Origin of the sequence: Sinorhizobium sp. P24N7, from assembly GCF_042436655.1 — a bacterium.
Lineage (GTDB): Bacteria > Pseudomonadota > Alphaproteobacteria > Rhizobiales > Rhizobiaceae > Sinorhizobium > Sinorhizobium meliloti_A.
Genome location: NZ_JBHMIW010000019.1, coordinates 1 through 112,912 on the forward strand (window position 1 = coordinate 1; position 112,912 = coordinate 112,912).

At 62.5% G+C, this 112,912-nt stretch carries 105 protein-coding genes and 1 pseudogene (1 of these 106 cut by a window edge); 61 read left to right on the plus strand and 45 right to left on the minus strand.

Annotated features, from left to right (window positions below; genetic code table 11):
• Positions 1–452 precede the first annotated feature (452 nt).
• Both ACFHWW_RS27780 and ACFHWW_RS27785 read right to left on the minus strand, forming a co-directional pair.
• Positions 453–1,802 (minus strand): HAMP domain-containing sensor histidine kinase, encoded by a 1,350-nt coding sequence (locus tag ACFHWW_RS27780; RefSeq protein ID WP_324763650.1) that lies wholly within the window; start codon positions 1,800–1,802, stop codon positions 453–455.
• Positions 1,802–2,473: a response regulator gene (locus ACFHWW_RS27785; RefSeq protein WP_379942307.1), complete on the minus strand. Its 672-nt coding sequence runs from the start codon at positions 2,471–2,473 to the stop codon at positions 1,802–1,804. Before ACFHWW_RS27785 ends, ACFHWW_RS27780 begins: the two co-directional genes overlap by 1 nt.
• A gap of 242 nt (positions 2,474–2,715) precedes the next feature.
• Here ACFHWW_RS27785 and ACFHWW_RS27790 point away from each other — a divergent pair, with 242 nt between their 5' ends.
• The 3 genes from ACFHWW_RS27790 (at position 2,716) to ACFHWW_RS27800 (ending at position 5,925) form a co-directional block, all read left to right on the plus strand.
• The gene (locus ACFHWW_RS27790; protein ID WP_379942309.1) at positions 2,716–4,446 is read left to right on the plus strand and encodes a phosphoethanolamine transferase; all 1,731 of its coding nucleotides are present in this window, start codon (positions 2,716–2,718) and stop codon (positions 4,444–4,446) included.
• Between the two features lie 111 nt (positions 4,447–4,557).
• The gene (locus ACFHWW_RS27795) at positions 4,558–4,938 is read left to right on the plus strand and encodes a hypothetical protein (protein ID WP_338281304.1); all 381 of its coding nucleotides are present in this window, start codon (positions 4,558–4,560) and stop codon (positions 4,936–4,938) included.
• A 327-nt stretch (positions 4,939–5,265) separates the two neighbouring features.
• Positions 5,266–5,925, plus strand: a complete 660-nt coding sequence (locus tag ACFHWW_RS27800) for a metallophosphoesterase family protein (RefSeq protein WP_379942311.1) — start codon at positions 5,266–5,268, stop codon at positions 5,923–5,925.
• 204 nt (positions 5,926–6,129) lie between these two features.
• On the opposite strand, the gene ACFHWW_RS27805 is transcribed toward ACFHWW_RS27800, so the two are convergent.
• Both ACFHWW_RS27805 and ACFHWW_RS27810 read right to left on the minus strand, forming a co-directional pair.
• Entirely contained in the window at positions 6,130–6,432 is a 303-nt protein-coding gene (locus tag ACFHWW_RS27805) for a type II toxin-antitoxin system RelE/ParE family toxin (protein WP_018098867.1), read from the minus strand.
• Positions 6,433–6,711: a type II toxin-antitoxin system ParD family antitoxin gene (locus tag ACFHWW_RS27810; RefSeq protein ID WP_018098866.1), complete on the minus strand. Its 279-nt coding sequence runs from the start codon at positions 6,709–6,711 to the stop codon at positions 6,433–6,435.
• 200 nt (positions 6,712–6,911) lie between these two features.
• Between ACFHWW_RS27810 and ACFHWW_RS27815 the strand changes: the two genes are divergently transcribed.
• Positions 6,912–7,586 carry an HAD family hydrolase gene (locus ACFHWW_RS27815; protein WP_379942313.1) on the plus strand — a complete coding sequence of 225 codons (675 nt, stop codon included), beginning with the start codon at positions 6,912–6,914 and terminating at the stop codon, positions 7,584–7,586.
• A 119-nt stretch (positions 7,587–7,705) separates the two neighbouring features.
• On the opposite strand, the gene ACFHWW_RS27820 is transcribed toward ACFHWW_RS27815, so the two are convergent.
• The 11 genes from ACFHWW_RS27820 to ACFHWW_RS27870 all read right to left on the minus strand — a co-directional run bounded on the left by ACFHWW_RS27820 (position 7,706) and on the right by ACFHWW_RS27870 (position 23,321).
• Positions 7,706–9,295, minus strand: coding sequence for an ABC transporter substrate-binding protein (locus ACFHWW_RS27820; RefSeq protein ID WP_164866860.1), 1,590 nt, complete (start codon positions 9,293–9,295; stop codon positions 7,706–7,708).
• 129 nt (positions 9,296–9,424) lie between these two features.
• The gene (locus ACFHWW_RS27825) at positions 9,425–10,411 is read right to left on the minus strand and encodes a hypothetical protein (RefSeq protein ID WP_379942315.1); all 987 of its coding nucleotides are present in this window, start codon (positions 10,409–10,411) and stop codon (positions 9,425–9,427) included.
• A gap of 44 nt (positions 10,412–10,455) precedes the next feature.
• On the minus strand, positions 10,456–11,778 hold the full coding sequence (locus ACFHWW_RS27830; RefSeq protein WP_338281293.1) for a glycosyltransferase family 4 protein: 1,323 nt from the start codon (positions 11,776–11,778) through the stop codon (positions 10,456–10,458).
• On the minus strand, positions 11,775–13,991 hold the full coding sequence (locus tag ACFHWW_RS27835; RefSeq protein ID WP_379942317.1) for a hypothetical protein: 2,217 nt from the start codon (positions 13,989–13,991) through the stop codon (positions 11,775–11,777). The genes ACFHWW_RS27830 and ACFHWW_RS27835 overlap by 4 nt, the downstream gene beginning before the upstream one ends.
• 8 nt (positions 13,992–13,999) lie before the next feature.
• Positions 14,000–14,707 carry a hypothetical protein gene (locus tag ACFHWW_RS27840; protein WP_100670216.1) on the minus strand — a complete coding sequence of 236 codons (708 nt, stop codon included), beginning with the start codon at positions 14,705–14,707 and terminating at the stop codon, positions 14,000–14,002.
• Between the two features lie 11 nt (positions 14,708–14,718).
• The gene (locus ACFHWW_RS27845) at positions 14,719–15,981 is read right to left on the minus strand and encodes a glycosyltransferase family 4 protein (RefSeq protein WP_338281288.1); all 1,263 of its coding nucleotides are present in this window, start codon (positions 15,979–15,981) and stop codon (positions 14,719–14,721) included.
• Positions 15,978–16,823, minus strand: coding sequence for a class I SAM-dependent methyltransferase (locus tag ACFHWW_RS27850; protein WP_379942320.1), 846 nt, complete (start codon positions 16,821–16,823; stop codon positions 15,978–15,980). The genes ACFHWW_RS27845 and ACFHWW_RS27850 overlap by 4 nt, the downstream gene beginning before the upstream one ends.
• Complete coding sequence (locus ACFHWW_RS27855) at positions 16,820–19,069, minus strand: glycosyltransferase family 2 protein (protein WP_379942322.1); 2,250 nt, start codon at positions 19,067–19,069, stop codon at positions 16,820–16,822. Before ACFHWW_RS27855 ends, ACFHWW_RS27850 begins: the two co-directional genes overlap by 4 nt.
• A 130-nt stretch (positions 19,070–19,199) precedes the next feature.
• Positions 19,200–19,859 (minus strand): calcium-binding protein, encoded by a 660-nt coding sequence (locus ACFHWW_RS27860; RefSeq protein WP_003529018.1) that lies wholly within the window; start codon positions 19,857–19,859, stop codon positions 19,200–19,202.
• 274 nt (positions 19,860–20,133) lie between these two features.
• Positions 20,134–21,555 carry an HlyD family type I secretion periplasmic adaptor subunit gene (locus tag ACFHWW_RS27865; protein WP_379942324.1) on the minus strand — a complete coding sequence of 474 codons (1,422 nt, stop codon included), beginning with the start codon at positions 21,553–21,555 and terminating at the stop codon, positions 20,134–20,136.
• Positions 21,552–23,321 (minus strand): type I secretion system permease/ATPase, encoded by a 1,770-nt coding sequence (locus ACFHWW_RS27870; protein ID WP_379942326.1) that lies wholly within the window; start codon positions 23,319–23,321, stop codon positions 21,552–21,554. Before ACFHWW_RS27870 ends, ACFHWW_RS27865 begins: the two co-directional genes overlap by 4 nt.
• 208 nt (positions 23,322–23,529) lie before the next feature.
• Between ACFHWW_RS27870 and ACFHWW_RS27875 the strand changes: the two genes are divergently transcribed.
• The 11 genes from ACFHWW_RS27875 (at position 23,530) to rfbD (ending at position 36,846) form a co-directional block, all read left to right on the plus strand.
• Entirely contained in the window at positions 23,530–24,102 is a 573-nt protein-coding gene (locus ACFHWW_RS27875; protein ID WP_018098853.1) for a MarR family transcriptional regulator, read from the plus strand.
• Between the two features lie 139 nt (positions 24,103–24,241).
• On the plus strand, positions 24,242–25,495 hold the full coding sequence (locus tag ACFHWW_RS27880; RefSeq protein ID WP_100670223.1) for a glycosyltransferase family 4 protein: 1,254 nt from the start codon (positions 24,242–24,244) through the stop codon (positions 25,493–25,495).
• Positions 25,496–25,677: 182 nt separating this feature from the next.
• Positions 25,678–27,150, plus strand: coding sequence for a DUF6212 domain-containing protein (locus ACFHWW_RS27885; protein WP_100670224.1), 1,473 nt, complete (start codon positions 25,678–25,680; stop codon positions 27,148–27,150).
• On the plus strand, positions 27,137–29,818 hold the full coding sequence (locus ACFHWW_RS27890; RefSeq protein ID WP_379942329.1) for a glycosyltransferase: 2,682 nt from the start codon (positions 27,137–27,139) through the stop codon (positions 29,816–29,818). The genes ACFHWW_RS27885 and ACFHWW_RS27890 overlap by 14 nt, the downstream gene beginning before the upstream one ends.
• 34 nt (positions 29,819–29,852) lie before the next feature.
• Positions 29,853–31,031: a polysaccharide pyruvyl transferase family protein gene (locus ACFHWW_RS27895; RefSeq protein WP_003529003.1), complete on the plus strand. Its 1,179-nt coding sequence runs from the start codon at positions 29,853–29,855 to the stop codon at positions 31,029–31,031.
• 42 nt (positions 31,032–31,073) lie between these two features.
• Positions 31,074–32,246: a polysaccharide pyruvyl transferase family protein gene (locus ACFHWW_RS27900; protein ID WP_379942332.1), complete on the plus strand. Its 1,173-nt coding sequence runs from the start codon at positions 31,074–31,076 to the stop codon at positions 32,244–32,246.
• A gap of 67 nt (positions 32,247–32,313) precedes the next feature.
• Complete coding sequence (locus tag ACFHWW_RS27905; protein ID WP_379942334.1) at positions 32,314–33,405, plus strand: glycoside hydrolase; 1,092 nt, start codon at positions 32,314–32,316, stop codon at positions 33,403–33,405.
• A 22-nt stretch (positions 33,406–33,427) separates the two neighbouring features.
• Positions 33,428–34,309: a glucose-1-phosphate thymidylyltransferase RfbA gene (gene rfbA, locus ACFHWW_RS27910; RefSeq protein WP_338281267.1), complete on the plus strand. Its 882-nt coding sequence runs from the start codon at positions 33,428–33,430 to the stop codon at positions 34,307–34,309.
• Entirely contained in the window at positions 34,302–34,865 is a 564-nt protein-coding gene (gene rfbC / locus ACFHWW_RS27915) for a dTDP-4-dehydrorhamnose 3,5-epimerase (RefSeq protein ID WP_379942336.1), read from the plus strand. The genes rfbA and rfbC overlap by 8 nt, the downstream gene beginning before the upstream one ends.
• 11 nt (positions 34,866–34,876) lie before the next feature.
• Complete coding sequence (gene rfbB / locus ACFHWW_RS27920; protein ID WP_379942338.1) at positions 34,877–35,947, plus strand: dTDP-glucose 4,6-dehydratase; 1,071 nt, start codon at positions 34,877–34,879, stop codon at positions 35,945–35,947.
• Positions 35,944–36,846 carry a dTDP-4-dehydrorhamnose reductase gene (gene rfbD / locus ACFHWW_RS27925; protein WP_379942340.1) on the plus strand — a complete coding sequence of 301 codons (903 nt, stop codon included), beginning with the start codon at positions 35,944–35,946 and terminating at the stop codon, positions 36,844–36,846. The genes rfbB and rfbD overlap by 4 nt, the downstream gene beginning before the upstream one ends.
• Before the next feature lie 47 nt (positions 36,847–36,893).
• On the opposite strand, the gene ACFHWW_RS27930 is transcribed toward rfbD, so the two are convergent.
• The gene (locus tag ACFHWW_RS27930) at positions 36,894–37,037 is read right to left on the minus strand and encodes a hypothetical protein (RefSeq protein ID WP_198516656.1); all 144 of its coding nucleotides are present in this window, start codon (positions 37,035–37,037) and stop codon (positions 36,894–36,896) included.
• A gap of 241 nt (positions 37,038–37,278) precedes the next feature.
• Here ACFHWW_RS27930 and ACFHWW_RS27935 point away from each other — a divergent pair, with 241 nt between their 5' ends.
• The 5 genes from ACFHWW_RS27935 (at position 37,279) to ACFHWW_RS27955 (ending at position 40,126) form a co-directional block, all read left to right on the plus strand.
• On the plus strand, positions 37,279–37,488 hold the full coding sequence (locus ACFHWW_RS27935; protein ID WP_003528984.1) for a CsbD family protein: 210 nt from the start codon (positions 37,279–37,281) through the stop codon (positions 37,486–37,488).
• 207 nt (positions 37,489–37,695) lie between these two features.
• Positions 37,696–37,983, plus strand: coding sequence for a DUF2934 domain-containing protein (locus tag ACFHWW_RS27940; RefSeq protein ID WP_379942342.1), 288 nt, complete (start codon positions 37,696–37,698; stop codon positions 37,981–37,983).
• A 314-nt stretch (positions 37,984–38,297) separates the two neighbouring features.
• Positions 38,298–38,795: a BON domain-containing protein gene (locus tag ACFHWW_RS27945; RefSeq protein WP_379942344.1), complete on the plus strand. Its 498-nt coding sequence runs from the start codon at positions 38,298–38,300 to the stop codon at positions 38,793–38,795.
• A gap of 54 nt (positions 38,796–38,849) precedes the next feature.
• Positions 38,850–39,209 carry a hypothetical protein gene (locus ACFHWW_RS27950; RefSeq protein ID WP_379942346.1) on the plus strand — a complete coding sequence of 120 codons (360 nt, stop codon included), beginning with the start codon at positions 38,850–38,852 and terminating at the stop codon, positions 39,207–39,209.
• A 155-nt stretch (positions 39,210–39,364) separates the two neighbouring features.
• The gene (locus ACFHWW_RS27955; RefSeq protein ID WP_379942348.1) at positions 39,365–40,126 is read left to right on the plus strand and encodes a DUF1236 domain-containing protein; all 762 of its coding nucleotides are present in this window, start codon (positions 39,365–39,367) and stop codon (positions 40,124–40,126) included.
• A gap of 97 nt (positions 40,127–40,223) precedes the next feature.
• On the opposite strand, the gene ACFHWW_RS27960 is transcribed toward ACFHWW_RS27955, so the two are convergent.
• Positions 40,224–41,303: an AI-2E family transporter gene (locus ACFHWW_RS27960; protein WP_379942350.1), complete on the minus strand. Its 1,080-nt coding sequence runs from the start codon at positions 41,301–41,303 to the stop codon at positions 40,224–40,226.
• 311 nt (positions 41,304–41,614) lie between these two features.
• Here ACFHWW_RS27960 and ACFHWW_RS27965 point away from each other — a divergent pair, with 311 nt between their 5' ends.
• The 4 genes from ACFHWW_RS27965 to ACFHWW_RS27980 all read left to right on the plus strand — a co-directional run bounded on the left by ACFHWW_RS27965 (position 41,615) and on the right by ACFHWW_RS27980 (position 46,583).
• Complete coding sequence (locus ACFHWW_RS27965) at positions 41,615–42,499, plus strand: helix-turn-helix domain-containing protein (protein WP_379942352.1); 885 nt, start codon at positions 41,615–41,617, stop codon at positions 42,497–42,499.
• Between the two features lie 126 nt (positions 42,500–42,625).
• Positions 42,626–43,285, plus strand: a complete 660-nt coding sequence (locus ACFHWW_RS27970) for a 2Fe-2S iron-sulfur cluster-binding protein (protein WP_100670236.1) — start codon at positions 42,626–42,628, stop codon at positions 43,283–43,285.
• Between the two features lie 3 nt (positions 43,286–43,288).
• Positions 43,289–44,275, plus strand: a complete 987-nt coding sequence (locus tag ACFHWW_RS27975) for an FAD binding domain-containing protein (RefSeq protein WP_379942354.1) — start codon at positions 43,289–43,291, stop codon at positions 44,273–44,275.
• A gap of 22 nt (positions 44,276–44,297) precedes the next feature.
• On the plus strand, positions 44,298–46,583 hold the full coding sequence (locus ACFHWW_RS27980; protein WP_379942356.1) for a xanthine dehydrogenase family protein molybdopterin-binding subunit: 2,286 nt from the start codon (positions 44,298–44,300) through the stop codon (positions 46,581–46,583).
• Between the two features lie 28 nt (positions 46,584–46,611).
• On the opposite strand, the gene ACFHWW_RS27985 is transcribed toward ACFHWW_RS27980, so the two are convergent.
• The 5 genes from ACFHWW_RS27985 to ACFHWW_RS28005 form a co-directional block, all read right to left on the minus strand.
• Positions 46,612–47,460: a phytanoyl-CoA dioxygenase family protein gene (locus ACFHWW_RS27985; protein WP_379942358.1), complete on the minus strand. Its 849-nt coding sequence runs from the start codon at positions 47,458–47,460 to the stop codon at positions 46,612–46,614.
• A gap of 49 nt (positions 47,461–47,509) precedes the next feature.
• Positions 47,510–48,502, minus strand: coding sequence for an ABC transporter permease (locus ACFHWW_RS27990; RefSeq protein ID WP_379942360.1), 993 nt, complete (start codon positions 48,500–48,502; stop codon positions 47,510–47,512).
• A 12-nt stretch (positions 48,503–48,514) separates the two neighbouring features.
• Positions 48,515–49,519 (minus strand): ABC transporter permease, encoded by a 1,005-nt coding sequence (locus tag ACFHWW_RS27995; protein WP_379942362.1) that lies wholly within the window; start codon positions 49,517–49,519, stop codon positions 48,515–48,517.
• Position 49,520: 1 nt separating this feature from the next.
• Positions 49,521–51,014 carry a sugar ABC transporter ATP-binding protein gene (locus tag ACFHWW_RS28000; protein WP_100670242.1) on the minus strand — a complete coding sequence of 498 codons (1,494 nt, stop codon included), beginning with the start codon at positions 51,012–51,014 and terminating at the stop codon, positions 49,521–49,523.
• 100 nt (positions 51,015–51,114) lie between these two features.
• On the minus strand, positions 51,115–52,098 hold the full coding sequence (locus ACFHWW_RS28005) for an ABC transporter substrate-binding protein (RefSeq protein ID WP_100670243.1): 984 nt from the start codon (positions 52,096–52,098) through the stop codon (positions 51,115–51,117).
• A gap of 163 nt (positions 52,099–52,261) precedes the next feature.
• Here ACFHWW_RS28005 and ACFHWW_RS28010 point away from each other — a divergent pair, with 163 nt between their 5' ends.
• Complete coding sequence (locus ACFHWW_RS28010; protein ID WP_379942365.1) at positions 52,262–53,374, plus strand: LacI family DNA-binding transcriptional regulator; 1,113 nt, start codon at positions 52,262–52,264, stop codon at positions 53,372–53,374.
• Between the two features lie 98 nt (positions 53,375–53,472).
• Here the strand turns inward: ACFHWW_RS28010 and ACFHWW_RS28015 are convergent, their stop codons facing one another.
• The 8 genes from ACFHWW_RS28015 to uxaC form a co-directional block, all read right to left on the minus strand.
• Positions 53,473–53,808: a cupin domain-containing protein gene (locus ACFHWW_RS28015; protein ID WP_100670244.1), complete on the minus strand. Its 336-nt coding sequence runs from the start codon at positions 53,806–53,808 to the stop codon at positions 53,473–53,475.
• A 9-nt stretch (positions 53,809–53,817) separates the two neighbouring features.
• Positions 53,818–54,582, minus strand: coding sequence for a 2-dehydro-3-deoxy-D-gluconate 5-dehydrogenase KduD (gene kduD, locus ACFHWW_RS28020; protein ID WP_379942367.1), 765 nt, complete (start codon positions 54,580–54,582; stop codon positions 53,818–53,820).
• Positions 54,579–55,427, minus strand: coding sequence for a 5-dehydro-4-deoxy-D-glucuronate isomerase (gene kduI, locus ACFHWW_RS28025; protein ID WP_379942369.1), 849 nt, complete (start codon positions 55,425–55,427; stop codon positions 54,579–54,581). The genes kduD and kduI overlap by 4 nt, the downstream gene beginning before the upstream one ends.
• A gap of 131 nt (positions 55,428–55,558) precedes the next feature.
• Positions 55,559–56,308: a FadR/GntR family transcriptional regulator gene (locus ACFHWW_RS28030; RefSeq protein ID WP_018098823.1), complete on the minus strand. Its 750-nt coding sequence runs from the start codon at positions 56,306–56,308 to the stop codon at positions 55,559–55,561.
• 8 nt (positions 56,309–56,316) lie between these two features.
• Positions 56,317–57,600: a TRAP transporter large permease gene (locus ACFHWW_RS28035; RefSeq protein WP_100670247.1), complete on the minus strand. Its 1,284-nt coding sequence runs from the start codon at positions 57,598–57,600 to the stop codon at positions 56,317–56,319.
• A gap of 4 nt (positions 57,601–57,604) precedes the next feature.
• Entirely contained in the window at positions 57,605–58,165 is a 561-nt protein-coding gene (locus ACFHWW_RS28040) for a TRAP transporter small permease (RefSeq protein WP_379942372.1), read from the minus strand.
• Between the two features lie 203 nt (positions 58,166–58,368).
• On the minus strand, positions 58,369–59,346 hold the full coding sequence (locus ACFHWW_RS28045; protein WP_100670249.1) for a TRAP transporter substrate-binding protein: 978 nt from the start codon (positions 59,344–59,346) through the stop codon (positions 58,369–58,371).
• A gap of 31 nt (positions 59,347–59,377) precedes the next feature.
• The gene (gene uxaC, locus ACFHWW_RS28050; protein WP_379942374.1) at positions 59,378–60,787 is read right to left on the minus strand and encodes a glucuronate isomerase; all 1,410 of its coding nucleotides are present in this window, start codon (positions 60,785–60,787) and stop codon (positions 59,378–59,380) included.
• A 157-nt stretch (positions 60,788–60,944) separates the two neighbouring features.
• On the opposite strand from uxaC, the gene ACFHWW_RS28055 reads away from it, so the two are divergent.
• The 6 genes from ACFHWW_RS28055 to ACFHWW_RS28080 all read left to right on the plus strand — a co-directional run bounded on the left by ACFHWW_RS28055 (position 60,945) and on the right by ACFHWW_RS28080 (position 66,409).
• Positions 60,945–61,964 carry a Gfo/Idh/MocA family protein gene (locus ACFHWW_RS28055; RefSeq protein ID WP_379942376.1) on the plus strand — a complete coding sequence of 340 codons (1,020 nt, stop codon included), beginning with the start codon at positions 60,945–60,947 and terminating at the stop codon, positions 61,962–61,964.
• Positions 61,965–62,058: 94 nt separating this feature from the next.
• A complete protein-coding gene (locus ACFHWW_RS28060) occupies positions 62,059–63,051 on the plus strand; it encodes a YihY/virulence factor BrkB family protein (RefSeq protein WP_100670252.1) in 993 nt (330 codons plus the stop codon).
• Positions 63,052–63,149: 98 nt separating this feature from the next.
• Complete coding sequence (locus ACFHWW_RS28065) at positions 63,150–63,668, plus strand: DUF2231 domain-containing protein (protein WP_100670253.1); 519 nt, start codon at positions 63,150–63,152, stop codon at positions 63,666–63,668.
• A gap of 262 nt (positions 63,669–63,930) precedes the next feature.
• On the plus strand, positions 63,931–64,431 hold the full coding sequence (locus tag ACFHWW_RS28070; RefSeq protein ID WP_338281210.1) for a hypothetical protein: 501 nt from the start codon (positions 63,931–63,933) through the stop codon (positions 64,429–64,431).
• A gap of 10 nt (positions 64,432–64,441) precedes the next feature.
• Complete coding sequence (locus tag ACFHWW_RS28075) at positions 64,442–64,882, plus strand: DUF421 domain-containing protein (protein WP_018098814.1); 441 nt, start codon at positions 64,442–64,444, stop codon at positions 64,880–64,882.
• Positions 64,883–65,422: 540 nt separating this feature from the next.
• Positions 65,423–66,409 carry a YihY/virulence factor BrkB family protein gene (locus ACFHWW_RS28080; RefSeq protein ID WP_198516631.1) on the plus strand — a complete coding sequence of 329 codons (987 nt, stop codon included), beginning with the start codon at positions 65,423–65,425 and terminating at the stop codon, positions 66,407–66,409.
• Positions 66,410–66,417: 8 nt separating this feature from the next.
• Here the strand turns inward: ACFHWW_RS28080 and ACFHWW_RS28085 are convergent, their stop codons facing one another.
• Together ACFHWW_RS28085 and ACFHWW_RS28090 are read right to left on the minus strand one after the other, a co-directional pair.
• Complete coding sequence (locus ACFHWW_RS28085) at positions 66,418–67,971, minus strand: sorbosone dehydrogenase family protein (protein WP_100670258.1); 1,554 nt, start codon at positions 67,969–67,971, stop codon at positions 66,418–66,420.
• On the minus strand, positions 67,964–68,413 hold the full coding sequence (locus tag ACFHWW_RS28090; protein WP_100670259.1) for a DUF2231 domain-containing protein: 450 nt from the start codon (positions 68,411–68,413) through the stop codon (positions 67,964–67,966). The genes ACFHWW_RS28085 and ACFHWW_RS28090 overlap by 8 nt, the downstream gene beginning before the upstream one ends.
• A 251-nt stretch (positions 68,414–68,664) precedes the next feature.
• Here ACFHWW_RS28090 and ACFHWW_RS28095 point away from each other — a divergent pair, with 251 nt between their 5' ends.
• From ACFHWW_RS28095 to ACFHWW_RS28120, 6 genes are read left to right on the plus strand one after another with little or no spacing between them, the layout of a single operon-like run.
• Entirely contained in the window at positions 68,665–69,246 is a 582-nt protein-coding gene (locus ACFHWW_RS28095; protein ID WP_324764625.1) for a cytochrome c oxidase assembly protein, read from the plus strand.
• Positions 69,237–70,361: a c-type cytochrome gene (locus ACFHWW_RS28100; protein ID WP_379942380.1), complete on the plus strand. Its 1,125-nt coding sequence runs from the start codon at positions 69,237–69,239 to the stop codon at positions 70,359–70,361. The genes ACFHWW_RS28095 and ACFHWW_RS28100 overlap by 10 nt, the downstream gene beginning before the upstream one ends.
• Positions 70,358–71,341, plus strand: a complete 984-nt coding sequence (locus ACFHWW_RS28105; RefSeq protein ID WP_379942382.1) for a c-type cytochrome — start codon at positions 70,358–70,360, stop codon at positions 71,339–71,341. The genes ACFHWW_RS28100 and ACFHWW_RS28105 overlap by 4 nt, the downstream gene beginning before the upstream one ends.
• A 3-nt stretch (positions 71,342–71,344) precedes the next feature.
• Entirely contained in the window at positions 71,345–72,418 is a 1,074-nt protein-coding gene (locus tag ACFHWW_RS28110) for a sodium:calcium antiporter (RefSeq protein ID WP_338281200.1), read from the plus strand.
• On the plus strand, positions 72,418–74,940 hold the full coding sequence (gene ctaD, locus ACFHWW_RS28115) for a cytochrome c oxidase subunit I (RefSeq protein ID WP_379942384.1): 2,523 nt from the start codon (positions 72,418–72,420) through the stop codon (positions 74,938–74,940). The genes ACFHWW_RS28110 and ctaD overlap by 1 nt, the downstream gene beginning before the upstream one ends.
• 7 nt (positions 74,941–74,947) lie before the next feature.
• A complete protein-coding gene (locus ACFHWW_RS28120; RefSeq protein ID WP_379942386.1) occupies positions 74,948–75,319 on the plus strand; it encodes a hypothetical protein in 372 nt (123 codons plus the stop codon).
• A 3-nt stretch (positions 75,320–75,322) separates the two neighbouring features.
• Here ACFHWW_RS28120 and ACFHWW_RS28125 read toward each other — a convergent pair whose 3' ends face one another.
• The 7 genes from ACFHWW_RS28125 to ACFHWW_RS28155 form a co-directional block, all read right to left on the minus strand.
• Positions 75,323–76,381: a LacI family DNA-binding transcriptional regulator gene (locus ACFHWW_RS28125; protein WP_275599136.1), complete on the minus strand. Its 1,059-nt coding sequence runs from the start codon at positions 76,379–76,381 to the stop codon at positions 75,323–75,325.
• Between the two features lie 106 nt (positions 76,382–76,487).
• The gene (locus ACFHWW_RS28130; protein ID WP_379942388.1) at positions 76,488–77,768 is read right to left on the minus strand and encodes a D-tagatose-bisphosphate aldolase, class II, non-catalytic subunit; all 1,281 of its coding nucleotides are present in this window, start codon (positions 77,766–77,768) and stop codon (positions 76,488–76,490) included.
• Between the two features lie 2 nt (positions 77,769–77,770).
• Positions 77,771–78,712, minus strand: a complete 942-nt coding sequence (locus ACFHWW_RS28135; RefSeq protein ID WP_100670267.1) for a sugar kinase — start codon at positions 78,710–78,712, stop codon at positions 77,771–77,773.
• A gap of 23 nt (positions 78,713–78,735) precedes the next feature.
• Positions 78,736–79,698 carry an ABC transporter permease gene (locus tag ACFHWW_RS28140; RefSeq protein ID WP_100670268.1) on the minus strand — a complete coding sequence of 321 codons (963 nt, stop codon included), beginning with the start codon at positions 79,696–79,698 and terminating at the stop codon, positions 78,736–78,738.
• Complete coding sequence (locus ACFHWW_RS28145) at positions 79,695–81,206, minus strand: sugar ABC transporter ATP-binding protein (protein WP_100670269.1); 1,512 nt, start codon at positions 81,204–81,206, stop codon at positions 79,695–79,697. Before ACFHWW_RS28145 ends, ACFHWW_RS28140 begins: the two co-directional genes overlap by 4 nt.
• A gap of 101 nt (positions 81,207–81,307) precedes the next feature.
• Complete coding sequence (locus ACFHWW_RS28150; protein WP_100670270.1) at positions 81,308–82,198, minus strand: substrate-binding domain-containing protein; 891 nt, start codon at positions 82,196–82,198, stop codon at positions 81,308–81,310.
• 157 nt (positions 82,199–82,355) lie between these two features.
• The gene (locus ACFHWW_RS28155) at positions 82,356–82,733 is read right to left on the minus strand and encodes a GFA family protein (protein ID WP_379942391.1); all 378 of its coding nucleotides are present in this window, start codon (positions 82,731–82,733) and stop codon (positions 82,356–82,358) included.
• A 222-nt stretch (positions 82,734–82,955) separates the two neighbouring features.
• Here ACFHWW_RS28155 and ACFHWW_RS28160 point away from each other — a divergent pair, with 222 nt between their 5' ends.
• Both ACFHWW_RS28160 and ACFHWW_RS28165 read left to right on the plus strand, forming a co-directional pair.
• Positions 82,956–83,330: a DUF427 domain-containing protein gene (locus ACFHWW_RS28160; RefSeq protein WP_100670272.1), complete on the plus strand. Its 375-nt coding sequence runs from the start codon at positions 82,956–82,958 to the stop codon at positions 83,328–83,330.
• A gap of 264 nt (positions 83,331–83,594) precedes the next feature.
• Positions 83,595–84,326 (plus strand): dienelactone hydrolase family protein, encoded by a 732-nt coding sequence (locus ACFHWW_RS28165; RefSeq protein WP_100670273.1) that lies wholly within the window; start codon positions 83,595–83,597, stop codon positions 84,324–84,326.
• A 169-nt stretch (positions 84,327–84,495) separates the two neighbouring features.
• Here the strand turns inward: ACFHWW_RS28165 and ACFHWW_RS28170 are convergent, their stop codons facing one another.
• Together ACFHWW_RS28170 and ACFHWW_RS28175 are read right to left on the minus strand one after the other, a co-directional pair.
• Positions 84,496–85,005, minus strand: a complete 510-nt coding sequence (locus ACFHWW_RS28170; protein ID WP_100670274.1) for a nucleoside kinase — start codon at positions 85,003–85,005, stop codon at positions 84,496–84,498.
• Between the two features lie 184 nt (positions 85,006–85,189).
• Positions 85,190–85,358, minus strand: a pseudogene (locus ACFHWW_RS28175) (GntR family transcriptional regulator); the annotation flags it as partial.
• A gap of 194 nt (positions 85,359–85,552) precedes the next feature.
• Between ACFHWW_RS28175 and ACFHWW_RS28180 the strand changes: the two are divergent.
• A complete protein-coding gene (locus tag ACFHWW_RS28180) occupies positions 85,553–86,932 on the plus strand; it encodes an enoyl-acyl carrier protein reductase FabMG (protein WP_379942394.1) in 1,380 nt (459 codons plus the stop codon).
• A gap of 99 nt (positions 86,933–87,031) precedes the next feature.
• On the opposite strand, the gene ACFHWW_RS28185 is transcribed toward ACFHWW_RS28180, so the two are convergent.
• Positions 87,032–87,787 carry a DeoR/GlpR family DNA-binding transcription regulator gene (locus tag ACFHWW_RS28185; RefSeq protein WP_100670276.1) on the minus strand — a complete coding sequence of 252 codons (756 nt, stop codon included), beginning with the start codon at positions 87,785–87,787 and terminating at the stop codon, positions 87,032–87,034.
• 202 nt (positions 87,788–87,989) lie between these two features.
• Here ACFHWW_RS28185 and ACFHWW_RS28190 point away from each other — a divergent pair, with 202 nt between their 5' ends.
• The 3 genes from ACFHWW_RS28190 to ACFHWW_RS28200 all read left to right on the plus strand — a co-directional run bounded on the left by ACFHWW_RS28190 (position 87,990) and on the right by ACFHWW_RS28200 (position 89,413).
• Positions 87,990–88,589, plus strand: a complete 600-nt coding sequence (locus ACFHWW_RS28190; protein ID WP_379942396.1) for an NUDIX domain-containing protein — start codon at positions 87,990–87,992, stop codon at positions 88,587–88,589.
• Entirely contained in the window at positions 88,577–88,843 is a 267-nt protein-coding gene (locus ACFHWW_RS28195; RefSeq protein WP_198516633.1) for a hypothetical protein, read from the plus strand. The genes ACFHWW_RS28190 and ACFHWW_RS28195 overlap by 13 nt, the downstream gene beginning before the upstream one ends.
• A gap of 93 nt (positions 88,844–88,936) precedes the next feature.
• Positions 88,937–89,413 carry a GNAT family N-acetyltransferase gene (locus ACFHWW_RS28200; protein ID WP_272939025.1) on the plus strand — a complete coding sequence of 159 codons (477 nt, stop codon included), beginning with the start codon at positions 88,937–88,939 and terminating at the stop codon, positions 89,411–89,413.
• Between the two features lie 239 nt (positions 89,414–89,652).
• Here the strand turns inward: ACFHWW_RS28200 and ACFHWW_RS28205 are convergent, their stop codons facing one another.
• Entirely contained in the window at positions 89,653–91,128 is a 1,476-nt protein-coding gene (locus ACFHWW_RS28205; protein WP_379942399.1) for a PLP-dependent aminotransferase family protein, read from the minus strand.
• Between the two features lie 155 nt (positions 91,129–91,283).
• Between ACFHWW_RS28205 and tauA the strand changes: the two genes are divergently transcribed.
• The 9 genes from tauA (at position 91,284) to ACFHWW_RS28250 (ending at position 100,969) form a co-directional block, all read left to right on the plus strand.
• Positions 91,284–92,303 carry a taurine ABC transporter substrate-binding protein gene (tauA, locus tag ACFHWW_RS28210; protein ID WP_018098778.1) on the plus strand — a complete coding sequence of 340 codons (1,020 nt, stop codon included), beginning with the start codon at positions 91,284–91,286 and terminating at the stop codon, positions 92,301–92,303.
• A gap of 90 nt (positions 92,304–92,393) precedes the next feature.
• Positions 92,394–93,206 carry a taurine ABC transporter ATP-binding protein gene (locus ACFHWW_RS28215; RefSeq protein WP_324763703.1) on the plus strand — a complete coding sequence of 271 codons (813 nt, stop codon included), beginning with the start codon at positions 92,394–92,396 and terminating at the stop codon, positions 93,204–93,206.
• Complete coding sequence (locus tag ACFHWW_RS28220) at positions 93,199–94,026, plus strand: ABC transporter permease subunit (RefSeq protein ID WP_100670280.1); 828 nt, start codon at positions 93,199–93,201, stop codon at positions 94,024–94,026. Before ACFHWW_RS28215 ends, ACFHWW_RS28220 begins: the two co-directional genes overlap by 8 nt.
• A 120-nt stretch (positions 94,027–94,146) precedes the next feature.
• The gene (locus ACFHWW_RS28225) at positions 94,147–94,533 is read left to right on the plus strand and encodes a nuclear transport factor 2 family protein (protein ID WP_102762634.1); all 387 of its coding nucleotides are present in this window, start codon (positions 94,147–94,149) and stop codon (positions 94,531–94,533) included.
• A 23-nt stretch (positions 94,534–94,556) separates the two neighbouring features.
• Entirely contained in the window at positions 94,557–95,957 is a 1,401-nt protein-coding gene (locus tag ACFHWW_RS28230; RefSeq protein ID WP_379942402.1) for an NAD(P)/FAD-dependent oxidoreductase, read from the plus strand.
• Positions 95,958–95,998: 41 nt separating this feature from the next.
• Positions 95,999–97,774 (plus strand): sulfoacetaldehyde acetyltransferase, encoded by a 1,776-nt coding sequence (gene xsc, locus ACFHWW_RS28235; protein WP_379942404.1) that lies wholly within the window; start codon positions 95,999–96,001, stop codon positions 97,772–97,774.
• 60 nt (positions 97,775–97,834) lie between these two features.
• Positions 97,835–98,872 carry a YeiH family protein gene (locus ACFHWW_RS28240; protein WP_102762613.1) on the plus strand — a complete coding sequence of 346 codons (1,038 nt, stop codon included), beginning with the start codon at positions 97,835–97,837 and terminating at the stop codon, positions 98,870–98,872.
• Complete coding sequence (gene pta, locus ACFHWW_RS28245; RefSeq protein ID WP_379942406.1) at positions 98,872–99,864, plus strand: phosphate acetyltransferase; 993 nt, start codon at positions 98,872–98,874, stop codon at positions 99,862–99,864. The genes ACFHWW_RS28240 and pta overlap by 1 nt, the downstream gene beginning before the upstream one ends.
• A 346-nt stretch (positions 99,865–100,210) precedes the next feature.
• The gene (locus tag ACFHWW_RS28250) at positions 100,211–100,969 is read left to right on the plus strand and encodes an SDR family oxidoreductase (RefSeq protein WP_379942408.1); all 759 of its coding nucleotides are present in this window, start codon (positions 100,211–100,213) and stop codon (positions 100,967–100,969) included.
• Between the two features lie 179 nt (positions 100,970–101,148).
• Here ACFHWW_RS28250 and ACFHWW_RS28255 read toward each other — a convergent pair whose 3' ends face one another.
• A complete protein-coding gene (locus tag ACFHWW_RS28255) occupies positions 101,149–101,727 on the minus strand; it encodes a TetR/AcrR family transcriptional regulator (protein ID WP_379942410.1) in 579 nt (192 codons plus the stop codon).
• A 67-nt stretch (positions 101,728–101,794) separates the two neighbouring features.
• Between ACFHWW_RS28255 and ACFHWW_RS28260 the strand changes: the two genes are divergently transcribed.
• From ACFHWW_RS28260 to ACFHWW_RS28280, 5 genes are all read left to right on the plus strand, one after another.
• A complete protein-coding gene (locus ACFHWW_RS28260; RefSeq protein ID WP_379942412.1) occupies positions 101,795–102,172 on the plus strand; it encodes a nuclear transport factor 2 family protein in 378 nt (125 codons plus the stop codon).
• 39 nt (positions 102,173–102,211) lie between these two features.
• On the plus strand, positions 102,212–102,496 hold the full coding sequence (locus tag ACFHWW_RS28265) for a putative quinol monooxygenase (RefSeq protein WP_018098768.1): 285 nt from the start codon (positions 102,212–102,214) through the stop codon (positions 102,494–102,496).
• Between the two features lie 24 nt (positions 102,497–102,520).
• On the plus strand, positions 102,521–102,883 hold the full coding sequence (locus tag ACFHWW_RS28270) for a nuclear transport factor 2 family protein (protein WP_379942414.1): 363 nt from the start codon (positions 102,521–102,523) through the stop codon (positions 102,881–102,883).
• 466 nt (positions 102,884–103,349) lie between these two features.
• Complete coding sequence (locus ACFHWW_RS28275; protein ID WP_379942416.1) at positions 103,350–104,135, plus strand: DeoR/GlpR family DNA-binding transcription regulator; 786 nt, start codon at positions 103,350–103,352, stop codon at positions 104,133–104,135.
• 78 nt (positions 104,136–104,213) lie between these two features.
• On the plus strand, positions 104,214–106,691 hold the full coding sequence (locus ACFHWW_RS28280) for an FAD-dependent oxidoreductase (RefSeq protein ID WP_379942418.1): 2,478 nt from the start codon (positions 104,214–104,216) through the stop codon (positions 106,689–106,691).
• Between the two features lie 15 nt (positions 106,692–106,706).
• Here ACFHWW_RS28280 and ACFHWW_RS28285 read toward each other — a convergent pair whose 3' ends face one another.
• Positions 106,707–107,576 (minus strand): LysR family transcriptional regulator, encoded by an 870-nt coding sequence (locus tag ACFHWW_RS28285; RefSeq protein ID WP_018098764.1) that lies wholly within the window; start codon positions 107,574–107,576, stop codon positions 106,707–106,709.
• Positions 107,577–107,685: 109 nt separating this feature from the next.
• Between ACFHWW_RS28285 and ACFHWW_RS28290 the strand changes: the two genes are divergently transcribed.
• The 4 genes from ACFHWW_RS28290 to phnY form a co-directional block, all read left to right on the plus strand.
• Positions 107,686–109,356, plus strand: a complete 1,671-nt coding sequence (locus tag ACFHWW_RS28290; protein WP_379942420.1) for a Na/Pi cotransporter family protein — start codon at positions 107,686–107,688, stop codon at positions 109,354–109,356.
• A gap of 102 nt (positions 109,357–109,458) precedes the next feature.
• Positions 109,459–110,655 carry a 2-aminoethylphosphonate--pyruvate transaminase gene (locus tag ACFHWW_RS28295; protein WP_379942422.1) on the plus strand — a complete coding sequence of 399 codons (1,197 nt, stop codon included), beginning with the start codon at positions 109,459–109,461 and terminating at the stop codon, positions 110,653–110,655.
• Between the two features lie 27 nt (positions 110,656–110,682).
• A complete protein-coding gene (gene phnA / locus ACFHWW_RS28300; protein ID WP_100670293.1) occupies positions 110,683–111,957 on the plus strand; it encodes a phosphonoacetate hydrolase in 1,275 nt (424 codons plus the stop codon).
• A protein-coding gene (gene phnY, locus ACFHWW_RS28305; RefSeq protein ID WP_379942425.1) for a phosphonoacetaldehyde dehydrogenase crosses the window boundary here: on the plus strand, positions 111,954–112,912 show its 5' portion. The gene runs 499 nt beyond the window's last position; the window shows 959 of its 1,458 coding nt (coding positions 1–959); it begins with the start codon at positions 111,954–111,956; its stop codon lies beyond the right edge, outside the window. Before phnA ends, phnY begins: the two co-directional genes overlap by 4 nt.

The following is a 112,912-nucleotide window of genomic DNA, read 5'->3' on the forward strand; positions in this document are numbered from 1 at the left end:
TCCACGGACGGTCTCCCTCGATTGATATCTTAACGACTCACTCTGGCACATTGCGATGCCGTTGGGAGCCGTCCACCCCAACAGTGCTCGTCACAGGGATGAGAGCAGCGCCGCGTCTGCGGCGCGGAAAGAGTTCTTTCAGCCCAAGGACTTGGTCTGGCTGGATTCCTGTGACAAGCACAGGAATGAGGAAATCAAACAAGCGGTGGCGGTGGCCCTAATCTCAACAGCCCTTAGCGCATCTCACAAGACGCGCGGCGCTGTAGGATTCGGAGGACAGCAATCTCTCCTCATCCTCATCTCTATGCTTGTCACAGAGATCCAGCAGCGCCGCGTCTGCGGCGCGGGAGAGCCTATCCAGCCCAATTACTCGGTCTGGCTGGATTCCCGTGACAAGCACAGGAATGAGGAAGTCAACATAAGTCGTCGCGGGTATCCGATCTCAACAGGCCTTAGGCAGCCGCGGCGAAATCGATGGTGATTTTCGTCCCTCCACCGGGAACCGTATCGACCGCGATCCTCGCTTTGTGAAGCTCGCCGATGCGGTGAACGATCTTGAGGCCGAGCCCAAGCTGGCCGGAGCGTTTGACGTAGCCGAGATCGTCATTGTGCTCCGGCAGATCGACGAGACCCCTTCCGTTGTCCTCGACAGACACCAGAGGTCCGGGACCGCAGGCGAGCACTATGCGCGTATTGGGCGGATTATGCTTCACCGCGTTTTCGATCAGGTTGCGCAACATGTTCTCGATGAGCGGCGCAATCACGCTTACGGGCGGTGTGCCGTGGTCTACGAATTCGATGGACTTGCCGTTGTCGAAAACAAATGGCGCAGTCGTCTGCGCGACCTCCGCCCCGATCGCCGAGAGGTCGGCGCGCTGAAAGGCCGAGGGGTCCACAGAGTCGGCCCGGGCAAGCGAGGTCAATTGCTCGAGAATGTGGGTCAGCGCATCGAGATCGCGCTCCGCATTGCGGGCGCGCGGATCGTCGATGCGGCTCAGCTCCATCTTGGCGATCGAAACCGGTGTGCGGATCTCGTGGGCGATCGAGGAGGAAAAGACCTTCTGCGCCTGGATGAGATCTGCAACGCGCGCCAGGAGACGGTTGACGGCCGCGACAAGGCGCTCGATCTCCTCCGGCATGCGCGACGAGGGGAGGCGGGCATTGCCATCGCGCGGATCGATCGCATCGGCCGCCCGCACCGCTGCTGCCACCGGTTTGAGCGCACTGCGGATCGACCAGATCGTGGCCCCGATCACGAGGCAGAACATCAGCGTCATGGGCACGATCATGGAATCGAACATCTCGCGCAGCAAAACGCTGTACATGAAGCCGTTGGGGTCCTTCAGGACGGCCAGCTCTACGAGCACGATCTCTCCATAACGCTCGAACGATTGGCCGCCGGCAACGCTGAAGGGTTTGCCGGGTGCGATCAGCCGTTTCCAGAAAGTCGGTGCGTTGACGGCGAGCGGAAGAAAATGCTCCGAACATTCGGCCGAGCAATTGGTGAAGAGCACCGAGCCGGAAGCGGTGCGCACCCTCACATAGATCGCACCCGGTCCATCGCGTTCCAGGTAACGCTCTTTCAGTTCGTGATTGAGCTTGAATGTCAGCTCCCCGTCCTGCTTCGCGATTACGGTCGACAGGTTGTCTGTCTCCTCCTGCAGCATCAGGACGCTGAGCTCGTCATCGTCGAACCAGTAGTCGGCGAAGACGACGCCGACCTGCAGCATCATGGCGAGCAGTGAGAAGGCGATGATGCGGCGGGCGACGATGCCGATGAGCGACGGGTTCCAGCTCTTCATCAAACCGTCCGAAGCAGATAACCAATGCCGCGCACGGTTTCGATCTGCACGCCGGTTTCCGCCGACTGCAGTCGCTTGCGCACCCTGGAGACGGCGAGTTCCAGCGCATTCGAGCTCAGTTCCTGGCCATATTCCGAAAGGGCCGTTTCGAGCCTGCGCTTCGGGACGACACGCCCGACCTCGCGCAACAGGATTTCGATCAGCGAGCGCTCGCGCGGAGGAAGCGGTAGAACGGCGCCCTCGCAGGTAAGCTCCGCCGTTGCAGGATCATAGCGCAGGGCACCGGCCTCGAGGACCGGCTGTATCGCATTGGGATTTCGCCTGAGCATCGCCCTGCAGCGGGACAGAAGTTCGCGATGGTGAATCGGCTTGACGAGATAATCGTCGGCGCCGGCGTCGAGCCCGGCGATACGCTCGTCGACCGATCCGCGTGCGGTGATGATCAGCACCGGCAGGCCGACATGCTCCCGCCGGATCCATTGCAGGAGCTGCAGGCCGTCGCCGTCGGGAAGGCCGAGATCGAGGAGAACCAAATCGTGCTCGCGCGCGGCAATGGCGGCCTCGGCATCGCGCAATGTCGAAACGCCGTCGAGCCGCCAACCCGCGTCATGCATGGTCTCGTTGATGAGTTCGGTAAGGCGAGGACTGTCCTCGACGAGGAGTAAACGCATGCAGATCGCAGCCTGAGTCTTCTGGCGCCGGTGACGAGGGACCATAGGACGTTTTTCCCGGGGTGCCAACTTGCGAAATCCCTGCCGGGCGCGGGGACGCCGCTCGTACCGGCGATGCCGACAGCTTTCCGACAGCTCGTCCGGGCTACTGGGCATGCTCCCCTGGATCGCAAACGGTGCAGGGAACATGAAGGTCACGCCGCACCATGCCTGCAATTGGCGCGGCTTTGGAGGTGAGCAGCTTGAAGATCGCGCGGATTCCCCGGCCCGAGATTGGCAGTATAAGCCTGAGCGCGATCGTCGCTCTCTATCTGCTGGTGGCGACCAACAACTCGTTCTGGGCTCATGCCAACGTCTATTTCGATCACGCCTGGATGAGCCTGCTTGCCTTCGCAGCGGCACTCTACCTCGTCCTCTTCGCGATCTTGACGCCTCTCTCGGTCAAGTACCTGATGAAGCCGGCGCTGGTTATTCTCATCCTGGTGTCGGCGACGGCCGCGTATTTTGCCGACACCTTCGGCATCGTCATAGACCGGGACATGATCGGCAATGCCGCCGTTACGACACAGGCCGAAGCCAGCCACCTGCTGACATTCAGCCTTGCGCGGCATCTCCTCGTCTACGCCGTCCTCCCTTCGATCCTGATCGCCTGGGTCAGGGTACGCCACCGCCGGTTCCTGCGGAAGGCCGCGGTCAATTTCGCCTTCGTCTCCGTATCGCTCCTCGTCGGCGCAGGCCTCGTCTATTCCAACTTCGCGACGGTGGCCTACGCGCTGCGCGAACATACGGACCTCATGAAAAGGTTCAATCCGTCCGGACCGCTGATTGCCACCGTGCGCTACGGCCTTTCGACCTATCGGGAGCGCAATCTGGTCGTACACCCTCTTGGAATCGACGCGCATCAGGGCGCGCGCGTTGCCGCCGCGGGGAAACCGGTCGTCGTCGTCGTCGTTGCGGGCGAGACGGCGCGTGCCATGAACTTTTCGCTCAACGGCTACGAGCGCGAGACGAATCCGGAATTGCAGGCACTCGGGGTCGTCAACTACCGCAACACGACGAGTTGCGGCACGGCGACCGCCGTCTCGCTTCCCTGCATGTTTTCGGTCTATCCGCGCAGCCAGTACAGCGACTGGAAAGCGCGCTCGACCGAAAATCTCGTCAATGTGCTGACGCATGCCGGTGTCTCGGTGAGCTGGTGGGACAACAATACCGGCAGCAAGGGGATTGCCGATCTCATCAGCTTCGCAAGCCAGACCGGCCGCAAGAACAGCCCGCTTTGCACCAACGGCGAATGCCTGGACGAGATCCTCCTCGGCGATCTCGACCGGAAACTCGGGGCGGCGACGTCGAACAGCGTCATCGTGCTGCATCAGCTCGGCAGCCACGGCCCCTCATACTACCTTCGCTATCCCGAGGCGTTCCGCCGCTTCACGCCCGACTGCCGAACGCCGGAACTCATGCGTTGCTCGACCGCGGAACTGGTCAATGCCTACGACAATACGATCCTCTACACCGACCACATCCTCGCCAGCGTCGCGCGGCTCCTCGAAAAGCATCAGGACCGCATTGCCGGCGCGATGATCTATATGTCGGATCACGGCGAGTCGCTTGGGGAGAACGGCCTCTACCTCCACGGCGCGCCTTATGTGATCGCCCCGAAGGAACAGACCCAGGTGCCGTTCATCGCCTGGTTTTCGAAGCCGTACCAGGCTGCGATGGGCGTCGACGCCGGCTGTCTTGCCAAGGACGCCGACCAGCCCAAATCGCACGACAACCTGTTTCACACGGTGCTCGGCATGATGGACGTCGAGACGAGAATCTATGACCGCGATCTCGACGCTTTTTTCGCCTGCACGCGGCCCGCAGGCAAAGAGGAGCAGCCGGTGCCGGGATATCACGCGGCCCAGAATGGCGAACCCGCAGCAAGAGCCGGCGGGTCGCAGGAAGCGAGGTGGGTGCCCGGCCTTCTGTGATTTTCCGATAAGCCTCTCCCACCGGCAAGCTGTCGACCTTCGCCAAATCTGGTAGACTGCAGGCCGGTCTCGCATCCGCAGCCGGCGGGGCGGCCATCAGAGGAGAATCAGATGCAGATCGCCGGAATTCAGGTCTATCCCGAGCGCGGCGGCAAGGCGGGTTTCACCGTCGAGTTCGTCGGCACCAACGGGGAGGTCGTCTCCGTCTCCTGCCCGCAGAACGCCGACGGTAGCCTCAACAGGCTGAATGCCGTTTCCCAGGCAAAGGAGATACTCGCCGCGGCCATCGCGGCGGATGAAACGCTTCTTGCCATTACCGGCACGAAACGGTCTCCTTCGGTCCCCAAGGGAGCGCTTGCGAATGCCCGGCAGGCGCATGACCGGGACGCCATGGAAGAGCAGTTGGAAGAGGGTCTCGAAGATACGTTTCCCGCAAGCGACCCCGTCTCGATCACCAGTTCGGCGATTCCGAAGGGATCGTCTCACCGGTAGTCTTTGCGCGGATCTCCCCGTGACCCTCGTTCCTGTGCCCGTCACAGGAATCAGTCAGGCCAAGTCCTTGGGCTGAAACGATTCTTTCGCGCCGCAGACGCGGCGCTGCCGAATCCCTCTGAAAAGCACCGGGGCCAGGTGAACAAAGCCGTCTTGTGCCTGTCCGCGCTCTCTGTTCCTGCTACGCATCGGGCTTTCCGAATATCGGTTCCGATTGTCCGGCCGATGCGCTAAAGCTCTCGGACACCCTGGGCGGCCTCAGATGGCCGATTCATATCAGCGACGAAAGGAGCGCGCCGTCTTGGACGAGCAAAGGAGAAGCGATTCATGAATAGCCGGCGTTTCACCTTCGCCGTCGGTGACATTCACGGTTGCCTCGCACAACTCGAAACCTTGCTTGCCAGTATCGAATCCGTCGTCGCCGGCGGCAGGGTGGTCTTCCTCGGCGACCTCGTCGATCGCGGTCCGGACAGCCGCGGCGTCGTGGAGCGGATCATGGCCGGGCCGCGCAGGGCGGGCTGGGAATGGATCACGCTCAAGGGCAATCACGAGGCCATGCTGCTGGCGGCACGCAAGGGCCAGGCCGAGATGTCCCTATGGCTGACGAACGGGGGGGAGGAGACGATGGCTTCCTATAGCGGCGCCATTCCGTTGAGCCATCTGGTCTGGATGGCGGAACTGCCGTCGCTCGTCGTCGATCGGCACCGCATTTTCGTCCATGCCGGTGTCGACGAGACCATTCCGCTCGAAGAACAGGGCGACGACATCCTCCTCTGGATCCGCACCGATCCGAACTACTCCGGCACCTATTGGGGCAAGCATGTCTGCCACGGGCACACGCCGAGCCGAAGCAATCCGCGCACCGTCGGGAACAGGACCAATGTCGATTCCGGCGCCGTCTTCGGCGGCATGCTCTCCTGCGCCGTCTTCGATGACGACAGGGCGGGAGGCCCGATCGATTTTCTGGTCACGGATGGATACAGCTAAGGGCCTGTTGAGATTGGGGCCACCCGCCGCGAATTGTTTGATTTCCTCATTCCTGTGCTCGTCACAGGAATCCAGCCAGCCCAAGTCCTTGGGCTGAAAGAAAGCTTCCCGCGCCGCAGACGCGGCGCTGCTGGATCGCTGTGACGAGCACAACCTCAACAGGCCTTGGACCGCTTCACGACGACATACCCGCGTGTGCGTGCGTTAATCATTCACCCTGAACTCACGGCCCCCCGCTAGAACACGTAGAATGACCACATCGGCATCCTCAACGACGAATGCCACACTCGTGCTCCCCTCGAACCCAATAATACGCAGCCCTGGGCGCATTTCATCGCGGATGGTTCCGCGTTCCGGAAATACATCGAAGGACGAGAGGAACCCGCTGATGCGCTCAATGTATCGGTCTGCCGTATCGGTTGAGCCAGACCGTTCGACGACATACCCATAGATGTGCACCAGATCGGTCTGCGCTTCAGGTGACAGGCGAACGGTATAATGCCTCATTCAAGCCCGACTCTTGCCCTTGGCGACGCGCGATCGGACCTGTGCCATACCGTCCTCAAGAGGGACAGCGCGTGTCGGGTCGGCTTTATGGGCGTCGTAGGCGGCAGCGACTTCCTCGCGCAGCCAGCGTTCCACCGCAGCGTCCCGCGCAGCCAGTGTACGCAAACCGTCGCGGATCACTTCGCTTTCAGTGGCATACTCACCCGATGTCACCTTCGCTTTGACCATTTCGGCCATTTCGATCGGCAGGGTAATGCTGAGGGATTGGGTTGTACGCATATCGGCCGCTCTCGTTTCGAGCCTGTATAACACGCAACACGATTTAATCCTACTCCCCTTCGGTAGGTCACAGGTTCCTGCAACCGGGGCAGTGCGATAAGCGTGCGGAAAGCAATTGCTTTAGCATTGTGCAACGCCGCGTCAGGCTATAGTTGTGCCGACCTGCAAGGCATGTGAACTCGAAATCCAAGGGACACGGTTTGGACACGTCCTCTTCCGCAATCTTCACGAAGAATTTCGCCGCCCTCCTATTCGACATGGACGGCACGCTGCTCAACTCGATGGCAGTCGTTGAAAGGGTCTGGGGATCCTGGGCACTCCGCAACGGAATAGACCCCGTGGCGCTCATGAAGGTCGTCCACGGCGTGCGAGCCGTCGATACGATCCGCGCGCTGGGCCTGCCGGTCGATCCGGAACAGGAGGCGCGCATTCTTGCCGAGGCGGAGATTGCCGATGTCGAGGGGATTGTCGAAATTCCGGGCGCCGTCACCTTCCTGAAGACATTACCGCCGGAAAGATGGGCGATCGTTACGTCCGCGCCGCTCGAACTCGCCGCGCGCCGGCTCCAGGCGGCCGGTATTCCGGTGCCTCGCCACATGGTGACCGGTGAGGATGTCTCGGTCGGGAAGCCCGACCCGCAGGGCTATCTGCTCGCGGCAGAGAGACTCGGGGTGCGTGCCGAAGATTGCCTCGTTTTCGAGGACGCGCCTGCGGGTGTTCTCGCCGGCAAATCCGCGGGCGCCGAGGTTGCCGTCATCACCGGGGCGCATGCCGCTGCGGCCGAGATGCCGCATATCATGCTGTCGCATTACGCCGACGTTGAGGCTCGCCTCGTCGAGGACGGATGGCTTTCGCTGCATCGCCGCCGCGGCTAGAGCACTTCCAGGAAAACTATCTGACGGTTTCCGTCCGCAAGTGCGCAGTTTCAAAGGTTTAGAGCCGGCGCGATGCGAGGCCGACGGCCATCGGCCGCCGGCTGCTTCAAGGATCACGTTCAGGCGGCGAGCCAGCACTTGGTCAGCGCATGTCCGCCCATGAGCTCGCCGTTCGGATCGTCGACCCAGCCGCCGACCTTGTCGCTGGTGGCATCGATATAGTTGTTGAACATCGGCGCGATCACACCACCCTCATCGCGCAGGATCATTGCCGCCTCGCGATAGAGAACCTTGCGCTTCGCCTCGTCCAGCTCGCCGCGCGCCGCAAAGATCAGCTTGTCGAAATCCTCGCGGAAGAAGCGGGTGTCGTTCCATTCCGCCTTTGAAAGATAGGCGATGGAATAGACCTGGTCCTGCGTCGGCCGTCCGGTCCAGTAGGACATGCTGAAGGGCTGCTTGTTCCAGACGTCGGACCAGTAGCCGTCTCCGGGCTCGCGCTTCAGCTCGACATCGATGCCGCACTTCGCGGCGCTTGCCTGGAAAAGCTGCGCGGCGTCGACCGCCCCGGGGAAGGCGACGTCGGAGGTACGCAGCAGGATCGAACCGTCATGGCCCGACTTCTTGAAGTGGAACTTCGCCTTGTCCGGATCGAAGACGCGCTGCTCGATATCGTCGTCGAACAGCGGGTAGCCCTTGATCATCGGCGTATCGTTGCCGACCGTGCCGTAGCCGGCGAGTATCTTTGCGACCATTTCCTCGCGGTCCACCGCGTATTTCAGCGCCAGCCGCAGGTCGTTGTTGTCGAAGGGCGCCGTGTTGCAATGGGCGATCAGGACATAGTGGCCCTTCCCGGGGACGTTGCGGATCGTGACCCCTGGAATGCGTTTGACGAGCGCGACGATCTTCGGTTCGATGCGATTGATGATGTGCACGCCGCCGGACTGGAGCGAGGCGGTGCGCGCCGTTGCGTCATTGATGACGGTGATTTCGATCTGGTCGGCATGACCGCGCTCGGCCGCTCCCCAATAGCCGTCCTGCAGCTCGCCGACATGCTTTACGCCCGGTTCGTTGACGACGACTTTGTAGGGCCCGGTACCGATGCCGGCAGTCGGGTCGTCCTTGCCGCCGTTCGGCTGGATCATCAGATGATAATCGCTGACGATGAACGGCATATCGGCGTTCGGCTGGCGCAGCGTAATGACGACCTTGTCGCCATCTGCCTTGATGGTCTCGAATTCCTGGACGAAGGGCAGGGCAGCCGATTTCGAGTTCTTGTCGGCATGACGCTCGAACGTGGCGACGACATCGGCAGGCGTCAGTTCCTTGCCGTTATGGAAGGTCACGCCCTTGCGGATCGTGAACGCCCAGGTCTTCGCGTCCTTCGACGCTTCGTAGGCTTCAGCCAGCCGATACTCAATCTCGCCTGCCGGCGAAACTTCGAGCAACTGCTCTCCCCAGCAGCGGCCGAATGTGTAGGGCACCTGGCTCGCCCAGGTCGCCGGATCGAGGCTGTTCGTGGATTCGCCGCCGACGAGCCCGGCCCGCAATATGCCGCCCTTGGCCGGGCCGCTCGCCCGCGCGGCATTGCCGAGCAGCACCTGGGCCGAGGCGAGCGTTACGCCGAGCGCTGCCGCGCGCCCGAGAAAATCGCGCCTCGACAGGCGGCCGGAAACGACCTCCCGGCTCATGAATTCCAATTCTCCCGCCATCGATTTCCTCTCCTCCATTGAAACGTGCGTACCGGTTAACCGGCACCACGCTCAGGTTGCAATGGATCTATATGGCGAAGGCTGTCTGTTGGCGGCGAAGAATGTCGCAACCAGGCGAGACAAGCCCAGCTATGTCACGGCGCGGGAGAAGAGAGGTGCTGAGGTTTCCTCATCCCGTGTCGAGGCGCGCGTGCGGGCGATGCGGCCTTCGAGTTCCTCGAGGCGGCGGGCAAAGCCGAGATTGCCTGGCTGGAGCGCCACGGCCTCGGCGAGCATGTCGCGAGCGATCTCGAGTGCGCCGTCGCGGATGTGGCGGTTGGCCCGATGGTAAAGAAAGTTTACCCGCTCCACAGGTGAAAAGCCTTCTCCGAAGCGTCGAAGACACCGGTCGGCCCAGGCAGGGTGGCGAGCAATCGCCGCGATGGCGATCTGATAGGGGCGCATCGGGGCGCCGATCCGCGCCGAGCGGGCGAGTGCGCGCAAACCGGCGCGGTCGTCCGCGCGGCAAGCCTCGATGAGCGAAAGCGCGCGCGCCGTCCCGGTGAAGGCCCGAACGGTGCCGTGACCGGTCATATGCACGGGGATGAGATGCGTCTGGCTCTGTATCGCCGCGATCCGCTCCGCGTGCCGGCGATCGACGGCATGAAAGGGGTCGTAGAACAGATAGGCGCGCCCGGCCGCCTGGTCGGGGGCGATTGCCATGTTCGTGTGGAGCCCCGGAGCGAAGTGGCGGACGAAGCGGTTGTCGAATGGTACTGTCTTCGGATCGATCGAGATCTGCGGGCAAAAAGCAACGGCGACGCTTGCGCCACAACGCCGGCGATAGCGCAGCGCCGCATAGCCGCCTTGCGAATGGCCGTAGAGGATCCGTTCCGGCGCTTCAGCAAGGATCGGCGCAGCAGCCTCGACCGCCGCGACTACGCTTGCCGCCGGAAACCAGTTCGGCCGCCGGCTGATGAAGCCGAGTGCGGCGATGCCGGCTTTCTCGCAGAACCGCTGACCCCAGAAGCGGCTGCCGTTCGCCTGCATCTCCATCTCGTTGAAGGTGACGAGAAGATAGGGCGACGATCCTCGCAGATGGATCACTTCCAGGTTTTCGTCGGCGTAAACGAGCATGGGAATTCCCGAGCAGCTGTCAATTTGAGGGGAGCCGCAAGCGGCTAGACCAAGGCCTGTGCCGCCGCTTCATATTGCCCGGCACCAAGAGAGCTCCGCCTGTCCTCCAGCAGCCGACGATAGAGATCGGCATGCGCGCGGGCCGATTCCACGTGGCCGGTCGGAGGCCGCAGCGTTGCGTGCAGCCGGTCCCATGCCTCGGGCTTGCCCAGCACTTCCGACAGCCGGTCGGCGAGATCCTGGGCGCTGCCGGTACGGAAGTGGAGGCCGTCCCTTCCGTCCTGCACTTTCTCGGCCATGCCGCCGATGTCGGAACAGATGATGGGCCTGCGGTGGTGCAGGGCCTCCTGGATGACGACGGGCGAGTTTTCCCACCAGATCGAAGGCAGCACGACCCAGTCGACCGAGCGCATCAGCCTCGGCATATCGGCATTCTGATAGGCGCCATAAAAACGCACCCGGCGCCCGGCGTCGTCGATGAGCTTCTTCAGGCGCTCCTGGAACTCGGTCGGCTGGCGCTCGAGATTACCGCCGAAGATCATCAGGCAGGAGTCCTCGCCCCAGATTTCTTCCGGCACGCGCGAGACCGCGTCGACCAGCACGTCGATGCCCTTGAAGGGTGTCATCTGCCCGAAATAGGCGAAACGGTTCCGTCGGGCGGACGGGACCGGCAGATCACGTACCGGTGCGGCCTCGCCCATGACGATGCCGTTGTCGATCACGGAGAGCTTTTCCGCGTCGATGCCCCATTCGACATAGCGGTTTGCGAGGAACATGCTCGGGGAGATGAAGGCATCGGCAAGGCCGAGCATGCCGCGCAGAAACTCCTCGCGCCTCAGGAAACGGGAAACCGGGATATCGGGAAAGCAGCCATGGCAACTGATCGGCGACGAACTGTTGCAGAGCTGGGCGGATGGTCGCTTCACCATCTGCCCGTGATTGTGGCAGAGCGACAGATACTCATGGAAGGTGACGATGATTACCGCCTCCGGCAGCGCTTCGCGTAGAGCGTAAAGCGCCTCCATTCCGAGGCCGATCAGGTGATGAAAGTGAACGACATGAGGCGACAGATCGCCGACGAAACGCAGGAGGTCGCGGCGGATCGCCTCCGTATCCCCGTTGGACAGGAAGAAGTGATCGTAATCATCCGCATGGAAGAGCACTTCGTCCACTGCAAGACGCAGACTCATCAGTGCTGAGGCGCCGTGGCGAGGGACCGGATGGCCGACGCGGGCGAGATAGATCGACTCGACGCCCGGCAGCGTGTTCAGGCCCTTGTGCAGGCTGTGGGACGCTATCTCCGCCCCGCCCAGCGACATCGCCGGATGTCCATGCGAAACGACGAGAACACGGAGCCGCTCGCTCATGCGGAAGCCTCCTTGATGCGATTGCCTTCGCCCTGCGGCTGCGGAGCCCATCGGGCCGAAAACAGTCTTTCGTCGATCCGCTCGACGAGAGGAGCCGCGGAGGCGCTGCCGGTGGAGAACGGCTCGTCCGAGCCCAGCATCTGCACCGAGGGCAGCCACCAGGATTCGATCCCCGAACGGCTGAGCCTCAAGCCGAGATCCTGCCCCTTTTGCCGGGATCCGAGATAGCTGCCGGCAAAGCCTCCGGCGACGAGGAAAGCCTCGCGCGGCATGATGCAGCATTCGAAAGAGGCCGCCGCGATCCGGGTGAGCTTGAGACCCGTCACCGCGCTCAACGGATAACCGGCATAACGGTCCGAAAGCGAATTTTCGGACTGCGCGTCGGCCCAGGAGCCAGCCCATCGAACGGAATGGTCCTCATAGGCGAGCGTGGGCGAAATGATCCCGCCACTTTCCTCGTAGGCGGAAACCAGCCTGCCGTACCAGCCGCTCCTGCGGGGCAATAGCGAGCCGGCGAGCAGAACGACTGTCTCGCTCGAAAGCGCGCGAATGCCGGCTTCCAGGAGATCGTAGACATCGGCCGTTTCCGCCGACATCAGCCTGAGCGGAAGCCGATAGAACTGCGCGAGCTGCCTGATCCGGCCGGCCTGACGGCGAAAGCATTCGGAGTGCAGCACGAGCGCGATCGGCGCGTGCCGCGTTTCGGGATCGAGCGCCAGAAGGCCGAGAAAAGGGGCAAGCTCCTTTTCTTCTGCTTGGCCGGCAGCGACGATGATCGGCGGCCCCGAAGCCTCGTCGAACGCACCGGCATCAAGGATAGCCTTGATGCCGGGCGAGGGGCTCTCCGACGCGCACAGGAAGGGCACGATCTGTCGATCGACGATTTCCGTCCGGCCCCAGTTTTCGGGATCGATGGACTTGATTTGGCGGAGCACCGCCTGACGCGGCGGAAGCCGCGCGGGTGTCAGCGGCAGAAAAGCCCGGCGGGAATCCTTGAGCGTCAACTCCAGGTGTAGCGGGGCCGTACCATCTGCCCCCAGTCCGCCGGCAAACACGATGTAACCATGCGGGTGGGTTTCTCGGTCGAGCATGCTTTTGAACAACGGCTCTTCGGTAAAGGCATCCGTCACATCCGAGCGCTCAAGCCGCGTCCAGCGATCGTCGAGCCGCATCTCGCTTTGTCCACGGCGCAACCGGACGCTCTGGACATGCTCATCAGGGTCGAGGAGCCAGCCGGAGATCAGAAAGGCGCCACTGTTCGCCTGAAAGATATTGTCCACTCCCAGACGCACGGGAACGGGAAGAGTGGAGATCGTCTCGCGCCCCTCGAAGCTGTTGGCGGCCGAACGCAGCCGGAGCAGAACAGCAGGGGTGCTGTGCGTCTGAAGCAGCACGGAGCGGATATGCCCGGGCGTCTCCGTGGGACCGCCGATCAGCCGGTGCTCGTGAACCGAAGCATAGCGCCAGCCCCCGCGCCCGCGATAGGCGAGCCCCTCGACGTCTCGTGCGCGAAGCGGTTCGCTTGCCGTCAACAGACCGATAAAGCCTGAACCGCCTTGCGGAATGTCCTGCCGGGAGAAGGTCGCGATGCCACAGTCGGCAACGACCGGATTTTCGCCGCACACGATCACGCGAGCGTTGCCGGGATCGGCGGCGCGGGCCCAGCCTCTGAGGAAGATCGCTCCCTCGTGGGTCTCGCCGACGAATTCGAGGAAGCCGTCGCTACCCTTTCGGGCCTGTATCAGGGCAACTATTGCCGCAAGCCTACGCCGACCGTTGGACATCTGCATCATCGCATCCACGAGCGGGTCCAGCACCTCGGCCAGTTGGGTGCCGGCAAGCTCCGCGAGGACCATCACGCTTTCGCGAACAGCAAGCGTGCGGGGGCCGAAGATATAGCGCCTGGGGCTGCCCTCCTGACCCAGGCGGAGCGTGGTAAGCGGACGGCCGGCGTCATTGATGGGCAGGAGCGCCGCGAACCCGTGCGTGGCGGTTGGCGACTGCGAAGCCAGGCGCCAACCGATGATGGAGGCACTCGTCGCGGTGGCGGGGTCGTCGTTGATCTGCGCCGCCACCTGGCCGGCGACGGGCGCGCCCGCGCCTATGACGAGCAGCAGCGTATCGTCGATCGGGCAGGCGACAACCCTCCCACCGCGCATGATCCTCGCGGCTGTTTGAGACGTTTGAGGAAGCGCCTGTTCTGCTCCGGCCATGGTACTCCTCATGCCCCGGCGAAAACCGAGAGGGCAGCGCCGGCGGCAAAGCCCGCGAGAACGAACAGCAGGAGCAGCAGCGGTTTCAACTCTCCATTCGACCGCTTCTGCAAGGCTCCGAGGTTCTTCTCCATCGCTGCAACCACGCCATCGAGCCGCATCAAATGAACATCGAGATCGTTCAGGCGCTGCCCGATCTCGGCGGCGGCGGCAGGCCCCAAGGCCCCGCCTTCGCCGCCCTCGTCATTATGCGTGCGCTGGAGAGATCGCTGCGAGACCTGCAATTGCCGCTGAGCCGCCATGAGGACGTCGAGCTTGTCGAGAACCTTGGCGAGCGGCGCGGCGATGAGGGCTTCGGCCGCCTGTTCATCGGGGCGCGGAACGCGCAGCTGCTGTTCGGTGCCGCGTGCGTCCAGGGCCGTCACCTTGAGATCGGTGGTGCGCGAGGCTGCCGCCTCGGGAAGCGCGATTTCGAAGGCATAGCCGCCGTCGCCGATGCCGTTGCGCTTGAGATCGGGGCGATTGCGGTCGGCGACCGCCTGGGCAATGACGTTGCCGTCCAGATAGACGCGGATGGTGAGGCGTTTGTCGGGTGCTGCCGGATCGAACGCCCAGCCGAAGATGCGCCCCTGGTCGATCGCGTCGACCCGGCCGGTCATCGGCTTCGTATTGTCCTGATCCGGTGCGGCATTTGATTTCTCGGCAACAGCAGCCATCGATTTCCCCTTTATGCCGCTTCGATACGTGACGGTTCGATCGCTTCGATCAATTCGAGATAGCGTCGTGCGGTGGTGTCGATGTTCTCCGGTTCCCGCGCATGCGCGGAAAGCCGGCGCGCCAAGGCGCCGTCTTGCGCGAGGCGGCGCATGGCAGAGGCGAGCGCCCGGGGATCGTTGGGCGCAACGGTGAGGCCGTTTGCCCCGTCCTCGATCATCTCGGCCATGCCGCCGATATTGCCGGCTATGACCGGCCGTCCGAGGGCCTGCGCCTCCTGGATGACCAGCGGCGCATTTTCCCACCAGATCGAGGGTACGATCGTGCAATCCACCGCTGCGACGAGGTCGGCGACGTCCTCACGCCGGTAGGGCCCGCGCTGCTGCACGGTCGGTGCCGTTTCCTGGAACAGGCGCGTGATCTCGTCGACGAAACTCTCGCTCTGGAAGGGTGCGCCGCCGTGAACGCGCAACTCGAACTCCAGCCCCTCGGAAATGAGCTGCCGTGCCGCCTGGAGCAGTACCGCCACGCCTTTCCAGGGGTTGAGATTGCCGAAATAGCCGAAGACCGGACGATCCGAACCGATCCGGCGGGCCGCTGCCGGCGCGCCGCGAGCCGGCAGCCCGTTGGGAATGACGCTGATCCTGTCCTCCGCAAGCCCCCAATCGACGAAGCGCTGCTTGAGGAACCGGCTGGGCGATACGAACCGGTCCACGTCGCTCAAGAGGGCCTTCAGATGGCGTTCGCGCAAGGTGAAACGGTCGAGCGCGATGTCCTTGAAGCAGGCATGACATCCGTCGGGGCTCGCCCCATGGCAAAGTTCCTTGCCGCTCGTTTTCACCATCAGCCCGTCATGGTGACAGATGGGATAATAGTCGTGCAGCGTCATGACGATCCGGCACTGCGGCAGCGTTCGACGAACGATATGCGGAAACTCCGCGCCGAGCAGGAGCAGATGGTGGATATGGACGACGTCCGGCCTGAAGTCGCGCAGCAGCTCCGCAATATCCGGAACGACGCCGTAGAGGTCGATCTGACTCATGAAGAAACGGTCGAAATGTCCGGACCACAACAGCAACTCGTCCCCTGCAGGCCCGATGCCTTGAAAGCTCGTGCCTGGCCGCGCCTGGCGGTGGATCTGGTTCGTGGCTCCGAGAAAGAGCGCTTCGCAGCCTGCGCGCTTGTAAGCGCCGAACAGGTCGTGGGCGAAAATCTCCGTGCCTCCCGGGTGGAGGGCCGGATGGTTGTGAGCCGCGACGAGCACGCGCATGCTCACGCGCCGCCTCCTCGGCGTTCGGCGACGAAGATGTCCTGGTAGTGCTCCGCCTCCTTACCGCGCCAGGCGCCGAGCGCCTTCAGAGTGATTGCGAGACCGGCCCGCTCAAGGGCGCCGTCAAGAAAGCCGTCGTCGAAACCGACGGCGGCAAGGCGTGGCATGTCGGGGACGTACCAGCATGGACCGTCGCCGTCGCGGGCGAAGGAAAGCCGCGCGTCGCGCCGGCCGTTTTCGTTGGCCGCTGCGACGTGATCGACCACGAATGCGGTCATGAAGAGGCGGCCGCCGGGTTTCAGAAGCCTTCCGACCTCTCGCAGATAGACGAGGACTTCGTCCGGCGGCAGATGCGTCACGATCGACGTCATGATCACAAAATCGAAGTGACCGTCGGCATAGGGCAGTTTCAGCGCATTGCCGCTGATTTTTCCGCTCGGATTATAAAGCTCATGGGCAATATCGACACGCTGGAACGCGAAATTCGGATAGACAGAGGTGATGAAGCGGCGACACCAGCCGATGCCGCCGTCGACCGGATCTATCCCGCTGTAGCGCCCCTTCTCGAAATCCAGATACTGGGTGAGCGGGACAGCCATGCGGCCGATGCCGCAGCCGATATCGAGAACGCGGCTTTCCGGACGCAGTCCCCCCAGCCGGATGAAGTGGCCGAGGAATTCGACGCCCACCGCCGTGAAGGAACCGTCGCCGACGAAGACGCTGTCGGGATCAGGTTCGGGAAGGAAGCGGTTTCGAAGAATGCTCCCGAGCAGGGCCTCCACGCGTTCGTCGCGGGCGGGCAGTTCCGTGGCAGCTGTGTTTTCCTGGCGCAGCGCAGTCTCGCTCATGCGGCGGTCCTCGTTGCAGCGCCGATCCCGAAGAGAGCCGGCATCTGGTCGCGGCCGCCGAGATCGGTTTTCATCAATTCGGTGATGTCGTCGTTCCAGCGTTCGGTGTGCAGCCAGGAATTGTACTGGCTGGCGACCCCGCGCATATAGTCTTCGCTGCGGCGGATCGAGCGGCGCTCGAAATGATAGAGACACGCCGACGGCTCGTAGGCGATGTCATAGCCGCACCGGCGGATTTTCAGGCACAAATCGCTGTCCTCATAATCGCCGATCACATAATCCTCCGTGTATCCATCCACGAGCTCGTAGATTTCCCGGCGCGTCACCAGGCACGCACCGGTGATGCCGGGCACGCTGCGGGCAAGTTGAGCCGCCCCGTAGTCGCCGGGCATGCCCTTGTGGAAATGATGGTTGAGCCATATGCCGCGCTGGTCGCGAGCGAAGTAGAGGCCCGCGTGCTGGAGCGACCCGTCCTCGAAGATCAGCTTCGGGCCGATCGCGCCGAGGCTCCTCTGTTCCATGAGCGGCCGGATGAGCTTCTGCAGCCAGCCGGGTGCAGACGGAACGACGTCCGAGTTCAGCATGACGACGACCGAGCCGCGGGCAAAGCGCGCGCCGGCATTGCACGCCCGCGCGTAGCCGCTGTTGCGGTTCATCACAACAAGCTTCATCGGCAACCCGTGGAGGAGATGCAGTCCGCCAAGCAGATGCTCCGTCTCGTCCTGAATCTCCGGCGAATCCAGAACGTAGATGATCTCCGCATTGCTTGCGAGCCAGCGATCGGTCGCCATGCCGGAGAGCTGGAACCGCAGGAAGTCGAGAACACGGTAAAGCGGCACGACGATCGAGACCAACGGCGCCTTTTCGGGCAGGTCGTAATCCTTGGTGTAGTCGACCTTGGAAGCTCTTCCCAACCTATGTTCCACGTCCTGCAGGGCGGGGACAAGGATCGTCCGGAAAGCCTGGTCGATCGCGTGCTGCGGCGGGACGGCGCGCAGGATGCGGTTGCGCTGTGCCGAAGCGTCGAAGGGTTGCGGCTTCGGCACGAGCGGTTTCACAGCACCGGATGCCAGCCGCATCTGGAACCGCGGCTGGAGCAGGGCGCTCGGCGGATCGTTCGACGGCAGCCAGGCGACAAAGCCGGTCACGTCGGCTCGCGATTTTTCGTCCGCTCCGCGTGCCCAGGCGGCAAACTCGTACCAGTTGCCGTCGAGCGGTATCGTCGTGCCGTCCTCCTTGAGGTAGTCGATGCCGGCAAGAGTGGCTGTCGGATCATGGGTCCACCCCCCGGCAAGCAGACCGCCGGAAAGCGTCAATGCGAGGTCCACCTCCGCTGAAGGATGCATTGCAGACCTGCCGATCCGCCTTTCAGGGAGCGGTGACCGCAGCTGGAGGTCGACGGCTGTGGCAAGTCCACCCTCGGGTGTCGTCGAGAGCCAGCGGACGACGTATTCGCGCAGCTCCGGCGTATCGCCTCGTTCTGCCCACCAGGCCTGGAGGTTGGCGCAATGGGGGTTGCCGGAGGAGAGCTCGCGCACGGCAACGCCCCTTTTGCCGACAAGCACGAAAGACTGGGGGTATTGGGGAGACTCGACGATGAAATGGCAAGGACGAAGATTATGCTCGCGTTGGGCGCCGATCAGCGCCGGCGACGCCAGTGGCAGGATGGCGTTGGCCCCAAGGGCATAGATAGCGCTGATCTCGCCGAAGTCGGGGCTTATCGCTGTTTCGAGCAGGTATCGCCCCTGGTTGATCGGGCATGCAATCTTGGCGGGGGCCGGCCGCGATGTCAGCGCCTGAAGCGCATCCTCGATGAGGCCGATGAAGAACGGGTCCCTGGACAGACGGAACGCGCTTCGCCAAACAGTGAGCAGATTGTTCAGGAACTTGACGCAGCCCTCCGGCGTGAGTGCGGAAAACAGGTCCTCCACGTCGAGGGGCGGAAGTTCACCGACGGGCCGGAGCACGATCGTCTGAACGAAGTCGCTTTCGATGTAAATCTGTCCGCGGCGCGCTTCGTCACCCGGGCGCATGGCCCAAAGCACGCGCTGTCCACCCTCCGCAAGAGGAAGCATCGTGCTGACGAGCGGGACGGGTTGCTCCGGCATGACCAGCGTGTGTTTGGCTGCGGCCGGCAACCTGGCGCGAACGTCGGAGATCAATACAGCCACGTCGGAACCGAGCCGAAAGGCCTTCGCGTCCTCGAAAATGCCGCTGGCGCTCCGCGTACGATCGTCAAACGTCACACGCCACTCCTCTGACTAATTCTTGGATGGTGCGCCCCACGGGAGGAGGGCAGGGCGCACCGTTCGAAGCCAATGCGGGATGATGAAAAGCCGCCTGCGGTTTTCCACCCGTGTCCCGCGTCTCAAACTATCAGTGGACAGTGAAATAGTTTTCGGGGTGGGCCTGAATGTCTTCGGCGTCGGCATTGACCAGGGTCAGCGTGTCGCCATGGCCGAGGTCGATGACGACATTGCCGCCGACCTGAGTGATACGCGAAGCGAGATCCTCGGGCGCGGTGACGTCGAGGCCGTTGATGCCCTTGGATATCTGCAGGACGTCTTCGCCGGGGGTAAAGTCGAGGATGACGTCGTTGCCGCCGCCGCCGTCGAAAACGAAGATATCGCTGCCCTGACCGCCGGCAAGAAGGTCGGACCCGGCACCGCCGTCGATGACGTCGTTGCCGGCGCCGCCGAGCAGCACGTCGTTGCCTCTGCCTCCGAGGAGGAAGTCGCTGCCGGCGCCCCCAAGGAGAATGTCGTTGCCGTTATCGCCATAGATCAGATCGTCACCCGATCCGCCGACCAGGATGTCATTGCCATTTTCGCCATAGAGAACGTCGGTGCCTTCGCCGCCGAACACGGTGTCGTTTCCGTTGCCGCCGAACAGCAAGTCGTCACCGTCGTCGCCGAAGATGATGTCGTCCCCATTGCCTCCGTTGACGAAATCATCACCGCCATGGGCGCGAATGAAATCGTCAAAGCGGGAGCCAAAAAGGGCGTCGTCGTATGCGCCGCCTTCCAAAGTGGCCATCTGCTTCTCCTCTTCGTGGTTTGATGCATGCGTCATCGGCACGGAGCCGAGGATTGCGTGCCGGAGTGTGCACTGCAATAATTACGAACACAACACAGATGTGTAAAATAAAACGACGATATTTTGGAAGAAAGAAAGCGTTCTAAACATATATTGGCCATGTGCCAATATTGGCACAATATAATTTTAGGAGTAATTCTGACGAGAATGCAGACAAAGCACTTCAAAATTTAAAGTAATTTACGACGGCTGGAGATATCAAGCATTAGATAGGTCAGTCCTCCCGAAACGCTCGGTTGAAACTGTCGGAGACCGGGGCGACGAGGTAGTCGATTGCCGAACGCGATTTGTGCACGATCAGCACTTCCGCGGGCATGCCGGGATAGAGGCGGATGTCCGGGTTGGCGGCGAGCGATTCAGGCGCCACCTCTGCCCGTGCGACGAAATAGGCGACGTTGGACTTCTCATCCACCGATTGGTCCGCCGCGATATAGGTTACCTTGCCTTCCAGGGGCAGGTGCGAGCGCTGGTTATAGGCCGTCAGGCGGATTTGCGTACTGGAGCCGATCGTTATGCTGTCGATGTCACGTGTGCTGACATGCATCTCGACAAGCAGCGGTTCGTCCTCGGGAACGATGTCGAGAAGCGGCTGACCGGGGGTGACGGCACTGCCCGGCGTCCGCAGCTGAATGTTGGCGACGATACCGGCCTGGGGGGCGCGGATTTCCAGGCGGCGAAGCACGTCCTCGGCGGCGGTGATGCGCTGCTCGACTTCTGCAAGTTCGAGGCGCGCCGTGGTGATCTCTCCGGCGATCTCCGATTGGAAATCGGATTCGATCCCGATGAGCGCAAGCTCGGCCCCCGCCATCGCCTTTTCCGCCTGGGCCTTGTCGCCAGCGATTTCGCCGCGGGTCGCGGCGAGCTCGCTGAGCCGTGCGTCGATTTCGATGAGTTTCGAGCGCTGGGCGAATGCTTTTTCGACAAGGGTCGCGATAGCGGTCCGCTGCTCGTTCATCAGCTCGATCTGCCTGTCGGTCGCCTGAAGCTGGGCTGCGAGAGACTTCGCCTTCTCCGAATATTCCTCGATCGTCTTTCGCTGGATTGCCAGACGGCCCTCCTTGGCCTCGCTCCGCTTCTCGAAAAACGCGTTTTCCGCCGTTACCGCATCCGCGGCAGCCTCGCCCTTGGAGACAAGATCGGCCGGGAAGCTCACCGCCTGCAGTCCCGCCCGCTCGGCCCGCAGCCGCGCCAGTTTTGCGATCAGGCCGACACGGCGGCTTTGCAGCGCCTCCAGGTCGGAGCGGGCGCGCGTATCCTCGAGCTTCATCAGCGGCTGGCCGGGCGCCACATGATCTCCCTCTTGAACCAGGATCCGGCCGAGCACGCCGCCTTCAAAATGGCTGACCGTCTTGCGCTTCGAATCGACGACGATCGTTCCGCTGGTGACCGAAGCACTGCTGAGCTCCGTCGAGAACGCCCAGCCGAAGAAACCGCCGAAAGCAACGAGGATCGTCGTCAACCCGGCGATGACGAGGCGTCGGATCGGCGAATGCGTGTTGTCTTCCGAAATGTCCGGCGCCGGCATTGGCGCGGAGAGACGAGCCGGCGCGGCCATCGGCAGGCGGCGTTCCGGGCTCTCAGCCTTCACGGGCGGCTGCAGGTCGAGGCGAACCGGCAGGATCTTTTCCTTGTTCATGAAGCGGTACCTTCGCGTCTTGTTTCGCCGGGCATCATGGTCGCCACCACATCCGTTCGCGGGCCGAACTGGCTGATGCGGCCGCCTTCCAGCACGAGCAGCTTATCGGCCACCTGCATGATGGCCGGCCGGTGGGCAATCAGGATGACGATGGCGCCGTCGCTGCGCGCCTCGTCGATCGCGCGGATGAGGGCGCGCTCGCCGAGGGCATCGAGATTGGCGTTGGGCTCGTCGAGGACGAGCAGGCGTGGCCGGCCGTAAAGGCAGCGCGCCAGCGCGATGCGCTGCCTTTGCCCGCCGGAAAGCGTCAGATGACCATCGCCCACCGGCGTATCATAGCCGAGCGGCAGTCGTCCTATCATGTCGTGGACGTCGGCGAGCCGGGCCGCCTCGAGCACCTTGTAGGGATCGCTCTCCGCCATCCGGGCGATATTTTCACGGATGGTTCCTTCGAGAAGGGAAACCGATTGCGGCAGATAACCCGCGATCTGTCCGAAAGAGCTCCGTTCCCAGAGGTAGACGTTGTTGCCGTCGAGGAAGACGCCGCCGGCAGTGGGCTTCAGAATGCCGACCAGAAGCCGCGCCAGCGTGGACTTGCCCGCCGCGGAAGGGCCGACGATTCCAAGCACCTCGCCGGGTGAGAGCGAGAAGTTGATGCCCTTGATGATCGGCACGTCGATGCCCGGTACCGCGTAGACCAGCTTGTCGATGACGAGGTCGCCTTCGGAGCGCGGCGTCGGCATGGTCTGGCGAACGGCCAGGTCTTCCTTCAGTGCCGTTTCGACGCGACGCCAGCTTGCGATCGCCAACACCCATTGGCGCCAGTTCTCGATGACGGAATCGAACGGCAGCAGAAGGCGGCCCACGAGAATGGTGGTCGCCATCATTGCGCCCGGCGAGATCTCCTGCCTCATCACCAGCAGGGCACCCGTGCCCAGCGACGCCACCTGGATGGCGAAGCGCAGCGAGCGGGTGATCGAGGCCATCGCCCTGCTTCTGATCCCACTGGCCTCCAGCACGCTGAGCGCGTGCAGTTGTGCGGCGCGCCATTTGTGGGCGAGCGCCGGCAGCATTCCCATGGCTTCGATGGCCTCGGCGTGACGTAATGTCGCACCGATTTTCGACACTGCCTCAATATTAGCCTGGCTTGCCTCTTTCATGAGCTGGCGCGTCAGAAGGTCGTTGAGAAGGCCGCAACAGACGAGTACGACGACGGAGATCGCACCGATCAGCCCGAAGAGGGGGTGCAGCAGGAATAGAACGCCCAGAAAGATGGGCGACCAGGCGGCGTCGAGGGGGGCGCTCACCGCCGAAGAGGTGAGGAAGCCGCGCAGCTCGGTAAGGTCGCGCAGGGACTGCGTCGCGCGCGCAAGTCCCTGATCGGCCGAGGCCTGGACGGCGGCGGTCAGGACCGGCAGGTTCAGCCAGCGGACCACGGCGCTGCCCATGGCCTGAAAGGTGAGGGCGCGAATGTAGTCGAGCACGCCCAGAACGATCAGCGCACCCAGGGCGAGAATCGTCAGCATGACGAGCGTATCCATGCTCTGGCTGTTCAACACCCTGTCATGCACCTGCATCATATAGAGGGGCATTGTGAGCTGGAGGAGGTTGATGCAGGCGCTGAGCAGGGCTGCATAAAGAAGCGTCACCACGAACACACGCCGGGCCCGCAGAACCAGGAGCTTCGGCGCGATTGTTCCGTTTTGCGCCAGTGTTGGCCGACTGGAGCCCTTGCTAATCAAACGATTTCGAACAGTATCACGCATGTGGCGATCTTCTAATTAGCGCATTCGCGGGTTTCATGGGGCGATCTGGTCCAGATTCACTCAAATCACAGTATTGTTGCGATAAGTGTGACACAATAAACATCGCCAGCTCAAGAGCACGCAATTTCGGGGCAGGGGTGCTGTGAAATTTACTTCAAGTTTTGAAGTAAATTCCGGAATTGGAAGTACGTTCCCAATGGAGAGAGGGATGAACCACAGGATACTCTATCCGTTCGCAGACTTTGGAGACACTGTTGCAATCCTTCCCGCGAATGAAACGCAGCGGAAAGGCCTCGATACCTCTGTAGACGATCGTGACGGAGATGATTCGCTCGTCACCTATTTCGAGCTGGCCCGGGTCATGGAGCGCGCAAGCCGCCGGTTTTCCGGCCTGTTGCGTGCGGAACTGACGAAACTCGGGGTCGAGGATATCGGTCCCGCGCAGGCGATGGTTCTTCTGGCCATAGGCGAGGCGGAGCTCTCGGTGGGAGAGCTTCTGGACCGGGGCCACTATGTGGGTTCGAACATTTCCTATTATCTGAAGCAGCTTGCCGACGGCGACTACATCGACCGGATCGCATCGCAGCGTGACAAGCGTTCGGCCCGCATCCGGCTTTCAGAGAAAGGCAGGCAGCTTTGCACCGGCCTGCGACAGGCCGCCAAGGGCTACGAACGCGCCCTCAGCCATGGCGATCAGGACCGGCGGAATCTGGAGACCGCTTTCCAGACACTGCACCGCCTCGAACTCGTCTGGGGGAATGCCGCACGCTACGGCATCTGACGCTCCATCACTGCATGTTCCTCAAAGCGCAACCGAGCAAGGGCGATAACATGCAGGAAACCCAAGTGTTGCAACGAGCTTTGCGCGTCCGTTCGGACGCGCGGCGCTGCAGGTGTGATCGATCACTGACAAGTGGCTTATGAAGATGCATGTAGCATTCGTACACCGCCGTGGGTTCGGCCAGTTCGCCGCCCTGGCAAGACATCTGGCTGAGGCGGGGAACGAGGTGACGCTCGTGACGGAGACCGTGGACCAGCGGATACCTTCCGTCCGGGTCGTACGGCATCGGGCGGAACCCGGTCCGCAACCGAATCCCCAGATAGCGCGCCATCTTGCCGTTCCCGACCATCATGTGCGGATCGGGCACAGGGTAGCGGAAACCTTCGAGGCGATGGGCCGCCTTGGACAGACCCCCGACATCGTTCTCGGCCATATAGGCTGGGGCAGCATGATGTTCGTGAAGGATGTCCTGCCGCGCGTGCCGGCACTCGGCTATTGCGAGTTTTTCTATCGGTCGGATGGGGCGGATGTCGGCTTCGCGCCGGACGACCGCCCCGACCCGGAGACGCGCAAACGCTTGCGCCTCCGCAACATCGCGCAGCTGCTGTCGCTGGAGGCGATGGATGGCGGTATCAGCCCGACCAATTGGCAGAAGAGCCTCTATCCAGCCGACGCGCGGCAACGAATCGCCGTTTGCCATGAGGGGGTGGACACGCGCCGTTTCCGCCCCGACCCGGCGGCTTCGCTGAAGCTGCCGGACGGGCGCGTCCTCAAGGCCGGCGATCCCGTCGTCACTTTCGTGGCACGGGACCTCGAGCCCTACCGGGGCTTTCCCCAGGCGCTGGAGGCGGCGGCGAAGGTCGTCCGGCGGCATCCGGACGCGCTGTTCGTCTTCGTCGGCGGCGATGGGGTGAGTTACGGCGCGCCGCCCCCTGGCGGGGGATCGTGGAAGGAGCATCTGCTTGCGTCTCTGGATGTCCCGCGCGAAAGGCTCATCTTCCCCGGCGTCGTGCCGCATTCCGTGCTGCGTCAGCTCTTTCAGATATCGGCGGCGCATCTCTACCTCACCTATCCATTCGTGCTTTCCTGGTCGGTGCTGGAGGCAATGGCCTGCGGCGCTCTTGTTATCGGTTCCGATACCGCGCCGGTTCAGGAAGTCATCCGCTCCGGCCGCAACGGTCTTCTCGTTCCGTTCTTCGATACGGATGCGCTCGCCGAGACGATCGTCAGGGCATTGAACCGCCCGGACAACTTTCGCGAACTGCGCGGCGCCGCGCGCAGAACGGTCGAGCAGAGGTTCCGGTTGGACGACTGCCTCGCACGTCAGTTGACGCTGATCGGCAACCTCACCGGTCGAAATGCTGCGCAAGCGAAAGAAACGCAGTTTGTCTGAATATTGCTTCAATTTTTGAAGTATAAATACCGGGTAAAACCCCAAGAATCTATTGTTGTGCACTGCGGAATCCACGGATATGGTTCGCTCCGTGAGGTTCTGGGGGCAAGAATATTTCCAGGCCATCAATTTCATCTTCTGGATAAATCGATTTATTCTGGGGTCGCTGCGTGCAAGAGTTGATGTCTTCTAACGTGAGGCAGTCGCCGGCGAAGCGAAGGCTCGTTGTGGCGTCCGGTCTGGACCGGGAAAATTTCGAAGGGAGCGACATCGAGCATCTGGTGCATTTTCTCGATCCGGATGCAGCTTCGCGATCCCCCCTGCAGAACGCCTTTCCTCTGATCGCGCTTGCCTTCTCGGATGAGGGTGAGGCCGATCTGCGGGAGGCGCTTGCGTCGATCAATGCTCTTGGCACCATTCCCGAAATACCGCTTCAGCGGATCGACGTGGGCGGTAAGGCGGAGAGCCTTGCGCTCGTGCAGTCGCTGGTGGAGGGTGGAGTGGGCCGGCTCTCCCGCTTCACGTCGTCGGTAACCGCCGAGCTCGCCATTCTCCGGCGTGAGCGGGAAACGCTGCTCGAAAATTACCGCGCGCTGGAGGATGCCTTTCAGGCCCGCAACTGGGAGCCGGTCGCGGAGATATTCGCCCATGATCCTTATGCCGACCCGAAGGACGAGGGCATCGGGCAGCTCCTTGCGACCGGATGTGTCGAGCAGCTTCTTCCGGTCTCCAGTCTCGGCGTGGCCGGGATCGCGCTGCACCTTCATTCCGTGCCCAGGGACGGCGGCGAGCTGATCGTCATGCTGGGCTATGTCGAGAACGGCGAGGGCGTGGCCGAATGGACCGTCCCCTATGCACAGCTCGCGGCAAACTGGAATTTCCTCGCCCTGCCACGCGCTTGCGGCGGCGCAGCGAGAACGCTGCGGCTCAGAATCTCCACGACCGGCACGGAGACTGTAGGGCTTTCACTCGGCTATCCAATCGCGAGCGAGCGGTACACGGCCAGATCGGAAACCCCGCATCCTGATCTCGATCTCCGGCCCCTGGCGTTCCGCGTCTTTACGGGACTGCCCGGCGTCAAACCGACGCGCATGCCGAACATGATCGCTCCCACCGCCTTGCTCGAGGGCCATTTCATCGAGGACTATCGTCTGGCGGTCGAATTGCTGAGCCAGATCGTCGACGTATCGGTCACGCCGGTCGTTCCCGAGTTCCAGACCGTCCGCTTCCTCGAACACGAGAATGCGGTCGTTTGCCACCCGCTGCCGAGCGGAATCTCCGCCGGCACGATCGGCCGCGCCGTGGAACCCGGCACCATCTCCTTCTCCGCAAGCGCGATCATCGATCACCCGAAGGGCGCACCCGCGGCCGTGAGCTTCCTGCTCGCTCCGGCGAACTCCAATGCGCGCTCGGAAGTGGCGGAGCTCGCACGAAAGGGGGCTGCCAAGCCCTCGGCCTTCTTCAGCGGCTGGCGCGAGGTCACCGCCGAGCAGGCGGTCAACGTGAACTTTCAATTGGATAAACCCGTGCGTGAGCCGATGGACCTCATGATCCTCAGCCGTGCGGTGACGGATACGGTGGATTTCTCCTGGCTCAAGGTCTCCGGCTTCCGATTGGTAAAGCAGTCCGCAGGGGCGTCCAATGTCCGGAAATAGGGAAAACTCGGACCTGATCGTGGTGGCAATGCCGCTTTATGGCCATGCGGCCCTCGTCCTGGAGGCGATCGAGTCCGTGCTCGCTTCGAAGCTTGCTGGGTGCAGGGTGGCAGTCGTGGTGTCCGTCGATGGTGATCCGCGGCAGGAGACATTCGATCAATTGCTGCTCTATGCGGCGGCCCATCCTGCGGTTCATGTGCTTTTTGGGGCCAATGCCGGGCCGGGCGGGGCGCGCAATCGCGCGATCGACTACGTGCTCGCGAATCTGCCGGAAGCCGAGGCGGTCTATTTTCTCGACGCCGACAATCGCGTCTTGCCCGGGACCATCGAGACTCTCTACCGGCAACTGCGCGCCAGCGGCTGCGGCTGGATCTATACCAATATCGACACGTTCTCGGTGAGCTGGCGCGCTCATTACGGCAATCGCTACTCGCGGCTTTTGCACTGCGTCACGGACAATATTTGCGACACCGGCTCGATGATCTCGATCGACGTGTTCCGGGCGGGGGTTCGCTTCGACGACGACAGGCAAAACGGTTTCGAGGATTGGGAATTCTGGCTGTCCTGCATCGAGCAGGGCTTCGTGGGGGCGCCGTGCCACGACACGACCTTCGAATACCGGCTGAGGGCGGAAAGCCGCTTCAAGGAGGCGAATCGCGATCGCGCCGCCTCGGTGAGCTTCCTCAGAAAGCGTCACCGCGCGCTGTTCCAGCGGCCAATGCTGGTCGATTTCGAGCACGAGGAATGCCCGCGCTATCTTTTCGCGCGGACGGAAGATGCCGCCATTTCGTTCTTCACGGATCCGACCAAAACGGCCAAGCGGCTTCGTCTCGACGATATCATTCCAGCCTTCTGGGCGAGCATCGGCGAGCCGGACAACGTTCACTTCCCGCCCTTCCTGATCGCCGGAAGCGGCGCCACGCTCGACCTGCTGCTGCGCTCCCGGATGCTGCCGAACGTGCTCTCGCACCTGGAGCGCCTGAGCGAGAAGGCGAACGTGGTCTTCGTCCAGCTTGGCAACGATGCGGCGCAGCGCAAGATCGAGCCGGTCTTCCTGGAGGCGGGCGCCCAGCACAACGCGCCGGCCGACCTCATCTTCCTGTCCACTTCGCTCGTGCGCGACGTCATTCACAACAAGGCGCTGGACTGGTTTGCCTCCATCGGCAACCAGCAGGTATGGCCGACATCGGCAGTTCTGAAAGTCCGCTTCCCTTTCCCGAGAAGCCTGCCGCGCCGTTCGCTCATCACGCCCCAGCAGGTGATGATCAACTGCGTCAATGCCATCGCGACCAGTCCGCTGCGGCGGACTTCCGGCAAACGCTGGACCTGGCGTCCGGCACGGCTCGTTCCCTATTCCGACCTCCACAAGGCGCTTCGCCATGAGATCGGTGGCTCGCCGGTGTTGCCGCTCGGTCATAGCGAGGGGGGCAGGAAGACCGCAGCCCTGCTTGTTCCGAATGCATCCTTCGGCGGCGCCGAGAAGGTCGTATATGCGGCCTCGCGCGAGCTGAAGGCCGCCGGCTACGAGACCCATCTCTTCGTGCTCGGCACATCCAGGATGGATGTGATCGACGAGTTCGATCAGAGCTTCGACTATATTCACTTCTGGGACCAGGGCATTCCCGCCTGGGGCGGCTCCGGCTCTTTCCTGGGGCAGGACTTCATCGCCGAGGGCCACGACGTCGATTGGGCCGCGCTCAAGGGTCAGCTTTCCGGCTTCGACCTCGTGATCAACAATCACGTCATGGCGGTGCATCCGCTTATCGCACGGTTGCGCTCGGAGGGAACGCGCACGGCCTGCTACCTTCACGTGGTCGACAATACCGGCTTCAAAAGGCCCGCCGGCCAGCCCTTCGCGGCCATAGCCCACGAGCATTGCTACGATGCCTTCCTGACCTGCTCGGAGCAACTCAAGATCTATCTGCACAGCTTCGGCGTTCCCTATGAAAAGATCTTCGCCGTCCCCAACGGCGCGAGCTTCTCCGTGCCGCCCAAGGTGCTCGCGGAGGTGCTGTCGGTCAGGCGCATCGAACGCAAGGACGATCGGCTTCGGGTCCTCTATATGGGCCGGCTCGATCAGCAGAAGGGGATCGACCGTCTCGCTGCGGCGTTCGCCGAATTGCGGGCTTCGCGCGTGCCCTTCGATGCCCGGGCGATCGGCGGGGAAATCCTCGCGGATGCCACCTTGTCGTGGACGGATCGCCTGAAGGATCTCGGCGTCGAGGTGCGCCCGCCGGTCTTCGCAAGCAAGGATCTGATCAAGGCACTCGGTTGGGCGGATGTCCTTTTGATGCCGTCGCGCTGGGAGGGCGCTCCCTTGATGATCGCCGAGGCGCAGCAGCTCGGCTGCGTGCCGATCGCGACGTCAGTCGGTGCCGTCGACGAACTCATAACCGACGGCGAGGACGGCATCCTCATCGAGGCCGCCGCCGATCCGCAGGTGGTCCGGGACATGGCAAAGGCCATCGAGGAGGTGGCCCACAACCGTCAGATGCTCGCGCCCCTCATGGAGGGGTGCCTGAGAACGGCGGCACGCCGCTCATGGACGTCCTCCTTCTCCGAGTTCCTCGGCTGGTGCGACCGTTCCGTGAACAATTCGTCGCTTTCGCGCGCAACGGTTATCCGTGGGCGCGAAGCATCCAATCCCGGAGTTGCGGCCGTGGGCTGAGGCCCCGCCGGTGTCAAGAAGAAGGGTCGATTGCATGCGTCCACGGATCCTCGTGACGGGAATTCCTGGTCATTACACGCGCCTCGCCAACGGCGCCCAGGGATTGTCCGTCTCCTATTCGGAGCGACAGAAACAGCCCGAGACGAAGGAGGAGTTTCTCCAGGAGCTTCGCAATATCAGCAATACGGGAAATTACCTGATCGGCGAGGGGGCGCTGCGCGCGATTGCCCCGCATGCGAAGCAGGTCCCGTTCTGGCACCTTTATAATTGCAGCCAGAACGGCGTCGGACTCGACGAGTTCAACGCCAATTTCGACATCTGCGTCTTCACCTGCGCGAACCTTCTGCGCAAGGGCCTGTCTGCGGATGCCGAAGCGGAAGTGCTTGGCAAGCTCAAGATGCCGATCGTCATGCTCGGTATCGGCCTGCAGAACCGCCGAGACCTTGAAAACAGCCTGCCGGAAGGTACGAAGCGGCTTCTGGACGTTCTCAAGGAGCGTGAGCACTATTTCCTGACGCGCGGGTTCGAAACCGCCGGTTTCCTGAAGGACCAGGGCTTCTCCTATGTGCAGCCGACGGGCTGCCCTTCCATCTATCTGATGCCGCACAATATGCGCGCCTCGCTGAAGAAGCTGCCCAATGTACCGGTCGGCAAGGCGCGGACCATCTTCTCCGGCTATCTGGGTGCCAACCACGATTGCATCGTCGACGCCGCGGCGCTGGCGCCCGAGGGTTCGCGGCCCCAATACGTCATCCAGGACGAGTTCCTCCATTTCGACATGAACGTCGAAGCGAACGGCGACGGCCGGGTCTACGACTCCGCCTCCGGCACGATGCTCGGGGAACTGAGCTATCCGGGCACTGAAAGACTGAAAACGCCCTTCGACGTGCGGACCTTCTTCGATACGAACCAGTGGCGTGCCTGGGCGTCTTCCATGGATTTCAATTTCGGCCGGCGTTTTCACGGCTCGATCATCGCGATGCAGGCGGCCGTGCCGAGCCTGATGGTGGCGGTGGACGACCGGATGCGCGAAATGCTCGGCTACACGGGCCTGCCGGCGATCGACGCAGTCGAGGTCGACAAGGCGGAAAACCGGGCCGAATTCGTCGCCGACCACCTGGCCGGGCTCAATGCTTCCGAACTGGTCGACAGATATTCCGATCGCGAGCGCACGTTCCGCTCGGCTCTCCGGGAGATCGGGATCGGGCAATAAATCTACGCGAGCGTTTGCAGGCTCTAATCTCAGGTGTAATCGATGCGTATCTTGCTTACGGGAATCCCGTCCTATCTGCAGCGAACCGTCTCGGGCGTGTCCGGCGCGGAGGTTCGGCACAGGCCCTATTTCGACGAGGTCAGAACCAAGAAGGAACTGATCGATCAGGTCAAGAAGATAGCCAATACCGGCAACTATCTGATCGGCGAGGGCGCGGCCCATGCCCTGCGCGGGCATGACGTCACCTATTTGCCCTTCTGGCATCTCGTCAACAACAGGAATTCCGACGAGGCTTATGAAAGCCTCAACGAGGAATTCGACATCTGCGTCTTCGCTTCGGCCAACCTCCTGCGCCCGGGCTACTCGGCGGATCTCGAAGCGGAAGTATTCGAGAAACTGAAGATGCCGGTGGTGATCATGGGGATCGGTATCCAGCGGCGGGAAGGGCTCAAGGAAAACCTGCCTGCCGGCACGCTCAAGTTCCTGGAAGTGCTGAGGTACAAAGAGAGCTTTTTCCTCACGCGCGGTTATTTCACGGCCGAGTTCCTGAGAGAGCAGGGGATGAAGTTCGTCAAGCCGACGGGTTGCCCCTCGCTCTTCTTCGCACCGGCCGAGATGAAGCGTTCGCTCGCCGCGCTCGCCAATCCGGATCTCGCTTCCTCCCAGAAGATCGCCTTCGGAGGCTATCTCGGAAGCGTGGCCGATACGATCGTCGATGCCCACGCGCTGCTGAAACCGGAGAGCGTCGCGAGCTACGTCGTCCAGGACGAGGTGGTCGCCTACAATCTTTCCCTTCCCGTGGACGACGACTTGCCCGTTTACGACCGAGCAAGCGGGCGCATCACCGGCCAGACCGCCTACAAGCATTCGGAGAAATGGCAGCGCAAACACGAGCTTCTGGTGTTCTTCGACACCAATCAATGGCGAAGCTGGGTCTCCGCGCGCGATCTCTGCTTCGGGCGCCGTTTTCACGGCTGCATCATCGGCATGCAGGCGGGTGTACCGTCGCTCATGATCGCGGTCGACGATCGCATGCGGGAAATGCTGGAATTCATCGGCTTCCCCTACATGGAGGCGGCAGTCTGGAACCGGGAGCCGGACAGGAAGGCCTATCTTGCCAGCTTCCTTTCCAAAATCGATTCGCAGGCTGTCATCGACCGGTACTCGGCCTGTGAGACCAACTTCCGCAATGCTCTGGCGCATGTCGGGCTCTAGAGCAATTCCAGGGAAAGTGCGCAGCTGTTTGCGGCCCGGGACTTCGGCGAAGCGAGGAGCAGCAGCATTGTTCCTCGGCGCCTTGCTGACGCTTTCCGCACCCGCGCATGCCGATGAAGCTTCGGCTGCTCGCATTGGCGTCAATCGGATGAATCTTGCCTGGCTGCCCCGGGGCGACCAGGAGAGAATACTGACGGACATCGCCGCCAGCGGCGCGACGGATGTCCGTCTTTCGCTTTCGCGTCCGGTGGACAAGAGCATAGAGGCGCTGGCAATCGCCCACCGCCTGGGTCTGCGCATCCTTCTCGAGATTCAGCTGGGAAACAAAAGTTACTATCCCCAGAGCCTCAGACCGAGAACGGGCCATGGCCGTATCTGGGACGTCTATCGACTGTCGGATTTGGATCTTGTTCGGTATCGCAGGGAGTTGCGGCAAGCGCTTCAACGCATCGATGCCCTCGGCGTGCGTCTTGTGGCGATCGAGCCGGGAAATGAAATCAACTATGCCGGCTACAACGGCGATCTTGCCGTCTATCGAGAGCCGGGCGCCCGGTCACCGCGCAGCATCGCCGAGCTACGGGAGCGGACAAGGTTTGAACGCGGCCTCGACAACTACGTCAAGGCGCTGGAGATCAGCCGATCGGAGCTGCGCAAAACCGTGCACAGCCGCGACGCAGCCGTCATTTCCGCCGGTCTCTCGGATATGAGCGCCGCAGAAGCCGACAGGCGCGGAATGGAAAGGCTCGATCCCGGCGAATTCGTCGCGCTCCTTCGTCAACGCGGCATCGACAGTCTGGTCGATGCCTATGGCATCCACATCTACCCCGGAAGGAAAGCCGCGCCAGCTATTGCAGCGCGGGTCAGAAGCATTCTCGATTTCTGCCGGACCGCGGGAACCGGCAAGTCCTGCTGGGTCACGGAGTGGGGGATCGCAAACAAGGCGCGCTCCTGCCCGGTGGACGATCGATCGCGAGGGGAGGCGATCCATGTCATGCGCGCGACCTTCGGCGAACTGATCGAGGCAGGCCGGCTGACGGCTGCCTATTACTACGACTGGGACACCGAGCCTTCCTATAGCCTCTGGCGCTGCGGCAGGCTCAGTCCCGTCGGCGCCGCGGCGATCGGACCGGGCGAGGGCGCAGGAGCGCAAGCAAGATGATGGCCTCGACCGGAGTGGGCGCATGAAGGGCATCATCCTTGCGGGCGGCCGGGGAACCAGGCTGTACCCGGTGACGATCTCGGTTTCGAAGCAACTGCTCCCTGTCCATGACAAGCCGATGATCTATTACCCGCTCGGCATGCTGATGCTGGCCGGTATTCGCGAGATACTGGTGATCACCATGCCCAGGGACCGGCCGCTGTTCGAGGAGCTGCTGGGGGACGGCAGCCAGTTCGGCCTCGCGATCTCCTATGCCGAGCAGCCGGAGCCGAACGGACTCGCCGAAGCCTTCGTCATCGGCCGGGATTTCATCGGCAACAGCTCGGTGGCGCTTATCCTCGGAGACAATATTTTCTACGGTGCCGGCCTGCCCGAGCTTTGCGGCGATGCCGCAGCCCGGTCGAGCGGTGCCACGATCTTCGCCTATCGTGTGGATGATCCCGAGCGCTACGGCGTCGTCAGTTTCGACGGAGAGACCGGACGGGCCGTGGCGATCGAGGAGAAACCGGAGCGGGCGAAATCCAGCTGGGCGGTGACCGGCCTTTATTTCTATGAAAACAGCGTCCTTGACATCGCTTCTTCAATCAAACCTTCAGCGCGGGGCGAACTGGAAATCACCGATGTGAACCGGGCCTATCTGGAGCGCGGCGACCTTCACGTCTGCCGCCTCGGGCGGGGCTATGCCTGGCTCGATACGGGCACGCACGACAGCCTGCACGATGCCGCTTCCTTCGTACGCACGATCGAGCACCGGCAGGGCGTCAAGATCATGTGCCCGGAAGAAATCGCCTTCGAGCTCGGCTACGTTTCGGCGGATCAGGTGCTCGAGCGTGCCGACCTGCTCGGTAAAAACGACTATGCGATCTATCTCCGGAGACGGGTCAGGGAGCTCTCGGATGCTTGATGTAAGGCCCCTGGGCCTCGACGGGGTTCTGGAGATCGTCCCGCACAGGCTCGGCGACGAGCGGGGCTTCTTTTCGGAGACCTACAATGCGGAGACCCTCGCCGCCAACGGCGTCGCGAAGACCTTCGTACAGGACAACCATTCCTATTCCGCAGCTGCGGGCACGCTGCGCGGCCTGCACTATCAGCTTCCGCCCAAGGCGCAGGCAAAGCTCGTTCGGGTTGTTCGAGGCAGGGTGTTCGATGTCGTGGTCGACATTCGCAAAGGTTCGCCGACCTTCGCGAAATGGGTCGGTCTCGAACTCTCGGCCGAAAAATGGAACCAGATTCTGGTGCCTGTCGGCTTCGCCCACGGCCTCGTCACGCTCGAGCCGGAAACGGAAGTCCTCTACAAGGTGAGCGAGCATTACAGCGCCGAGCATGAGCGGTCGATCCGATACGACGATCCCGAGATCGGCATAGACTGGCCTGCCGCTACCGACCATCTGCAATTGTCCGCGAAGGACAGGAACGCACCATTGCTCCACGAATCCAATGTTTTCGAGTTCACCGCATGAGGGGAGAAACCATGCGAGTTTTGGTAACGGGTGGCGCGGGTTTCATTGGATCGGCGGTTTGCCGGCATCTGATCCGAAGCGGGGCCGAGCGCGTCGTCAATGTCGATAAGCTGACCTATGCCGGCAGCCTTGCGTCGCTACGGGCGGTGGAAAGCGATCCGCACTATGCCTTCTACCGGGCCGATATCCGCGACGAACAGGTTCTGCTGCAGATCATGCGCCGGGAGCGGATCGAAGCGATCATGCATCTTGCTGCCGAGAGCCATGTCGACCGTTCGATCGAGAGCCCCGACCCGTTTATGGAGACGAATGTCCTCGGCACGGTGCGATTGCTCAACGCCGCACTGGCCTACTGGTCGGGGCTCGGCACCGAGGAGCGAGAGCGCTTCCGGTTTCACCATGTCTCGACCGACGAAGTCTTCGGCGACCTTCCGTTCAACCGCGGGATTTTTTCCGAGGAGACGCGCTACGCACCTTCGTCCCCCTACGCGGCCTCGAAAGCGGCAGCTGATCATTTCGCACGTGCGTGGCACCACACCTACGGCCTTCCGGTGGTCGTTTCGAACTGCTCCAACAATTACGGCCCGTTCCATTTTCCCGAGAAGCTGATCCCCCTGACGATCATCAACGCCATCGAGGAAAAGCCGTTGCCGCTCTACGGCTCGGGAGCGAATGTGCGGGATTGGCTCCATGTCGACGATCATGCGACTGCGCTGGAACTGGTCATAAGCCGGGGCAGGCCAGGGGAGAGCTACAATATCGGCGCCCGTGCCGAGCGCAACAATCTGTCGGTCATGGAATGCATCTGCGATCTGCTCGACATCCGATCGCCGCGAAAGGGCGGTCATAGCTATCGGGACCTCATCACCCTTGTTCCGGACCGGCCCGGTCACGACCGGCGCTATGCGATCGACCCATCGAAGGCCGAGCGTGAGCTTGGCTGGAGGCCGAAGCGGAGCTTCGAGAGCGGGCTGAGCGAGACTGTCGACTGGTTCCTCGCAAACAGGTGGTGGTGGGAGCCGATCCGGCGCGAGCGCTATTCCGGCGCCCGCATCGGCGAGCAGCATCGGAGCGTTGCGTGAGAATTGCCGTGACCGGCTGCGAAGGGCAGTTGGCCCTCAGCCTGGTGGAACGGTCTGGTCGTTGGCCGGCCGTGGAAGTCGTTACGATCGGGCGGCCGCATCTCGATCTCACGGAGCCGGCAACGATCCTGCCGGCGATCGAGCGGTGCCGGCCGGACCTCGTCGTCTCCGCAGCAGCCTATACGGCCGTCGACCAGGCCGAAAGCGAACCGGAGGCGGCGTTCGCGACCAACGCGTTCGGGGCCGGCGCGGTCGCTGAGGCGGCCGCATGCCTCGAAGTGCCGATCATCCATATCTCTACGGACTATGTCTTCGACGGGAGCAAACAGGGGAGCTATGTGGAGGGCGACACACCGGCTCCGCTCAGCGTCTACGGCGCATCCAAGCTTGCCGGAGAAACCGCAGTTGCCGAGGCAACGCCCCGCCATCTCATCCTTCGCACGGGCTGGGTCTACAGCTCCTTCGGGAAGAACTTCGTCAAGACCATCCTGCGGCTCGCAGAGGAGCGCGAGGATATCGCGGTCGTTGCGGACCAACAGGGAAATCCATCATCGGCGATCGACCTTGCGGATGCCATCCTCGATATTTCGGCGCGCCTGACGAAATCGGGTCAGGACGCCGCCTTCGGCCTCTACCACCTCGCTGGCACGGGCGTCGTAAGCCGGGCCGATTTCGCGCGGCATGCTCTTTCGGCGAGCCGTACCGAAGGCGGTCCCTGGGCGCATGTTCGGGACATCGCGACGGGGGCGTTTCCGACACCTGCAAGCCGCCCTCCCAACTCCTCGCTGTCAAGCGCCAAATTCACCGCGGCCTTCGGCCGGGCCATGCCTGCCTGGCAGGATTCCGTGGAGCGAACCGTAAGGCGGCTTGTCGGGAGCATTTCGAGTGAAACCCGTTAGGGCGGAACGCGGACGGAAAGCCGCACGCACTTTCGGGCCGAAACGATTTACTGCCGGGCTGCCGCCTGTTGGGCGTCGGCACGCGCGGGCGGATCGGGCGCGGCCCATTCCGCTGCCGCGATGGCGGAGCCGAGCAGGAGGGCGGGCAGAGCGAGCGCCGCGAAAAACCGCAGCACGTGACGGCGACGCATGCGCTTCTTATCCCGATCGTAAACCATCGTCCGCCCCGCTTTGGATAGATTGGAAACAGTCCTCGCATGATAGAAGCAGAGAAGCCCCGCAAGGTCGAGTTCCCTGGGTAACACAACTTTGTGTCTGTAGCGTCACGTCCGACGGCCGGTCTCCCGGAAAGCACGATCGCGGCCGGCTCGATGAACCAAATGCGTTCTCATGAGTTCAATCTTCGATGCAATTGAACCAGGAGGACTACTCATGGACTGGAATCGTGTGGAAGGTAACTGGAAGCAGGTCAAAGGCAAGGTCAAGGAGCAGTGGGGCAAGCTCACCGACGACGATCTGGACCAGATCTCCGGCAGCCGCGAGCAGCTCGAAGGAAAGATCCAGGAGCGTTACGGAATCGAGAAGGACCGCGTAAGGCGCGACATAGACGATTGGTACGGCCGCCAGACGTGGAATTGGTGATCAGCAAACGCCGGTCGAGACCCGCCTTGACGGGTCTCGATCCGTGCCTAACGATTGTTCCCCTTGATGAAGGCGAAGATATTTGCCCGACAAACCACGGATAGTCGATCTTGGCTTCCGCCGCCGGAGCTATGCGCCTATGCTCGCGATGGGAGTCCGAAGCCGGCAGATCGGCACTAACCCGCGTTTCGCTCAGGAGGCTCAGCCATGACCACCGACAATGAACGGGACAAGCGCATCCGCGCACGCGCCTATGAGCTGTGGGAAAATGACGGAAGACGTCACGGAGACCATGAGCGGTACTGGCACGAAGCCGCTCGGGAGATCGATGCGGAGGCTCAGTCGGATCTTGCCTCGGACCTGCAGCCCGGTGGAATGCAGCCCGACGGCGGACGGCTCGGGGGCGTCGGGAGCATAGGAAATGAAGGCCCCGATAAGGCCAAGGCTCCGCCCCGCGGCGCCGGCCCGCGGCGGGGCACGGCGAAGAAACTATAAAGAAGGCTTCGGTGCAGTTGGGGAATGACACGCGCCCCTGAGGCTGTGTGTCCCCGACGGCCCTGCAACGGCGGCGCCTGCGGCATAGCCAATCAGATCGAGTTCAGCTCTCCTTCGTAATTCTTGTCCAGGCCTCGGCTTGTCGACCGTGCCATCACGGTCGATCTGCCGTGGCGTCTGACCCGGAGCGGAACAAGGAGAACCGGGGTTGGTTACCAGTGATTGCACCCGCCAATGGGTCATGTCACCGCAAGCCGGATTGAACAAAAGCCTGCCGGTTTTGTTTGACCTCTGCAAAAGGAAAGGAGATCGCAATGAAAGTGCCCCGTAAGGATAAGGCGCTCTCGCGCGACGAGGACTATCGCGACTATGAGGAGCGCGATCTTCGCGAAGGATGGCCCTACGCGGATGGCAGCGGCAGTACATCGAGCAGCCCCGAAAACAGAAGCTATGGCGCTACCGGCGCGAATTTCGATGAGGACCGCGGAAAGGGCTTCATCGTGGATGAGGCCGGCGCAGACGGTCTTGAGGAAAATTCCCCGGACAATGGTCGTCCTCTGCCGCCTGACCGCATCGACAGCGACGAACTGGAAGCGGTGATCACGGATTTGCTTAGCCAAATCGGTGAAGCCGAGCCCAACAGCATCGACGTGCGCGCCGACAAGGGCATCGTAACCCTGGAGGGTGCTGTCGAAACCTTGGCGATGGCGCGCCGGCTCGTGGCAGCGGTGGAGGCCGTGCCCGGGGTGCTGGAGGTTCGCAACAATCTTCAAACCCTTGGCGTCGATTCCCGCATGCCTGACGACGGCTAGCGACGACGCCTTTGCGGTAGCGCCGCCGCCGCCGGGACATCGATGGAGGGTCCAATGACAGTGTTCGAGGTATTGGCCGAGCAGGAAGTGGCCGAAGAGCTCGGTGTCGCCGTGGTCATGTTGACCCGCGAGGATGGCCGTGGTCTCCCCCGCAAAGGGATAATGCTCACGCACGAACTCGTCGACGACGCGTTCGAAGGTGACCGGGGACGGGCGGCTGAAGCAGCAAGATCCGGCGTGATCGACCATGAGGCGATGCGCCGGATCGACAGTCCGGACAGGCTGGTTTATCACCCGCGAGACGCAGCCGATCCTGTGGAATGGACGCTTGCCGCGTTCAGCCGCGACGATTTGGGACTGTTCGAAGGACCGGTCCGTTCCGGTGGGGCCGGGGCGGGCGGCATCCAGGCTTAGAGTGCTTCAAGGCAAGTGTGTAGCGTCTTCCCGTCCGGAAGTGCGCACACACTTTCCTCATCCCGCTCCTACTCTGCACAGGCGGGGTTGCCAGGGAACAATCCTGTCAATCCGCAGTTGGCTACTCGAAGGGACGTTCGAATGGAGAACATCCGATGAAGGGTATCCTTATCAAGAGTGCGCTCGCTTTGAGCCTCGGGGTTGCGTCCACCCCGGTCTTTGCACAGACGGAACAGCCGGCACAGGGCCAATCCACCGATTGCCCGGCCGGGACGGAATGTCCGCAGGGCGGCGCGCAACAGGATCAGCAGCCTGACGCTCAAGGGGGTGCGACACAGCAGGACGGGCAGACGGGCCAGGATCAGCAACAGCCGGCAGATCAGAAACAGCCCGCCGATCAGCAGCAACCGGCCGACCAGGGTCAGCAGCAGGATCAGCAAGATCAACAGAAGCAGCCTGACCAACTGCAGCAGGACCAGCAGGGGGAAACAGGCACGCAGCAGGATCAAGGCGGCTCGCAAAGCGGGGAGACGGGGACCGACACGCAGACCAAGCAGCAGGACTCCGAGCAGCAGCCCGCGCAGGGCGAAACCAAGGAACCCGCTCAAGGCCAGTCCCAGTCGACCGAGCAGGGTCAGTCCTCCGGCTCTTCCGGAGATGTCGACGTGACGGTAGAGCAGAAAACCGAAATCACGCAGATCATCAAGGAAGAGAACGTCGAGCCGATCGACGTCGACTTCGACGTATCCGTCGGAGTGGCAGTACCGGAAACTGTCAAGGTCAAGCTGAAGCCGCTTCCGACCCGCATCGTGAAGATCGTGCCGAGATATGAAGGTTATCTGTTCTTCATCCTCGCCGACGGTCGGATCGTCATCGTCGAACCTTCATCGCTGGAGATCGTGGTGATCCTCGCCTGACAGCTTGCCTGATGAAGCTGCCCGTCTGATTCTTCAGGCGGGCCATTCTCCTCGACCCACGGTCGTGCGCCGTGGGGTTTCGATCCTTTCCGGCGCCTCAAACCTCGGGGTTCGAATTATGCCGGCGCCAGATATCCAGGAGCAGCAGCGTCACCGTGAAGGCTACCGGGCCGATCACCAGCCCAGCCGACCCGAATACGATTATGCCTCCGATCATGCTCATGAACGCCGTCAGCGTGTGGAGCTTCAGGCGATCTCCCACGAAGATGGGGTAGAGAAGATTGTCGATGGTCGCGACCACTCCGGCGCCCCAGGCGACGAGTATAAGCGCCTTTCCCCACTCGCCGCCCAGGGCCAGCGACAGCGCGGCCGGAAGCCAGACGATGAAGGCGCCGAGCACCGGCACGATGGCGAGCAAGCCCATGGCGAGGCCCCAGACTACGGGCGCCGGCAGACCGAGCAACCAGAACATCAGGCCGCCCATCGCGCCCTGTACGGCAGCAACGGCCACCGTGCCGAAGACGACGGCCTGCACCGTTTCGTTTACCCGCGTGAACAGCCGGTTCATCTCCTGCGAGCTGAGAGGGGAATATTCCTTCAGCGCGCCCAGTGCCTGCTGGCCGTCACGCAGGAAATAGAACAGAAAATAGAATGTCAGGATGGCGTCGACGATCTGGGCAACGGACCCACGCACGAATGAGGCGCTGAAGTTGGTAAGCCAACTGGTCGCGCTGCCTGCGATCCCGGCCAGATCGAGCTGCGTTTCGACCCAGACGACGACCGGTGCAAGGCGTGGATGGTTGGCGAGCGCATCGCTCCATTTACCCGACCTCACCGCTTCCTCGACGATCTGTGCCCCCTTGGCAGCCTCGTTTACCAACCGTTCCGCCATGAAGGTGAGCGGAACAGCCACAACGAAGACGGCGATCGCCACGGTCGCCCCGGCGGCGGCTTCCGGGTAGCGGAAGCGTTTTTCGATCCGACGATGCAGCGGCCGGAACATCACAGTGAGCACGAGCGCCCATGTGAGAGCGGGCAGGAAGGGCACCGCGAGGAAGTAGCAGACGACCAATCCCACGGCGAGCGCAACAAGGATTGCCAATGTCCGCGACCGCCGCGGCGTCAGTAGGCGTTCTGGAGCATCCTTTTCCTCAGCTACGGAAACACTCTTCGCCATCGCGTTTTCTTCGCTCGTTTGCGGGCAGTTCGGGTCCAGTCGGACAGACTTGTCAAAAGATAACGCATCTCACCGAAAGACGTTGCGACAGCCAATGCAAACGGGCGCACCAAGCGAGCAATTGTCCCGGCAGTTCCCGTTGGTCTCGGCTGGTGGGAGCCACTACACGACACTTTGAACATGGTTTGGTGGCGCAACCGGCTTGGATGCTGGAGAGTTCGTGCGGGCGAGAAGGTGAGGACCCTGGGGGCGTGGCGATGGCGCGTGGGCGCCGGCGCGGTTTTGGTTCGGTAGAACACAGGACGATAGATATGTCTTTCAGGCCGCTTTTCGGTAGTGGGCGAATTCGGACTGCCGGAGAGCAGCCGGCGCAGCCCACGACAGCTTCCTGGGCCGGTTCCTCGGTCGTTTTCGATCGTCGGCGGTGGGCGTGCCGGGAAGCCGAACTTCGCTGGACGGCGCCGCATCACGTACTCGTCCTGACGGAGGAAGGCGCCACATCGCAGACCTCCATCCGATCCGATGGAAAGATGGTTTATGAGGGGCGGGACCGATCTGGTGCGATAACGTTCGTGCCCGCGGGGGTGGAACGCCTCGGTGCCTATCGCGACGTCGACCTTATCTATTCCGCCCTGTGGATCAAACCCCGGTCTATCTCTCCCGCCAGCGATCACCTGCAGGATTTGCCGGTCCTGATAAACAAGAGCGACAATGTGATCAGCGCGCTGTTGCAATCGTTGAGCAGCGAGATATCCAACGGCCATATCCCCGATTCGGCCTATATGGAACATCTGATTGCACTCGTCACTTTGCGGATACGTGGCTTCGCTGACGAGCCCGTACCGGCTCCCCGCCATGGCTCCCTCGGCAGCCGCGTCGTCAAACGGGTCCGTGACTATATAGACGCACACTTGGACGGCGACATTTCCCTCGGCGATTTGGCCGATGTCGCCGGTGTTGCCTCGGATTCTTTTGCGCGTCGCTTCAAAGTCACGACCGGCTTCGCGCCTTACGCCTATGTGCTCGAGGAACGCATCCGGCGCTCGGAGGTGCTCCTGTGCGAGACCGACACGACGCTGAGCGCGATCGCGTTGACCTGCGGCTTCTCGAGCCAGAGCCACTTCACCACGACATTCAAGCGCCTGCGAGGCGTCACCCCGCACGCCTATCGGTCGAAAGTTATTCCGAAATCCTGATAATCGCGCCGATTTCCTGAAAGAAATGGCAGGCGCCGGCGGCCATGTTGTCTCCTGTCGATGCGCGCCGCTCGGCGCGTTCCAGGCGGTGGGAATCCACCTCGCAGTCGAATCCGGAGATGACTCATGGACGAAACGCAAAAGGACAATGGACCGACGCGAAGGGCGGTGCTCGAGGGCGGTGCAGCCACGACCCTGCTCCTCATCGCCGGCCTGCCCGTCGGGCGTGCCGCTGCAACCGGTGCTGCTGGCGCACCGTCTACAGGCCCGGCGTCCACGCTGCCGGTGCTGCTCAACATCAATTCCAATGACATCGCGGTGGAAGTGGATCCGCGGACCACGCTGCTCGACACCTTGCGCAACCATCTCGGTCTCACCGGTTCGAAAAAGGGTTGCGACCATGGTCAATGCGGAGCCTGCACTGTTCTTGTGAACGGACGCCGGATCAATGCCTGTCTGACGCTCGCCGCGATGCATGAGGGCGATGAGATCACCACGATCGAGGGGCTTGCAGGTGAGGACGAACTTCACCCGATGCAAGCGGCATTCATCGAACACGATGGTTTTCAGTGCGGCTATTGTACTCCCGGACAGATATGCTCCGCAGTCGGAATGCTGCGGGAGGTCGGCGAAGGTTGGCCGAGCCACGCAACCGCCGATGTTGCGGCCGCCTCCGCCAATCTTACCGATGCCGAAATTCGTGAGCGCATGAGCGGCAATCTCTGCCGTTGCGCCGCTTACCCCAACATCGTAGCCGCCATTCGCGATGCGGCAGGGAGGTCATGAAGCATGCAGCCCTTCTCCTATCAGCGGGCCGACACAGTGGAGACGGCCGTTGCGGCTGTGGCGCGTCGGCCGGCGGCACGTTTCATCGCCGGCGGCACCAATCTCCTGGATCTGATGAAACTGGGTATCGAGCGCCCGGATCATCTCGTCGACATCGGCCGTTTGGGACTCGACCGTATCGAGCCGACCGAGGAGGGCGGATTGCATATCGGCGCTCAGGTCCGCAACAGCGATCTCGCCGCCGATCCGATCGTCAGGTCACGCTACCCGGTTCTGTCTCAGGCGCTGCTGGCGGGCGCCTCCGGCCAGATAAGAAACAAGGCTTCGACAGCCGGCAACCTTCTCCAGCGTACGCGATGTCCCTATTTTTACGACCGCAACATGCCTTGCAACAAACGAGAACCGGGCGCCGGTTGCGCCGCACTCAAGGGCTTCAACCGGATGCATGCGGTCATCGGAACGAGCCAGGCGTGCATTGCCGTGCATCCCTCAGACATGGCGGTCGCCATGGCGGTGCTCGACGCTGCAGTCGAAACCGTCTCACCGGGAGGTGAAACGCGTTCGATCCCGATCGGAGATCTCTACCGGCTGCCTGGCACGACGCCGCACCAGGAGACCGTGCTTGCCCACGGCGAAATGATCACCGGCGTCACTCTGCCGCCACCACCCGCGGGCCGGCAGGCATATCGCAAGGTGCGCGACCGCGCCTCCTACGCGTTCGCCCTCGTTTCCGTTGCAGCGATCATCGAGGTTTCCGGCAATCGGGTGCGAACCGCTCGTGTCGCCTTGGGTGGCGTTGCGCCGAAACCCTGGCGGGCCCTGGAAACCGAGAGCAGGCTCGCGGATGCGGCACTATCGGACCATGTGCTAACGGACGCCGCGGAGGCCGCCCTGGCGGGAGCCGCCGGATATGGCGGCAACGACTTCAAGATTCCCTTGGGCAAGCGGACGGTGCGTTACACGCTCGCCTCCCTGGCCGAACAAGCATGATCCGAGCAAACTGGTGGACACTATGACGGATAAGGCGCAGCGAAATACCACAAGCGGTGGCGGCAGCCTCATAGGCAAACCCATCGACCGCGTCGATGGGCCGGTCAAGGTTACCGGCACCGCCACCTATGCCTACGAAGTTGCGGAGGGCCCGGCTCCGGCTTTCGGTTTTGTCCTGGGTGCGGGCATCGCCAAAGGCCGCATTCTGGAAATCGAAACCGGCCACGCCGTACGAACACCGGGCGTCCTTCACGTGATGACGCATCTGAATGCACCGCCGCAACCGGAATTTGGTCCAGCCGTCACGCCGGCCGTGCGCGATGTTTTCACCCGTGCGCGACCCGTGCTCCGCGACGACCGCATCCGCCACTATGACGAGCCCATCGCTCTTGTGGTCGGCGAGACCTTCGAGGCCGCACGCGCCGCTGCGGCCCTCATCAAGGTGGGCTACGAAGAAGCAGCCGGCGACTTCGGCCTCGAAGAGCGCCGCGGAGCGGCCTACGCACCGCAGCGGACCAATGCAGGCTTTGATACGGATAGTGCAGTGGGCGATTTCGATGCCGCCTTTGCCGAGGCGGCGGTGCGGATCGACATGACCTACCGTACGCCCTATCAGCACCACAATCCGATGGAGCCCCATGCGACGTTGACGGTCTGGCAGGGCGACGGCGTAACGATCCATACCTCGGCCCAGACCCTCTCGAACTTTCGTGCCGGTCTCGCCGCCACGCTCGGCATTCCTCTCGAGCGCGTGCGCGTGATCAGCCGTTACATCGGCGGTGGTTTCGGCTCCAAACTCATTGTCCATGCCGATTCGGTGCTCGCGGCTCTGGCCGCGCGCATTCTCGGAAGACCCGTCAAGGTCGCCCTGACGCGCCAGCAGATGTTCGCCAATGCCGGGCACCGTGCGGAAATGCTCCAGAACGTTCGATTGGGCGCGAGCCCCGACGGAAAACTGCTTGCTCTCGGACACGATGTCTGGTCGGCAACCTCTCGCGTCGAGGAATTCTGCGAGCAGACGGCGGTCTTCGCCCGTTCGCTCTATGCCGCGCCCAGTCGCCTGACCCGCCACCGGCTCGTTCCAGTCGACCTCAACAGAGGCGAGTGGATGCGATCTCCGGGCGAGGCCCCAGGCATGCTCGCGCTGGAATGCGCCATGGACGAGTTGGCCGAGCGGCTGGGTCTTGACCCGATCGAGCTCAGGATCCGCAACGAGCCCGATCTCGATCCCGAGCGCGGGGTGCCGTTTTCCACGCGTAACCTCGTGGCATGCATGCAGGAGGGCGCACGGCGCTTCAGTTGGGAGCGGCGCAGGTCGGAACCGGGCAGCCTGCGCGAAGGCCGGAAGTTGGTTGGCCTCGGCATGGCGGCTGCGATCCGGCCGAACTACATTGGGGCCGCGGCGGCTTCGGTTCGGATCGATGCGGAGGGGCGAGTGACCGCTCGCCTCGACATGACCGATATCGGTACGGGGACCTACACCATCCTCACGCAGATAGCCGCCGATGCTCTCGGCGTTCCGATTGCGGCAGTCACGATCGAGCTTGGGGATAGCCGCTTTCCCTTGACCGCAGGCTCCGGCGGTTCCTGGGGAGCGGCAAGTGCCGGGACGGCCCTCTTGCGTGCGTGCGAGGCGCTGAAACGCAAGATCGTGGCCGCGCTGCGCACGCAAGATGGTGCATCCGACCAGAATTCCGGGACTGACGACGTCACGATGGTCGCAGGAGCGATCCGCTTCGGCGAACGGACGGAAGCATTGCCGGAATTTATGCGGCGCGTCGCACCCGAAGGGCTCGACGCCACGGGCTCGGTCGAGGCCGGTGCGAGCACCGAGAGCTACCGAGCATTCTCGCAGCATTCGTACGGCGCGCATTTCGCCGAGGTGAGCGTCGACTGCGACACGGGAGAGGTTCGTGCGAGGCGCTTGCTCGCCGTGATCGGCGCAGGCCGTATTCTCAATGCCAAGACGGCGCGTTCACAGATACTCGGAGGTATGATCTGGGGTCTCGGCGCAGCCTTGATGGAGGAATCCGTCCTTGACCGCCGCCACGGATGTTTCGTCAATCATGACCTTGCCGAGTACCACGTTCCGGTCAACAGCGACGTTCCCGACCTCGATGTCGTGTTCATGGAGGAGAGCGATGACAAGGCCAACCCTTTCGGCGCAAAGGGCCTCGGAGAGCTCGGCGTTTGCGGTGCCGGCGCGGCGATCGCCAATGCGGTCTATAACGCCACCGGAGTAAGGGTTCGCGAGTTCCCGCTGACCCTGGACAAGGTCCTGCCGGGCCTGGCGACGGTTGCGCTTTGAATTCCGGCGAAAGCGAGCTGAGGGATCCTCAGGTCGGTGTCGAGCCCATCACCAGACCTTCGATGTCGTGTTTCTGCGTGACGGGGATCAGTTCCTCGACGACACTGCAGACGAGGTGCTGCTTCACCAGAACGGGCAGGGCATCAAAGTAATCCTGCGTCACCATCATGTCGTGCAGTTCGGCGTGGCCGGCGCCGGGCGCGTCGACGCCGAGGACCATGACCGGACGGGCGATCGGCGAAGCATGTTCCGTACCCCGATGGATGGTGAGCGCGGAGCGGCACGAAACGTCTCCCAGCTTCGGATATTTGCGCGTCGCGAGCTCCTGAAACTCAGGCCACCTCTCCTTGGGCGGGAACATTTCATGCTTCCACTCCCTGCCGTCGAGCCACTGGGTGCCGGGCGCGATCTCGAACGGACCCATATCCTCCGTCACGTCCACGCCGGTGAGATTGAAGGCAAGCGAGGTGATGCGGCGCTCGACATAGGTTTCCGGCGGCGAGGGGAAGTCGCGGTGCCAGGGCTGGTACTTCGCCCCCTGGAACGGCACGTCGAAACCGATCTCGACGATCTGGTAGTCGGGACCGAGCACCGCCTCGCACATGCCGGCCACCCACGGATGGGTGACGAGGTCGACGAAGCCGGAAAAATCCTGCGGATGGATCTCGATGTACCAGCGGCGCGGGCCACGGCCGACGGCGCCACCCGGCCGCTGAATGGCCGACCAGAAGGCCGTCATCATGTCCTCACGCATGGTTTCGGCCCACTCGCGCGAGAAGGCACTCTTCAGTCCGGTAATGCCCTCCCGTTGCAAGGCTTCGACGGACGCGCTGAAATCGTAGCCCGACCGGTTTTCATGTGTTGCTGTCGTAGTCATCACATCTCCTCTTGCTTCGCATTGTCGCGGGCTTCACCATGGCCGCATCTCAGACGCGTTCCTCGCCTGTTCGGCGTGACATCAATCGCGCCTGAAGAACGACGACGATCAGCAGGAAGCCACCGCGGATGACGGATTGCCAATAGGCCGAAAGGGAAATCCACCCGAGACCGTTCTCGAAATTCAGGATGTTGAACACCATTGCGAGCAGAAGGGCGCCCGCAAGGGTCGCCCCGACAGAGCCCGAACCGCCTGTCAGAAGCGTACCTCCGACGACTACGGAGGCGATCGCGAAGAGTTCCCAGCCGACTCCCTCGGTCGGTTGGCCGGCACCGAACTGCGAGGCGAGGATGACGCCTGCGAGCCCCGCCAGCGCGCCGGAGCCGACATAGACGGCGGCGAGCGTCCGCCTCACCTTGAGGCCCATCAATGCGGCCGTCGCTTCGCCGTCGCCGATCGCCAGCACATGGCGGCCGACAGGCAGGCGTTCGAGCACCAGCCAGCCGGCAACATAGACGAGAAGGGCGATCCAGGCGGGAATCGGAAAGCCAAGGAAGTCGTCCTGGCCTATCGCCGTGAAGCCGCTGTCGTAGGAAACGGAGACGGACTGGTTTCCCGCAAGCAGCAAGCCGGTGCCATAGGCCGCCAGCATTGTCGCGAGCGTCGCGATAAAAGGCTGGGTGCGCATGACGGTCACGGTGAAACCGTTCAATGCTCCGACGGCAAGACCCGCCGCGATGCCGCCGAAGAGACCTGCGGCCCAATGATAGGGCGACAGAAGCGCGGCGACGACGCTCGCCATGGCTGCGGTACCGCCGACGGAGAGATCGATGCCCCCCGTCATGATGACGAAGGCCATGCCCAGCGCGATCAGCGCGAACATGGAGTTGTAACGCAGGAAGCTCAGGATGTTGTATTGCGACAGGAAGTTCTCGTAGCGCAGCGCTCCGAACAGGATGAGGCCGAACAGCGCCAGGATGACGCCGAGGCGGGCCATATCGCCGGGGGACTTGAGGGCAAGAGCCTTGAGGAGTGAGTTCATCGGCATTCTCCCTCACGACTTTCCGGCGCGCTGCTGGATGAACACCGCAAGTAAGATCAGTGCAGCCTTGACGATCAAGGCGGCCGCGTCCGGCACGCCATTGGCCAGCAGGGTGTAGCGCACCAGCTGGATGACCAGGGCGCCGATCACGGTGCCCACGATGTTTGCCCGCCCGCCGGTCAGAAGCGTGCCGCCGACGGCGACTGCGGCGATCGCGTCGAGCTCCATGCCGAGGCCGACGAGGTTCGCGTCGCTTGCGGAATTACGCGCGACGACGATGAGGCCCGCCACCCCGGCAAGCGCGCCGCTGATCGTGTAGACAAGCAGTTTGACGCGGTGGACGGGTATGCCGGTGAGGCGTGCGGCCTTCTCGTTGCCTCCGACCGCGATGACCTGCCGCCCGAACACCGTGTAGCGGATTGCCGCCCAGGCGATCGCTGCGATCGCAATCATCAGGATCACCTGGGCGGGAATGCCGGCGACACGCCCCAGGGCGATGAATTGGAAACCTTCGTTCCGGAAGACCTGCAGGTTGCCGTTGGTCATCACCTGGGCGATGCCGCGGCCTGCGATGAACAGCACGAGGGTCGCGATGATCGGCTGGATGGCGAAACGGGTCACGAGGAGGCCGTTGAAAAGACCGAGCAGCCCCGTCGCGACGACCGGCAGAACGAAGGCCAGCGCCACGGCCACGGGCATGGAGGAAATCGGAAACAGCGTCCCCATGAAGATCATCGGCGCAAGCGCACCGCCGATCGCCATCAGGGAGCCAACCGAAAGATCGATGCCGCCGGTGGCTATCACGAGCGTCATTCCGATGGCGACGATCACGATCGTGGCGACCTGGGTGAGATTGACGTTGAGCGTCTGCAGCGACAGGAAGTTCGGAGTGAAAACGACGTTGAACAGGATCAGGGCCAGGAAGGCGGCGACGGTGCCGTAACGCCCGGCGAGCCTAAAGAAACGTTTGCCGGAGGGGACGGTGCCTGCGGTCGCCTGTGTCTCGATCGTCGTCATGCTACTCCACCTGATGTGCCATGGCGGCAAAGAGCGCAGCCTCGCTCAATTCCTTGCGCGGCAGCACGGCGACCGAGGTTCCGTCGCTAAGCACGGTTACCCGGTCAGCCGCCGCCAGCAATTCCTCGAGTTCGGACGAAATCATCAGCACGCCGAGGCCCTCGTCGGCGAGCCGGCGCAGGAGGCGGAGGATTTCCGATTTGGCGCCGATATCGATGCCGCGGGTCGGCTCGTCGACGATCAGGAGCTTGGGATCGGTGCAGAGCCACCGGCCGAGCAGGACTTTCTGCTGATTGCCGCCGGAAAGTTCCTTGATAGGCTGGTCCGGCGAGGTGCATTTGATGCCCAGCGCCGCGATGTAGCGAACCACGATTTCATCCTGGCGGGCGCGATCGACGATACCGGCGCGGGCGAGCTTCGGCAGAAGCGCGAGCGTCATGTTTTCGCGAATACTCATATCGGGAATGATGCCGTCGACCTTCCGGTCCTCGGCGACGAGCCCGATGCCGTCGGCAATTGCGTCCGCGGGCTGGCGATAGGAGCGGGCTTCGCCATCGTAGCGAATTTCGCCGCGCTGCAGCCGCTCGGCGCCGAAAATCAGGTTGGCCGTTTCGGTTCGGCCGGAGCCGAGCAAGCCGGCAAGCCCGGAGATCTCGCCTTCGCGCACCGTGAGGCTCACATCCCGCACGCGGACGCCGGCGCCCGCATTCCGGACCGATAGCCGCACCGGTCGCTGTGCGCCCTCGTCGGCGTCCTTGGCGATCGCTTCGAAGGCCGCGAGTTCTTTGCCCAGCATATGGCGCACCAGTGCGAGCTTCGGCATGTCCGCCATTGCGGCCGTCGCCACGGTCTTGCCGTCACGCATGATGGTGACCCTGTCGCAGATCCGGTAGAGCTCGTCGAGACGATGGCCGATGAAGACGACCGAGACGCCGCCGCGTTTGAGCGTCCTTATGGTGTCGAAAAGGATGCCGACTTCCCGCTCGTCGAGGGAAGAGGTCGGTTCGTCCATGATGACGAGCCGTGCCTTCTGTGTCACGGCGCGCGCGATGGCAACCATCTGCCGGGTAGCGGCGCTGAAGCCGGCGACAGGTTGATCGACGTCGATCTCCAGATTGAAGGTCCGCAGCACGTCGGCGGCGCCTTGTCGCATCGCGGCCCGGTCGATCATGCCGAAGCGGCGGGGTTCGCGCGACAGATAGATGTTTTCGGCGACGGAGCGCTGCGGGGCGAGGTTGATCTCCTGGTAGATCGTCGCAATGCCTCGGGCCTGGCTCTCCGCCGGCATGCTGAAGGATACGTCCTCTCCCGCAAAGACGACTGCACCCTCGTCGCGGCGGTACGCGCCGGTCAATATCTTGATGAGCGTCGACTTGCCCGCGCCGTTCTGCCCGACGAGTGCCATCACCTCGGCTTCGCCGACTTCGAGAGAAGCCGCACGAAGCGCCGGAATGCCGTTAAACGACTTGCAGATGCCCTGCATGGACAGAAGCATAAGTCCTCCCGATGCCGATCTGTCTTTATCGCGGCCGATTTCGCAGCGATTGCGGACTTCGCCACCCGGCCGGAGCGATCCGATCGGGTGGCGAAGGATGTCAGTAGGCGTTGGCGAGTTCGGCAGCCGCGTTTGACGCGTCGTAGAACTTGTCCTCGTTTATGACTGTGGGGTCGATCTTCTCGCCCTTGGCATAGCGCAGCATCGTCTCGAAGGCCTTGGGCCCGAAGCGCGGATTGCACTCGACCACCGCGGCGATCTTTCCATCGATGACCGCCTGCACCGCTTCCTTGCCGCCGTCGATCGACAAGACCAGCACGTCCTTGCCCGGGACCTTGCCCGCCGCCTCTATTGCGGCAATGGCACCGATCGCCATCTCGTCGTTATGGGCATAGACGATGTCGGCATCCGGATGCGCCTGCAAGAGGGCTTCGGCGACCTGCCGGCCCTTGTCGCGTGCGAAATCGCCCGACTGCGAAGCGACGATCTCGAAGCCGCCTGCCGCCTTGATCGTCTCGTCGAAACCTTTCTTCCGGTCGTTGGCCGGCGACGAGCCGGTCGTACCCTCGAGCTCGATGATCTTCGATTTGCCGTTGGCATTCTTGACGAGCCACTCGGCGATGCGCCTGCCCTCTTCGATGAAATCCGAGCCGATGAAGGTCACGTAGTCCTCGCCGGCCTTGGCAAGCGACGGATCGACGCTGCGGTCGAGCAGGATGACGGGAATGCCGGCCTTCTTGGCGGCCATGACGGCGGGGATCAACGGCTTCTCTTCGCGCGGCGCCAGGAAGATCAGGTCCACGCCCTGGGCGATCATCGAGTTGACGTCGGCCACCTGCTTGGCCGCGGACCCGGCGGCGTCCGTGTAGACGAGCTGATGGCCGAGCTTCTCGGCCTCGGCTTTCATGCTGTTTGTCTGGGCGATGCGCCAGGGATTGTTGGATTCCGTTTGCGCGAAACCGACCTTATAGGTCTCCTTCTGCGCCAGTTTGGGCAGTTCCGCGAAAGCGACGGTGCCGGCGACGGCGATTGCGCCGGCCGCCGTGGCCGCAAGCATGAACGCGCGACGTGAAATCCTGTTCATCGTGTTCTCTCCTCCCGGTTTGCCGGTACTCCTCTACCGGCTGCGAGCAACTTTATGCTTCACAGGGGAAAACCTTGCGCTAATATTATTAGCAGTCAAGGCTAAAGTTATTAGCACATGCACAAATTGAATGCGGCGTTGCAGCGCCGGACTGGGGAACGAAATGGCAAAGGGCAATGGGGGCGGTGCGTCGACTAAGGAAGCGGGCGGCGGCCGGCCGACCATGACCGACGTGGCGCGTATCGCCGGCGTCTCGCAATCGAGCGTTTCCCTCGTTCTGAATGAAATGTCCGGAGCCCGCATCTCGGCCGAAACAAGGGCGCGCGTGCGGGAAGCAGCGCGAAAGATCGGGTACAGGCTGCCGAATACCCGGCAGGATCTCGCCCGTGCTCCCGCGATCGAAAAGGATACGATAGCCTTCATAGTAGACGAGATATCGACGAGTCCGCACCCGGTGGTCAGCCTCGACGGAATTCGCGACTACGCCTTCGAACAGGGCCTGCTCGTTTCCGCGCACGCGACCCGTTCCAACCCCGACCTTGAGAGCGCCGTGCTGCGCGCTGTATTGCGCGATCCGGCAATCGCTGGAGTGATTTATGCGACGATCTTCACACGAAAGGTGAGTGTTCCGCGCGAACTGGCGAACATTCCGACGATTCTGCTGAACTGCTATGCCGAGCCGCGCCAGCACCTGGCGATCGTACCCGGAGAGGTCGCCGGAGGCTTCGCGGCGACGGCGCATCTGACTTCTCTCGGACACCGGCGTGTCGGCTTCATCAACGGCGAACCGTGGATGGATGCGGCAATCGATCGGCTCAAAGGCTACAAGCAGGCGCTGGCCACCGCCGATATCGCCTATGACGAATCCCTGGTGCGCAATGGCGACTGGCTGCCCTTGCGCGGCTACGAGGCTGCACTCGAGCTGCTTGCCATCGACAATCCGCCGACCGCCATCTTCTGCGGCAACGACCTGATGGCGATCGGGGCGCTCGAGGCAGCTTCGGAACGCGGGCTTCGCGTGCCGCAGGACCTGTCGGTAATGGGTTACGACGACCAGGAACTCGCCCGCTACACGCATCCGCCGCTTTCGACGCTGGTGCTGCCGAACTATGAAATGGGTCAGAAGGCGGCGGAAATGCTGATCGACATGGCGATACACGGAAAGAACCCGCGCCCGATGACGATCAAGGTGGATGGCCCTCTGGTAGAACGGGGAACGACGGCAGCCATCCCCGAGAGGATGACTGGACGTGCTCTTGCCTTGCGCGAGGGGTGAGCGGCGTCGAACCGGAATGCCCGACGCAGGTGGGACGCGACGGCTTCAAGTCTTGCGGCTGCGCGGTTGCAGAGGGAAAACCGCTTCCTTGAACTGCTCTATTTCAGGAAATCGGCGCGGTGCGGCGTGAAGCTGTCGATCAGCCGCCCGGCCTCCAGCGCCTTTACGCCATGGACCACGCCCGACGGAGCAATGAAACTGTCGCCGGTCGAAAGAACCTGCGTGTGCTCGCCGACGGTGACTTCGAACCTGCCCTCTGCGATATAGCTTCCCTGCACATGAGGGTGTGAGTGGAGTGCGCCGATTCCGCCTTTCTCGAAGGCGAATTCGACCAGCATCAGCTCGTCGGTATGCAGGATCACCCGGCGCCGATTGCCCTGTCCGAGCTCTGTCCATTCGCCGTCGTCGCCACGGGCAAAAAGTTTCGTGTCCATCGTTTTCTCCTATCTGGCGAGCCAGCCGCCGTCGACCGGAACGACGGCGCCATGCATGTAGTCGGAGGCCGGTGCAAGCAGGAAGACCGCCGCATCGCCTATATCGTCCGGCGTGCCCCAGCGCCCGGCAGGGATACGTTCCAGAATGGAGGCGCTGCGCTTTTCGTCGGCGCGCAGAGCTTCCGTGTTTTTGGTGACGACGTAGCCGGGCGCCACGGCATTCACATTGATGCCCTTGGCAGCCCATTCGCATGCCAGCAATCGGGTGATGCCGAGAGCTCCGTGTTTGGACGCGGTATAGGAAGCGACACGAATCCCGCCCTGAAATGACAGCAGCGAAGCGATGTTGACGATCTTGCCGCGGCTTTCCTCTGCAATGATCCGGCGGCCGAAGGCCTGACTGAGGAAGAACAGCGAACGCAAATTGACGTCGATGACATCATCCCAGTCGGCCTCGGTGAAATCCACCGCGTCGGCGCGACGGATTATCCCCGCATTGTTGACCAGGCCCTGCAGCGGGCCGTGCTCGTTCCACAACCCGTCGATGAGGGAGCGGGTGGCTTCGCGATCGCCAAGATCGGCATGGGCCGCAATGAAAGTTCCGCCGGCGTCGGTGACCTTCTTTTCGGTCTCGTCCATGGCGGAGCGGCCCACGCCGATAACCGTGCCGCCCGCCCTCGCGATCGACACCGCGATACCCTGTCCGATCCCGGTATTGGCACCGGTGATGACGACACGGCGGCCGGCCAGGCTGAAGCGCGACGGTACGCTCATCGCAGCGTCTCCATCGCCACCATCTCCACATCGGTATAGTCGACATTATCGCCGGCCATGGCCCAGATGAAGGCGTAGTTTGCGGTTCCGCAGCCCGAATGGATCGACCAGGGCGGAGAAAGCACGGCCTCTTCCCTGGCCATCACGATGTGCCGGGTTTCGCTCGGCTCGCCCATGAGGTGCAGGACGCGGGCGCTGTCATCGAGGTCGAAATAGAGATACGCCTCCATTCGCCGGTCGTGCACGTGACACGGCATGGTGTTCCAGACCGATCCGGGGGCAAGCTGTGTCATGCCGACGACCAACTGGCAGGTCTTCACCCCTTCGGGGTGGATGAACTGGAATATCGAACGCTCGTTAGAGGTGGCCGCACTGCCGAGGTCTAGCCGTTTGGCGTCGCCGATGCGGATATGGCGCCTTGGCAGCGCCTGGTGAGCGGGCGCACTGAGCAGGTAGAATTTGGCGGGCGCAGCCGGGTCCTCGGACGAGAAGGTGACCTCCTCTCCCATTCCGGCATAGGCCATGTCGCGCGGTTCGAGACGGAAGCTTTCGCCATTCATCTCGATACGGCCGGGGCCGCCGATATTGACGGCGATGAGCTCGCGCCGCTCGAGAAAGCGCGCCGTACCCGTCGGACGGATGGTTTCGAGAGCCAAGGACTTGTCGACCGGCACGGCACCGCCCACGATCATCCGGTCGTAATGGCTATAGGTGAGCGAGATCCGCCCCTGCCGGAACAGATCGCCGATGTGAAAATTCGCACGCAGGGCATCGGTGTCCATGCGGGCTGCTGCTGCCGGGTCGACGGCGAAACGAATGGTGTAGTCGATATGGCTTGCGGTCATCGGCTCACGGTCCTCGGATTGGGGCACTTCCAGGAAAAACGTGTAACGGTCTCGTCCAGGAGTGCGTCGTTTCAAAGTGTTGAAGCGTTCCGCTGTTTCGATACCAGCGAAAACGCTCTGGAGATGGGCAATCAGACGCCGCGCTTGGCGGCGCCCCAGGCGGCCTGCTGTCCGCTCAACCGGACACGGTAGCGTTCCTGGCTCGCGGTCAGATGGGCGCGCATGGCGGCACGGGCAGCTTCCGGATCGCTTTCGGAAATCGCCTTCAGGATCGCCAGATGCTCGCGCTGGAGGCTTTCCTGATATGCTCGAGACAGCACGCTTTCCGTCCCCCAGGGGGAGGCGACGTCGCAAGGGATGGCCCGCAGACCCAACGCATCGAGAACCTCCACGTAATAGGGATTATTGGTCGCGGCCGCGATCGCCCGGTGGAAGGCAAAGTCGCTCTTTCCGGTTGCCTCGCCGCGCTCGAGCAGGCGATCGAATTCGAAGAAGGCCTCCTGGATCTGGGCCTCCTGGGCGCCATTGCGCCGAAGCGCTGCCAGACCCGCGCTCTCGATCTCGAGCCCCATCCGCACCTCGATGACGTTGAGCGCATGGGAGATCTTGTTGCCGACGTCGAGGCTGATCGAACCGAAGGCAAGCGTCGGGTGGTCCATGACGAAAACCCCGGCACCCTGCCGCGGCTCCACGAGGCCGTCCGCGGCGAGGGTTGCGATCGCTTCGCGCACCACCGTGCGGCTGACGCCGAAGAACTCGCTCATCCGGCTCTCCGTCGGCAGCTTCTGCCCGGGCTGTATTTCGCCCTTCAGAACCTGCTCCCTTATTGCGTTCGCGACGCGTTCGGAAAGCTTCGGTTTGCGTTCGGTCAGAAGGTCCATGCGGTTTGTCACCCTTTGAAGACGGCCGGCAGCCATAGCGAAAGGGCCGGAACATAGGTGACGAGCCCGAGCACGATCAACCCCGCCAGGTAGAACGGCCATATGCTGCGCATCGCCTGCCAGACGGAAATTTTCCCGACTGCACAGGCGACGAACTGCACGGCGCCCACTGGCGGCGTATTGAGGCCGATGCCGAAGTTCAGGATCATGATGACGCCGAAATGAACCGGGTCGACGCCGTAGGCCATGGCGACGGGCAGGAAGATCGGCGTGCAGATGATGATGGTCGGGCCCATGTCCATGAAGGTGCCGAGGAACAGCATCAGGACGTTGAGCAACAGGAGTATGATGATCGGATTTTCCGAGATCGTGTTCATCCAGTCGATCAGCGCTGCGGGCACTCTGAGGAAGGCCATCAGCCAGGAGAAGGCGGCCGCCATGCCGATGATGAGCAGGACCATGGCCGTCGTGCGCACGGCCGCGAAGGTTGCCTGCACGAAATCCTGCCAGGTCATCTGCCGGTAGACGAAGACGGTCACCGCGAGCGCATAGAGGACGGCGATGCAGGAACTCTCGGTCGCGGTGAACACGCCCGAACGTACGCCCCCGAAGATGATGCCGATGAGCAGGAGGCCGGGCGTCGAAACCAGCAGATAGCGCCCGACCCGGGCGAACCCGGGAAAGACCTCCGTCGGATAGCCGCGCCGGCGTGCAACGAAATAGGCGGTAGTCATCAGTGCGGCAGCGTAAAGGAGGCCGGGAAGGATGCCGGCGGTGAAGAGATCCGCGATCGAGATCTTTCCGCCTGCCGAGATCGAGTAGATGATCATGTTGTGCGAAGGCGGCAGCATCAGCGCGATCAGGGCCGCCATGGAGGTGACGTTGACGGCGTAGTCCGCGCCGTAACCGCGCTGCTTCATCTGCGGGATCATCAGCCCGCCCACAGCCGCGGCTTCCGCCACGGCCGATCCTGAAATGCCGCCGAACAGCGTTGCGGTGACGATGTTGACCTGACCGAGCCCGCCCCGGATGTGCCCGACCAGCGAGGCCGCGAAGGCGACGATCTTCTGGGCGATTCCGCCACGCACCATCAGATCGCCGGCATAGATGAAGAATGGAATGGCAAGCAGCGAAAACACGCTCATGCCGGAATTGAGCCGCTGAAAGATCACCAGCGGCGGCAGCCCCAGATAGAGAACCGTCGCGAAGGACGCGACGCCGAGGCAGAAGGCGATCGGCGTGCCGATCAGCATCAGCAGCGTGAACACGCCGAAGAGGATCATCATGTCCATCGGGTCAGGCCTTTATTTCAGCAGGGTCGAGTTCGGCGGCAACCTCCGCCGGCGGCATTTCGTCGAGAAGATCGTCGATCGGCTCCCCGGCAAGGCGCAGGACGATGCGCTCCAGCGCGAACAGGCAAATGAGGACGCCGCCCGCGACGAGGGGCACATAGCTCCAGCCGCCGGAAATCTGCAGCGACGGCAGGATGGTGTTCCAGGTGAGAGCCACGAGCTGCCCCCCATACCAGATCATGCCGATCCCGAAGGCGAGCGCGACGAGATCGGATGTCATGCGCAGCCAGATCTTGCCGCCTTTCGGCACGAGATAGAGCAGCACGTCGAAGCCGAGATGATAGTTTTCGCGCACCCCGACGGCGGCACCCAAGAAGATGAACCAGCTCATCAGCATGACGGCGCCGGGTTCGGTCCAGCTCGGCGAGTCGTTCAACACGTAGCGGCAGAACACCTGCCAGGCGACGATGAGCGTCATCGCGACGAGGCCCACACCCGCCATCCAAAGCGAGAGGGTGCCCAGCCACGAGAGGCCCCGGCCCAATTTTGCCAATCCGTTGGACAAGGTTTCATTCCTATTGAAAGGGACGGGCAGGCTTCTGCCGCGGCCTTTGCGCTCGATTACGATGATCCTGGGTCGGGTCGATCTAAAATCATGAACGCATCGATTTCAATTGATTAGAGCGGGATGTGGGCGGAGAACCGCACAGGCTTTTCCTTATCCCGCTCCAACGCGCATGGGCACAGCAGGCCTGCCCGTCTGACTCGTCACTGCACCGCGCGAACGTCCTCGACCATCTTCTTGAGGACCTCATCGGTGACGTGCTTTTCGTAGACCGGCTTCATCGCGTCGATGAACCCCTGCTTGTCGGGTGTGGTGATCTTCGCGCCGGCCGCTTCGACCTTCGCACGCGACTCCTTCACCTTGGCAGCCCAGAGCTCGCGCTGCTTGGCAACGCTATCCTTCGCTGCCTGCTTGAAGATCTCCTGGTCTTCCGGCGTGAGCTTGTCGAAGACCGCCTTGTTCATGACGAATACCTCCGGAAGGATGGTGTGTTCGTCGAGCGAGAAGTTCTTGGCCACTTCGAAATGCTTGGCGGTGTCGTAGCTTGGAAAATTGTTTTCCGCGCCGTCGATGACGCCCGTTTCGATGCCCGAATAGACTTCGCCGTAGGGCATCGGCGTAGCGTTCGCCCCGAGTGCTGCCACCATGTCGACGAAGATGTCCGACTGGATGACGCGGAACTTCAGGCCCTTCATGTCTTCAACCGAATTGATCGGCTTCTGCTTGTTGTAGAAGGAACGCGCGCCGGCGTCATAGAAGGCAAGCACCACCACTCCGGCGCCTTCGAAGGCCTTCTTGATCTGATCGCCGATCGCGCCGTCCATCACCTTGTGCATGTGCTCTTCCGAACGGAATAGATAGGGCAACGCCGGAACGATCGACTCCTTCACCGTTCCGTTGAAGGGCGCCATCGATACGCGGTTCAGTTCGATGACACCGGAGCGCACCTGCTCGATCGTGTCCTTTTCCTCTCCGAGCTGCGCGGAGTGATAGACCTCGACGGAGTAGCGGCCGGCTGTGCGCTCCTTGACCAGCTCGCCGAAATATTTGACCCCCTCGACCGTCGGATAGCCGTCCGGATGCGTATCGGATGAACGCAGCACCGTCTGAGCATTGGCTGCATTGCCTATGAAAGAAGCGGCGACCAACAGACCGGCCGCCAGTTTGACCAGGATTTTCATGCTTTTCCTCCCGTTTGCATGATGTGAATTCTCAGAGCCGGTACGCCTCCTTGGCGAGACCATAGGCAAGGTCCCGCGCAAGCTCGTACGCCTCATCCTCCCGCAGGCGATGTTCCGCGACCAGACGCGCGAGAAATGCGCAGTCGACCCGGCGCGCAATGTCGTGGCGCGCGGGGATGGACGGAAACGCCCTTGTATCGTCGTTGAACCCGACGGTGTTGTAGAAGCCCGCCGTCTCGGTGGTCATCTCACGGAAGCGGCGCATGCCCTCCGCACTGTCGTGGAACCACCATGCGGGTCCGAGCTTCAGCGCGGGATAGACGCCGGCAAGCGGCGCCAGCTCGCGCGCATAGCTCGTCTCGTCCAGCGTAAAGAGAATGACCGTCAGATCGCGCTCGAGCCCGACTGCGTCGAGCAACGGCTTGAGTGCGGTCACATAATCGGTGCGTGCCGGAATGTCGAAGCCCTTGTCGCGGCCGAACTTTGCCAGGATCGCGGGCGAGTGGTTGCGGAACGAGCCCGGATGAATCTGCATTACGAGCCCATCGTCCAGGCTCATCTTCGCCATCTCGGTCAGCATCTGCGCCCGGAACAAGCGCCGCTCGTCGGCATCCGCCTTGCCCAGCCGCACCCTGTCGAACAGTGCCGCGGCCTCCGCTTGCGAAAGGTTGGCCGTGTCTGCCGTCGCATGGCCGTGATCCGTCGAGGTCGCGCCGAAATTCTTGAAATAGGCGCGGCGGGAGCGATGGGCGTCCAGATAGCCCGACCACGTTGCGGTATCGGCGCCGGTGATGTCGCCGAGCTTGTCGAGATTGGTCGAGAAACCCTGGAAATCCGGATCGACCACCGCGTCGGGACGGTAGGCGGGGACGACCCGTCCTTTCCAGCCGCTTTCCAGTATCTTGCCGTGCCAGCCCAGATCGTCCAGGGCACTGTCGGTCGTGGAGATCACCTCGATATTGAACCGCTCGTAGAGCGCGCGCGGGCGATAATCCGGGCGCCTCAGACAGTCGGCGACATGGTCGTAAAGCCGGTCCGAACTGGCGGCGGAGGGCAGTTCGTCGATGCCGAAAAGCTCGGAGAGCGTATAGTCGAACCAATGCCGCGTCGGCGTGCCACGAAAGAGATGGTAGTTCTCGCAGAAACGCCGCCAGATCGCGCGGCCATCCGTCTCGACCGGCGAACCGTCGAGCGCCGGAACGCCGAGCTCTTCCAGCCTGATCCCCTGGCTGAACAGCATGCGGAACACATAATGATCCGGCACGATGAGAAGTTGGGCGGGGTCGGGAAAAGGTTCGTCCAGCGCATACCAGCGCGGCTCCGTATGCCCGTGCGGGCTGACGATCGGCAGACCGCTTACTTCGGCATATAGCCTCCGCGCCAGCGCACGGGTGCGCTCTTCGGCCGGAAACAACAGATCTGGATCGATCAGTCCCCTCATCACTCTCCCGCTCCTCCAACAGGTGCTCTATGGCTACGGCTTGTAAAATATATTGTCAACATACAAACTTTATGAAGTTGTATGATGACTTTCTTGCCGCGCATCGCTGCAGGATGTAGAGAGAGGTCCGGAGGAACTGTGCTGAGGGGGTGACGGAATGAAAAAGACGCGTATCGGCGTGATCGGACTCGGCATGGCGGCTGGCCCGCATGCCAAAAGCCTGCTGGACCTTGAGGAGAGAGTTGACGTCGCTGCCGCCTACAGTCCCACGGCCGCCAGGCGGGCCGCCTTTTCCGAGGCCTATGGTTTCGCGACTTGCGACTCCGCCGAGACGATCTTCCATGATCCGTCGATCACGGCCGTCATGATATTGACGCCGCCGAGCACGCATCTCGATCTGGTGCGGCAGGCGGCCGAAGCGGGCAAGCATGTGCTGCTCGAAAAACCGCTGGAGATCACCCCGGAGCGATCGGAAGCCCTGGTGACGGTGGCCGAGCGCGCCGGAATAAAACTCGGCATCGTGCTTCAGCACCGCTTTCGCAGGGTCAGCCAGGAACTTGCGAGGCTCATCGATGAAGGCCGCCTCGGCCAAATCGTCAGTGCTTCGGCCCGGCTGCACAACTGGCGGCCGCAGAGCTATTACGATCAACCGGGCCGGGGTACGCGGGCTCGCGACGGCGGCGGCGTGCTTCTCACCCAGGCCATACACACCCTCGACCTTCTCGTTTCGCTCACTGGCCTGCCGGAAGAGGTCAAGGCCTATGCGGCGACGAGCGGAATCCACCGCATGGAAACCGAAGACCTGGCGATGGCGGCGATCCGCTTCGCGGGCGGCGCGATAGGCACCGTGAGCGCGACCACCTGCGCCTATCCCGGCTATCCGGACGAGATAGATATAATCGGGACACGCGGCATGGCGCGTCTGGGCGGCCGGCTGCTTGCCGTTTCCTTCCACGACGGAACGGATTTCTCGGTCGAGGATGAGGCCGCGGGTGGTGCCGGCGCCGATCCGATGGCATTCCCGCATCACCATCACCGTGCGGTCCTTGCCGACTTTCTCGATGCCGTCGAGGGGAATGGCGAACCGCGCGTCAACGGGCGCGAGGCGCTGAAGGTCCACCGGCTCATCAATGCGCTTCTCGGCGCTTCGGAAAGCGGGCAGGCGCACCGCCTCTGAGCCGTCGCGTCCCGGAACAAGCTATTTTCCGCGGCGTTGGATAGGCATGCGGCGAGGCGAAAGCCGGGTTCCGTCACCGGGCGGGCGTTGATTCATGGGTGCGAACGAAATCGAACTTGCCGAAAAGCTGGAGGCCGCGGAGCCGGGCAGGGGGCGTGCAGCCGACACGCCCGCGGATATCCCCGCCAAGGGGATGCGGGACGTCTTCTGGCGGGTGCTTTCCGAAATTGGCGAAGAGCGGGTCATGCTGATAGCCGCGGGGGTGAGCTTCTACCTTCTGCTGTCGCTCTTTCCCGCGATGGGTGCCCTCGTCTCGATCTACGGGCTCGTCGCGGACCCGTCGGAAATCGGCACCCATGTCGGTATCCTGCAGGTGATTCTGCCGGCGGACTCCTACGGGCTGATCATGGACCAGCTGGAGACCCTGACGACGCAGAAGCCCTCCACTCTCGGCATCAGTTTCTTCGTGAGCCTGTCAATCTCACTGTGGTTGGCAGCCAACGGCATTGCCGCCCTCTTCGACGCGATGAACGTCGCCTATGGAGAAAGGGAAAAGAGAGGCTTTCTGTCGAGAACCCTCCTGTGCATCGCGTTCACCTTCGCGGCGCTCCTCTTCGCGGTGGCGCTGATCGCGGCGATCGGCGTCGTGCCGGCCGTACTGGCCTATGTGTGGGTCGATCGTTGGGTCGAGCTCGTGACCCGAGCGGCGAGATGGCCGGTGGTACTCCTCCTCGTTACCTTCGGCACCATCCTCATCTATCGTTTCGGGCCGAGCCGCGAGCGGGCGAAATTGCGGTGGCTGAACTGGGGCGCGGTGTTCAGTACCTTGTTTTGGCTGGCCGCCTCATGGCTCTTTTCCTACTATCTGGAACATTTCGCCAACTACAACGCGACATACGGCGCTCTCGGCGCGCTTGCCGGTCTCATGACATGGGTGTGGATCTCGGTGATGATTCTCCTCATCGGCGCACTCATCAACGCCGAACTCGAACACCAGACGGCGGTAGATTCGACGACGGGCAAGCCGCTCCCGTTGGGCGAGCGCGGCGCTCATGTGGCCGATACCATCGGCAAGGCGGCTGATTGATCAGCCGCGGCATGCGCCGGTTCGCATCGCCAAGGAACAATCGCCGCTTCTTACGCATTTCAGGATCACCGGGACTTGCGGTGCTGGAGGACTATGCCATGGCAGATCGTGACCTCTTGGGTCTGGCGGCCAGCGCGAAAATCGGCGGGCATCCGATCCATCCGATGCTCGTTCCCTTTCCAATCGCGCTTCTTGTCGCAACGTTCATATGTGACATCGTGTATCTCGCGAACGGAAATTCATTCTGGGCAGACGTATCTATGTGGTCGCTCGGTGCAGCCATCGTGATGGCAGCCCTGGCCGCTCTCGCCGGACTGACGGATTTCCTCGGAAACGCCCTTATTCGGGCGATCGACGACGCCTGGAAGCACATGATCGGAAACGTTGTCGTCGTACTCCTCGCGGTCGCCAGTTTTTGGCTGCGCTACGCGAACGGTTCCGTCGAGGCCGTCTGGCCCTGGGGCCTTCTACTATCTCTCGCCACCGTCCTGCTGCTTCTCTACACCGGCTGGAAAGGCGGGGAGCTCGTCTATCATCATCGGGTCGGCATGGACCCCGAGGCGGAGGACGGCGCTGCCACGCCATCCATTACCAGGCACGGGACGAAGCACATCTAAACGTCCTCTCGACCCCGGCGGCAACCAGCCGATTTCCGGTTGCCGCCCGTATCCTTCTATTCGATGCGGTCGTAGGAGAACTGGATTCCAGGCCGCCCGTTTCGACGAATCGGCGCGGCGCGGGCTGCTGCCTTCTGCGTGGACACTGCTTGAGTTCTGCGGCGGACGCCGAGGAAAGGAAGCGGGCCGTCATACAGGGTGGTTCACGGAACATTTCCGCCCGTTCAGCCATTCTACAAAGCTCAAGGGCGAGGTCTAAGCTTTGGATCAACCACCAGTTCGACCGGACGGATTGCAGATCGAAGAGCATCGCACGTTCCAGGAGTTTTTCTGGAAAGTAGAGCGCGTCGCATGGATCGTTTTTGGACTGACGCTGCTTGCCGCCGTCCTGGGCGTTACCGGCTCAAGGGGCTGGCTACAGAGGCAGACCGTGACGTTCGCCGGCGGCGCCGTCGATATGCCCCGTTTCAGCCGTTGGGAGGCTTCCGAGACGCTGAACGCTTCATTGGCCGGCGGCGAGAACGAACGTCGCCTGACCTTGTCGCCCGAATTCTTCAAAAGCTTTCAGGTGGAGGATATGGATCCGCCACCGATCTCCGCTGAAGCAGGCGATGAAGGGCTGGTATACCGCTTCCGGTCCGCTTCGCGGCAGCCCCTCGTGCTGACTCTGCACCTCCGTGCCCAAACTCCGGGTGTCGTTTCCTACCGGGCAAGTATCGATGACGAGCCGGTAAAGGAGGTGCGGACGATCGTCTGGCCCTAGGAGATACGTCATGGACTCCGTCGTTCGCGGTATTACGATCTATTTTATACTCCTCGCCGCGCTCCGGCTTTCCGGCCGGCGCACGGTTGCACAGATGACCACCTTCGACTTCGTGCTGCTCCTCATCATCGCCGAGACGACTCAGCAGGCGCTGCTCGGCGACGACTTCTCCATCGTCAACGCAACATTGCTCATCCTGACGCTTTTCGGCGTCGATATCGTTCTCTCCTACGTCAAGCAATGGTCGCCGAAGATCGCCCTGTTTCTCGACGGCACGCCGACGGTGCTTATCGCCGACGGGAAGGTCGACGAACGCGCCGTGAGAAGAGCCCGGGTCAACATCGAGGACATACTTGTCGCGGCCCGAGAGCAGCAGGGTCTGGCTCGCCTCGACCAGATCAAATTCGCTGTTCTCGAGGCGGACGGGGGAATAAGCATCATTCCGAGATGACAACGCGGTGCCAAGCTGGAAATCCCGGTTCGTCAGCCAATGTAGGTGCCACTTATTTCGATCTCATCGTGCAACGATACTCCCCCTTGACACATGCGATCTTGGGCGAGGAGCACTCGGCCACTCCGTCGATCAACGAACAAACAGAGCATTGATCATTGAACTCGAGGCAGTCGGGATTGGCATCTACGAATTTCTTCATGGCCAGGCTTTGACTTCGAACTTTTCCCTTTTCGTGCTGCACATTCCCCGCGATTGCCGGAAGAAACGGAGTAGCCGCCGACAAAAATATGGCGGTTAGACGCAGCGTCGCAGGCTTCATGATTCAGTTCTTTCAAATCCGAGTACGTGTCACGAGAGCATGGAGCACTTCTTATGAGAAAATAAGTCGCGCCTTGAAGTAAGGATTTCGCGCCCGAATAGGGGGGATCGCAAGGAACAAGCCATCGCCTGGCGTGTTCGAATGCCACCCGCGATCGCCCGCCATCGGCAAGCCCGATCAGCGGCACGGCGGACTTTCGAACCCGTGAGGAAGAGCAGATGAAATCCGGTGATGCAAAGAGGGGAACTGACGAAAAGGCTCAAGAGGGGGGCAGGGGACGCGCGGCCGACAGCCCGGGCGAAATTCCAGCGAGGGGTCTGCGTGACGTCTTCTGGCGGGTGGTTTCACAGATCAGCGAGGACCGGATTTCGCTCGTTGCCGCCGGCGTCACCTTTTATGTGCTCCTCTCCATATTTCCAGCGCTCGGCTCGCTCGTCTCCATCTACGGTCTCGTTTCCGATCCGGCCGCGATCGCCGAGCAGGCTACATTGCTCGCCACCGTGCTCCCGGCGCAGTCGCTTCAAATGATGACCGATCAATTGGAAACCCTGACGTCCCAGGAAACGTCCAGCCTGAGCCTCGGCTTCATAGGCGGGTTGCTCTTCGCTCTCTGGAGTGCGCGCAACGGCGTAGGCGCCCTTTTCGAAGCGATGAATATCGCCTATGACGAGACGGAAAAGCGCGGCTTCGTCCGGCTGGCACTGTTAAGCATCGGCTTCACGCTGGCCGGTTTGATCCTGACCGCCGTCCTCATCGCGGCCATTGCCATATTGCCGGCAGTGCTGGCCTTTCTCCACCTGGAACTGGAAGGTCTCCTCAGGTTCGTGCGCTGGCCCGTGATGCTGTTGCTCGTAGCGGCGGGCATCACCCTGATCTATCGCTACGGTCCTAGCCGGGAGCCGGCCAAACTCAGGTGGCTTACCTGGGGTGCAGCCCTGAGCACAATCTGCTGGCTCGTCGCGTCCCTGGCGTTCTCGTATTACATCGACAATTTTGCAAACTACAATGCCACCTACGGCGCTCTCGGCACGCTGATCGGCTTCATGCTCTGGATCTGGATATCCACGATGATCGTCATCATCGGTGCTGAACTCAATGCCGAGCTGGAACATCAGACGGCGAGGGATTCAACGACAGGGCGGCCCAAGGAGCTCGGAAAGCGCGATGCCTATGTCGCCGACACGGTCGGCGACGCCGAGGATTAGATCGGGAATTATTGCTGTGGCTCCGGTGATCCCTGTTCCGTAGCCCTCGGCAGAGTAGCCGGCGCGACATCGGTCTGCGGCGGCTCCGGAGGCGTGGCACCAGTTGCGGGAGGAGCGGCCCGTCCGGATGTCCCTCCTGTCTCACCCGCTGGCGGGCTGGCTTCACTGGTGACCGCGCTATCCCCCTGTCCGTCCGTACCGACAGGGCTCGGTGTGACCCTGCCGTCGGCTCCGGCGACGCGCCAGACGGTGTTGCCGGCGTCGTCGGCAACAAGCAGCGCCCCGGTCCCGTCGATCGCAACGCCGACCGGACGACCGCGAGCCTGATCGCCTTCGATGAAGCCGGTCACGACGTCCTGAGCCTTCCCGGCCGGCCGGCCGTTTTCGAATGGGACATAGACGACCTTGTAGCCGTTGAAGCTGCTGCGGTTCCAGCTCCCGTGCTCGCCTATGAAGGCGCCGTTGGCGAAGGGCTCCGGCAAGGCGGAGCCGTTGGAGAAGACCAGGCCCAGGGCGGCGACGTGGCTGGAAAGAGCATAGTCCGGGGGGATCGCTTTCTCGAACATGTCGGGCCGCGGCGGATGGACCCGCTCGTCCACATGGGCGCCGTAATAGCTCCATGGCCAGCCGTAGAAAGCGCCTTCCTGCACCGAGGTCATGTAGTCCGGCACCAGATTCGGCCCCAGCTCGTCACGCTCGTTGACGACCGTCCAGAGCACGCCGGTCTCAGGATGGAAGATCAACCCGTTCGGGTTGCGAAGGCCGGACGCGAAGACGCGGGCCGCACCCGTTTCCCGATCTACCTGCCAGATCGCAGCGCGGCCCTTTTCGGCCTCGAGCCCGCGCTCGGCCACGTTGGAGTTGGAACCGACGGAGGCATAGAGGTAGCGCCCGTCGGGGCTGAGGGCCAGATCCTTGGTCCAGTGATGGTTGATCGGGCCACCCGGAAGCGGTGTTAGAACCCGCGGCTCGCCGGTGATCTCCGCCTGCCCGAGCTGATAGGGATAGGCGAGGATTGCATCGGCCGCAGCCACGTAAAGCGTTCCGTCGTGCCACGCCACTCCGAAAGGAGAATTGAGCCCTGTCAGCAGGTCGTGGCGTTCGTCCACCGTTCCGTCGCGATCGGTGTCGCGGAGCAGCGTGATCAGATTGCTTTCCTTTTCGGGGCCGGCACCACCGCCGTGGGCCATGGACATGATCCAACCCCGGATCATGTCCTTCGGCCGCTCTATCGGCTTGCCCGAGGGTTCGCGCGATTGAACGACGAGAACGTCACCGTTCGGCAGCGTATGGACGGTCCTCGGATTGGCAAGGTCCTTCGCGTAGGCGGCAATGACGAGATTGTCGGGAACGCTCGGTGTCGTGCCGTCCTGCCAGCCGACGACCTCGGCGATTTTCATGTCCGGCATGAGTTCCGATGTCGGTTCCGGCAAGACCGGATCGGGGCCGATCTGCTGCGAAACATCGAAATCCGCGCCGTCATCGCTGCAGCCTGCGAGCGCCAGGAGGAGAACGCCGGTTCCGATGAGGAATCTTGCACGGAAGAAGGCAGAGCTATTCATAACCGCTCACTCCGGATTGCCTGTAGAGGGTGGCGCGGCCAAGCAAAGCGAAGAGGATCGTCAGAAGCACCGTCGCCGCGGAGAGGATCAACCCGTAGGGTACCACAGCCGTCCAGCCATCGGCGGCATGGACGAGGTTGTTGACGAAGGCGAGACCGAGGACGAGGACGTAGCCGATTACATGGAGCCAAACCGCCCCTTGCCTACGCCGCTCCCTTCGAAACAGGAACTCCAATACACCGGCCACGCCAGCAATCACGCCGGCAATGATGCCGGCAAAGAGCAGCCAGGCGGAGAAGTTCTGCCACATGATATGTCCCGTCTGCCAGAAGGCGATATCGGTCAGAAGGGCGAGCGTAAAACAGACGACCGGAAACGGCACGAGCAACGAATGGACCGGGGTGGTGACGGTCGCGGCAGTCGATGCGGAATTTAGATTCATCGGCGCCTCCTGTTCGGTCGACCGTTGAAACCTCGGGCCCGCCCATTTGTTCCGGGAGCGCTCGCGGCGGGCGGTTCGGCCGGCTACGCAACCACAGGAGGTGCGGATTGGAACCATGAAGCACCCCAAACAGTTTCGCCTTGCGACACAGTAATTCGATGCCGTGTTTCGACCGGCGGCCTGCGCCGGCGACCTTTTTGAAACCTGACCGGCGGGGTCTTGGTCAGCCGCTCGGAGGACTAGGGGGCGTGATGGGCCCGTTGGCGACGCATATGGCAGTGCACATCCTGCTGATGAACCTCGCCGCGCCCCTGGCTGCAGTCGCAATGACTTGGGGTCGGCCGCAGCGGCGGGAAATCGCCGGGTGGGCTCTGCCGCTTGCGACACTTGCGCAGATCGCCGCCCTTTGGGCCTGGCATGCGCCGCCATTTCTCAAGCGGGCCCTGGAATTTCCCACAGTTCATTTGCTCATGAATGCCAGCCTGTTCCTGACCGCATTCCTGTTCTGGCGGGCGGTCCTGCTTCTTCATGGCAAGCGTTCCTGGCAACCGATCGTTGCCCTTCTGATGACCAGCAAGCTCTATTGTCTTCTCGCCGTACTCTTCGTCTTCGCGCCGCGAGCGCTCTACCCCGCTTTCGCTGCATCCCACACGGCGCATGCAACTGGAACCCTGAACGCGACTTTGGCCGATCAGCAGCTCGCGGGGCTTATCATGCTGGTCGCCTGTCCTGTGACCTATGTTCTCGCAGGGATCGTGATTGCCGCGCGCTGGCTTTTGACGATGGAGGAAGACGATGCCGGATCCAGAGCAGGTGCAGCAGCGTGGACCTGAGAAACCTTCACTGGACGGCCGTTGCGAAAATCGTCGGGGTCGGCGCCGTGCTGCTCGTGACCGCGGGCGTCGTGTTCGTCTGGTCCGGCATCTACAACGTCGCGGCCTCCAAGGACCACCTGCGGATTACGACATGGATCCTGACGCTGATCCGCGAACGATCGATCGCCAACCGAAGCTTTACGATCGAAGTTCCGCCGCTCGAAGACGACGGCATGATCCGACTCGGGGCATCCCATTTCGAAGGTGCGTGCGTAGCGTGCCACAACCGCCCCGGCGAAGAGATAAATCCGATCGTCAGCGGCATGCTGCCCCCGCCTCCGGATCTGATGGACATCGGCAAGCGCCGCCCGCCGGAGGAGATCTTCTGGATCGTCAAGCACGGCCTCAAATATACCGGCATGCCGGCATGGCCGAATACCCGGCGCGACGACGAAGTCTGGGCCGTCACGGCATTCCTCGCAAGCCTGCCCGCAACGGCAGGCAATTATCCCGACCTGGCAGGCCTCACGCGCAGCCAGGCGAGTAGAGATGAGGGATCCGTGAGCGGCAGCGCCTTGACCGCCTGCGGGCGCTGCCATGAACGCGAAGGCACAGGCACGAACGGCGACCGTGTCCCGCGGCTCGCGGGACTTCCCGAAGCCTATCTCCTGCGCAGTCTCCAGGAATATGCGCAGGGTGCCCGGGCGAGCGGTGCCATGGAACCGGTCGCCGACCTTCTGTCAGAGGACGCCATGCGGGAGCTGGCAGCGCATTACTCCGCACTTCAGCCAACCGCCGGAAACCAATCGGCGTCACCTGACCCTGAGCAACTCAGGCGCGGCGAAGCCATAGCCAGGCGCGGCATCGCGCATCAGGGCGTACCGGCCTGCCTGAGCTGCCATTCCGGACGTCAATCGCCGCAGTTTCCGGTCCTCGCCGGCCAGCATGCCGAGTACATAGAGGAGCAGATACGGCTCTGGCGGCGCGGCGGGCGGATCGGGACCCCCTATGGGAGGATCATGACGGCGGTTGCCGGCGCACTGGACGAAGCGCAGATCGAAGACGTCGCCGCCTATCTGGATTCGCTGCCTCCGGGAAGCGCCACGGCGCCGATGACGGAGGCGAACCGATGAGGCTCGCCCGATATTTCGCGGTGGCAAGCGCTCTCGCGCTGCAGGGCTGCGCCGGGCTGCAGTCCGCGCTCGATCCTTCCGGAGCGGAAGCCGAGCGCATCGGCACGCTCAGTTGGCTGCTGATCCTGTTCTCTACCGCCATTCTCGTCGGGGTCTGCCTGATCACGGCGGTCGCGCTTTTCGGCGGTGAGCGCTGGCGTGCCCGCATCGCGGGCGAAAGGGTGGTCATCGGTGGCGGTCTCGTTTTCCCGATCCTCGCTCTCAGCATCCTGCTGGGCTACGGCTTCTATCTTATGGCGCCCGGCACCACTGCGGCCCGTTCGCAGGGCGGATTGCGCATCGAGGTCGTGGGCGAGCGCTGGTGGTGGCGGGTGACCTATGTCGACGAGACCGGTCGCCGCATCGAGAGCGCCAACGAAATCAGGCTGCCTGTCGGGCGGCCGGTGGAATTGGAACTGACATCGGCAGACGTTATTCACAGCTTCTGGGTGCCGCGGCTCGCCGGCAAGCTCGACATGATCCCCGGCCATACCAACACGCTGACGCTTCAAGCGACGACGGCCGGCATCAGTCGCGGCCAATGTGCGGAATATTGCGGCGGGCCGCATGCCTTCATGTCCTTTTACGTGATCGCCATGCCCGAAGATCAGTTTTCCTCCTGGCTGGCAGGTGAGGCCGGCGACGCCTCGGCTGCGAAACAGGATCAGGCCGCAGGGCAGGCGCTGTTCCTCTCCTCCGGCTGTGCCGCATGCCACCGGGTCCGCGGCACGGATGCCCGGGGTACGATCGGCCCCGATCTCACGCATGTGGGCAGCCGGCACTCGCTTGCCGCTGCCACGCTCGAGAACGATGTCGCCGCCTTCGTCCGCTGGATCCGCGACGGCCAGCACGTGAAGCCGGAAAATCTGATGCCGCCATACGAGATCTTCACCGACGACGAATTGCGGCAGCTCGCCGCCTATCTGGACCAGTTGAGGTGACCTATGCTTGACTTCGCCGGCCTCGGACTTTGGCTGAATCTCGCGATTTTCGCGGGGGCGGCCGTGGCAGTCTGGATGGCTGGCGTCAGGATCACCGGCTATGCCAATGCGATCAGCGAGAAGACGGGCGTAGGCCAGGCCTTCATCGGCGTCGTGCTTCTCGGCGGCATCACTTCGCTCCCGGAGCTGGCGGTAGGCGTGACCTCGTCGCTCAGCGGTGATGCCAGTCTCGCGGTCAACAGCATCCTGGGCGGCATCGCCATGCAGGTGGCGATCCTTGCCCTTGCCGACATGCTGATCGGCCGCCAGGCACTGACTTCGGTCATTCCCGACCCGGTCGTCATGCTGCAGGGCGGCTTCAAGATCCTTCTCCTGTCGATCGTCGCCGCCTCGATCGTGGTGGGGGACGTGCCGGTGCTTTTCTCGGGCGTGTGGATGTGGTTGCTTGCAGCGGTCACGGGCTTCGGCATGTGGGTCTTGTCACGCTCGAAGCGCGACAAGCCCTGGATCGCGAATGACGAGGAGGTTACGCCCGAAAAGGAGGAAGAGAGGGCGCGGAAGGAGGCCGAAGACAGCAAGAAGAAATCGCTGCGCGAGGTGGGCTGGGCGACTGCCGGCTGCGGCGCCGTCATCATCGTCGCGGGCTATTTGCTGTCGCGTTCGGGAGATGCGATCGCCGAAGCGACCGGACTCGGCCAGAGCTTCATCGGCGCGGTCCTCGTGGCGATTGCGACGTCGCTGCCGGAAGTCAGCACGGTGTTCAGCGCCACGCGTGCCGGCCTCTATACCATGGCCATGTCGGATATCTTCGGTACGAACCTCATTGATCTCTTCCTTCTTTTCATCGTCGATATCACCGGAGGTGCCGACGCGGTGATGAACGGCGCCGGGCGCTTCGAAGCCTTTGCAGCGCTGATCGCGATCACGGTCACGGCGATCTTCTTCATCGGGCTGGTCGAACGGCGGGACCGGACGATCTTCAGGATGGGTTACGACTCCTTCGCGGTCCTCACCGTTTACCTGGCGGGGCTGGTCGTCCTCTATTTCCTGCGCGACACTGGCGGCGGAGGCGGATGATGGAACTGCCAAATCCCGATACCCGGCCCGAAGGCGAGGTCCGTGAACTGGAGCGCATCTGGGCGACGCCGCGCGGTTGGCGGCTGGTGACGGCCGTCAACAATACGGTGATCGGTCTTCTCTACATCGGCGTCGCGTTTCTCTTCTTCCTCATGGCCGGTCTGCTCGCCGTCGTCATGCGCACGCAGCTCGCCCTCGGCGACAATCGCCTCATAGACCAGGACCTCTACAATCAGATGTTCACGGTCCACGGCACGACGATGATGTTCCTCTTTGCCGTGCCGGCGGTCGAGGCGCTCGGCGTCATGCTGCTGCCGCAGATGCTGGCGGCGCGCGATCTGCCTTTTCCGCGCCTGAGCGCCTTCGCCATCTGGGCCTATGTGGTCGGCGGGCTCGTTTTCTTCTCGACCATCTTCTACGACCTCGCGCCGAAAGGCGGCTGGTTCATGTATCCGCCGCTGACGCTCATGGAATATTCGCCGGGTGACAACGCCGATTTCTGGCTGCTCGGCATCGGCTTCATCGAGATTTCGGCGATCGCCGGGGCGGTGGAGATCGTCGTTGGCGCGCTGAGGACACGGCCGCCGGGCATGTCGCTCGCCAAGATGCCGATCTTCGCCTGGACGATGCTGATCTTCGCCAGCATGATCATGTTCGCCTTCCCGGCAGTGATCCTGGCGACGATGATGCTGGAGATCGAGCGGGCGTTCGGCTGGCCCTTCTTCACCGCCGCGCTGGGGGGAGATCCGCTGCTCTGGCAGCATCTCTTCTGGTTCTTCGGGCACCCGGAAGTCTACATCATCTTCCTTCCGGCCGCGGGCCTCGTCTCGATGATGGTACCGACCATGGCCCGCACGCCGCTCGTGGGCTATCACCTGATCGTCGTCGCCTTGATCGGCACGGGCTTTTTCAGCTTCGGGCTCTGGGTGCACCACATGTTCACGACAGGCATTCCGGCGCTGAGCCTCGCCTTCTTCTCCGCCGCCAGCATGGCGGTCGCCGTTCCCTCGGGCATCCAGGTCTTTTCGTGGATCGCGACCATCGCCGCGGGACGGGAGCGCTTCCGAATAACGACCGCATCGCTGTTCATTCTCGGCTTCCTGTTCATTTTCACCCTTGGCGGGCTTACCGGCGTCATGGTGGCCATGGTGCCCTTCGACCATCAGGTACACGACACCTACTTCGTGGTTGCACATTTCCACTATGTGCTGATCGGCGGGTTCGTCTTCCCGGTGTTTGCGGCGATCTATTACTGGATGCCGCTTTTCAGCCGCCGAATGCTCTCGGAACGGCTGGGCCGGTGGGTTTTCTGGCTGATCTTCATCGGCTTCAACGTCACCTTTCTGCCGATGCATCTGACCGGTCTCAGAGGCATGCCGCGGCGGGTCTGGACCTATCCCGGCGACATGGGCTGGGACACGCTGAACCTCATCTCAACCGTGGGGACCTATGTGCTTGCCGCCGGCGTACTCGTCTTTCTGGTGGATCTCGCCGCGAAGTTCCGCCCCGGCAACGGACCTCACGAGAACCCTTGGGGAGCGGGCACGCTCGAATGGCTGCCGAACGACGTCTACTCCACCCGAAGCATCCCTCACATCACCAGTCGCGAACCGCTCTGGGATCGGCCGAGCCTCCCTCAGGAGGTACGCGACGGCCATCACTATCTTCCAAACGCTCCGACCGGCTGGCGGGAAACGATCGTGACCTCGCCGATCCATGCCCGTCCGCAATATGTCATCCAGATGCCCGGTCCCGGCTGGCCGCCTTTCCTCGCGGCCGTCTTCACGGCGGCGTTCTTCCTGCTGCTGACGGTCAAGATGGTGACGATCGCGACGATCTGCGGAGTTCTCGCCATCGCCTTCATCCTCGTCTGGGCCTGGGGGCTCGACCCCGGGCCTTCGAAAGGCATGATCGAAATCGCCAAGGGCGTTCGCCTTCCCACCTATATGAGCGGACCGACATCGCATTCCTGGTGGGCGATGGTGGTCCTGATGTTCGTTGCGGCGTCCCTCTATCTCGCCTATGTCTTTTCCTACCTTTTCCTCTGGGTCGTCTCGCCGGAGGTCTGGGCCCCGGCAGGTTCTCCGGAACCACCGCCGCTTCGCTGGCCCTTGGGGTCCGCGGCGCTGCTTCTTACCGGCTCGGGTATCTTATGGCTTGTCAGCCGCAGGCTGGGGATGTTCTCGGCATCGCGCCTGGCAATGGCGGCCGCCCTGCTTCTTTCGCTCGCCTGCCTGACGGGTGCGTTCGCACTTGAACTCCGGGGACACTTGGCGACGGGCTTGAGCCCCAATGGGAACGCTTACGGAGCCATGGTTTATCTCGGCGCCGTTCTCTTCGCTCAACTCGTCTTCGCCCTGCTGATCATGGGACTGTTCGCGATGGCGCGGCATCTGGCCGGGAAGCTGGATGCCGTACGGCGGGTGACCTACGACAGCTACGCGCTGCTCTATCACTACGCCGTCGCCCAGTCGCTGCTGGGCCTCGGACTAATTCACGGCTTCCCGCGACTGATCGGATAGGTGCGTCATGAACGATCCCGTCCGCGAACCACCCATTGCCGGCGCAATTCTCTTCCTTCTGGCCGGGCCGATTCTTTGGGGTGGACATCTGCTTGCCGTCTATACTTTCCACGCCGTGGCATGCGCCGCCGCGGGGCCGTGGGCGACCACCATCGTTCCGGCATCCATCGTCGTGGCCACACTCGCCGCGGCCGGAGCACTCTTGCTGGCCTTCTCTTTTCCGGGAAAGCTCGCGCAAACGCTTCGCTGCGCCGATCCGGGAGACGACCAGCCCTTCCTGATCCGCGCGGGGCGCCTTCTGACGGTCCTGGCCCTGACGGGCGTCCTGTGGACCGGCTCTGGAGCGCTCGCGCTTGCGCCATGCGCACAGTTCAGGTGAGTTCTAAGCCGAACCGCGCAACATGATCTCCGCGCTCAGCAAAATGCGTTCGTCGTCGCGAAAGGCTTCACCGTTACCGGAAGCCTCGCCGAGCTTGAACAGGAGAAGTTCGATCGCCAGCCTGCCGATTTCGTTGTAGTTCTGCGCGACCGTGGTCAGTGGCGGACAGGTGTAGCGGGACAAGGGATGGTCGTCGTGCCCGGCGACCCTCAGATCGCTGTCGGCATCCCGCCCGACCTTCAGGCCGGACTGAAACGCGGCGGCAATGACGCCGAAGGCGACGCGGTCGTTCGCGCAAAGAACGGTTTGCGTCGGGAAACCGCCACTGGACAGGATGCGCAGCGTCTCGTCGAAGCCGAACTTCTCGAAGTCCCAGGAGGCATATGCCGTCGTCTCTACGACCGCCGGCTTCATCTTCAGCTGCCGCATGGCTTCGACATAAGCGTCCTGGCGCGCCATGGCGTTGTTGTTGACCGGGGGCATGCCGAGATAGCAGGGCGGGCCACCCGAACGGCAGAGATAGTCGACCATCAGCCTGAAGCTCTGCCGGTTGTCGGTTCCGACGAAGGAGGAACTGTCGTCGAGCGGCGAGTCGACATAGATCAGCGGTATGCTTTGTCCGAGCGCGCTCAGCTTCTGGTGATGCGACTGGACGCCGAGTGGCGCGATGATCGCGCCGGCGACGTTCATCGACTTGAAGGTTTCGATCGCCCGTTCTTCCATCTCGGGCCTGCCGTCCGAGGAAAGGACGAAGGCGAGGAAGCCCGCCTGATCGGCAATGTGCTCGATGCGGCGCGTCAGCGCCATGTAGAACGGGTCCGTCGAGTTGGGCACGATGACCCCGAGGATATTGGTGCGGCGGCGGTTCAGGTTGACGGCGAAGATGTTCGGGCGAAAGCCCGATTGCTTTATCGCCGCCTCGATGGCGTCGCGTGTCTTCTTGCGCACCGATGAGGGGTCGTTGAAATATTTGGAGACGGTGGGGCGCGACAGTCCGACGAACTCCGAAAAATCCTCCATCGTCTTGATCTGTCTGGTCACGGTCGAAGCGTCCCCGCTCATCTGATTTGGTCTTTCGGAATATTCACCGATCACGGCGCTTCCGCTAGAGCGGGTTGAGGAAAAGTGTGCGCGGCTTTCCGCCCGCATCCCGCTCTGACGTCTTGATCTAGACCCGGCACGCTGCGAAATAGTCCTGCAGAACGGCGTCGACGGCGGCAAGCGCCAACGGCTTGGCCTGCGGCGCGACCTCGCCATTGCGAACGCGCGCGTAGCTGCCGGCGAGAAACTGGCTGATCAGCGTTTCCGGGATCGCAACGCCGTCGAGCAGAGACATGAGTTCGTCCACGGCTGCAGCGGCCTTCGGATGCGGCCAGTAATAGCGTATGCGGTCGCTATAGGAGAAGTGCCGCTGAAGGCGCTGCTCGTCCGCCGAGCCGTGATAGTATTTGCCCCAGTTCGCCGGTTCCTCGCGCATCACCGCTTCCGTGACTTCGGCAAGCGTGCGCTCGCGCGCGGCCGGAAAGAGAAAGGCAGCGATCTGGTCGAGGCCGTAGAGGGCTTCACGAAGAGCAAAGGTGAGGCCGGGTCCGACCTTCAGGATCGCGAAGCCGTCGGCGACCAGTTGGCGAAGCGCATCCGGCGTCTGGTAATCGGTGGAATGGGCCTCGAAGACCATCCCGTCAAGTTGGCCCAGCGTGGCGCTGAGCTTTTCGGCCCTGGCACGATCATAGGCAATGACGTTCTCGTTGCCGAATTCCACGCCCGGCTGGACGACGGCGCCCACGACGCGGCTGAAGGCACCGGCGGCGCCGGCTTCCTCGAATGCCGCGCGATGGACGCGCACGGTTTCTATGGCGGCTTCGGGAGCAGTCACCTCGAGCGTGTCCAGCTCTTCGAGCGCGCCGCCCGGTATCGGGACTTCGGTGCCGATGATGTAGACCGGGAGTACACCCCCACGGCCGCCGATGGCGTCTTCGGCGACGGCCGCGAGCCGCGCCGCGCGGACCGCCGTCGTGGCATCGGGCAGGGCCGTCGGTTCGCCGGCGCATCCCATGCTGGTGTCGAGATGCAGTTTGGTGAATCCAGCTTTCGCGTAGGCCGCGATCATCGCCTCTGCCTTGGCCATCGCCTCCGCGGCGGGCAGATGCTTCCAGGGATTGGGGCCGAGATGGTCGCCGCCGAGCAGGATCTTCTCCCGGGGGAACGCGATCCGGTCGGCGATGGCGCCGACGAAGCGGGTGAAATCCTCAGGCGTCATTCCGGTATAGCCGCCGTCCTGATTGACCTGGTTGCAGGTCGCCTCGATCAGCACCGGCGTATTCTCCCGGCGCGCACGCAGCATGGCGGCTTCGATGACGAGCGGGTGCGCGGAACAGATCGACGGTATGCCGCGCGGACCGGGACGCTTGCTCCACCGGGCGATGTCGATGAGATAGTTCTCTTGCATGATCAGGCCTGTTGCTCGCTGATGAATCGTTCGAGTTCCGCGCGTGTCGAAGCGCCTTCCATAGGGCCGAAGTGCATGACGGCGCGGGCGCCGGAAGCGGCGGCGAATTCAAGGGCCTCGCGGGGGCTCGCCCCGTTGAGCCAGAAGCTGACGAAGGTGGCGCCGAAGCAATCGCCGGCCCCGGTCGGGTCGACCTCCTCGACAGGGAAGCCCGGCAGGGAGAGCGCCGTCACCGCATCGAAATAGCTGGCGCCTGCCGCGCCGCGTTTGACGACGACGGCTTTGATGCCGGATGCGAGGAGCTCCGCGACCGCCTGACCTTCCGTCTTGGCTTCGGTGAAGAGGAAAAGCTCGTCTCCGCTCGGCAGGAAGAGATCTGTCTCGGCGAGCACCGTAAGCAGCGCCTCGCGCATGCCGGGGCTTTTGAGGATCTCCGGGCGAAGATTCGGATCGAAGGAGACGGTGCCCCCGCCCGCCTTGACGATCCCGATCGCGGCGAGAATGCTTTCGACCACGCTCGGCGCGTAGAGCGACGAGCCCATGACATGGATATGGCTGCATTCGCCGACGAGTCGGGTCATTCGCTCGTCGAGCATGATCTTGCCGCAGGCGCTGTCGCGGATGTTGAAGACGAAAGCGCGGCTGCCATCGGGCCGGTAGCGGACGAAGGCGCTGCCGGTCGTGGCGAGCGGATCGACCTCGATGCCGGAAATGTCGACGCCGTCGCCCTTGAGGCGTTCGAGGTTGACCGTGCCGAAATCATCCCCTCCGACGCGGGAGATGATCGCGCATGGCTGACCGAGCTTCCCGGCCTGGTCGATGAATATGGCCGGTGCACCTGAAGGGAAGGGGCCGATGAGCGGCGTCGCCTGGCGGAACCCGTCACCCTTCTCGGTCGCGATGATTTCGACGAGAATCTCGCCGATCGTCAGTATCTTGTGCATGTGGATGTCACTCGTGTCGGGGTTCAGCGCTTTGCCTGCTTGGCGCGGACGTCGAGCCAGACGGCGACGAGGATCACCAGGCCCTTGACGATCAGCTGATAGAAGTAGGGGACGGAGAGCATGTTCATGCCGTTGTTCATCACGCCGATGATGAGCGCGCCGATCAGCGTGCCGACCATGGTTCCGACGCCGCCGGCAAGGCTGGTGCCGCCGAGAACGGCCGCGGCGATGGCGTCAAGTTCGTAGCTCATGCCCGCATTGGTCTGTGCGGAGAACAGGCGGGAGGAAAGCAGAATGCCGCTGATGGCCGCCATCACGCCGGAGATCATGAAGATCAGGATCTTCAGCCGGTCGACCTTGATGCCGGAGTAGACGGCCGCCTCGCGGTTGCCGCCGGTCAGATAGGCGCGCCGGCCGAAGCTCGTCTTGCTGAGCACGATCTGATTGATGACGAAGAGGACGGCGACGACCCAGATGATGATCGGCAGCCCCAGGAAACTCTCGGTGCCGATTGCGGTCCAGGTTTCGTTCTCGATCATGGCCGGCGCGCCGTTGGTGGGCAGGCTCACCATGCCGCGATAGATACCCATGGTCGCGACGGTGACGATGAAGGACGGCAAGAGCAGCTTGGCCGTCAGCACCCCGTTCAACATTCCCATCAGGGCGCCGGCAACGAGCGTCAGCGCGATCGCCGGCACGAAACCCATCCCGAAGGCAAAGCATTGCGCCCCGACCATTCCTGCCACCGCGATGATCGAGCCGACGGAAAGGTCGATCTCGCCGAGCAGGATCACCCACGTCATCCCGAAGGCCGCGATCGCGACAACGGCGACCTGCTGCAGGATGTTCATGAAGTTTACAACCGTCATGAAGCGCGGGTTGAAGAAGGAAAAGACGATGCAGAGCATCACCAGCGATAGGAAGATGCCGCCATATTGCTTGAGAGCCCGAACAAGGGCGGCTTTGGCTGCTGTGTTCTGTGTCATGATTGAAACCCTGTCGCGTGAGCCATGATCGTCTCTGGAGTGAGGGCGGAACCTTCGAGCGTGGCGCCGGGCGCGCCTTCATGCATGACGACCACGCGGTCGCTCATTCCCAGGACTTCGGGCAGGTCGGAGGAGATCAGCAGAATTGCCGTTCCCTCGGCCGCCAGCTGGCGGATGATCTTGTAGATCTCGAATTTCGCGCCGACGTCGACGCCGCGGGTCGGCTCGTCGAGGATCAGCACCCTGGGTCGCGTGAGCAGCCATTTGGCGAGCACGATCTTCTGCTGGTTGCCGCCGCTGAGCGCCCCCGCCGGCGTTTCCAGCGAGTTCGTCTTGATGGAGAGCTTCCCGACCTGTTCGGATGCCGCCGCCCGTTCCGCGCCGTTGCGGATGAAGCCCAAACCTCCGGCGAAGTTCGCGAGAGCCGCCATGGATATGTTCCACTCGACGCTGTGGCCGAGGACAAGGCCCTCTTCCTTCCGGTTCTCCGTGACAAAACCGACGCCGCGGGCGATTGCCTCGTCCGGGGAACGGAACCGCACGGACTCGCCATCGAGGCGAACCGTGCCTTCGGCGTTCTTCATGCCGAAGAGCGCGTTCATCACCTCCGAGCGGCCCGAACCGACAAGGCCGAAGAAGCCGAGGATCTCACCGGCGCGCACGTGGAAGGACACGTCGTGAAACTCGCCTTCGCGCGTCAACCGGTCGACTGCAAGGACCGGGGCGCCGTCCGCCGCCACACGGTGCATCGGCGGCGGGTAGATTTCGTCCATGCGGCGTCCGACCATCAATGCGATCAGCATCTCGATGGTGACTTCGTCGCGCGCATGCGTCGAGACATATTCGCCGTCTCTGATGACGGTGATGTCGTCGCTGAGCCGCATGATCTCTTCCATACGGTGCGAAATATAGATGATCGCGGCGTTGCGTTGCTTCAGCCGGCCGATGATCCCGAAGAGGATCTCGGCCTCGCTGTCGCTGAGCGAGGAAGTCGGCTCGTCCAGAATGACGACCTTGGCATCATGGCTCAGGCCCTTGGCGATCTCGACGAGCTGTCGCTGGGCGATCGAGAGATTGCCGACCTTCTCCGTCACGTCGATAGGAAGTCCGAGGTCGGCTACGATCTGTTGCGCCTTTGCGACGAGCGCCTTGTCGTTGATGAAGCCGAAACGGCGCGGCTCGCGCGTGGCGAGGATGTTCTCAGCGACCGTCAGATTGTTGCAGAGGCTCAATTCCTGGAAGACGATCGCCAGCCCGAGCGAGGCGGCCTCCTGCGGGTTGGCGGGCCGGTAGGCCTGCCCGTCGAGAACGATCTCTCCCGACGTCGCCCCGTGCACGCCGGCGAGAATCTTCATCAAGGTCGATTTGCCGGCGCCGTTTTCGCCGAGCAGCGTATGCACCCGGCCGCGCCGGACTTCGAGCCGCATCCCCTTGAGGGCGGCGACCTGCCCGAAGGACTTGGTGACATCGGTGATCTTGAGAATGGTATCCGCAGCGGAACCATGCATGGCGGGCCTCCTTCAGCCGGACCGGAGCGTATCCGGCGGCATGCGCCGGATACGCCCGTGGTATGCCGCCGCCAGCAGGCGGCAGCCGTCCTGGGAGGGACCTATTTCCCGGTGTAGACGCCCGGTACGATCGGCTGCTCGGCCGGTACCGTCTCTCCGGCGACAACCTTTACGGCGGTGTCGATCGCCTGTTTACCCATCTGGTCCGGGAATTGCTGGATCACGCCGACCATTACCGGATTGCCGTCGACGGCATCGCGTGCTTCCTTCATGCCGTCGAAACCGATGACCTTGACCTGCGATTCCAGTCCGGCAGCCTTGACGGCAACGGCCGCGGCAAGGGCCGCATCGTCGCCGAAGCCGAAAATGCCGGTAATGTCGGGGTTGGCCTGCAGCATGTTCTGTGCGGCGGCGAGGGCTTCGGCGCGGGTGATGCCCGTCTGGGTCGCGACGATCTCCATTTCCGGATGCTTGGCGATCGCTTCCTTGAAGCCGTTGACGCGATTGACCACCGACTGAACCGTCGGATAGTCGATAATGGCGACCTTGCCCCTGTTTCCGAGAACCTCGGCCATGAGCTCGCCCGCCTTCACGCCGCCGGTGAAATTGTCGGTGCCGATATGCGACGTCACCGTCGCCCCATTGGCCGGAACGTCGACGGTGATCACCTTGATGCCGGCCTTTTCCGCCTTTGCGATGGCCGCGCGTACGCCCTGGCTGTCGACAGGCGAAATGACGATCACATCAACGCCCTTGACGATGAAGTCCTCGACGTCGGCGAGCTGCTTGTTGAGGTCCTGATTGGCGATCGCCACTTCGAGCGCGACGTTCTTTTCCTTGGCTTCGGCTTTCATCGCCTCGGCGAGCTCAATGTAGAACGGGTGCTGCTGGGTCAGGAGCGATGCGCCGATGCCGTCGGCGAAGGCGCCGGATGCCAGCAAGGTGAGCGCGGTGCCGGCGACGAGAGTTTTGAGAATGCGGGGCATGTTCATGGTTTCCTCCCTTGGAAACGGCGGGCCTTCAACGTTTGCAACCAGGCAGGCGGGCCCTCCCGTCCCTGACCTTGGCAGGGAGTAAACACCATAAAACTTATCGCGCGTCAATTTTAAAAAGAACACACAACAACAAAAAGCAGCGCGCGAGAAAATATTAGCTTCGGCTTCGATCCCCCGGATATTGCGGCACCGGAAGGGGAGGCAACCACCCCTCGCGCCGGACGACCCAGATCTCGTATTGGGGATTGAGGGCGGCCGGGGCGTCGTCCAGTGACCCGACGCGAATTTCGGTTTCCTCTTCTCCCGGGTTGAAGAGCCGCGATCCGCAGTCGGGGCAAAAGCCACGGCCGGCGAATATCTTGACTTCGCCAGAGCTCTTGAAAGCCCGGGTGGGCCAGACGGCGAAGGTCACGAAAGAAGAGCCGCTTTCCCTGCGGCAGTCCGCACAATGGCAAAGTCCCACCCGCAAAGGTTCTCCGCGCACCTCATATCTCAGCGCGCCGCAAAGGCACCCACCTGTTCTCGCAATCATCTGCCGGCATCTCCAATCTGGCTAAGCATCGAGCGGGATCAAGGAAAGGCGCATGCCCGTTTCGACCCGCATCCGCTCCAACTCTTTCAGATATCCGATGGTTCATGATTTTGTTTGGCCGGACCGGAAGCCATCCCAGCCCGTCGAGGCGGTGCGGCCCTTGGGGAGCGGGAGGCGTGACCCTATCTAAGAGGCGGTGCAACCACCTGAAGGCGAACGCTCATGTCAGACAAGCCGATCAGAATTCCAGGCCCCGACCATCCGATCACTGTCGAACGCAATCCCCGGCGTGTTGTAGTCAGGCTCGATGGCCGCATCGTGGCCGATACGCGCGACGCGCTCACATTGCGCGAGGCGTCCTATCCGCCCGTGCAATACATCCCCCGCAGCGACGTCGACATGTCGCTGCTTGCGCGCACCGATCATGGGACCTATTGCCCCTACAAGGGCGATGCGTCCTATTACAGCATCGCAGCCGGTGGCGAACGGTCGAAGAATGCCGTCTGGACCTATGAGAATCCGCATGAAGCGGTCCGCGAGATCAAGGAGCACATGGCATTCTATCCGGACCGGGTGGATGCGATCGAGGAAATGTAGCGGCAGGACCCGCTCGTTCGGCTCGACTGTCTGCCCTTCTACGAGAAGGAGAGAACGGCCCGACCCAGTGATTGCTCGCCACGCCGGAGGTAATTCTTCACTCGACAACCGGGCTGTCAGGTCGCGCTTCCGGGATTGCCGCGGCTTTCCGCGACAATCCTTCCCCGAGGCGACGATTCCATCCTCGGGGTAGGCAGGCTTGAGTTCTGGTTTTTCGGTTCCATTTGATGCTTGCAGGCGCAACATTATGAAGCAGGTGGTCGAATGACGCGGAACATCATGGCACTGGCTTTCACGGCCGTAATCGGAATGTGCAGTGCAGGCGTGGCGCATGCAGAGCAGTTGGCAGCGAGATCGAGCACCAGCATAAAGAATGATCTCAACTATCTGATTTACAAGCCGGACGACTATGCGTCGTCCGGCAACGCGTATCCGCTTGTTGTGTGGCTACACGGCGGCGATCAGGGCGGTACCGATATCGAGAAAGTCAGATCGAGTGGCATTCCGAAATTGATCGAGGAGGGAAAGAAATTCCCCTTCCTGGTGTTTTCACCTCAGAATCCGAGTGAAGAGCTGCTTTATCCGATCGAGAAAGTCGAGGCGGCACTTGACGAGGTGATGTCGAAGTATCGCGTCGATCGCGCGCGTGTCTATGTCGTGGGGTTCAGCCGCGGCGCTTTCGCGGCTTGGGCCATGGCAGAACAGTTTCCCGAAACATTCGCCGCTGTCGTTCCGATCGCCGGCGGCGGCAATCGCCACTACCTTAGCAGAACAAATGAAAAGGCAGCCTTCTGGGTGTTCCACGGCACGAACGATCAAGTCATCCCTTTGTCGGATTCAGTCGTGCTCTATGAGCGGCTTGTGGGTCTGAAGCGTAATGCTCGTCTGAGTGTTTTGGAGGACGTGGACCACTCGGGCGTCGAGCGGGCCGCCTTGAACGATCCCGAGCTCTGGGACTGGCTTCTGAAACAGCGCCTTGAGGTCGCGCCTGAGTAAACCTGTCGATCCTCAGCGCTTACCGCGGAATGCGAACGGCGTCTGGTTGACGCCCGCTCCGATCAGAAAGGCCGGTGAAGCCGACACCGCCGCCAGTGAGCCGTACGGCAGCTAGCGGCTTTCTCGCAACAATCGGTTGCTTCCCTCCCTATCACAAACCTGCCGGGCTTCAGGTGAGTTTAGCGAGGATGTCGTCGACGACACTTGGGACGGTATACGCCGTGTCGATATTGATGCCGGCAGGAAGATACTTCCGGGTACGATGATAGCGGAGTACCAGGGCCCGCTCGGTCGGCTCGAAACCCGGCTCATTGGGCCGCCCATCCAGTCGTCGGTTCAACGTCTCAACGTCGATGTCGAGCACGAAAACCTTATCGAACAGGTCCAGGAATTTGTGGAAATTGCGCGAGCCGCCACAAAAGAACGTGGCGGGATGGGTGGTGTCGGCAGCAATAGCTCGGACCTTCTCGACAGACCAGATCCAGTGCGCGTATCCCCAAGCGATGCGGTCTGCGCCTTCGGGTGGTCCTGCGAGCGCCTGGCCTGTCTCGGGATCGCCGACATAGGCCAAAACGCGGTCACCGTGGACGACATGGTAGCCCCGCCGCTCCAGTTCGGTAGCGACAGACGTCTTTCCAGTACCCGAGCCGCCTTCGATTAGATAGTTCTTGATGCCCATGGGCCTTTTTTATCACCGCCTTCAATCCGGTGTGAAGACACTCTACCTGGGGTGTGCTCAGCAAGGGTATCGCCTTGCGGAAAGAAGGTACTCGCAAACTTCGAACCGCCAGCAAACAGCGCTGTCAACGGCACTCCGCTTGCTAGTGCCGCTGCCGCACCGATGCCACCCGAAGCTGCAAGATTCATCCTACCCCCGTAGCCATGCGGAAGAAGCGGCACGGTCCGTCGTCTTGCGGGAAGAAGGGGGACCCGGATTCGATCAGCACGCCTGCGCAAAGCGTTCATCAGCAGGTCCGCATCGAGACCTTCCGGCCCCTCGATCCAGACGGGCGTGCCGCCGAAAGCCGCACTCGTTTCGGTATCGGCGCGCCGATCTCCAACGGCCTCGGCATTTCGCCGCATTGTAGGAACAGCAGAGACCGACTTCACGTTTTGAAATGAACGGTCACCGAAAATGAGTTCCCATTCGGTGCCAGTGCGGTCATGTCTTTGCGACGCTCGTATGAGCCATTGCTCGACGACACACGAATCAAAGAGCTGACAGCATGGAAAATCCGGTTGCACTGAATCGTCTTTCCGAGAACACGGTCTTCCGTAAAGGCGATGTTTTCGTACTCTTCGGCGAACTGTTCGGCCGCGGATACGCCACCGGTTTGCTCGAGGAAGCTCGGCGGGCCGGAATGGAGATTGTCGGGATCACCGTCGGGCGGCGCGACGAGAACAACGCGCTTCGGCCGCTCGATGCCGAGGAACTGTCTTCAGCGGAGGCCCGGCTGGGCGGCAGGATCATCAACATACCTCTTATGGCGGGTTTCGATCTCGATGCGCCCGCAGACGGCCCAACTCCCACCGATCTCCTGGCAAAGATGACGCTTGAGAGCTGGGAACACGACAAGCTCGACTGGGACTATGTGAGGCAATGCCGCGACATCGCCACTGCGCGTTTTACGGAGTCGCTTGCAAAGGTCATGACCGTTCTCGACGGAATGATCGCCGCTGGCCGCAATGTTTTCTTCGCCCACACAATGGCCGGAGGCATCCCGAAGGCGAAGGTACTCTTGGTCGTCGCCAATCGAATCTACAAGGGAACCGGAACCCGCCACATGTCGTCGCAAACCTTGCTCGACAGTGATATGGGAAAACTCATCCTGCAGAATTTTGACGACGTCTCCGCAAACACCTTTCGCCATCTCATTGATTTCAGCGCGGCGATTCGCGAGCGCGTGGAAGCTTCGGGCGGTCAAATACGATATACGGCCTATGGTTACCACGGATCGGCGATCCTCATTGACGGAAGCTATTGTTGGCAGACCTACACCAACTACACCCAGGGTTATGCCAAGATGCGGCTCGAAGGCATTGCAGAGGAAGCCTGGGCGAAAGGCATCAAGGCAACTGTCTATAACTGTCCCGAAATCCGGACCAATTCGTCCGATGTGTTCACGGGTATCGAACTGCCCCTGATACCGCTGCTGCTTGCGTTGAAGAAAGAAAACGGTGGCCAATGGGCAGACGAACAGTGGCAGGCCTGCGAGCAGCTTCTGGCAGACGGCTTAACCATGAAGGATGTGTTCCGGAAGATCACCGACATGCAGGCCAGCGAGGTCATGCGCCCGTTCTATGAGTTTTCGGCATGGCCCATGGCAAACAGCCAGGCACAGGCCGATTTGACCATCGGCACGTCCAACGAAATCACCCGGATGCATCGGGATAGCAAGTTGATGATCAGCGATCTCCTGAGCGGTCTCGTCGTGAAGGCAACCGGGCAGCTGATTTTCGGCGAATCTTCCGAACCCTCCGGTCCCGTCCTGTGGCTCAACCACGATATCGTGGCTCGGCGACTTAACGCTTCCCACCCGCATGCGAAGGCTCCCGCGCCGCTTGTCACGCAGGGAACGGAATCCTCGCATCTTGAGATGGCGTGACGGGTTCCCAGCTTAGCGTGGAAGCTGGTGTTTTGGCCATGAAGCGACGATTCCTCAGACAGGAATGGGCCTTCATTTCCGCCACTGTCCGCCGTCTGCTTACGACGACATGATCTGCATGCCTAGATCGCGAAGAGGGGTGAGCAGATCCTCGGAACACTTCCTGCTCACAATAAGCCCGTCGACGTCATCGAAGCCAACGACGCTGTACGCGGAGACCGCACCGAGCTTTTCCCTCGAGCCAAGCACGACCGTCTCCGCAGCCTGCCGGCAGATCGCCCGCTTCACCGCCGCCTCCTCGCGGTCTCCCGTCGTCAGGCCGTGCTCTACATGGATACCGGTCACGCCCATGAAGTAGAGATCCACGCGGATCTGCGAAATTGCTTCGATGGCGACGGCGCCTACGGAGACGTTCGAATGCTTGTAGATGTGACCGCCGATAAGCTCCACATCCACCCCCGGATGATCAAGAAGAGCGGTTGCGACGTCGGGGCTGTGGGTCACGACCGTCGCCTTCAAGGCCTTTGGGAGGACGCGCGCGAGCCTGATTGTCGTCGTGCCTCCATCCAGGAAGACGATCTGTCCTTCCTTGACCATGCCGGCGGCGACCTTGGCGATCTCGGCCTTGTCGTTGACGGACACATTTCGGCGCGTGGGAAGGTCTTTGAGTGCCTTGGAGGCGGGGAGAGCGCCGCCATGCACGCGTTGAAGTAGTCCTTCGCCAGCAAGCTCCCGAAGGTCTCGCCGGATCGTGTCCTCGGATAGGCCCAGCTTCCGGCTGAACTCTTTCGCGACGATCCGGCCTTCCTTACCGAGGGCGTCGAGGAGCAGCGCCTTGCGCTCAGTGGTCAGCATGTGGAAGCTTCCTTTTCAGATACTGCAAACCTGGCAATAACCGCTGCAATTGAATCCCTAGCTCCTCGGAAGTGACTGCAGGAATTTCCCGAACGTGGAAGCTCGCCTTAACGCGCCCGTGATGCGTCCGTCGCCTATGCGCCGCATATTGCACGAACACAAATATCATGCAATATCGTGCATAACGTGATGGAGAACGTGTATGTCGGTTGCAGATCGGATTCGGATCGAGCAGGTGACCACCCTGTCGGACGACTGGTATGTCCTGAAGAAGACGACCTTCAGCTTCCGTCGGACGGACGGAGAATGGCAGAGACAGAGCAGGGAGACCTACGATCGCGGCAATGGCGCGACGATCCTGCTTTACGATTTGCAGCGCCGAAAGGTCTTGCTCACCCGGCAGTTCCGCTACCCTGCCTTCGTCAACGGGTATGACGATCTTCTGATCGAGACACCCGCTGGCCTTCTGGACAAGGCAACACCGGAAGAGCGGATCAAGGCGGAGGTGGAGGAGGAAACCGGATACCGCGTCACCGATGTCAGTCAGGTGTTCGAAGCGTTCATGAGCCCTGGATCGGTGACGGAACGGCTTCACTTCTTTGTCGGAGCCTATTCGGCCGCTGATCAAGTGTCGGAGGGCGGTGGCGACCCGGACGAAGGCGAAGACATCGAACGTCTGGAGCCGACAATCGAAGAGGCGCTGAGGATGATCGCCGACGGCCGGATCCGCGACGGCAAGACCATTATGCTGCTGCAATATGCGGCGCTGCACCTCTTCAAGGAGACCGCATGTTTACCTTGAGAGCGGCGAAATGCGAAGACCTTGCGCGCAACTTCGAGATCTGGTGCACCTCGGTTCTGGCGACGCACCAGTTTCTCTCGGCGGAAGACTTCGACGAGATCGGCGCGCTCGTCGAGAAGTCGTACCTGCCAACCGCAGGTTTCACAGTTGCGGTTGACGCAGATGACACCGCCCATGGGTTCATGGGCGCGACCGGAGATCATGTCGATGCCTTGTTCGTCCATGCTGAGAGTAGGGGTCAAGGCAGTCGATGAATGCTCCTAAATCGTCGACACTGACTTGAACATCAATAGCGCGATTCCCACAGGGTCGATCGCCCATCCAGACCGAAGGCAAATTCATAAGCGATGAGTTCAGATCCGTGCAGCATCAAGATTCGTCGGGCTATATCTACTGAACCAGAGGCTGTGGCATCTGTATTCCGGAGGTCGCGCCAAGCCTTTCTCCCCTACTTGCCAGATCTGCACACCTTTGAGGAAGACAAGGCCTACTTCCGCAACATCGTGTTCCGAGACTGCGATGTGTGGGTGGCTGACGAACAGCAGTTGGTCGTCGGCTTCTGCGCCTTCAAGCAAGGTTGGGTGGAACACCTTTACCTCCTGCCTGGCTATACGGGCCGTGGGATCGGCCGGAAGCTGATTGCGAAGGCGCAGGACCATTTCGACCATCTTCAGCTCTGGGTTTTCCAGGCGAACGTTGATGCGATCGCCTTCTACGAGCGAAACGGGTTCGTCAGGATTCGTGAGACGGACGGAACCGACTGTCAGGAGAAGATGCCCGATGCGCTATATCGGTGGGATGCCGGCGTGACAGCAGGCGTGTAACGTCGGTGTCGCGTCGGCCTCATGAAGCTTTAACAACGGCTTCGGGCGAGTCTCAGACCTCACACCGCGCCTCGGATGTCTGCTTCTCTCATAACCGCCCTAGAAGCAGAAGGTCCGCCTCCAGCCCCTTTTCACCCTCAACCAATGGCAACTCCCCACGTCTGCCAAAGTTGACACGGTGAATGCCCATGCGCAGATCGCGACTGCCCCCACTGCCACCGGAAGCTGCAAGATTCATCCTACCCCCGCTCCGCGATCCGCGCCGCGGTCAGAGCCACGCCGTCGGCTATGCGGTTGCGTGCAATCGACGAGTAGCCCATGCGGAAGAAGCGGCACGGTCCGTCGTCCTGCGGGAAGAAGGGGGATCCGGATTCGATCAGCACGCCGTCCTTGCGCAAAGCGTTCATCAGCAGGTCCGCATCGAGACCTTCCGGCCCCTCGATCCAGAAGGACGTCCCGCCGAAAGCCGCAGATCCTGCAATCTTCAATCCGGCATCCCGGAGGGCGGCGTCCATGATGATGTGGCGGCGATGATACTCCTCGCGCATCCGGTGCAGCACGGCATCATAGTGGCCGAGCGCCAGGAAATAGGCGGCCGTTCTCTGGAGGTGTCCCGGCGGATGCCGCAACATCAGCGCCCGTAGTGCCCGCGCCTCCCGGATCACGGCAGCCGGTGCCACCAGATAGCCAAGACGCAGGCCGGGAAACAGCGATTTGGAGAAACTGCCGATGTAGAAGACCCGCCCGCTGCGGTCGAAGGCCTTGAGGGCAGGGGAAGGGGGCGCCAGAAAGCTCATCTCGAACTCGTAATCGTCCTCGACGATTATGAAGTCCTTGGAGGCGGCCGCCTCGAGCAAGGCCGCCCGCCGCTCGATCGGCATCGTCGCGCCGGTCGGCGAATGATGGCTGGGCGTGACGAACACGGCATCAACCTCTTGCGGAAGCGTGGCGGGCGGCAGGCCGTCCCTGTCCACATCGACGAAGGTGATCCCGGCGCCGCTCAAGCGAAGCGATGCACTCATGTCGGGATGGCAGGGGTTCTCGCAGACCGCATGGGCGCCCTGACGCAACAGGAGCTGGATGACGATCCAGAGGGCGTTCTGCGCGCCCACCGTCACCAGGATCTCGTCGGGGTTCGCACGGATGCCGCGGCCCGGCAAGGTGCGCGAACAGATATAGTTGACGAGCTGGATGTCGTCCGCCGCCGCGAAGTCGCCCGCCATCAGCTCGAAATCCTCGCGCGCCAGCGCCCGTCGCGCGCAGTCGCGCCAGGCCGTGAGATCGAACAGTGACGGGTCCATCTGACCGTAAAGGAACGGGTAGGGATAGGCTCGCCAGTCGAGGGGCTTACGCATCTGCTTGGCCACGATGAAGGTCGAGCGCAACTTGGCCGACCAGTCGATCGCATCGGCCGCAGCATGGGCGGCCTGCATCGCGATCGCTGTCGTCGGGGGTTTGCCGGCGACACGGTAGCCGCTCCGGTTCGCCGCCTCCACATAGCCTTGGGAAGCGAGCTCCTGATAGGCGAGCGTTACGGTGATCCGCGAAATATTCAGATAGGCCGCAAGCTTGCGGCTGGAGGGCAATTGGGCGCCCGGCGCCAGGCGGCCCGACAATACGGCCGAAACGATCGTTTCACGGATCTGCGCCTGCAGGCCCGTTTGGCTGGCCCGGTCGAGGAAGAAGATCGTTTCCGAGACCGTCGAGCCCGCCATTGTTCACCTCCTCCAACTGGACTCATCTAACTTCCTATCTGGATATAAGGCAATCCGGGACGTGGGCATATTTCTATTCGGCAAGCAAAGACCGTCATTCAATGTACGGCGCGACCCCGCAAAAAGCGGGGCGACATAACCAAGAGGGTAACGACATGATCCACCTTAGAAGTTTCAAGCACTTATCCGGAGCCGTGGCCATCGCCGCCGGTGTCCTCACCTCCTTCGCCGCCCAGGCGGAAACCAGCGTCGTCGTGGGCTACCAGCAGATCGTCGGCCCGTTCATCTCGGCGATCGCCGATGGTCGTTTCGATGCGGCAGCGAAGGAAGCCGGCTATACGATCGATTGGCGCCAGTTCAGTTCCGGCGGTGACATTTCGACCGCCCTCGCTTCCGGAAACGTGCCGATCGGCGTCATCGGTTCGACCGGCACGACTGCCGCGGCGACCCGCGGCGTCGGGCTCGAACTTTTCTGGATCCTGGACAATATCGGCAAGTCGGAAGCGCTCGTCGCCCGAGAAGGTTCCGGCATCGAAAAGCCGGAAGACCTGAAAGGGAAAAATGTCGGCGTCCCCTTCGTCTCGACGTCGCACTTCCATCTGCTGGTCGGCCTCGAGCAGGTCTGGAAAACCGATCCGCGGGAAGTGAACATCCTCAACATGAAGCCGCCGCAGATCGTCGCTGCCTGGCAGCGCGGCGATATCGATGCCGCCTATGTCTGGCCACCGGCGCTGTCGGAACTCCTGAAGAGCGGCAAGGTCATCTCCGATTCCGAGACGATCGGCGCGGCGAGCGTGCCGACCTTCGACGGTCTCGTGGCCGACAAGGAATGGGCCGAGCAAAACCCCAAATTCATGGCCGCCTTCACCAAGGTGCTCGCGGACGCCTATGCCGATTACAAGGCGAACGGCAGCGGCTGGAAGGCTGACTCGCCGCAGGTCCAGGGCATGGTCAAGCTGATCGGCGGCGACGCCGAGGGTATCGTCCAGGCTTTGAACCTCCTGTCCTTCCCGACCGTCGACGAACAGGTCTCCGATCAGTGGCTTGGCGGCGGCGCTGTCCGGGCGCTGGAGGCGAGCGCCAAGTTTCTGGTCGATCAGAAACAGATCGACACCGCGCTCGACGACTACGCGCCCTTCGTCAACAGCTCATATGCGAAAGAAGCCTCCAAGTAGCAGACGACGCGCGCTCCCGCCCGCGCGCCGTGCGCGGTCAGGAGCGCCGCTGATACCCTCGACACAGCACTTTCCAGGAAGGCCTGCGACATGGAAACGCTTAACGTCAGCAATGTCAGTCTGACCTATCCCGGTCTCTATTCGGACCAGGCGGTCATCGCGCTCAAGGGCGTGGATCTCGAAATCAAAAGCGGCGATTTCGTCGTCGCCCTCGGTGCGTCCGGATGTGGCAAGACCACGCTTCTCAACCTGATGGCGGGGTTCATGGCGCCGAGCGCCGGGGAAATCATGCTGGGCGACCGCCGCATCACCGGCCCCGGTGCCGACCGTGGCGTCGTCTTCCAGAAGCACGCGCTGCTCCCTTGGCTTAACGTCATAGACAATACCGAGTTCGGATTGAAGCTCAGGGGTGTCGACAAGGCGACCCGGCGGGACCTGGCGACCAGAAATCTCGCGCTTGTCGGGCTGCAGGATTTCCACCGGCACATGATTTATCACCTCTCCGGCGGCATGCAGCAGCGTGTCGGCATCGCCCGCGCGCTCACCTGCGATCCGGCGATGCTGCTCATGGACGAGCCGATGGCTGCCCTCGACGCGCTGACGCGCGAGACCATCCAGGAATTGCTGCTCGAAGTGTGGCAACTCACCAACAAGATGTTCTTCTTCATCACCCACAGCGTCGAGGAGGCGCTGTTCCTCGGCTCCAGGCTGATCGTGATGTCGCCCCGTCCGGGCCGCATCACCCATACCTACGAGCTCGATTTCAACAAACGCTTCCTGGAGAACGGCAATGCACGCGCAATCAAATCCAGCCGCGACTTCATCGACATGCGTGAAGAAATCCTCGGCATCATCTATGGCGACGAGCGCCAGTCCGGGAGCCCGGAGATCCTCCATGCTTGAGGGTGTCGCAAAGAGCAAACCGGTTCGTCCGGGCAGGATCTACGGTGCGCCGGGCGACGGCATGAGCGGCCACATCAGCCTGCTCACGGCTCTTGCGTTCATCGCGCTCTGGCTGCTCGTGACCGAAATGGGCTGGATCAAGCCGCTGTTCCTGCCGTCGCCGCTCGCCGTCTGGGACAAGTTCGTGATTGCGCTTACGGAAGGCGTCTCGAACTCCACTTTGGCGCAGCATACCCTGTCAAGTCTCGGCCGCGTGCTCGGAGCTTTCCTGCTGGCACTCGTCACGGCCGTTCCCGTCGGCATCCTCATGGGCGTCAACCGGGTGGTGCGCGGTCTCTTCGACCCGATCATCGAATTCTACCGGCCGCTGCCGCCGCTCGCCTATCTGCCACTGATCATCATCTGGCTCGGAATCGGCGAATTCCCGAAAGTGTTCCTGATCTATCTGGCGATCTTCGCGCCGATGGCGATCGCCGCCAGAGCCGGTGTCCGCTCGGTCTCGACGGAACAGATCCATGCGGCCTATGCGATGGGCGCGACGCGAGCCCAGGTGATCAGGCACGTGATCCTGAAGGCTGCCCTGCCGGAGATATTCACCGGCATGCGTATCGGAATCGGCGTCGGCTGGACCACGCTCGTCGCCGCCGAAATGGTGGCCGCCCATCGTGGCCTCGGCTTCATGGTGCTGAATGCCGCCGAATATCTCGCCAGCGATACGGTCATCATGGGCATCGTCGTCATCGGCGTCTTCGCTTTCGCCTTCGATCTCATGATCCGCTACCTCGAAAAGGCGCTCATTCCCTGGAAGGGCAAAGTGTGACGGCAGCCGATCGGACGTAGTGGGCGCCGCCCCGGACAACCTCTTCCAACCCATTTCAAACGGGCTTAGCGCCGCCCGCCCGGCGAAGCTATGCCCATGCATCAACAAAGGAATTTCGACATGACTGCCGAAGATCTCGCAAAGCTTTTCGACGCCTTCAACAGGCACGACATCGACGACGTCATGGCCTTTTTCGCCGCCGATTGCGTCTTCAACGCCGTTGCCGGGCCCGAGGCCTGCGGCAAGCGCATCGTCGGCGCTGCGGCGATTGCCGATGCCTTCTCAGGTGTATGGACGGCAATGCGGGATGCCCATTGGGATCATCACAGCCACTTCGTCCACGCTGATCGCGCCGTCTCCGAGTGGACGTTCTCAGGCACCAATGAGGACGGCTCGCGCGTCGTCGCGGAAGGCTGCGATCTCTTCACGCTTCGCGACGGAAAGATCGTCCGCAAGCAGGCATTCCGAAAGAACCGGCCGCTCATCGAACCGCAGCCGAGATACTGAGAGCCTCAGGGCAGGATCACGACATGGAACATCAACTGGCCAGACCGATCGCATCGCGGAAGCCGTTCGATCCGACCTATGATCCGATCCGCGCGCCTAATCCGGGCGACGGCAAGGACTATGCGCCGACCTATTGGATCGGCACGGCCGGCACTCCGCCTGCCGACGACGGACCCGTCACACGCGATATGGACGTCGACGTCGCTGTCGTCGGCTCCGGATACACCGGGCTCTCCTGCGCGATCCATCTGGCCCAGGAGCATGGCATCAAGGCGACGGTGCTGGAAGCCAATGGCGTCGCCTGGGGCTGCAGCACCCGCAACGGCGGTCAGGCGCAGATCTCCGCCGGCCGGCTCAAGCGTTCGCAATGGATCGAGCGCTGGGGCGTCGATGTCGCCAAAAGGCTGCATGGCGAAATCAGCGAAGCCTTCGATCTCTTCCGGGACCTGATCCGCTCGCCCGAGATCGACTGCGACCCTCAGGACGGCGGCCATCTTTATATCGCCCACCGCGACAAGGTGTTGCCGGCGCTCGAAGCCGAGTCGCGGCTTCTCAACGGGGTTTTCGGCTACCGCTCGCGCATGGTCGGCCGCGATGAGGTCCACAGCGACTTCGTACGCGACGAGGAGGCGAGGGGGGCGATGTACGAACCGGACGGCATGGGCATCCACGCGGCCAAGCTCGCCTTCGGCTACCTCAGTCTGGCGCGCAAGCTCGGTGCGCGGGTCCACACGGCAAGCCCCGTTCTCGGCTGCGACTGGAAAAACGGAGCCTATCATCTGACGACGCCGGGCGGCACCGTTCGTGCGCGCGCCGTCTGCATTGCGACGGCAGGCTATACCTCGCCGGACCTGCATACGCTGACGCGGCACAGGCTGATGCCGATCCTCTCGAACTCGATCGTCACACGCCCGCTGACCGAGGAAGAACACGCCGAACTGAACTTCAAGACCCGGATCCCGCTCACCGATACGCGCACGCTGCGCCACTACTACCGGATGTTGCCGGACGGTCGCGTGCAGATCGGCAGCCGCAGCGCCATCACCGGCCGCGACGCGGTCAACCCCAAACATCTCGATCGGCTGCTCGAAGGGCTCTACCGAAAGTTCCCGATCCTGAAGGGGATCACGATCGACTACTCCTGGTGGGGCTGGGTCGATGTCAGCCACGACATGATGCCGCGCATCTTCCGCCCCGACCCGAAGCAGCCGCTGTTCTACGCCATGGGCTATGGCGGCAACGGGGTCATGTATTCCGCCCAGGCCGGCCGCCGCATGGCCCAGATGGTGGCGGGCAAGGGCGGCGCCCTCGATCTGCCGATCTTCACGTCGCCGCTGCCGAGCCATGGCCTGCTCACGCCTTTCAGACGCCTCGGCCAGTGGGGCATGTATCGCTGGTACTACCTCAAGGATGAAATTCTTTAGCCGCCCGGTCGGCCTTACCCTCAACGCGAAAGGAACATGACATGAAAATGACGACCGAAGAGGCGTTTGTAAAAGTCCTGCAGATGCATGGCATCGAGCATGCGTTCGGGATCATCGGCTCGGCGATGATGCCCGTATCGGACCTGTTTCCGAAGGCGGGCATCCGGTTCTGGGACTGTGCCCACGAGACCAATGCCGGCATGATGGCCGACGGCTTCAGCCGTGCGACCGGCACGATGTCGATGGCGATCGGCCAGAACGGGCCCGGCGTGACCGGTTTCATCACGGCCATGAAGACGGCCTACTGGAACCATACGCCACTGCTCATGGTCACGCCGCAGGCCGCCAACAAGACCATCGGCCAGGGCGGCTTCCAGGAAGTCGACCAGATGGCTATGTTCGAGGAGATGGTCTGCTATCAGGAGGAAGTGCGCGATCCGAGCCGCATTCCCGAGGTCCTTAACCGGGTCATCGAAAAGGCATGGCGCGGTTGTGCACCGGCGCAGATCAACATCCCGCGGGACTTCTGGACGCAGGTTATCGACGTGGATCTGCCGCGCATCGTCCGCTTCGAGCGGCCGGCGGGCGGACCCGCGGCCATCGCCCAGGCCGCGCGGCTGCTTTCGGAAGCGAAGTTCCCGGTCATTCTCAACGGCGCCGGCGTCGTCATCGGCAACGCCATCCAGGAATCCATGGCACTTGCGGAGAAGCTGGATGCGCCGGTGTGCTGCGGCTATCAGCACAACGACGCCTTTCCCGGCAGCCACCGTCTGTCGGTCGGACCCTTGGGCTATAACGGCTCCAAGGCGGCGATGGAGTTGATCAGCAAGGCAGACGTCGTGCTCGCATTGGGTACGCGGCTCAATCCCTTCTCGACGCTGCCTGGCTATGGCATCGACTACTGGCCGAAGGATGCGGCGATCATCCAGGTGGACATCAATGCCGACCGGATCGGCCTGACCAAGAAGGTGACCGTCGGCATCTGCGGCGACGCGAAGCAGGTGGCGCAGCAGATTCTTCAGCAGCTTGCGCCGGCCGCCGGCGACGCGAGCCGCGAGGAGCGGAAGGCGCTGATCCACCAGACGCGCTCGGCCTGGCTGCAGCAGCTCTCGTCGATGGACCATGAGGATGACGATCCGGGCACGGAGTGGAACGTCGGCGCACGCCGGCGCGAGCCCGATCGCATGTCGCCTCGCCAGGTCTGGCGGGCGATCCAGGCCGTGCTTCCGAAGGAGGCGATCATCTCCACCGACATCGGCAACAACTGCGCGATCGGCAACGCTTATCCGAGCTTCGAACAGGGCAGGAAATATCTGGCGCCGGGCATGTTCGGCCCCTGCGGCTACGGTTTCCCGTCGATCGTCGGCGCCAAGATCGGCTGCCCGCACGTGCCGGTGGTCGGCTTTGCCGGGGACGGCGCCTTCGGCATCTCGATGAACGAGATGACGTCGATCGGTCGCGAGGGCTGGCCGGCCATCACCATGGTGATCTTCCGCAACTACCAGTGGGGGGCGGAAAAGCGGAATACGACGCTCTGGTACGACAACAACTTCGTCGGCACCGAGCTCAATCCGAACCTGAGCTACGCCAAGGTTGCAGATGGCTGCGGCCTCAAGGGCGTAACGGTCGACACGCCGGCCGCACTCACCGAGGCACTTGCGAAGGCGATCGAGGACCAGGCCAGGGGGATCACCACCTTCGTCGAGGTTATCCTCAACCAGGAACTCGGTGAGCCCTTCCGCCGCGATGCGATGAAGAAGCCGGTAGCGGTGGCCGGCATCGACCGCGCCGACATGCGCACCCAGCGACCTATGTAAGAAGCTCTCGCGACTCGCTCGGCGGTGGTCGCCGCCGAGCTCACTCAACGGAAAGAAAAGATGGACGCGATCCCCAAAACCGAGCGACGGAAGCAATCCCTGTCAGCCGTCCTGTCGACCTATGGACCGGGTCTCCTGGTGACGGCCGCCGTCGCCATGGCTGCCCAGTTCCTGTCGGAGCATTACGGGGCGCCGGCGATGCTGATGGCGCTGCTGCTGGGGATCGCCTTCCACTTCCTGGCGGAAGAAGGACGTTGCGTCGCGGGCATCGAGCTTTCGGCAAAGCTGATCTTGAGGATCGGTGTGGCGCTGCTCGGCATGCGCATCAGCGTCGATCTTCTGATCGGCCTCGGCGCCGGCACCATTCTGCTGCTCGTCTCGGCGATCGTGGCAACCATCCTGTTCGGCCTCCTGGCCGCCCGCCTGCTTGGCCGGGGCTGGCGTCTCGCCCTTCTCACCAGCGGCGCGGTCGCCATTTGCGGCGCTTCGGCCGCCATGGCCATCGCCGCCGTGCTGCCCCGCAACGAATTTTCCGAGCGCAATCTTATCTTCACCGTGCTGTCGGTGACCGTGCTCAGCACGCTTGCGATGATCGGCTATCCGATCGTCGCCGAGTATCTCGGGCTTGACGGCCAAGCCACCGGCATCTTTTTCGGCGGCACGATCCATGATGTCGCCCAGGTGGTGGGAGCCGGCTTTTCGGTCTCTCCGGAGGCGGGCGAGACCGCGACGCTCGTCAAGCTCATCCGGGTGACGATGCTGGCGCCGGTGGTCCTGATCTTTTCCCTCGCCCTGCGCGGCGTTCCGCAGGAGGGCGCGTCCATCGGAAAGCGCGCGCCGCTCGTGCCGGGCTTTGTCCTGGCGTTCCTCGTTCTCGCGGGCTTCAATTCCGCCGGGCTGGTGCCGGTGCTCGCAAGCGAGGTCGGGATGGCCATATCCAGATGGGCACTGCTGGCGGGCATCGTGGCCGTCGGCATGAAGACGTCGCTGCGCCGCGTCCTCGAAGTCGGCGGAGATGCCGTTGCCCTCGTCGTGGCCGAAACGCTGTTCATCGCCGTCTTCATACTCGCCGGCATGTATTATCTGGGACACAGCTGATGAAACCTCTCGATCGCATCATCGACGCCGCCAGGAAAGCGCCGCGGCACATCGTCCTTCCGGAAGGCGAGGACCCGCGGATCGTCGCCGGCGCCGTGCAGGCGAGGCGGGAAGGCGTGGCGGAGATTACGCTGGTCGGAAACCGCGAGGTGGTTGCGCAGAGGCTCGCAGCCCTGGACGCAATCCCGCAGGAATTCCGGATCGAGGACCCGGCGTGCTCTCCGCTTACCGATGATTTCGCGACCGCCTATCTGGAGCACAGAAGGAGCAAAGGCGTCGACGAGACCGCGGCTCGGGCCGCCGTTCTGTCACCGCTGACCTTCGCCGCGATGATGGTGCGCGAAGGAATGGCCGATGGGACTGTCGGCGGCGCGGTCGCAACCACCGCAGACACCGTTCGTGCCGCATTGCAGGTGATCGGCAGGGCGCCCGGCGTCGGGCTCGTGTCCAGTTTCTTCCTCATGATGCTCTGCGAGCCCCATCACGCCAGGAAGGGGGCCTTCGTCTTTGCCGATTGCGGACTGGTCGTGGACCCGGACGCAGCCGGTCTCGCCGACATCGCGCGCATGTCGGCCAAGTCCTTCGAAAGGCTTGCCGGAGAACGGGCAAAAGTCGCGATGCTCTCCTTCTCGACAGGCGGCAGCGCCGCTCACGAGCGCGTTTCGAAGGTCGTCGAGGCGACCGGCATGGCGCGGCGCGCGGAGCCCGATCTTATCATTGACGGCGAATTGCAGTTCGACAGCGCCTTCGTCGAGGCCGTCTGTCTGACCAAGGCGCCGCATTCGGCGCTGCGCGGGGAGGCCAACGTCTTCGTGTTTCCGAACCTCGACGCTGCCAATATCGGCTACAAGATCGCCCAGCGGATCGGCGGCGCGACGGCAATAGGACCGATCCTCCAAGGGCTTTCACGGCCTGCCAACGACCTTTCGCGCGGCTGCAGTGCGGCCGACGTCTTCCATATGATTGCCGTGACGGTGGTTCAGGCCGCCTGACGCCAGTTTCGCCGCGCCCGTCCATCTCAGGGCTCCACAAAAAATCACAAATCGCAAATTAATCGCGTGCGTGGTGTCGGTTCAAGGAGAGGACGAAATGCAGGGCCGTCTGATGCACCAAAAGCGGGCTGCGAGATTGCGGCCGCCGTGACACCAAGGGGAGGTCATCCCCCTAACAGCAATGACGGGCACCGCGGAAGGGGACAATCCTGTGCCCATCAAGGCCAGTTGCCGGGCAAATGCGTCCGCGTTCGGCCCGAAGCGGATTTCTGCTGAGACAGGAAACGGGTGGCGACCGGCCTGAGGGCGCAATAGCCATCTCCTGCATCATTAACAGGAGATGAAAATGGAACTGGCTAACAAGACTTTGATCGTGACCGGAGCCAGCAGTGGTGTCGGAGCAGCCGCCGCCAGATTGTTTGCATCCGAGGGGGCAAATGTCGTTCTGGCCGCGCGACGATCTGATGAACTTCAATCGGTTGCCGAGGACATCACCAGAGGCGGCGGCAGCGTCGTGTACCGTGCGGGTGATGTACTGGATGAAGCCTATGCAGGTGTGCTGACCGAGTTGGCCCTGGAGCGTTTCGGCAGCCTGCATGGGGCTTTTAACAACGCAGGCGTGGTGGGTGACATGGTGGCGGTACCTGACATGTCCATTGACAACTGGAACAGAGTAATCTCGACAAACCTAACCAGCGCCTTCTGGGCGGCCAAGGCGCAGGTTCCAATTCTGAAGGAGCAAGGCGGCGGCTCTATTGTCTTCACGTCCTCTTTCGTCGGGTTCAGCAACGGCGGACTACCAGGCATGGCAGCCTATGCCGCGTCCAAGGCAGGGTTGAATGGGCTTGTCCAATCGCTTGCCGCTGAGCATGCCAGAGAGGGCATCCGTATCAACGCGCTGCTGCCCGGAGGGACAGTCACCCCGGCAGGTGGCGAAGGTAATCCTGAAGCTTTAAAGTTCGTCTCTGACCTGCACCCCATAAAGAGAATGGCTTCGGCTTTGGAGATCGCTCAAGCGGCACTCTTTCTTCTCTCGGATCGGTCCCAGTTCATGACTGGTAGTCCCATGATCGTTGACGGGGGCATGTCCGTCCGCCTCTTATAGTTCATAGGATCGGGTGTCGCAGTGCCGGGAGCATCTGCGACACCAAGAGGACCCATTGCGGTCACTGGATCGGACTGGCCGCTATTGGGCAGGCGAGTCGGAGAGCTGCCCCTGATTGGCGGCAAAGTCCCCGGCGCACAGTTCACGAATTTCGGCAGATTTGAGCCCATCCGACTTCCTCAAAGTCGGACCAGCAACCTATCCAGCGCTTCGCCTACAAGGGCGGGAACGGCCGCCGGATCGTCAAGGTATGCGGCTTCGAGCAAGCCGTCTGATACGGCGACAAGCAACGAGGCAGTAACGGAAGGGGTCGGATCGCCGTCGGCCTGAAGGAGGTCCCGGAGGACACCGTAATACCAGGCGCGCCACGCTTCAATGGCTTGCCGCACGGGACTTTTAGGGGCTGGATATTCGGCCGCCGCGTTGAGAAACGGGCATCCACGCCAACCTCCCGCGACCACGGCCTCGCTGATGCGCCCCATGATAGCGGCGATCCTGTCCCGTGGAGGCTGCTTCGGCAGCGCTGCGACTGCCGCCCGCCCAAGCCGGTCCTGCTCCTCGATATAGGCGAGGACGAGGTCATCCTTCGATGGGAAGTAATTGTAGAACGTCGCCTTGGCCACGCCCGCCTCCGCGATGATGCGGTCGATGCCGACTGCACGAATGCCCTCGGTATAGAAAAGACTAGTGGCGGTATCGAGCAAGCGGCGGCGTGCGGCGCTTGCCTTGGAATCGGTCGGCGACATGGCTTTTTTCATGCGGTTGACTCTAACAGACAGGTCTGTATACTGCAACTAGACAGACCTGTCTGACTAGGAGGAGATTATGCAAACGATCGAGACAGCCGAGATCATGCGCAGGTTCAACCAGGCGTTCCGCGATCACAAGCCCGCTATCCTCAAAGACCTGATCGCCCCGGACTGCGTGATGGAGTCCATTCAGCCCGCACCCAATGGAACGCGATACGAAGGCTATGACGCCTGTCTCGCGTTTTGGGAGGTTCTGGCCGCCGACAGGACTGCTCACTTCGACGTCGAAGACGCGATCGCAATGGGCGACCGGGCGATCATCCGCTGGCGTTTTAACTTCGGCTCCGGGGGTTCGCTCCGGGGCATCAACCTGATGCACGTCCGGGACGGCTTGATCGTCGAGGCGCTGGGTTATTCAAAAATTCCCGGCCAGTCGGCGCCGCTTCCTGAGTGACAGCAGCAACCCATCCACACGTTTCAGGGAGCAAAGCTCATGATTATCATAGCCGGCTATACCCGGACCGACGCTGAGAAGCGGGACGGCTCCGTGGAAGCCTTCAAGAGTATGGTCGAACGCGCGAGAGCCTATGACGGCTGTGTCGACTTCTCGATAAGCGCGGACGCGGTCGATCCGGAGCGCGTCAATCTCTTCGAGTGCTGGCGCGATCAGGCCACGCTAGACGCCTGGCGCAAGGTCGCGAGGGGAGGTCCGCGCGGAAAACCCCGGGAGGTGGCCGTAAGCCTTTATCGCACCAACAAGTCCGAAAAGCCTTTCTAGGCCCTGATCTCAAGAGGTAAAAAGATGACCACCGATAGCGAAACTACCCGCGAAATCGTGAAACGCTTCCATAACGCGTTTGAGAAGCACCGCCCGGAAGACCTCGATGATCTGATTGGTGAGGGCTGCGTCCTTGAGAACACGTCGCCCGCACCGGATGGCGCACGCTACGTAGGGCGTGAAGCTTGCCTCGACTTCTGGAAGGGGATTGCATCCTCTGCGAACCTCGTCTTCGAAGCCGAGGAGATTTGGGCCAGCGAGGATCGGGGGATCATCCGATGGCGGCTTCGTTGGGGCGATAGCCCGGCGGACCGGGTTCGAGGGGTAAACATCATGCGCGTTCGGGACGGAAAGATCGTTGAAGGTCGAGGATACGTAAAGGGATAAAGCATCGGGGCCGAAGTCAGCGCGCCGGATCGTAGTTGGAAAGGGCGGCTTTCGCTGGCTACTCGGGAGCGGACTGTCCGCCATCGGGCCGGGTGGCGGCACTCCGAACGGCGACAATGAAGGTCGCTTGCCGAACGGCAGCTATCGGCTGGGCATTTTCCAGGACCGGACAGTCTGCAGTCGGCCCCATTTTGGTCATCGCCAACCATGTTCGAGATGACCGCTTTTGGCGCATTCCGGTGGAGCTTCTGCGGTCCCGACTGGACATTAGTCTGTTTTGGACAGCAATCGACCCATGCAAACCAAGACTTTCCGGCACCAAAATCCACAAGGGTTCAAGTGGGACATCGCAATTGGCTTACGGTGTCACTTCTCCCTCAGCCGACACCTGCATTGTAGTTGCACCCGACGCTTCGCGTTCGTGACGTCTCTTGCGGGGGGCCGCAAATATTGCAACATTGTTCACATGTCCAAGTTGCCGAACACCCGAGCGCTCGCGCCCCGTCGCCACGAAGAAATATTGAGGCGCGTCGTTTCCGAAGGTTCGGTGAGCATTGCCGAGCTTGCCGCCTATTTCGACGTCTCGCGCGAAACGATCCGCCGGGACATGAAGTTGCTCGCCGATCGCGGCCAGCTCGATGTCGTGCATGGGGGCGCCACGCTGTTCGAAGCGACCGAGCCGGCGCTGGTCCTGCGAAGCGGGGAAAACGCCGCCGCGAAGGCAGCGATTGGCCGGAGGGCGGCCGAATTGGTGAAGGACGGCATGGTCGTCTTTCTCGACTCCGGCACGACGACACTCGCCGTCGCGCACGCATTGAGCGGTCCGCGTGATCTGACCATCTGCACCACCGGCCTCGCCATCGCGCTGCACATGTGCCGCCAGCCGCAAGTCCGGGTGCATATGCTGGGTGGCGAGATCGATCCTGCCGAGGAGGCGGCAGTGGGCCTCGACGCGCTGGAGGCAATAGGACGCTTCCGAGTGGACATCGCCTTTCTCGGCGGGGGAGGGCTTTCTCCTGACGGCGAGGTTACCGACTTCACCCGCAACGGCGCCGAGCAGCGCTCTCGGATGATCGCCATGGCGGGCAAGGCCTACTTCGTCCTCGACAGTTCGAAATTCGGGCGGCTGACTCCCCTTCGAATACCCGGGTTCCATCAGGCGACCGGTGTGATCGTGGATAGGCAGCCGCCCCCGACGATCTCGGAAGCACTCGAGCGAAAAGGCCCGCGCGTCATCGTCGCCACCGCGTAATGTTGCATTTTGTTGCATTATTGTTGCTTTTTGTGAATCCCTGGCTATGCTGACTCCAGTCCATTGGGAGGTTGGTTCATGGCGCAGGAATTTCCAACACAGGCGCGGGTCGTCATCATCGGCGGCGGCATCATAGGCTGCTCGGTCGCCTATCATCTCACAAAGCTCGGCTGGACCGACGTGGTCCTGCTGGAGCAGGGGCAACTCAGCGGCGGAACCACCTGGCACGCGGCCGGCCTTGTCGGGCAGTTGCGCAGCCATGCCAACATGACCGGCCTCATCCGATATTCGACGCAGCTCTACAGCGAGCTGGAGGCGGAGACGGGCCTTGCGACGGGCTGGAAGAATTGCGGCTCGCTCGCCGTGGCGCGCACGACCGATCGCATGACCGTGCTGAAGCGGACCGCAGCATCGGCGCGGGCGCAAGGGGTTGCCGTCGAGGTGATCTCACCGCGGGAAGCCGCCGATCTCTGGCCGGTGATGGCGATGGACGATCTCGTAGGAGCCGTCTGGCTTCCCGGAGACGGCAAGGCCGATCCGACGGACCTCACCCAGTCGCTGGCGAAGGGGGCGCGCAACCGCGGCGCCCGCATTATCGAGCGCGTGCGCGTGACGGGCATCACGGTTAAGGACGGGACGGTCCGTGGCGTCGAGACCGATGGGGGGAATATCGCCGCTGAAATCGTCGTCAATTGCGCCGGCCAGTGGGCGCGCAAGGTCGGGCTGATGTGCGGCGTGACGGTCCCTCTGCACTCGGCCGAGCACATGTATATCGTCACCGGAAAGATCGAGGGGGTGCATCCCGACCTGCCGGTGCTGCGCGACCCGGACGGCTACATCTATTTCAAGGAGGAAGTCGGCGGTCTCGTCATGGGCGGCTTCGAACCGGAAGCCAAGCCCTGGGGCATGAACGGCATTCCGGACGATTTCGAATTCGCCTTGCTTGCGGATGACTGGGACCAGTTCGAGATCCTGATGCAGAACGCGCTGGTGCGCGTGCCGCAGCTCGAAACGGCCGAGGTCAAAAAATTCTACAATGGCCCGGAGAGCTTCACGCCGGACAATAATTTCATTCTCGGCGAGCCACCGGAACTGCGGAATTTCTATGTAGGCGCCGGGTTCAATTCCATGGGCATCGCCAGCGCCGGCGGCGCCGGGCGGGCTCTTGCCGAGTGGATCGTCAACGGTACGCCGACAATGGATCTCTGGCCGGTCGACATTCGCCGCTTCGCGAGCTTCAACAACAATCCGCGCTGGCTGCACGACCGGGTGAAGGAAACGCTCGGACTGCACTATGCCATGCCATGGCCCAACCGCGAGCTGCACACAGCGCGACCCTTCCGGCGCTCGCCGCTCTACGACCGGCTTGCCTCCAAGGGTGCATGCTTCGGCTCGAAGATGGGCTGGGAGCGCGCGAACTGGTTTGCCGAAGCAGGCCAAATACCGGAAACGGACTATGCCTTCGGTCGGCAGAACTGGCATGAGGCGGTAAAGCGAGAGATGAACGCAGCGCGACAAGCTGCTGGGATATTTGATCAAACTTCATTTGCCAAATTTCTCGTGCAGGGGCCCGACGCAGCGAAGGCGCTCAACCGCATCTGCGCCGCGGACGTCGATGTCGAGGTCGGCCGGTCGGTCTATACGGGCATGCTCAACGAACGGGGCGGCTATGAAAGCGACCTGACGGTGATGCGGCTCGCCGTCGACCGGTTCCTCATCGTCACCGGATCCGCGCAGGCGGTGCACGACGCCGACTGGATCCGCAGGAACACCTCACCGGACGCCCACGTCACCCTCACCGACGTGACCTCGGCTTACGCGGTGCTGGCCCTGATGGGACCGAACGCACGCGACATACTCGGGCGGATCACGTCCGCCGACCTCTCGAATGCAGGCTTTCCCTTTGCGACCATCCGCGAGATCGACATCGGCTATGGGACGGCCTACGCCAACCGAATGACCTATGTCGGCGAACTCGGCTGGGAACTGATCGTGCCCAGTGAATTTGCCGTGGGCGTTTACGAGGCATTGCACCAGGCGGGGCGCGATCTCGGGCTCGTCGATTGCGGCTATTACGCTCTCGAGGCGCTCCGTATCGAGAAAGGCTTTCGCGCCTGGAGCCGCGAACTGACGCCTGACATCAATCCCCACGAAGCGGGGCTCGCCTTCGCCGTATCGTTCGACAAGCCGGGCGGATTCATCGGCCGCGAGGCTTTGATCCGGGCAAAGCAGGTCGGCGCCCCCGTCAGACGCATCGTGCAGTTCACCTTGGATGATCCCGAGCCGATGCTTTGGGGCGGGGAACTCATCCTGCGTGACGGCAAACCTGTCGGCGAAGTCCGCTCAGCCGCCTATGGCCACACGCTTGGACGTTCCGTTGCGCTCGGCCTCATAGAACATGGAGAAGGGGTCGACCGCGAGTTCATCGCAAGCGGGAGTTTCGAGATCGACCTTGCCGGTGAGCGTCACCCGGCGACCGCTCACCTGAAGTGCCCCTACGATCCGAAGTCAGAACGCGTGCGGGCGGATGCCGGGGAGCCGCGAGCCGCCGCCTGAAGCGGGCAGCTCCATTCACCTCTCCGCCAGCGAACGGGCAATTTCGAAGAAGGCGCGCACGAGCTTTCCGCCGCTGCGCTCCTTCAGGCAGATCAATGCCTCGTCCATCAGCATTTCGGCGCCGACGATCTCGATCGGCGCGAGACGTCCATCCCGGCCGAATTCCGCGGCTGAGACGAAGCCCACCCCGGCACCGGCCGCGACGATCTCCCGCACGGCCTCGCGGCCCTCCGCTTCGATGGCCGGCTTCAGGGTGACGCCTGCGGCGGCCGCGAAATCCTCGAGCTTCTGCCGCGTCTTCGAACCGCGTTCCCGCATCACCAGCGGCTGGCCCGAGAGTTCCTCGAGGCTGACGGTGCTTCGCCGGGCGATCGGATGTTCGCTCGACGCGAAAGCGATGATCGGCGTCGAGTTCAGCTTGACGATGTCGAACTCACGGCTCTCGGGAACCTCGCCGAGCACGCCGATGTCGGCCTCGTAGGAATAGAGGCTGGTGATGACCGTTTCCGTGTTGCCGGCCCTGAGCGAGATCTGAACCGACGGATATTTCTGACGAAAGGCCGCAAGGATGTGAAGCAGATGGTGGGCGGCGTCGGCGACGATGCGAAGCGTGCCGGCCCGCAATGCGCGCGATTCCGATAGCAGATCGAGCGCCTGCTGCTCGGTGTCGAACATGCGTCGGGTGATCTCCAACAGCTGGTGACCGGCCTGGGTGAGCGTCACCTGCTTCTTGTTCCGGTTGAAGAGGAGCACGTCATATTCCTCTTCCAGTTTGCGGACCTGATCAGACACGGCCGGCTGCGTGAGGAACAGCGCCTCTGCTGCACGGGAGAAGCCTCCACAAACCGCAACATTGTGGAACGCGCGAAGCTGGACGTACCGCATGGCCTCTCCCAATCATAAGCTGACCTGATCAAACGATAGAAACGAACGATTTGATTTATGTAAAGGGAAAAGTGACGGTCTTCGGATCGATATTCCGGAGAGATTGAAGATGGCTCTCGTTACTCTCTCGCTGCATCTGGCCGGCGCGACCGTGCTGCTGCTCTACGCGGTGCATCTCGTCCGCAGCGGCGTCGAGAACGCCTATGGCACGTCGTTGAAGCGTGTGCTGGCGAGGGGAGGGAAGCGCCGCATCTACGCCGCCGCAAGCGGCACGGTCCTTGCGGTCCTGCTGCAGAGCTCGACCGCCGTGGCGATGCTCGCCTCCGGTCTTTCGGCAAGCGGCTATCTTACGCTGAACACCAGCCTTGCCGTTCTGCTGGGAGCGGATTTCGGCTCGGCGCTGGTGGTTCGCGTTCTCTCCTTCGACCTGGGCTGGCTGTCGCCGCTCCTGCTTGCGGCCGGCGGACTGCTTTACCTGAAGGGCAGAAGCGACAAGCCCCGCGAGCTCGGCCGCATGCTGCTCGGCATCGGCTTCGTCCTCATGTCGCTGAAGCTGATCGGCGAGGCGACCTTGCCGTTGAAACAGAGCGACGTGTTGCCCGCCATCGTCGGCTATCTCGCGGAGGACCATGTGACGGCCTTCGCGGCGGCGATGCTCTTCACCTGGATCGTGCATTCGAGCGTCGCGGTCCTGATCCTCATCCTGGGTTTCGCCGCACAGGGGCTTCTGCCCGTCGAGGCAGGCCTGCCGCTGATTCTCGGCGCCAATCTCGGCAGCGGGTTGATTGCCATGTGGCTGACGCGCGGGTTTTCAGCCGAGGCGCGGCGCGTCGCGGCCGGCAATCTCCTCTTCCGGGCCTCCGGCGCCTTGATTGCCTTGCCGGCGATCGGCCCCTTGTCGGCAGAACTTCGACATCTTGGCGCAACTCCGGCGGAGCAGCTCGTCCATTTTCATCTGGCCTTCAACGCCTGCCTCGCGATCTTTTGCCTGCCGCTTTCGCAGCTTGCCGCCGGCGCCGTTACTTCTCTCATCAAATCGGATCTCAAGAGCTCCGAAGACGGCGACACGCTTGCCCGGAGAATCAGCGCGCTGGACCGGACTCTGCTCGACAGCCCCGACACGGCCCTCGCCGCCGCGACGCGCGAGGTGCTGTTCATGGGCGAGGTGGTCGAGCGGATGCTCTGTCCGGTGATGGAGCTCCTGGAGCATCCGAGCCCGGCGAAGATCGAGGAAATCCGCCGGCTCGACGGATATGTCAATCGCGCCCACCGCGACATCAAGCTCTATCTCGCAGCAATCCATCGCGGCGTGCTCGATGAGCGTCAGTCGCGGCGGGGTGTAGAACTCATCGACATCGCCATCAATCTCGAACATGCCGGCGACATCGTGTCCAAGACCCTGGTCGAAATCGCCCGCGACAAGCTGGAGAACGGCAACAAGTTCTCCGACGAGGGCTGGACCGAGCTCAAGGTGCTTCACGCCAGCGTGCGCGACAACATGCGTCTCGCTTTCAACCTGCTGGTGTCGGACGACCCGGCGATGGCGCGAAAGCTCGTTCGGGAGAAGGAGCGGGTACGCGCGCTCGTACGGGAAAGTCACGAACGGCATCTGGCGCGATTGCGGGCAGGGCGCCCGGAAAGCGTCGAGTCCAGCAACATGCACCTCGAAGTCGCACGGGCGCTCAAGGAGGTGAACTCCCTTCTCGCCACACTCGCCTATCCAATCCTGAAACAGCGAGGGGATCTGCTCGAGAGCCGTCTTGCGCTTGTGAAAGGATGATAAGCCAAATCTATGAATGGATATGAAATATCGATTTTACAGATACATATGGGATCGCCATCCTCGCCCATGTCCCGGCAGTTCTCAAAGGAGAGAAACGAGATGCCCGCAGATGCAAAGACGAATGAAGTTCTCGAAGCGCCGAGATTGGGCGAGCCGTACCTGCTGACGCCTGGGCCGTTGACCACCGCCTTTTCCGTAAAGGAGGCGATGCTGCGCGACTGGGGGTCCTGGGACGGCGACTTCCGGGGCATGACGGCCGAGCTGCGTCGCGAACTGCTTGCTATTGCGGGAGACGAAAGCGGCGAATACGACTGCGTCCCCATGCAGGGGAGCGGCTCCTTCTCGGTGGAAGCCATGCTCGGCAGCTTCATTCCTCGCGACGGCAAGGTTCTGGTGCTGATGAACGGGGCCTACGGTCAGCGCATCGGCCAGACGCTCAAATATCTCGGCCGCACGCATGTCTCGATCGACAAGGGCGACTATATGCCCCCGCGCGGCAGCGAGGTGGCGGCCGCTCTCGACGCAGATCCGGCAATCACCCATGTCGTGGTCGTCCATTGCGAGACGAGCTCGGGCATTCTCAATCCTCTCAAGGAAATTTCCGAGGCAGTCTACAGCCGCGGCCGCAAGCTGCTGGTCGACAGCATGAGCGCCTTCGGCGCTGTGCCCGCCGGTGTCGATGACTTCCGCTACGAGGCGATCGTTTCCTCCGCCAACAAATGCATCGAAGGCGTTCCGGGTTTCGGGTTCGTCATCGCGCGCAAGTCGGAACTGGAGGCTGCGAAGGATCGCAGCCATTCCTTGACTCTCGACGTCCATGCGCAATGGGCCTACATGAACAAGACGGGACAATGGCGCTTTACTCCGCCGACCCATGTCGTCGCCGCCTTTCTCGAGGCGCTGCGGCTGCATCGCAAGGAAGGCGGCGTTGCCGGACGCGGCGCGCGCTACGCGAACAACCGCGACGTCATGGTCGCCGGCATGCGCCAGCTCGGCTTCGAGACACTGCTAGGCGACGAGTGGCTCTCGCCGATTATCGTGACCTTCTTCAGCCCCGCCCATCCGAACTTCAATTTCGAGCGCTTCTACGAATTGATGAAGGCGAGGGGCTTCATCATCTATCCCGGCAAGCTCACCGTCGTCGACAGCTTCCGGATCGGCTGCATCGGCCAGATGGACGCGCAGGTGATGGAAAAGGTGGTTGCCGCCGCCGCCGAGAGCCTTGCGCAAATGGGCGTCGACACCGCCACCCCACCGGCGCTCGCGCTCGCCGAGCGCGCCCGCCTCGCCGCCTGACCGATCCCCCTTCCAGGAGTACAACAGATGAACCAGATGTCCAAGATTTCGGTGACGGTCAATGGCCGCCGCTATCCATGGCCCCGCGTGCCAGCAATTGCGATCTGCCTCGACGGATGCGAGCCCGCCTATCTCGATGCAGCGATCGACGCCGGGCTGATGCCCGCGCTGAAGCGCATCAAGGAACGGGGAGCCGTGCGGTTGGCGCACAGCGTCATCCCGAGTTTTACCAATCCCAACAATCTCTCGATCGCAACCGGCAGCCCGCCGGCGGTCCACGGGATTTGCGGGAACTACCTCTATGAGCCGTCGACGGGCGAAGAGGTGATGATGAACGATCCGAAGTTCCTGCGCGCGCCCACCATTTTCCAGGCCTTCTATGATGCAGGTGCCCGGGTCGCGGTCGTCACGGCGAAGGACAAGCTGCGGGCGCTGCTGGGAAAAGGGCTCCGTTTCGACGAAGAGCGCGCCGTCTGCTTCTCGTCCGAAAAATCGGACAAGGCGACCCGCGCGGAGCACGGGATCGACAATGCTTCCGCCTGGCTCGGCCGGCCGGTTCCCGAGGTCTATTCGGCAGCACTTTCGGAATTCGTCTTCGCTGCGGGCGTCAAGCTGCTCAGGGAGTTTCGCCCCGACATCATGTATCTGACGACGACCGACTATGTTCAGCATAAATATGCCCCCGGCGTTCCCGAAGCCAATTCCTTCTACGAAATGTTCGACCGGTATCTCGCCGAACTGGACGGGCTCGGAGCAGCCATCGTCGTCACTGCCGATCACGGCATGAAGCCGAAGCACAAGGCGGACGGCTCACCCGACGTCATCTATGTTCAGGACCTGCTCGACGAATGGCTCGGCAAGGATGCGGCCCGCGTCATCCTGCCGATCACCGACCCCTATGTCGTGCATCACGGCGCGCTCGGGTCCTTTGCCACCGCCTATCTTCCGGACGGATGCGACCGCGGCGAGATCATGGCAAGGCTGAAAGCGATCCAAGGCATCGACGTCGTGCTCGACCGCTCGGAGGCGTGCCGGCGCTTCGAGCTGCCGGAAGACCGCATCGGCGACATCGTCCTCGTTTCATCCGAAAACAAGACGCTCGGCACCAGCGAGCACCGGCACGACCTGGCCGCACTCGACGAACCGTTGCGCTCCCATGGAGGGCTGACCGAGCAGGAGGTTCCCTTCATCGTCAACCGCGGGCTGCCCGAACTCCCGAACGCGCCCCGTCTTCGCAACTTCGATGCGTTTTTCTACGCGGTCACGGCGGCGGCCGAGGCCGGTGCGGAGGGCGCGCTATGACGAAGGCGGAGGTCACAATCGCAGTGCGCCACGAACCGATGCGCATAGCCGGGCGCCTTATCGACACGGACGATCGCATAGAAGTCCGCTATCCCTGGAACGACACTGTCGTCGGCACCGTACCCGCCGGCCGCGCCGAACACGCAAGAGAAGCCTTTGCGATCGCGGCCGTCTATCAGCCGAAGCTCACGCGCTACGAGCGGCAGAAAATCCTGCTGGCGACCGCCGAGGCGCTGGCCGCCCGCAAGGAGGAGATTTCCGACGTCATCACGCTGGAACTCGGCATCTCGAAGGCTGACTCGCTCTATGAAGTCGGGCGCGCCTTCGACGTCTTTACGCTTGCTGGCCAGATGTGCATCCGCGACGACGGCGAGATCTTCTCCTGCGACCTCACGCCCCACGGGAAGGCGCGCAAGATTTTTACGATGCGCGAACCCCTGACCGCAATTTCGGCGATCACCCCGTTCAATCACCCGTTGAACATGGTGGCGCACAAGGTCGCGCCGGCGATTGCGACCAATAACTGCGTGGTGGTGAAGCCGACCGAGCTCACGCCGATGACGGCGCTGCTGCTCGCCGACATTCTTTACGAGGCCGGTCTGCCGCCGGAAATGCTTTCCGTCGTCACCGGTTGGCCCGCCGATATCGGCATGGAAATGATCACCAATCCGCATGTCGATCTCGTCACCTTCACGGGCAGCGTTCCTGTCGGGAAATTGATCGCCGCCAACGCGCACTACAAGCGCCAGGTACTCGAACTCGGCGGCAACGACCCGTTGATCATCCTCAACGACCTGTCCGACGACGACCTCGCCAGGGCGGCCGAGCTTGCGGTCGCCGGAGCCACGAAGAATTCCGGCCAGCGCTGCACGGCGGTCAAACGCATTCTCTGCCAGGAGAGCGTCGCGGACCGTTTCGTGCCGATGGTTCTCGAACGGGCGAAGCGCTTGCGTTT

Coding starts and splice junctions, on each gene's coding strand:
- ACFHWW_RS27780 (WP_324763650.1), bottom strand. CDS start 1,802: ATGAAGAGCTGGAACCCGTCGCTCATCGGCATCGTCGCCCGCCGCATC.
- ACFHWW_RS27785 (WP_379942307.1), bottom strand. CDS start 2,473: ATGCGTTTACTCCTCGTCGAGGACAGTCCTCGCCTTACCGAACTCATC.
- ACFHWW_RS27795 (WP_338281304.1), top strand. CDS start 4,558: ATGCAGATCGCCGGAATTCAGGTCTATCCCGAGCGCGGCGGCAAGGCG.
- ACFHWW_RS27800 (WP_379942311.1), top strand. CDS start 5,266: ATGAATAGCCGGCGTTTCACCTTCGCCGTCGGTGACATTCACGGTTGC.
- ACFHWW_RS27805 (WP_018098867.1), bottom strand. CDS start 6,432: ATGAGGCATTATACCGTTCGCCTGTCACCTGAAGCGCAGACCGATCTG.
- ACFHWW_RS27810 (WP_018098866.1), bottom strand. CDS start 6,711: ATGCGTACAACCCAATCCCTCAGCATTACCCTGCCGATCGAAATGGCC.
- ACFHWW_RS27820 (WP_164866860.1), bottom strand. CDS start 9,295: ATGGCGGGAGAATTGGAATTCATGAGCCGGGAGGTCGTTTCCGGCCGC.
- ACFHWW_RS27825 (WP_379942315.1), bottom strand. CDS start 10,411: ATGCTCGTTTACGCCGACGAAAACCTGGAAGTGATCCATCTGCGAGGA.
- ACFHWW_RS27830 (WP_338281293.1), bottom strand. CDS start 11,778: ATGAGCGAGCGGCTCCGTGTTCTCGTCGTTTCGCATGGACATCCGGCG.
- ACFHWW_RS27835 (WP_379942317.1), bottom strand. CDS start 13,991: ATGGCCGGAGCAGAACAGGCGCTTCCTCAAACGTCTCAAACAGCCGCG.
- ACFHWW_RS27840 (WP_100670216.1), bottom strand. CDS start 14,707: ATGGCTGCTGTTGCCGAGAAATCAAATGCCGCACCGGATCAGGACAAT.
- ACFHWW_RS27850 (WP_379942320.1), bottom strand. CDS start 16,823: ATGAGCGAGACTGCGCTGCGCCAGGAAAACACAGCTGCCACGGAACTG.
- ACFHWW_RS27860 (WP_003529018.1), bottom strand. CDS start 19,859: ATGGCCACTTTGGAAGGCGGCGCATACGACGACGCCCTTTTTGGCTCC.
- ACFHWW_RS27865 (WP_379942324.1), bottom strand. CDS start 21,555: ATGAACAAGGAAAAGATCCTGCCGGTTCGCCTCGACCTGCAGCCGCCC.
- ACFHWW_RS27870 (WP_379942326.1), bottom strand. CDS start 23,321: ATGCGTGATACTGTTCGAAATCGTTTGATTAGCAAGGGCTCCAGTCGG.
- ACFHWW_RS27875 (WP_018098853.1), top strand. CDS start 23,530: ATGAACCACAGGATACTCTATCCGTTCGCAGACTTTGGAGACACTGTT.
- ACFHWW_RS27880 (WP_100670223.1), top strand. CDS start 24,242: ATGAAGATGCATGTAGCATTCGTACACCGCCGTGGGTTCGGCCAGTTC.
- ACFHWW_RS27885 (WP_100670224.1), top strand. CDS start 25,678: ATGTCTTCTAACGTGAGGCAGTCGCCGGCGAAGCGAAGGCTCGTTGTG.
- ACFHWW_RS27890 (WP_379942329.1), top strand. CDS start 27,137: ATGTCCGGAAATAGGGAAAACTCGGACCTGATCGTGGTGGCAATGCCG.
- ACFHWW_RS27895 (WP_003529003.1), top strand. CDS start 29,853: ATGCGTCCACGGATCCTCGTGACGGGAATTCCTGGTCATTACACGCGC.
- ACFHWW_RS27900 (WP_379942332.1), top strand. CDS start 31,074: ATGCGTATCTTGCTTACGGGAATCCCGTCCTATCTGCAGCGAACCGTC.
- rfbA (WP_338281267.1), top strand. CDS start 33,428: ATGAAGGGCATCATCCTTGCGGGCGGCCGGGGAACCAGGCTGTACCCG.
- rfbC (WP_379942336.1), top strand. CDS start 34,302: ATGCTTGATGTAAGGCCCCTGGGCCTCGACGGGGTTCTGGAGATCGTC.
- rfbB (WP_379942338.1), top strand. CDS start 34,877: ATGCGAGTTTTGGTAACGGGTGGCGCGGGTTTCATTGGATCGGCGGTT.
- ACFHWW_RS27930 (WP_198516656.1), bottom strand. CDS start 37,037: ATGCGTCGCCGTCACGTGCTGCGGTTTTTCGCGGCGCTCGCTCTGCCC.
- ACFHWW_RS27935 (WP_003528984.1), top strand. CDS start 37,279: ATGGACTGGAATCGTGTGGAAGGTAACTGGAAGCAGGTCAAAGGCAAG.
- ACFHWW_RS27940 (WP_379942342.1), top strand. CDS start 37,696: ATGACCACCGACAATGAACGGGACAAGCGCATCCGCGCACGCGCCTAT.
- ACFHWW_RS27945 (WP_379942344.1), top strand. CDS start 38,298: ATGAAAGTGCCCCGTAAGGATAAGGCGCTCTCGCGCGACGAGGACTAT.
- ACFHWW_RS27950 (WP_379942346.1), top strand. CDS start 38,850: ATGACAGTGTTCGAGGTATTGGCCGAGCAGGAAGTGGCCGAAGAGCTC.
- ACFHWW_RS27955 (WP_379942348.1), top strand. CDS start 39,365: ATGAAGGGTATCCTTATCAAGAGTGCGCTCGCTTTGAGCCTCGGGGTT.
- ACFHWW_RS27960 (WP_379942350.1), bottom strand. CDS start 41,303: ATGGCGAAGAGTGTTTCCGTAGCTGAGGAAAAGGATGCTCCAGAACGC.
- ACFHWW_RS27965 (WP_379942352.1), top strand. CDS start 41,615: ATGTCTTTCAGGCCGCTTTTCGGTAGTGGGCGAATTCGGACTGCCGGA.
- ACFHWW_RS27970 (WP_100670236.1), top strand. CDS start 42,626: ATGGACGAAACGCAAAAGGACAATGGACCGACGCGAAGGGCGGTGCTC.
- ACFHWW_RS27975 (WP_379942354.1), top strand. CDS start 43,289: ATGCAGCCCTTCTCCTATCAGCGGGCCGACACAGTGGAGACGGCCGTT.
- ACFHWW_RS27980 (WP_379942356.1), top strand. CDS start 44,298: ATGACGGATAAGGCGCAGCGAAATACCACAAGCGGTGGCGGCAGCCTC.
- ACFHWW_RS27985 (WP_379942358.1), bottom strand. CDS start 47,460: ATGACTACGACAGCAACACATGAAAACCGGTCGGGCTACGATTTCAGC.
- ACFHWW_RS27990 (WP_379942360.1), bottom strand. CDS start 48,502: ATGAACTCACTCCTCAAGGCTCTTGCCCTCAAGTCCCCCGGCGATATG.
- ACFHWW_RS27995 (WP_379942362.1), bottom strand. CDS start 49,519: ATGACGACGATCGAGACACAGGCGACCGCAGGCACCGTCCCCTCCGGC.
- ACFHWW_RS28000 (WP_100670242.1), bottom strand. CDS start 51,014: ATGCTTCTGTCCATGCAGGGCATCTGCAAGTCGTTTAACGGCATTCCG.
- ACFHWW_RS28005 (WP_100670243.1), bottom strand. CDS start 52,098: ATGAACAGGATTTCACGTCGCGCGTTCATGCTTGCGGCCACGGCGGCC.
- ACFHWW_RS28010 (WP_379942365.1), top strand. CDS start 52,262: ATGGCAAAGGGCAATGGGGGCGGTGCGTCGACTAAGGAAGCGGGCGGC.
- ACFHWW_RS28015 (WP_100670244.1), bottom strand. CDS start 53,808: ATGGACACGAAACTTTTTGCCCGTGGCGACGACGGCGAATGGACAGAG.
- kduD (WP_379942367.1), bottom strand. CDS start 54,582: ATGAGCGTACCGTCGCGCTTCAGCCTGGCCGGCCGCCGTGTCGTCATC.
- kduI (WP_379942369.1), bottom strand. CDS start 55,427: ATGACCGCAAGCCATATCGACTACACCATTCGTTTCGCCGTCGACCCG.
- ACFHWW_RS28030 (WP_018098823.1), bottom strand. CDS start 56,308: ATGGACCTTCTGACCGAACGCAAACCGAAGCTTTCCGAACGCGTCGCG.
- ACFHWW_RS28035 (WP_100670247.1), bottom strand. CDS start 57,600: ATGGACATGATGATCCTCTTCGGCGTGTTCACGCTGCTGATGCTGATC.
- ACFHWW_RS28045 (WP_100670249.1), bottom strand. CDS start 59,346: ATGAAAATCCTGGTCAAACTGGCGGCCGGTCTGTTGGTCGCCGCTTCT.
- uxaC (WP_379942374.1), bottom strand. CDS start 60,787: ATGAGGGGACTGATCGATCCAGATCTGTTGTTTCCGGCCGAAGAGCGC.
- ACFHWW_RS28055 (WP_379942376.1), top strand. CDS start 60,945: ATGAAAAAGACGCGTATCGGCGTGATCGGACTCGGCATGGCGGCTGGC.
- ACFHWW_RS28060 (WP_100670252.1), top strand. CDS start 62,059: ATGGGTGCGAACGAAATCGAACTTGCCGAAAAGCTGGAGGCCGCGGAG.
- ACFHWW_RS28065 (WP_100670253.1), top strand. CDS start 63,150: ATGGCAGATCGTGACCTCTTGGGTCTGGCGGCCAGCGCGAAAATCGGC.
- ACFHWW_RS28075 (WP_018098814.1), top strand. CDS start 64,442: ATGGACTCCGTCGTTCGCGGTATTACGATCTATTTTATACTCCTCGCC.
- ACFHWW_RS28080 (WP_198516631.1), top strand. CDS start 65,423: ATGAAATCCGGTGATGCAAAGAGGGGAACTGACGAAAAGGCTCAAGAG.
- ACFHWW_RS28085 (WP_100670258.1), bottom strand. CDS start 67,971: ATGAATAGCTCTGCCTTCTTCCGTGCAAGATTCCTCATCGGAACCGGC.
- ACFHWW_RS28090 (WP_100670259.1), bottom strand. CDS start 68,413: ATGAATCTAAATTCCGCATCGACTGCCGCGACCGTCACCACCCCGGTC.
- ACFHWW_RS28095 (WP_324764625.1), top strand. CDS start 68,665: ATGGGCCCGTTGGCGACGCATATGGCAGTGCACATCCTGCTGATGAAC.
- ACFHWW_RS28105 (WP_379942382.1), top strand. CDS start 70,358: ATGAGGCTCGCCCGATATTTCGCGGTGGCAAGCGCTCTCGCGCTGCAG.
- ACFHWW_RS28110 (WP_338281200.1), top strand. CDS start 71,345: ATGCTTGACTTCGCCGGCCTCGGACTTTGGCTGAATCTCGCGATTTTC.
- ctaD (WP_379942384.1), top strand. CDS start 72,418: ATGGAACTGCCAAATCCCGATACCCGGCCCGAAGGCGAGGTCCGTGAA.
- ACFHWW_RS28120 (WP_379942386.1), top strand. CDS start 74,948: ATGAACGATCCCGTCCGCGAACCACCCATTGCCGGCGCAATTCTCTTC.
- ACFHWW_RS28125 (WP_275599136.1), bottom strand. CDS start 76,381: ATGAGCGGGGACGCTTCGACCGTGACCAGACAGATCAAGACGATGGAG.
- ACFHWW_RS28130 (WP_379942388.1), bottom strand. CDS start 77,768: ATGCAAGAGAACTATCTCATCGACATCGCCCGGTGGAGCAAGCGTCCC.
- ACFHWW_RS28135 (WP_100670267.1), bottom strand. CDS start 78,712: ATGCACAAGATACTGACGATCGGCGAGATTCTCGTCGAAATCATCGCG.
- ACFHWW_RS28140 (WP_100670268.1), bottom strand. CDS start 79,698: ATGACACAGAACACAGCAGCCAAAGCCGCCCTTGTTCGGGCTCTCAAG.
- ACFHWW_RS28145 (WP_100670269.1), bottom strand. CDS start 81,206: ATGCATGGTTCCGCTGCGGATACCATTCTCAAGATCACCGATGTCACC.
- ACFHWW_RS28150 (WP_100670270.1), bottom strand. CDS start 82,198: ATGAACATGCCCCGCATTCTCAAAACTCTCGTCGCCGGCACCGCGCTC.
- ACFHWW_RS28155 (WP_379942391.1), bottom strand. CDS start 82,733: ATGATTGCGAGAACAGGTGGGTGCCTTTGCGGCGCGCTGAGATATGAG.
- ACFHWW_RS28160 (WP_100670272.1), top strand. CDS start 82,956: ATGTCAGACAAGCCGATCAGAATTCCAGGCCCCGACCATCCGATCACT.
- ACFHWW_RS28165 (WP_100670273.1), top strand. CDS start 83,595: ATGACGCGGAACATCATGGCACTGGCTTTCACGGCCGTAATCGGAATG.
- ACFHWW_RS28170 (WP_100670274.1), bottom strand. CDS start 85,005: ATGGGCATCAAGAACTATCTAATCGAAGGCGGCTCGGGTACTGGAAAG.
- ACFHWW_RS28180 (WP_379942394.1), top strand. CDS start 85,553: ATGGAAAATCCGGTTGCACTGAATCGTCTTTCCGAGAACACGGTCTTC.
- ACFHWW_RS28185 (WP_100670276.1), bottom strand. CDS start 87,787: ATGCTGACCACTGAGCGCAAGGCGCTGCTCCTCGACGCCCTCGGTAAG.
- ACFHWW_RS28190 (WP_379942396.1), top strand. CDS start 87,990: ATGTCGGTTGCAGATCGGATTCGGATCGAGCAGGTGACCACCCTGTCG.
- ACFHWW_RS28195 (WP_198516633.1), top strand. CDS start 88,577: ATGTTTACCTTGAGAGCGGCGAAATGCGAAGACCTTGCGCGCAACTTC.
- ACFHWW_RS28200 (WP_272939025.1), top strand. CDS start 88,937: ATGAGTTCAGATCCGTGCAGCATCAAGATTCGTCGGGCTATATCTACT.
- ACFHWW_RS28205 (WP_379942399.1), bottom strand. CDS start 91,128: ATGGCGGGCTCGACGGTCTCGGAAACGATCTTCTTCCTCGACCGGGCC.
- tauA (WP_018098778.1), top strand. CDS start 91,284: ATGATCCACCTTAGAAGTTTCAAGCACTTATCCGGAGCCGTGGCCATC.
- ACFHWW_RS28215 (WP_324763703.1), top strand. CDS start 92,394: ATGGAAACGCTTAACGTCAGCAATGTCAGTCTGACCTATCCCGGTCTC.
- ACFHWW_RS28220 (WP_100670280.1), top strand. CDS start 93,199: ATGCTTGAGGGTGTCGCAAAGAGCAAACCGGTTCGTCCGGGCAGGATC.
- ACFHWW_RS28225 (WP_102762634.1), top strand. CDS start 94,147: ATGACTGCCGAAGATCTCGCAAAGCTTTTCGACGCCTTCAACAGGCAC.
- ACFHWW_RS28230 (WP_379942402.1), top strand. CDS start 94,557: ATGGAACATCAACTGGCCAGACCGATCGCATCGCGGAAGCCGTTCGAT.
- xsc (WP_379942404.1), top strand. CDS start 95,999: ATGAAAATGACGACCGAAGAGGCGTTTGTAAAAGTCCTGCAGATGCAT.
- ACFHWW_RS28240 (WP_102762613.1), top strand. CDS start 97,835: ATGGACGCGATCCCCAAAACCGAGCGACGGAAGCAATCCCTGTCAGCC.
- pta (WP_379942406.1), top strand. CDS start 98,872: ATGAAACCTCTCGATCGCATCATCGACGCCGCCAGGAAAGCGCCGCGG.
- ACFHWW_RS28250 (WP_379942408.1), top strand. CDS start 100,211: ATGGAACTGGCTAACAAGACTTTGATCGTGACCGGAGCCAGCAGTGGT.
- ACFHWW_RS28255 (WP_379942410.1), bottom strand. CDS start 101,727: ATGAAAAAAGCCATGTCGCCGACCGATTCCAAGGCAAGCGCCGCACGC.
- ACFHWW_RS28260 (WP_379942412.1), top strand. CDS start 101,795: ATGCAAACGATCGAGACAGCCGAGATCATGCGCAGGTTCAACCAGGCG.
- ACFHWW_RS28265 (WP_018098768.1), top strand. CDS start 102,212: ATGATTATCATAGCCGGCTATACCCGGACCGACGCTGAGAAGCGGGAC.
- ACFHWW_RS28270 (WP_379942414.1), top strand. CDS start 102,521: ATGACCACCGATAGCGAAACTACCCGCGAAATCGTGAAACGCTTCCAT.
- ACFHWW_RS28275 (WP_379942416.1), top strand. CDS start 103,350: ATGTCCAAGTTGCCGAACACCCGAGCGCTCGCGCCCCGTCGCCACGAA.
- ACFHWW_RS28280 (WP_379942418.1), top strand. CDS start 104,214: ATGGCGCAGGAATTTCCAACACAGGCGCGGGTCGTCATCATCGGCGGC.
- ACFHWW_RS28285 (WP_018098764.1), bottom strand. CDS start 107,576: ATGCGGTACGTCCAGCTTCGCGCGTTCCACAATGTTGCGGTTTGTGGA.
- ACFHWW_RS28290 (WP_379942420.1), top strand. CDS start 107,686: ATGGCTCTCGTTACTCTCTCGCTGCATCTGGCCGGCGCGACCGTGCTG.
- ACFHWW_RS28295 (WP_379942422.1), top strand. CDS start 109,459: ATGCCCGCAGATGCAAAGACGAATGAAGTTCTCGAAGCGCCGAGATTG.
- phnA (WP_100670293.1), top strand. CDS start 110,683: ATGAACCAGATGTCCAAGATTTCGGTGACGGTCAATGGCCGCCGCTAT.